Source organism: Bacteroidia bacterium, assembly GCA_041391665.1.
Lineage (GTDB): Bacteria > Bacteroidota > Bacteroidia > J057 > J057 > JAGQVA01.
Map to the genome: position 1 here is coordinate 346028 of JAWKNO010000001.1, position 115343 is coordinate 461370.

The 115343-nt window shown below is 46.0% G+C and carries 89 protein-coding genes and 1 tRNA gene (2 of these 90 running past the window's edge); 53 read left to right on the forward strand and 37 right to left on the reverse strand.

Going from position 1 to position 115343, the window contains the following annotated elements; genetic code table 11:
- From R3D00_01410 to R3D00_01445, 8 genes are all read left to right on the forward strand, one after another.
- Nucleotides 1–929, forward strand: partial view of an aldo/keto reductase gene (locus R3D00_01410; protein MEZ4771807.1) — the 3' portion only. 31 nt of this gene lie to the left of the window's left edge; the window shows 929 of its 960 coding nt (coding positions 32–960); its start codon lies beyond the left edge, outside the window; it ends in the stop codon at nt 927–929.
- A gap of 41 nt (nt 930–970) precedes the next feature.
- Entirely contained in the window at nt 971–2293 is a 1323-nt protein-coding gene (fucP, locus tag R3D00_01415) for an L-fucose:H+ symporter permease (GenBank protein ID MEZ4771808.1), read from the forward strand.
- A complete protein-coding gene (locus R3D00_01420; protein ID MEZ4771809.1) occupies nt 2290–3135 on the forward strand; it encodes a S1-like domain-containing RNA-binding protein in 846 nt (281 codons plus the stop codon). Before fucP ends, R3D00_01420 begins: the two co-directional genes overlap by 4 nt.
- Nucleotides 3136–3418: 283 nt before the next feature.
- On the forward strand, nt 3419–4396 hold the full coding sequence (locus R3D00_01425) for a hypothetical protein (GenBank protein MEZ4771810.1): 978 nt from the start codon (nt 3419–3421) through the stop codon (nt 4394–4396).
- Between the two features lie 57 nt (nt 4397–4453).
- Nucleotides 4454–4933 (forward strand): hypothetical protein, encoded by a 480-nt coding sequence (locus R3D00_01430; GenBank protein ID MEZ4771811.1) that lies wholly within the window; start codon nt 4454–4456, stop codon nt 4931–4933.
- A 680-nt stretch (nt 4934–5613) separates the two neighbouring features.
- Nucleotides 5614–7326, forward strand: coding sequence for a TonB-dependent receptor (locus tag R3D00_01435; GenBank protein MEZ4771812.1), 1713 nt, complete (start codon nt 5614–5616; stop codon nt 7324–7326).
- Nucleotide 7327: 1 nt separating this feature from the next.
- The gene (locus tag R3D00_01440) at nt 7328–8242 is read left to right on the forward strand and encodes a DUF4249 family protein (protein ID MEZ4771813.1); all 915 of its coding nucleotides are present in this window, start codon (nt 7328–7330) and stop codon (nt 8240–8242) included.
- 52 nt (nt 8243–8294) lie between these two features.
- On the forward strand, nt 8295–10337 hold the full coding sequence (locus tag R3D00_01445) for an FAD-dependent oxidoreductase (protein ID MEZ4771814.1): 2043 nt from the start codon (nt 8295–8297) through the stop codon (nt 10335–10337).
- Nucleotides 10338–10340: 3 nt separating this feature from the next.
- Here R3D00_01445 and R3D00_01450 read toward each other — a convergent pair whose 3' ends face one another.
- The 7 genes from R3D00_01450 to R3D00_01480 form a co-directional block, all read right to left on the reverse strand.
- Nucleotides 10341–10781 carry a hypothetical protein gene (locus tag R3D00_01450; GenBank protein ID MEZ4771815.1) on the reverse strand — a complete coding sequence of 147 codons (441 nt, stop codon included), beginning with the start codon at nt 10779–10781 and terminating at the stop codon, nt 10341–10343.
- Nucleotides 10782–10798: 17 nt separating this feature from the next.
- Nucleotides 10799–11557 carry a ParA family protein gene (locus tag R3D00_01455; protein MEZ4771816.1) on the reverse strand — a complete coding sequence of 253 codons (759 nt, stop codon included), beginning with the start codon at nt 11555–11557 and terminating at the stop codon, nt 10799–10801.
- 119 nt (nt 11558–11676) lie between these two features.
- Complete coding sequence (locus tag R3D00_01460) at nt 11677–14886, reverse strand: tetratricopeptide repeat protein (GenBank protein ID MEZ4771817.1); 3210 nt, start codon at nt 14884–14886, stop codon at nt 11677–11679.
- Nucleotides 14887–15069: 183 nt separating this feature from the next.
- Nucleotides 15070–15768, reverse strand: a complete 699-nt coding sequence (locus R3D00_01465; protein ID MEZ4771818.1) for a response regulator transcription factor — start codon at nt 15766–15768, stop codon at nt 15070–15072.
- Nucleotides 15765–17384: a HAMP domain-containing sensor histidine kinase gene (locus R3D00_01470; protein MEZ4771819.1), complete on the reverse strand. Its 1620-nt coding sequence runs from the start codon at nt 17382–17384 to the stop codon at nt 15765–15767. The genes R3D00_01465 and R3D00_01470 overlap by 4 nt, the downstream gene beginning before the upstream one ends.
- Nucleotides 17385–17584: 200 nt before the next feature.
- Nucleotides 17585–19012, reverse strand: a complete 1428-nt coding sequence (locus tag R3D00_01475) for an aminotransferase class V-fold PLP-dependent enzyme (GenBank protein ID MEZ4771820.1) — start codon at nt 19010–19012, stop codon at nt 17585–17587.
- A gap of 81 nt (nt 19013–19093) precedes the next feature.
- Nucleotides 19094–23641 (reverse strand): ATP-binding protein, encoded by a 4548-nt coding sequence (locus R3D00_01480; protein ID MEZ4771821.1) that lies wholly within the window; start codon nt 23639–23641, stop codon nt 19094–19096.
- 181 nt (nt 23642–23822) lie between these two features.
- Between R3D00_01480 and R3D00_01485 the strand changes: the two genes are divergently transcribed.
- Nucleotides 23823–27305, forward strand: a complete 3483-nt coding sequence (locus tag R3D00_01485) for a tetratricopeptide repeat protein (protein MEZ4771822.1) — start codon at nt 23823–23825, stop codon at nt 27303–27305.
- Between the two features lie 185 nt (nt 27306–27490).
- Here R3D00_01485 and R3D00_01490 read toward each other — a convergent pair whose 3' ends face one another.
- The 6 genes from R3D00_01490 to R3D00_01515 all read right to left on the reverse strand — a co-directional run bounded on the left by R3D00_01490 (nt 27491) and on the right by R3D00_01515 (nt 31925).
- Nucleotides 27491–28441, reverse strand: coding sequence for an ATP-grasp domain-containing protein (locus tag R3D00_01490; protein MEZ4771823.1), 951 nt, complete (start codon nt 28439–28441; stop codon nt 27491–27493).
- Between the two features lie 2 nt (nt 28442–28443).
- Nucleotides 28444–29361, reverse strand: coding sequence for a hypothetical protein (locus R3D00_01495; GenBank protein ID MEZ4771824.1), 918 nt, complete (start codon nt 29359–29361; stop codon nt 28444–28446).
- Nucleotides 29362–29384: 23 nt separating this feature from the next.
- Nucleotides 29385–30743, reverse strand: coding sequence for a 5-histidylcysteine sulfoxide synthase (gene ovoA / locus R3D00_01500; protein MEZ4771825.1), 1359 nt, complete (start codon nt 30741–30743; stop codon nt 29385–29387).
- Between the two features lie 70 nt (nt 30744–30813).
- Nucleotides 30814–31050, reverse strand: a complete 237-nt coding sequence (locus R3D00_01505; protein MEZ4771826.1) for a GIY-YIG nuclease family protein — start codon at nt 31048–31050, stop codon at nt 30814–30816.
- Between the two features lie 55 nt (nt 31051–31105).
- Nucleotides 31106–31179 (reverse strand) — tRNA-Asn (locus R3D00_01510).
- A 371-nt stretch (nt 31180–31550) separates the two neighbouring features.
- Nucleotides 31551–31925, reverse strand: coding sequence for a DoxX family protein (locus R3D00_01515; protein MEZ4771827.1), 375 nt, complete (start codon nt 31923–31925; stop codon nt 31551–31553).
- 240 nt (nt 31926–32165) lie between these two features.
- Between R3D00_01515 and R3D00_01520 the strand changes: the two genes are divergently transcribed.
- Both R3D00_01520 and R3D00_01525 read left to right on the forward strand, forming a co-directional pair.
- On the forward strand, nt 32166–33272 hold the full coding sequence (locus tag R3D00_01520) for a tail fiber domain-containing protein (GenBank protein ID MEZ4771828.1): 1107 nt from the start codon (nt 32166–32168) through the stop codon (nt 33270–33272).
- A gap of 5 nt (nt 33273–33277) precedes the next feature.
- Nucleotides 33278–33775: a T9SS type A sorting domain-containing protein gene (locus R3D00_01525; protein MEZ4771829.1), complete on the forward strand. Its 498-nt coding sequence runs from the start codon at nt 33278–33280 to the stop codon at nt 33773–33775.
- A 4-nt stretch (nt 33776–33779) separates the two neighbouring features.
- Here R3D00_01525 and R3D00_01530 read toward each other — a convergent pair whose 3' ends face one another.
- Nucleotides 33780–35870, reverse strand: a complete 2091-nt coding sequence (locus tag R3D00_01530; GenBank protein MEZ4771830.1) for an alpha-L-fucosidase — start codon at nt 35868–35870, stop codon at nt 33780–33782.
- Nucleotides 35871–35948: 78 nt separating this feature from the next.
- Here R3D00_01530 and R3D00_01535 point away from each other — a divergent pair, with 78 nt between their 5' ends.
- Together R3D00_01535 and R3D00_01540 are read left to right on the forward strand one after the other, a co-directional pair.
- A complete protein-coding gene (locus tag R3D00_01535; protein MEZ4771831.1) occupies nt 35949–36176 on the forward strand; it encodes a DUF433 domain-containing protein in 228 nt (75 codons plus the stop codon).
- Between the two features lie 2 nt (nt 36177–36178).
- On the forward strand, nt 36179–36526 hold the full coding sequence (locus R3D00_01540; protein MEZ4771832.1) for a DUF5615 family PIN-like protein: 348 nt from the start codon (nt 36179–36181) through the stop codon (nt 36524–36526).
- 482 nt (nt 36527–37008) lie between these two features.
- Here R3D00_01540 and R3D00_01545 read toward each other — a convergent pair whose 3' ends face one another.
- Nucleotides 37009–38592, reverse strand: a complete 1584-nt coding sequence (locus R3D00_01545; GenBank protein MEZ4771833.1) for an NFACT RNA binding domain-containing protein — start codon at nt 38590–38592, stop codon at nt 37009–37011.
- Nucleotides 38593–38643: 51 nt separating this feature from the next.
- On the opposite strand from R3D00_01545, the gene tsaB reads away from it, so the two are divergent.
- From tsaB to R3D00_01565, 4 genes are all read left to right on the forward strand, one after another.
- Complete coding sequence (gene tsaB, locus R3D00_01550; GenBank protein MEZ4771834.1) at nt 38644–39348, forward strand: tRNA (adenosine(37)-N6)-threonylcarbamoyltransferase complex dimerization subunit type 1 TsaB; 705 nt, start codon at nt 38644–38646, stop codon at nt 39346–39348.
- Between the two features lie 216 nt (nt 39349–39564).
- Nucleotides 39565–41559, forward strand: a complete 1995-nt coding sequence (locus R3D00_01555; GenBank protein ID MEZ4771835.1) for a M4 family metallopeptidase — start codon at nt 39565–39567, stop codon at nt 41557–41559.
- Between the two features lie 3 nt (nt 41560–41562).
- A complete protein-coding gene (locus R3D00_01560; GenBank protein MEZ4771836.1) occupies nt 41563–42261 on the forward strand; it encodes a hypothetical protein in 699 nt (232 codons plus the stop codon).
- An 89-nt stretch (nt 42262–42350) separates the two neighbouring features.
- Complete coding sequence (locus R3D00_01565) at nt 42351–43139, forward strand: hypothetical protein (GenBank protein MEZ4771837.1); 789 nt, start codon at nt 42351–42353, stop codon at nt 43137–43139.
- A 12-nt stretch (nt 43140–43151) separates the two neighbouring features.
- On the opposite strand, the gene R3D00_01570 is transcribed toward R3D00_01565, so the two are convergent.
- The gene (locus tag R3D00_01570; protein ID MEZ4771838.1) at nt 43152–47330 is read right to left on the reverse strand and encodes a CUB domain-containing protein; all 4179 of its coding nucleotides are present in this window, start codon (nt 47328–47330) and stop codon (nt 43152–43154) included.
- 169 nt (nt 47331–47499) lie between these two features.
- Here R3D00_01570 and R3D00_01575 point away from each other — a divergent pair, with 169 nt between their 5' ends.
- A complete protein-coding gene (locus R3D00_01575) occupies nt 47500–47976 on the forward strand; it encodes a demethoxyubiquinone hydroxylase family protein (protein MEZ4771839.1) in 477 nt (158 codons plus the stop codon).
- Here the strand turns inward: R3D00_01575 and R3D00_01580 are convergent.
- Nucleotides 47939–49384 (reverse strand): c-type cytochrome domain-containing protein, encoded by a 1446-nt coding sequence (locus R3D00_01580; protein MEZ4771840.1) that lies wholly within the window; start codon nt 49382–49384, stop codon nt 47939–47941. The genes R3D00_01575 and R3D00_01580 overlap by 38 nt on opposite strands.
- Before the next feature lie 81 nt (nt 49385–49465).
- Entirely contained in the window at nt 49466–50878 is a 1413-nt protein-coding gene (locus R3D00_01585; GenBank protein ID MEZ4771841.1) for a mandelate racemase/muconate lactonizing enzyme family protein, read from the reverse strand.
- A 126-nt stretch (nt 50879–51004) separates the two neighbouring features.
- Between R3D00_01585 and R3D00_01590 the strand changes: the two genes are divergently transcribed.
- Nucleotides 51005–51556 (forward strand): DUF1572 domain-containing protein, encoded by a 552-nt coding sequence (locus R3D00_01590; protein ID MEZ4771842.1) that lies wholly within the window; start codon nt 51005–51007, stop codon nt 51554–51556.
- An 8-nt stretch (nt 51557–51564) separates the two neighbouring features.
- Here the strand turns inward: R3D00_01590 and R3D00_01595 are convergent, their stop codons facing one another.
- Nucleotides 51565–51735, reverse strand: coding sequence for a hypothetical protein (locus R3D00_01595; protein MEZ4771843.1), 171 nt, complete (start codon nt 51733–51735; stop codon nt 51565–51567).
- 225 nt (nt 51736–51960) lie between these two features.
- Between R3D00_01595 and R3D00_01600 the strand changes: the two genes are divergently transcribed.
- The 8 genes from R3D00_01600 (at nt 51961) to R3D00_01635 (ending at nt 69551) form a co-directional block, all read left to right on the forward strand.
- Nucleotides 51961–52488 carry a 3-hydroxyanthranilate 3,4-dioxygenase gene (locus R3D00_01600; GenBank protein ID MEZ4771844.1) on the forward strand — a complete coding sequence of 176 codons (528 nt, stop codon included), beginning with the start codon at nt 51961–51963 and terminating at the stop codon, nt 52486–52488.
- Nucleotides 52489–52629: 141 nt separating this feature from the next.
- A complete protein-coding gene (locus R3D00_01605) occupies nt 52630–55641 on the forward strand; it encodes a S8 family serine peptidase (protein MEZ4771845.1) in 3012 nt (1003 codons plus the stop codon).
- A 138-nt stretch (nt 55642–55779) separates the two neighbouring features.
- Nucleotides 55780–58788, forward strand: a complete 3009-nt coding sequence (locus R3D00_01610; GenBank protein MEZ4771846.1) for a S8 family serine peptidase — start codon at nt 55780–55782, stop codon at nt 58786–58788.
- A 34-nt stretch (nt 58789–58822) separates the two neighbouring features.
- A complete protein-coding gene (locus R3D00_01615) occupies nt 58823–61816 on the forward strand; it encodes a S8 family serine peptidase (GenBank protein ID MEZ4771847.1) in 2994 nt (997 codons plus the stop codon).
- A 6-nt stretch (nt 61817–61822) separates the two neighbouring features.
- Nucleotides 61823–64420 carry a S8 family serine peptidase gene (locus R3D00_01620; GenBank protein ID MEZ4771848.1) on the forward strand — a complete coding sequence of 866 codons (2598 nt, stop codon included), beginning with the start codon at nt 61823–61825 and terminating at the stop codon, nt 64418–64420.
- Between the two features lie 22 nt (nt 64421–64442).
- Nucleotides 64443–67421 carry a S8 family serine peptidase gene (locus R3D00_01625; GenBank protein ID MEZ4771849.1) on the forward strand — a complete coding sequence of 993 codons (2979 nt, stop codon included), beginning with the start codon at nt 64443–64445 and terminating at the stop codon, nt 67419–67421.
- Nucleotides 67422–67511: 90 nt separating this feature from the next.
- Nucleotides 67512–68231: a hypothetical protein gene (locus R3D00_01630; GenBank protein ID MEZ4771850.1), complete on the forward strand. Its 720-nt coding sequence runs from the start codon at nt 67512–67514 to the stop codon at nt 68229–68231.
- 132 nt (nt 68232–68363) lie between these two features.
- On the forward strand, nt 68364–69551 hold the full coding sequence (locus tag R3D00_01635; GenBank protein MEZ4771851.1) for a DUF1972 domain-containing protein: 1188 nt from the start codon (nt 68364–68366) through the stop codon (nt 69549–69551).
- Here R3D00_01635 and R3D00_01640 read toward each other — a convergent pair.
- Nucleotides 69545–70414: a UbiA prenyltransferase family protein gene (locus R3D00_01640; protein MEZ4771852.1), complete on the reverse strand. Its 870-nt coding sequence runs from the start codon at nt 70412–70414 to the stop codon at nt 69545–69547. The two genes, R3D00_01635 and R3D00_01640, sit on opposite strands and share 7 nt — an antisense overlap.
- Nucleotides 70415–70599: 185 nt before the next feature.
- Between R3D00_01640 and R3D00_01645 the strand changes: the two genes are divergently transcribed.
- Entirely contained in the window at nt 70600–71322 is a 723-nt protein-coding gene (locus R3D00_01645; GenBank protein MEZ4771853.1) for a head GIN domain-containing protein, read from the forward strand.
- Here R3D00_01645 and R3D00_01650 read toward each other — a convergent pair.
- A complete protein-coding gene (locus R3D00_01650; GenBank protein ID MEZ4771854.1) occupies nt 71306–72172 on the reverse strand; it encodes an alpha/beta fold hydrolase in 867 nt (288 codons plus the stop codon). The two genes, R3D00_01645 and R3D00_01650, sit on opposite strands and share 17 nt — an antisense overlap.
- Before the next feature lie 55 nt (nt 72173–72227).
- Here R3D00_01650 and rfaE2 point away from each other — a divergent pair, with 55 nt between their 5' ends.
- Nucleotides 72228–72710 carry a D-glycero-beta-D-manno-heptose 1-phosphate adenylyltransferase gene (rfaE2, locus tag R3D00_01655; GenBank protein MEZ4771855.1) on the forward strand — a complete coding sequence of 161 codons (483 nt, stop codon included), beginning with the start codon at nt 72228–72230 and terminating at the stop codon, nt 72708–72710.
- Here the strand turns inward: rfaE2 and pdhA are convergent.
- Nucleotides 72707–73726, reverse strand: coding sequence for a pyruvate dehydrogenase (acetyl-transferring) E1 component subunit alpha (gene pdhA, locus R3D00_01660; GenBank protein MEZ4771856.1), 1020 nt, complete (start codon nt 73724–73726; stop codon nt 72707–72709). The two genes, rfaE2 and pdhA, sit on opposite strands and share 4 nt — an antisense overlap.
- 105 nt (nt 73727–73831) lie before the next feature.
- On the opposite strand from pdhA, the gene R3D00_01665 reads away from it, so the two are divergent.
- The gene (locus tag R3D00_01665) at nt 73832–74965 is read left to right on the forward strand and encodes a DNA replication/repair protein RecF (GenBank protein MEZ4771857.1); all 1134 of its coding nucleotides are present in this window, start codon (nt 73832–73834) and stop codon (nt 74963–74965) included.
- 3 nt (nt 74966–74968) lie between these two features.
- On the opposite strand, the gene R3D00_01670 is transcribed toward R3D00_01665, so the two are convergent.
- Nucleotides 74969–75610, reverse strand: a complete 642-nt coding sequence (locus R3D00_01670) for an aquaporin (protein ID MEZ4771858.1) — start codon at nt 75608–75610, stop codon at nt 74969–74971.
- Between the two features lie 122 nt (nt 75611–75732).
- On the opposite strand from R3D00_01670, the gene mscL reads away from it, so the two are divergent.
- Nucleotides 75733–76158, forward strand: coding sequence for a large-conductance mechanosensitive channel protein MscL (gene mscL / locus R3D00_01675; GenBank protein ID MEZ4771859.1), 426 nt, complete (start codon nt 75733–75735; stop codon nt 76156–76158).
- A gap of 94 nt (nt 76159–76252) precedes the next feature.
- Here mscL and R3D00_01680 read toward each other — a convergent pair whose 3' ends face one another.
- Nucleotides 76253–78007: a M3 family oligoendopeptidase gene (locus tag R3D00_01680; protein MEZ4771860.1), complete on the reverse strand. Its 1755-nt coding sequence runs from the start codon at nt 78005–78007 to the stop codon at nt 76253–76255.
- Between the two features lie 454 nt (nt 78008–78461).
- Here R3D00_01680 and R3D00_01685 point away from each other — a divergent pair, with 454 nt between their 5' ends.
- The 6 genes from R3D00_01685 to R3D00_01710 all read left to right on the forward strand — a co-directional run bounded on the left by R3D00_01685 (nt 78462) and on the right by R3D00_01710 (nt 85801).
- Nucleotides 78462–79961 (forward strand): hypothetical protein, encoded by a 1500-nt coding sequence (locus tag R3D00_01685; protein ID MEZ4771861.1) that lies wholly within the window; start codon nt 78462–78464, stop codon nt 79959–79961.
- 4 nt (nt 79962–79965) lie between these two features.
- Nucleotides 79966–80970, forward strand: a complete 1005-nt coding sequence (locus R3D00_01690) for an NAD-dependent epimerase/dehydratase family protein (protein ID MEZ4771862.1) — start codon at nt 79966–79968, stop codon at nt 80968–80970.
- Nucleotides 80971–80976: 6 nt separating this feature from the next.
- Complete coding sequence (locus tag R3D00_01695) at nt 80977–81813, forward strand: MBL fold metallo-hydrolase (protein MEZ4771863.1); 837 nt, start codon at nt 80977–80979, stop codon at nt 81811–81813.
- Nucleotides 81814–81842: 29 nt separating this feature from the next.
- Nucleotides 81843–82841: a 3-oxoacyl-[acyl-carrier-protein] synthase III C-terminal domain-containing protein gene (locus tag R3D00_01700; protein MEZ4771864.1), complete on the forward strand. Its 999-nt coding sequence runs from the start codon at nt 81843–81845 to the stop codon at nt 82839–82841.
- A 224-nt stretch (nt 82842–83065) separates the two neighbouring features.
- Nucleotides 83066–83980: a cupin-like domain-containing protein gene (locus R3D00_01705; GenBank protein ID MEZ4771865.1), complete on the forward strand. Its 915-nt coding sequence runs from the start codon at nt 83066–83068 to the stop codon at nt 83978–83980.
- Nucleotides 83981–84100: 120 nt separating this feature from the next.
- Nucleotides 84101–85801, forward strand: a complete 1701-nt coding sequence (locus R3D00_01710; protein MEZ4771866.1) for a T9SS type A sorting domain-containing protein — start codon at nt 84101–84103, stop codon at nt 85799–85801.
- 22 nt (nt 85802–85823) lie between these two features.
- Here R3D00_01710 and R3D00_01715 read toward each other — a convergent pair whose 3' ends face one another.
- Entirely contained in the window at nt 85824–86126 is a 303-nt protein-coding gene (locus R3D00_01715; protein MEZ4771867.1) for a DUF1330 domain-containing protein, read from the reverse strand.
- Complete coding sequence (locus tag R3D00_01720) at nt 86086–86925, reverse strand: hypothetical protein (protein ID MEZ4771868.1); 840 nt, start codon at nt 86923–86925, stop codon at nt 86086–86088. The genes R3D00_01715 and R3D00_01720 overlap by 41 nt, the downstream gene beginning before the upstream one ends.
- 80 nt (nt 86926–87005) lie before the next feature.
- Between R3D00_01720 and R3D00_01725 the strand changes: the two genes are divergently transcribed.
- From R3D00_01725 to R3D00_01770, 10 genes are all read left to right on the forward strand, one after another.
- Entirely contained in the window at nt 87006–88763 is a 1758-nt protein-coding gene (locus R3D00_01725; protein MEZ4771869.1) for a CHAT domain-containing protein, read from the forward strand.
- 12 nt (nt 88764–88775) lie between these two features.
- Nucleotides 88776–89993 (forward strand): MoxR family ATPase, encoded by a 1218-nt coding sequence (locus tag R3D00_01730; GenBank protein ID MEZ4771870.1) that lies wholly within the window; start codon nt 88776–88778, stop codon nt 89991–89993.
- Nucleotide 89994: 1 nt separating this feature from the next.
- Nucleotides 89995–91188, forward strand: a complete 1194-nt coding sequence (locus tag R3D00_01735) for a hypothetical protein (protein MEZ4771871.1) — start codon at nt 89995–89997, stop codon at nt 91186–91188.
- Between the two features lie 17 nt (nt 91189–91205).
- Nucleotides 91206–93713, forward strand: coding sequence for a caspase family protein (locus R3D00_01740; protein MEZ4771872.1), 2508 nt, complete (start codon nt 91206–91208; stop codon nt 93711–93713).
- Nucleotides 93714–93722: 9 nt separating this feature from the next.
- Nucleotides 93723–95777, forward strand: a complete 2055-nt coding sequence (locus tag R3D00_01745; GenBank protein MEZ4771873.1) for a caspase family protein — start codon at nt 93723–93725, stop codon at nt 95775–95777.
- On the forward strand, nt 95774–96070 hold the full coding sequence (locus R3D00_01750; protein ID MEZ4771874.1) for a hypothetical protein: 297 nt from the start codon (nt 95774–95776) through the stop codon (nt 96068–96070). The genes R3D00_01745 and R3D00_01750 overlap by 4 nt, the downstream gene beginning before the upstream one ends.
- A gap of 86 nt (nt 96071–96156) precedes the next feature.
- Complete coding sequence (locus tag R3D00_01755; GenBank protein ID MEZ4771875.1) at nt 96157–96591, forward strand: OsmC family protein; 435 nt, start codon at nt 96157–96159, stop codon at nt 96589–96591.
- Between the two features lie 214 nt (nt 96592–96805).
- Nucleotides 96806–97219: a hypothetical protein gene (locus tag R3D00_01760; protein MEZ4771876.1), complete on the forward strand. Its 414-nt coding sequence runs from the start codon at nt 96806–96808 to the stop codon at nt 97217–97219.
- Nucleotides 97209–97637 (forward strand): HNH endonuclease, encoded by a 429-nt coding sequence (locus R3D00_01765; GenBank protein MEZ4771877.1) that lies wholly within the window; start codon nt 97209–97211, stop codon nt 97635–97637. Before R3D00_01760 ends, R3D00_01765 begins: the two co-directional genes overlap by 11 nt.
- A gap of 111 nt (nt 97638–97748) precedes the next feature.
- On the forward strand, nt 97749–99017 hold the full coding sequence (locus R3D00_01770; protein ID MEZ4771878.1) for a hypothetical protein: 1269 nt from the start codon (nt 97749–97751) through the stop codon (nt 99015–99017).
- A 35-nt stretch (nt 99018–99052) separates the two neighbouring features.
- On the opposite strand, the gene R3D00_01775 is transcribed toward R3D00_01770, so the two are convergent.
- From R3D00_01775 to R3D00_01810, 8 genes are all read right to left on the reverse strand, one after another.
- A complete protein-coding gene (locus R3D00_01775) occupies nt 99053–100402 on the reverse strand; it encodes an FAD-binding protein (GenBank protein ID MEZ4771879.1) in 1350 nt (449 codons plus the stop codon).
- 78 nt (nt 100403–100480) lie between these two features.
- Complete coding sequence (locus R3D00_01780; protein ID MEZ4771880.1) at nt 100481–101062, reverse strand: Uma2 family endonuclease; 582 nt, start codon at nt 101060–101062, stop codon at nt 100481–100483.
- A gap of 101 nt (nt 101063–101163) precedes the next feature.
- Nucleotides 101164–101589, reverse strand: coding sequence for a hypothetical protein (locus tag R3D00_01785; protein MEZ4771881.1), 426 nt, complete (start codon nt 101587–101589; stop codon nt 101164–101166).
- Nucleotides 101590–101674: 85 nt separating this feature from the next.
- Complete coding sequence (locus tag R3D00_01790) at nt 101675–102244, reverse strand: Crp/Fnr family transcriptional regulator (protein ID MEZ4771882.1); 570 nt, start codon at nt 102242–102244, stop codon at nt 101675–101677.
- A 92-nt stretch (nt 102245–102336) separates the two neighbouring features.
- Nucleotides 102337–102630 carry a DUF5615 family PIN-like protein gene (locus R3D00_01795; GenBank protein MEZ4771883.1) on the reverse strand — a complete coding sequence of 98 codons (294 nt, stop codon included), beginning with the start codon at nt 102628–102630 and terminating at the stop codon, nt 102337–102339.
- The gene (locus R3D00_01800) at nt 102617–102811 is read right to left on the reverse strand and encodes a DUF433 domain-containing protein (protein ID MEZ4771884.1); all 195 of its coding nucleotides are present in this window, start codon (nt 102809–102811) and stop codon (nt 102617–102619) included. The genes R3D00_01795 and R3D00_01800 overlap by 14 nt, the downstream gene beginning before the upstream one ends.
- Before the next feature lie 135 nt (nt 102812–102946).
- Entirely contained in the window at nt 102947–104842 is a 1896-nt protein-coding gene (locus R3D00_01805; GenBank protein ID MEZ4771885.1) for an ABC-F family ATP-binding cassette domain-containing protein, read from the reverse strand.
- A 10-nt stretch (nt 104843–104852) separates the two neighbouring features.
- On the reverse strand, nt 104853–105803 hold the full coding sequence (locus tag R3D00_01810) for a phosphoribosylaminoimidazolesuccinocarboxamide synthase (protein MEZ4771886.1): 951 nt from the start codon (nt 105801–105803) through the stop codon (nt 104853–104855).
- Between the two features lie 169 nt (nt 105804–105972).
- Between R3D00_01810 and R3D00_01815 the strand changes: the two genes are divergently transcribed.
- Genes R3D00_01815 through R3D00_01840 form a run of 6 tightly spaced genes read left to right on the forward strand, consistent with a single transcriptional unit; the run spans nt 105973 to nt 112035 of the window.
- Nucleotides 105973–107328 (forward strand): AAA family ATPase, encoded by a 1356-nt coding sequence (locus R3D00_01815; GenBank protein MEZ4771887.1) that lies wholly within the window; start codon nt 105973–105975, stop codon nt 107326–107328.
- Nucleotides 107325–108515, forward strand: a complete 1191-nt coding sequence (locus tag R3D00_01820) for a tetratricopeptide repeat protein (protein MEZ4771888.1) — start codon at nt 107325–107327, stop codon at nt 108513–108515. The genes R3D00_01815 and R3D00_01820 overlap by 4 nt, the downstream gene beginning before the upstream one ends.
- Nucleotides 108516–108574: 59 nt before the next feature.
- Complete coding sequence (locus tag R3D00_01825) at nt 108575–109363, forward strand: SDR family oxidoreductase (protein MEZ4771889.1); 789 nt, start codon at nt 108575–108577, stop codon at nt 109361–109363.
- 18 nt (nt 109364–109381) lie between these two features.
- Nucleotides 109382–109966 (forward strand): plasmid pRiA4b ORF-3 family protein, encoded by a 585-nt coding sequence (locus R3D00_01830; GenBank protein MEZ4771890.1) that lies wholly within the window; start codon nt 109382–109384, stop codon nt 109964–109966.
- Nucleotides 109967–109969: 3 nt separating this feature from the next.
- Nucleotides 109970–111415 (forward strand): aldehyde dehydrogenase, encoded by a 1446-nt coding sequence (locus R3D00_01835; GenBank protein MEZ4771891.1) that lies wholly within the window; start codon nt 109970–109972, stop codon nt 111413–111415.
- 53 nt (nt 111416–111468) lie between these two features.
- Nucleotides 111469–112035: a hypothetical protein gene (locus tag R3D00_01840; GenBank protein ID MEZ4771892.1), complete on the forward strand. Its 567-nt coding sequence runs from the start codon at nt 111469–111471 to the stop codon at nt 112033–112035.
- On the opposite strand, the gene R3D00_01845 is transcribed toward R3D00_01840, so the two are convergent.
- The 3 genes in view from R3D00_01845 to R3D00_01855 are tightly spaced (at most 47 nt apart) and all read right to left on the reverse strand, a layout consistent with a single transcriptional unit that may run on beyond the window.
- Nucleotides 112036–112677: an SIS domain-containing protein gene (locus R3D00_01845; protein MEZ4771893.1), complete on the reverse strand. Its 642-nt coding sequence runs from the start codon at nt 112675–112677 to the stop codon at nt 112036–112038.
- A 47-nt stretch (nt 112678–112724) separates the two neighbouring features.
- Nucleotides 112725–114218, reverse strand: coding sequence for a polysaccharide biosynthesis C-terminal domain-containing protein (locus R3D00_01850; GenBank protein MEZ4771894.1), 1494 nt, complete (start codon nt 114216–114218; stop codon nt 112725–112727).
- On the reverse strand, nt 114218–115343 hold the 3' portion of the coding sequence (locus R3D00_01855; GenBank protein ID MEZ4771895.1) for a PfkB family carbohydrate kinase. 395 nt of this gene lie beyond the right edge of the window; 1126 of the gene's 1521 nt are visible here — the last part of the coding sequence; its start codon lies beyond the right edge, outside the window — the gene reads right to left on this strand; its stop codon occupies nt 114218–114220. The genes R3D00_01850 and R3D00_01855 overlap by 1 nt, the downstream gene beginning before the upstream one ends.

Genomic DNA, 115343 nt, shown 5'->3' on the forward strand with positions numbered 1-115343 from the left:
AAAAGGACATTTACCGGCAGTCATCTCACTTCTCCAACGGTTCCCGACTGGTCTGCGGAACCTCCGGATTGGGCGGTGTATGGGGGGAAATAGATGAATCAGAATCGGTCGATGTCATCCTGTATATGCTCGAAAGTGGCATCAATTCCCTCGACACGGCGCCCTCCTATCATCTTGCCGAAAAAATTCTCGGCAACGCACTCCGCCAATGGGAGGGGGAGGTATTTGTCAGTACAAAAGTCGGGCGCCTGCCAGCGAAGCGAGCGGATGAATGTTATGTGGATTATTCTCCCAAAGCCATGAGAGAAAGTCTGCTCCGCAGCCTCGACCTCTTAGGTCAAACGAAAGCATCCCTGCTATTTCTGCATGAACCACACCTGGTTCCCACTGATAAAATCGAAGAAATCCTCGAAACACTTTCGGGTTTTCGTGACGAGGGCCTTACCGACCTGTTGGGGGTCGGCGGAAATCCCGGCGAAAGGTTTATGCCGCATCTCACCCGGCAAAACTTTGACGTTCTTTCCGGATTCCTCGGGCTCGACGCCTGCAATCTCAGCGCGATGAAAACCTATATTCCCCGGCTAAAAGAAGAAAACATCGCCCTTTACGCTGCCTCCGCCCTGCATATGGGGTTGCTCGGGGAAAGATTTGAAGAATACTGTCAAAACCGACCTGACAACGAGTGGATCACCCATCGCGATGTTGACACCGCCATAGCCGTAAAACGACTGGCTGACCGCGAAGGAATAGCTTTGCCCGAACTTGCCCTTCGCTATCTTTTTTCCATAGAGGAGGCCGATCGGGTAGTGGTGGGGCCGACCAATATGGCGCAGGCAAAATCAATTGTCAACTTTTGGAAAAGGGGCGGGCTGGAAGCATCATTATTTGACGAGATATCTGCTGCGATTTTGAGTCAAAATTCCCGATAATTCTACAGATTTGTAATCTTACATTTCTACTACTACCCAAAATGGAAAACCCGTCCAAAAAAATTCCTGTCATTGCGTCGGCCCTGCTGGTGCCATTTGTCCTGATTACTTCGTGTTTTGCCCTTTGGGGATTTGCCAATGATATCACCAATCCAATGGTGAAGGCGTTTTCGAAGATATTTTTGATGAGCAATTTCCAGGGGTCGCTGGTGCAGTTTGCTTTCTATGGGGGATATTTCGCCATGGCATTTCCTGCGGCGATTTTTATCAAAAAATTTTCCTACAAATCGGGAATCCTGGTAGGATTGGGCTTGTATGCATTGGGCGCTTTTTTGTTTATCCCGGCGAGTATTGCGGGTATGTTTGGGCCATTTCTGATTGCCTATTTTATTCTTACCTGCGGACTTTCCTTCCTTGAAACCAGCGCCAACCCCTACATCCTTTCAATGGGCGATACAAAAACCGCCACCCAAAGACTAAATCTCGCCCAGGCATTTAATCCGCTGGGTTCTCTGCTGGGAATGTGGACAGCGAAGGAGATGATCGTCGCAAAATTGAATCCCGCAGATTATGCCGCAAGGGAAATGATGCCGAAAGAGCAGTTTGATTTGGTGAAAATGGCTGACCTGGCAATTGTGAGAAATCCGTATGTGGTGATAGGCCTGGTGATTCTTGTCATGCTGGTGGTTATCGCTGTGGTAAAAATGCCGCGTGATCAGGAAAGCGGCAAAAACCTCAATATTATGGGGAGTCTGGAGCGGTTGTTTTCACTGAAAAGATACCGGGAAGGCGTGATTGCCCAGATGTTTTATGTAGGAGCGCAGATCATGTGCTGGACGTTTATCATTCAGTACGGCACCGAAATCTTTGTGGGAAAAGGAATGGCCGAGCAGGACGCTGAGGTACTTTCGCAGCAATACAATATTTATGCGATGATCATATTTGCCACCAGCCGGTTTATCTGCACGTTTTTGCTGAAATATATTCGTCCGGGTGTGTTGCTGATGTGGCTGGCTATCGGTGGAATGCTATTGACGCTGAGTGTGATTTTTGTCGGTGGAATGGCAGGTCTTTATAGTCTGGTAGGCGTATCGGCCTGTATGTCGCTGATGTTTCCCACCATTTACGGGATTGCTTTGGAGGGAACGGGAGATGACGCCAAATTTGGTGCAGCGGGGTTGATCATGGCGATTTTGGGTGGTTCTGTCATGCCGCCGTTGCAGGCATTGATTATGGATTCCGGTTCATTTGGCCAAATTTCAGGTGTACGTATATCTTTTGCGCTTCCATTGATATGTTTTTGCGTAATTGCGGTGTACGGATATCGGGTGTTTACCCATCATATGAGAGAAAATATAGTATGATAAAAATTGGAGAATATCAGACATTGAAGCTGGAAAAGCGCACAGAATCAGGTGTATATCTGAGAGAGGAAGACAGCGGTGAGCGGGTATTACTTCCCAAAAAATATATAACAGAAGACCAGGAAACAGCAGGGGAAGCCAGAGTATTTGTTTATAAAGACTCGGAAGATCGCATCGTTGCTACGACCGAAACGCCGTTGCTTACGGTAGGGCAGTTTGGTTATTTGAAAGTGCTTCAGGTCAATGATACAGGCGCCTTTATGGATTGGGGTTTGGTGGAAAAAAATCTCCTCGTTCCGTTTAGCAATCAGACGCAAAAAATGGTGGAGGGCAGGTCATATCTGGTATATCTGTACGAAGACCTGACGACCCACCGGCTGGTGGGTACGGCCAGGTTTGGCGCATACCTGAGTGATAACGCAGGCGGTTACCTCGCCGACGGCGAGGCGGTGGATCTCATCATCTGGGAAAGGAGCGACCTCGGTGTCAAAGCCATCGTAAATCAAAAGTACAGTGGATTGATTTATGAGAATGAAATTTTTCAACCGCTACATACCGGCGACAAACTCAAAGGATATGTCAAACTCGTTCGCGGTGACGGGAAAATAGATATTAGTCTCAATCCCCAGGGTTATGCCTCCGTCGAACCCAATGCCCAGCGAATTTTACAAAAACTCTCCGATTCCGGCGGATTTTTCCCCGTTACCGACAAAAGCGATCCGGAGGAAATCAAAAAACATTTTGCGATGAGCAAAAAACTCTTCAAAAAAGCCATCGGCGCACTGTACAAACAGCGGCTGATTGATATTCGGGAAGATGGGATATGGCGGATAAGTGATTAGGTTTTATTGATTTGTGATGTTTTGCCCAAAAAGAGATAGAATTGTGTTCTTTAAAATTTGAAAAATAAAATATTCTTTATATAATGCTTCTTTATATGAGGAATATTCAAATTTCTAGTTATTTAAAAATTGAATGTATGTTGAATTTTAAGAACTCAATTCTACTTTTGATGGTTAGTACTCTGACTTTTACTTGCCATGAAGCCCCCCCCCCCCGCTAACCCCAGTTTCTTCTGAGTCACCAATTTCTATTGATTTAGAAGTGCAAAGATTGGCTCAGGCTATGGCTATAATTCTCCAAGATGAGCGAGTACGTGAAGCCATTAGACAAGAAGCTATGAAAAGAAAAGATAAAGGCTATATCATTCTCGCTTCCCAATTTGGTCAAGTAACTATTTCGGCTTCCGAAACTCTTTCCGAAAAATTAATTCATGCATATTCGGAATTGTTCTCCAAAGATGTTGAATCTGTAGAGATAAGACTAACAAGCCTCATAGAAACAGTTCCTCAACTACAGGTTTCTATTCCACTTTTTTGCGAAAGTTGGGATATCAAAACCTTTGTCCCTGCCATAGCTTGTGAAAATTATTCTCGTAATTACCCACAAAACAGAATGGTGGCGTACGACTCCGAAGGAGGAAAGCATTTTATTTCTTTTTCGGAAGAGCCATTAAATCCAACACTGGTACTTGGCTATAGTGAACTTTTCGATAGCGAAGGTAATGAGCGGATTCAAAACACCCTTATTTTAAATCAGGATATAGATTTTCCGTCGAGTTCACGAGTAGATGGACAAGCATTTGGATTAAGAATCATTTACAGTTCGGCAACTTGGGCTCAGCTAGATGAAAGCGGTTGGTTCAACAATACCGCAGAGTTTGCCTTTCATATTCATGCACCTAAACTATGGGCCGAGCCTATAGCTACAGTGTTCACAACGATGACTAAGTCTCAGGTCAAAAACAACGAATGGAAATGTGTACTTACAGACTATTTTAACTGGAGTTACGGTACATATGGGGATGTCCTTATCGTTCAGGTATATGAAACTGATGGAGGAGGCAAACAAACCTACTCTATTGAATATCAAGATCCCAATACAAATACAACCTATACCTCCGGGGGGGAATATGAAGATAATGATGACGATATGGGAAGATTACCAATCATGAATACGGATATTGACTGGCAGGTTTATAATACGGGTAAAATCGTATGGTATCTTACTGGTACCCACAGTGGCGGTTATACATGCAATTAATTTTACAATATATATTTACATTTAGGGTATATTATAATTTTCACAAAAACAACCTTTATGCGACACATTCAAGCCATTACATTCATGATTATTAGCCTGGTTATGTTTGCCTGTACAGGCGAAAACCAGCGATTTATAAACAAAATCCACAAACAACTGGAGGGTAACTGGCAGATTACTGAAATACAAATCATGTTGTCGGATAACCGCGACAGTGTAATAACTAATGATTTGGGAACCCTCCGGTTTCCTCATTGTGAAGACTATCAGGCTGCCGATTGCATAATTGAGCGTGTTTTCCCCGATGGGAAAAAAATAGAAGGCATCTATTTTGCCTTTAGTGACGAGCCGGAAGGTAATGGCCGAAGCCTCAATTTATCCCTTTTTACGGGCATAGATAACTCCGCAGAACAGTGGGTGGGGCCATTTACCATTGTTACATTGGATAAGGATATTCTGCATATTTCCACACAAGGCCCTACCGCATTGGCAAACAATGGAATGGAGATGGAGATTTATGCAAGCCGTACAGAATGAAAGGCGGGGAAAAAACGTATGCAAATTTTCTTTTAGGGAAGCGAACCTTATGTTTTTTTACGCTTTTAATAGCCTTTTTAACTCTTTCCGGACAAATTTCCATTTCCGGTTATGTGTATAATTCCGAAAATGAGGAAACGCTGGCAGGTGTTCAGGTTTATATCATGGGAACCCAGGAGGGAACTACGACTACGGATTCGGGTTACTTTGACATTGCAGTTGATAATGTCGCTTTCGTTTATGTTATAGCGAAAGCGGCAGGTTTTACATCTGATACGGTAAAAGTAATTTTGCCCCAGGCCCAAACGCTTTCACTCCGACTCAGACCGGGAATAAGACAACTGAATCCCGTCATCATAACTGCAAAAAGCGGATGGGTAGAGCAGACAATCGGACGCTTAAATATACCCATCGAACATTTAAGCCGAGTACCTGCCCTAGGAGGAGAACCTGATGTGATGAGGGCAATACAACTATTGCCGGGGATTCAGGGAGGCAATGAAGCGAGCAGCGGTTTACATGTACGTGGGGGGAGTCCCGATCAGACACTTATCTTGCTGGATGGTGTTCCGGTGTATAATCCCAGTCACATAATGGGGGTTTTGTCAATTTTTGACACGGAGGCCGTTGAGGAAATAAATCTTTATAAAGGCGGATTTCCGGCAAGATATGGAGGTAGATTGTCTTCGGTATTGGACGTTTCGCTTAGGGAGGGGAATACTCAGAATATAAAAGGAAGCGCCACAATTGGGCTACTTGCTTCAAGGATTTTTCTGGAGGGGCCTATAATCAAGGAACGCACCTCCTTTTTGATTTCCCTACGCCGGAGTTTCTGGGATTTTTTTGCGAACCCGATTCAACGGATAAGTCAGAATCCGGAAGTGCTTAGCTATAACTTTTTTGATGTTACCCTTAAAATAAACCATCAATTAAACCCGACAAATGTGATTTCTGCCAGTTTTTATACAGGAAAGGATCGCTTTAGTACTCAGGTTGATGAGTCTGTAACGATTGACAATCAAAATTTCCGTCTGGAAGAAAAATATACTTTAGGTTGGGGTAATCGAATAGCGATGCTGAGATGGACTTCCGGTAAAGCGAATCCGTGGCTCAGCAAATTAACGCTATATAATACAATTTATCGGTTCGATATTAGTGATCAGTTACGCCAAAATAGCAACGGAACGATCCGGAAATTTTTTCTGAGCTTTCAATCGGACATTCAGAATTGGACAATAGCAGAAGATCTTCAATTTTCCATAACCCACAATCATACTCTGCGATTAGGCGCGAATGCCGGAATGTATCTTTTTACACCGGGAGCATTTATCCTTGAACAGGATAATGACTCCACTGCGACAGAAGATAGGAATGCTTCCGGATTCCGCATTCAAACCTATGAATGGAATACCTATCTGGAAGATGAATTGGGGTTAGGAAAAAAAATTCAGATAAATGCTGGTTTAAGATTAAATGGTTTTATAAGCGGGGATAAGCAAGTAATCATCCCACAACCCCGAGTATCAGTAAATTTTGACATTAACGCAAAAACTAGTCTGAGGGGTTCTTTTTCCCGAATGGGGCAATTTATCCATGTTCTCAGCAATTCTACAGTAAGTATGCCGCTTGACCTGTGGGTACCTTCTACTCCTAATATCGGCCCTCAGTCGGGTTGGGAGTTGTCGGCAGGTATTTTTCGGAATGAGAGCAAATATTGGGAACTCACCCTTGAAGCTTATTACAAACAATTGAAAGGGATGGTTGAATATCAGGAAGGAGCAAATATGTTTATGGACGGAGTGAGTACTCAATTAGCAAATACTCCCCTATGGGAACAAAAGGTGGTAACAGGTAAAGGGTGGTCTTATGGTATAGAGGGTCTTTTGCGCAAAAAAGAAGGCAGATTTGACGGATGGTTAAGTTATAGTCTTGCCTGGCATCGGCGACAGTTTACTTTGTTAAACAACGGTGAACCATTTCCTTACAAATATGATCGCCGTCATGATTTCGATCTGGTCTTTCATTATTTATGGAAACCTAATATATCTTTTGATTTAACGTGGAGCTATCAGAGTGGGCAGACCGGGAATTTACCCGTTGGCGGTTACGCAGCGCATCCCTGGATAGACGGTTTTGCATTTGATGATTTTATCGTTTTCTATGGCTCAAGAAATAGCTATAGATTTAAACCATATCATCGTTTGGATGTCGGCATTACCCTAAAAAAATCTCGCTGGGGAGGAACTCAAAGTTGGAAGCTGGGTGTTTATAATCTATACAATCGGGCAAATCCATTTGCAGTTAGTGTGTATGGCCGTCCCGGTACAGCATCTGTGATCGAAAGCAGTTTGTTTCCCATTCTTCCTATCGTAAGTTATCAGTGGGCATTTTGATATGAATAATTATTATTGGATATTAATCTGCATTATTATTGGGGCAACAATTATAGGTTGCGAAAGAACCGTACCCATTACACCTCCGCCTTACGAGTCTGTATTAGTCGTTAATGGCTTCATTGAAGCGGATAAACCCTGGGATGTTTTCGTTAGTCAGAGTCAGAGTTACTACCAATCTCCGGACAATCTTTCGTTGCAAGGTATAAAAATGCAGATAATATCTACCTCCGATACCATTTATCCTATGCCTTTGGGAAATTCAAGCCTTTTTACATCCGATACCATTCTTCCTCAAGTAGGAGAAATGTATTTGATAAACGCTTTCCTGACAGGCTTTCCGATCGTATCTGCCAAGCTAAAAATTCCCTGTCCCGGGAAAATAGAATACGCTGAAATCGCGGATTCGGTAACGGTAAATAGTAATGGGCAGTTTATGGATCAGCTCAGTGTATACATATTGGATCCCCAACCCGATATCGCTAATTATTTTTTTCTATACTTTTTCGCTTTAGATACTTTGTCTGGAATAAAAACGCCTATGGAATGGCAAACAGACAATCCTATGGTTGAATTCAGCAGCAGGTTGGCATTTCCAGACAGAAACAACCAGTTGACAATTTATCAGGATTTGCGTTTTTTTTCAGATAAACTGCTAAATGATAGCATTTTCAAGCTTGATTTTTTTCTACCTGGTTCCCGGTTAGATTTTATTAAAAATTATCACCAACAGTGGGTCATACGATTGGGTACAACTGACTCCGCTTTTTACAAATACTATCAAACCTTTGAACAACAGAAGAATACATTCTCTGATCCTTTTTCAGAACCAACACCCGTATATACGAATATAGAAGGTGGGCTGGGTATTTGGGCCGGATTTGCTACGGATAGTTTTACCAGCATTTTTGAGTAATTCAAAAAATCCTGAATTCCGCAATCCGTACAAAATTTATATCTTGCCCTCTATGAAACACCTGCTCCCCTTTCTGCTGATATTTTCCCTTTTCCTTATGGCATGTGAGGAAGAAGGACCCGCTCCCGGCTCTTATGATATTTGTATTTATGGCGGAACTTCTGCCGGGGTAATAGCCGCGTATTCTGCCTCCAAACTGGGAAAAAAAGTGCTGCTGATCGAGCCGGGCACAAGGCTCGGCGGACTAAGTTCGGGCGGATTGGGGCAAACAGACATCGGCAACAAATACGCCGTTACGGGCATTTCCCGCGAATTTTACCGCAAAGTGGGACAACATTATGGCGAGTTTGAGCAATGGACATTTGAGCCACATGTGGCCGAAAAAATCTTCAAAGAATACATAGCAAAGAGTGGGGTAGAGGTATTATATCACCACCGCATTATCGGTGCAGAAAAATTTTCGACAGAGATTCGCTCCATCACTTTGGAAAATACAGATTCTACCGCTGTGGCTTCTGCTCCCTATACAGTAAAGGCAAAAGTGTTTATTGACTGTAGTTATGAAGGAGACCTGCTGGCGAATGCCGCAGTGAGTTATACTGTGGGGCGGGAAGAAAATGCCAAATACAGCGAAAGTTACAACGGTGTGCAAGTGCGCGAATATCACCAGTTTCCCGATGGAATAGATCCCTACAAAGTGCCGGGAGATTCAGCCAGCGGACTTTTGTGGGGAATCAGTCCCGATACCCTGGCAAAAAAAGGCAGCGGCGATACGCTCGTTCAGGCATACAATTTCCGCATTTGCCTCACCAGCGATCCTGCCAACCGCATCCCGATAGGAAAACCGCTGGGCTACGACCCTGAGAAATACGAACTGTTGCTCCGTGTCATGGAAACCCAGCCATGGAAAACCCTCAACGACGGATTTATATGGTCGCTCATGCCCAACAACAAAACCGATATCAACAACCGGGGGCCATTTTCCACTGATATGATCGGCTGGAGCCATGAATATCCGGAGGCAGACTATGAGCGCAGGGAAGAAATTGTAAAAGAACACCTGGCCTATACCAAAGGGCTGCTTTATTTTCTGGGTAATGACCCGAGGGTGGCGGATACCATTCGCAGCCAGATGAAACAATGGGGATATCCCAAAGATGAGTACGAAGGATATGGCAATTTTACGCCGCAGTTATACATTCGCGAGGCGCGCCGTCTGATCGGAGAATATGTCATGACCGAAGCCAATTGCACCGGAAAAAAGACGGCTACAGATGCGATCGGCATGGCGGCTTATACGATGGATTCGCACAACTGTCAGCGCATTGTGATCTGGAAAGAAGGTAAAGCCATGGTGAAAAATGAAGGTGATGTAGAAATCGGCGGTTTTCCTCCCTATCCCATATCATACAAATCGCTGACACCGCGCCGCGAAGAATGCACCAATCTGCTGGTTCCGGTATGTCTTTCAGCTTCGCATATTGCTTACGGTTCTATCCGGATGGAACCGGTCTTCATGGTGCTGGCACAATCGTCTGCAATTGCCGCGTCGATTGCCATTGACGAAGATTTATTTGTGCAGGAAGTACCGGTTTCGCGGGTGCAGGAAATCCTGAAGGACAATCCGCTACTGGACGGCAGCACGCCCGAAATCCTGGTGGACAACAGCGACACCAGCCGCGTAAAATACGCCGGTGCGTGGGCTGTGCAGAAAGAACATTGGGACAGCAAATCCAACGGAGCAGATCATCTGTTGTTGGATAAAACGGCAACTGACAGTTCGAGGGTGCGGTTTACGCCAGAGGTCAAAAAGCCGGGCATGTATGCCGTCTGGTATTATTGTCCGGGGCTGTATCGAGAAGAGGCAAATAGTCGAAAACCCTATGATAGCGTAGCAAACCAATTGCCGTTGACCATTCGTCATGCGGGTGGTGAGACAGCATTTACCCTGAACTACAACGAAAACACCCGTAAATGGGCGCGACTTGGGCAATACGATTTTGGTGCAGGAGACAGCGCCTGGGTAGAAGTGGTGGGCGATTCCCTGAGCGGGCAGGCAGGAGCCGACGCGGTGTTGTTTGTGCCGGTGAGGTAGCTGTTATTTCTCCTCCAATTCAATATACTTTTTCAGGGCGATATTGATCACGTCCTTGATGCGAATGCCTTTGGCTATGGCTATAACGCGTGCGCGTTCGAGCACTTCGTGAGTGATCATGGTGCTGAAGGGGCTTTCAACTACGGGCATTTCCATCTGGTCGGCATTAGGTTTGCGGGTCCATTTGGGGGCGACAGGGATGACTTCGTCAAAAGCGTTACTATCGAGCGCTTCTTCGATAGTATCGAGAAAACTTTTCCTTTTACCGGAAGAGCTGCTTTTGGGTGAGGAGTTTTTCTTCTTTGGGGTGGAAATATTCTCCTCAAGACTTCCCAGAAACTGTTTTTTGCGGCGTGGCGAAGACTGACGTTTTTGTGGGATCAAATCCACAAGCACATCCTCTTCATAGGCATCACCTAACCGATCCAAAAAATTCTTCGCCATTATTTAGTTTCTATCAATTATACGGCAACTTCAGTCTTTAGTCTGTTTTCCACTTCATAAGCCAGGTTGAGGTAGTCCTCGGCACCGTTGCAGTTTGCATCGTATTGGAAAATATGTTTCCCCATGCTCTGGCATTCGGCGAGGGCGACATTTCCGCGGATCATGGTATCAAATATGGCTTCGCCGTATTGGTTTTTTGCATGTTCGAGTACATCACGGTGGAGGACTTTTCGGTTGTCGTATTGAGTAGCCACGATACCGAGGAGGTCGAGTTGATTGTTCATTCGGGTTTTGACTGTGCGCAGGATTTTGATAAAATCGGTCATACCCTGAAGCGCGAGAAACTCGGGCTGGAGGGCGATGATGACAAAATCACTGGCAGTCAGCGCCGAGATGGTAAGCGCACCCAACGAAGGCGGGCAGTCAATAAGGATAAAATCGTAAGAGTCTTTTATCGATACCAGACTTTCCTGGAGGATAAATTCTTTTCCGACTTCCATATTTTTCTCAAACCCGGCAAGGTGAACGGAGGACGGCACGATATCGATATCTTCGAGGCTTTGGATCATTTTTTTGATATCATCCTGGAAAGCCAGTACCTGATAGATGGTTTGATCCTGTTTTTTGAGCCCAAGCGAAAACGTCGCATTTGCCTGCGGGTCCATATCAATGACCAGCACCTTATTACCGGTTCGGGCCAAAGCGGCAGCAAGATTTACGGTGGTAGTGGTTTTCCCTACCCCTCCTTTATGATTTGCGATTGCAATTACACTCATTCAGTTTACCCTATGATCAGTCTCTGTGCTTACCAAAATTAGCGAAAGCGGGAGAGAATAAAAAATGCTTACCTGCGATTGATTGTTTTTTTATTGGATAATAGACACGCCTCCCCGCTTCAATTCGACGTCAGCTCCCGTAGCCGCTGCTGATAGGAAGTACTTTCAGGGTCAATACTGATGGCTTGCCGTAGGTCTGCTTCTGCTTTTTCGGGATTGCCCATTTTCATATGAATGTCGGCTCTGATTGCATAGACTTTCGCATCGTGCGGATTGAGCTCAAGCACTTTGTCGTAATCCGACAGGGCTTTGTCGTAGCGTTTTCTATCGTAGTACATTTCTGCGCGGTCTCTGTACGCACTTCCATAGCCGGGGTTAATGGCGATCGCTTTGGCAAAATCTGAAAGGGCATTGTCGGGCTGATTGAGCTCGCCATATAGTTTTCCTCTGAAATAGTACCCTGTCGCATCGAGGGGGTTGCGGCGAATCACTTCCTGAAAATCAGCAAGTGCTTCCGGATTTTTCCTCACGTACTGATATGCTTTCCCCCTGTAAATATAGCCGTTGACATCATCGGGGTTGAGTTTGATCAGCATGGTATAATCATCAATGGCTTTGTAGAACATCCGCTGGCGGTCAAACAGATAAGCCCTGCTGTTGTAATAGGCAATATTTCGTGGATCAAGCTGGATCGCATTGGAGTAGTCCGCAGTGGCTTTGGAGAATGCGCCAGTTTTTTCATAGAGGATTCCGCGTTTGTGGAAAGCCCCCGCGTCTTTGGGGTAGGCGATGACAATGGCAGAATAGATGGCAATCGCTTCTTTGATTTTTCCCTCTTTCTCGTACTGGTAAGCGCGGTTGCTCATGGAAGACAGACTTTCTGTTTTTTCCTCAGCCGCAACCGGGTTATTGATAATCTGAATATTGCCTTTGGCAAGTTCCGGCTCATTGCGCGGTATTTCAAATTCTGGTTTCTCTATAGAAAGTACGGTTGGGACAGATTCAGGTGAATCGGTTGTTTCTCCTGCAGCGATAAGCTCACTATTAATTTCTGCCTGGTCAAAGTAAAACCCGCCATCCACTTCATCATCCAACAGGATTTTCCGGTTGTAATGCGCTTTGAGATGTTTGGGGTTGATACGGATTGCTTCTGCGTAGTCGGCCAGTGCCTGATCATTTTGATGGAGGCGCTGAAAAAGCCGTCCCCGGCTGTGATAGGCATTCGCATCCTGCGAATTGGCGGCTATCGCCTGATTGTACTGGTTGAGTACATCGTCATACATACTCAGTCCGTGATAACATTTGGCCATCATATGATTGATCAGCCCATACTCCGCCGTACCATTGCCGCTGATCTGCTGAAGATAGCCCAGCGATACCTGATAGTTTTCATTTTGCAGATATATGCTTCCAAGTACCCAGTAAACCATATCATCCACACTTCCTGACAATATGCCTTCCTGCAATTCATATATATCGCTGAATGCTTGTTTGCCAAGATCACCGGGGTGAAAAGACAAGTCATCCTGGCTATTGCTGAGCGCCACATAATGTATATGAATCCGGTTGGAATCTTCCTCAAATTTGGGATAATTGCCCCATATCACGAGGTCAGCATTATAAACCTCACCCATACTGCGGGCTTCTTCCGAATTGCCCGGGCATGCCGCTTCGTCAATAAAGACAGCTTTTATATTTAACTCATTGCTTTCTTCCAGCGTATTGAGGCGATCTCTTACGGCTATTTCATCATAAGCATCTTCTGCCTTACAGCCGGGATACGGCTTAAAGGGCAGAATGAGGACATTGTAATTTTCGACAGACTGGAAGGCATTCAGGTAAGTAATCTCCTTATTTTTGCTGTTAAAGGAAATGAGGTTGAATATAAAAAAGATGCCTGTCAGTGCACCTATTGCGCCAGCACTGATTCCTGCGTAATTTCTCCAGTTGGGAAAGCGGATTTTAGCTGTAGGTCTGGTCGAACGGTTTTCGGTATTATAAGTCCGGTCATAGTCATACGAATGGGAACGATTCTCCTCGGCATATTCATAAACGGGCTCGGCCTCAGGCATTTGTTCCTGTTTTTTTTCAGGTTCCGGCTGTGGAGTTTCCTGATGGTATAATTGCAATTCTTTGCCGGTGGTTGAGACTTGGGTTTCTTCGGGTGAAATAACCTCTTCCCGGATAGGTGTTTCTTCTTCCTCAATCAGGGAGGATTCAATAGCAGATTTTCCCCGCTTCCATATCTTTGCGAGTTCTGAGATCGCACCAGTTTCTGCAAATCGAACCTGCGCAAAATTATCCGAATCTGCCCCAAAACCTCCCGGACGTGCCTGGAAAAATAAAGGTGTCGGAATGATCAATGCATCCTCGGATTCGAGTTCGACAGAAGAGGACGCCTCTATTAGCGCTTCCGCATCCATCAGGTCAAAGAAACTTTTGTCTTCTACGGTTTCTTCGCTGGCAACCAGTTCTGCTTCCTCTGGTACAAATGGCGTTTCTTCCACCAATTCTATTTCCTGCTCATCCTGCGGCTCGTACTCTTGCTCCTCCTGCTGTTTGTACGCTTGTTCGTATTTTGTGTCCGCGATTTCATCAATAACTTCAGGTTCTTCGGGAATATTTTCAATTACTTCTGCCGGATCAACGATTTGCCAGGACAGTGCGGAGCTATTGGCGGAAAGATAGTAGAGTCCCCAGGCGAAGGGTGCATGGGGATCTTCTTTCTCTTTGGTTTCCCAATATTCGTAAGGATCGCTGGCAATGACCTGAAGTGTGAATTTTTCTTCTTCGGCTTCAATTGCACATTCAAAAGCGGTCTGAAGGGGGTTTCCCTGAATGAGGCGGTGATAGAATTTTTGGATAAAAGAAACCGCTGACGGATTCTCTCCGATATAGTTAAGGCCGATAACCGCAGGGGCTCCGGCAAATAAAAGCTTTTCGACAAGGTCGCTGGTTGCCCCTCCGTCAATGATGATCAGTTTCAGATCTTTGAGGTGGTCGAGAAACAAATTATCCAGGTCCAGCTCTTTTCTTTTCCCTGCGAGGGCATTAAAGTGAAGTGGGGTTTCACCTGAAGGTTCGGAAGCTATATGGATCACGGATAAATGTGGGTACTGCAACTCCGCTGACAAAACCTCAAAGGCATAAGGCAGACCATCCTTTCCTTCTCTTTGCAGATCAAGAACAGGGTCGCATGACTGTGTTACAAAACGGTCAAAAGTTTCGGCGAGATTTTCATGGAGGGATTTTAATACTTTAATCCCTTTATTTTTCTTAGACTCGTGGGCAAAAGCAAGGTAAACGACAGGTCGGTTTACAAATGACATGAACCTAATTCAGAGATGAGAGTAATGGTATCTGAAATGTAGGTAAATATCCGGCGAATGGGAGTAAAAGAAGCCTAAAATGCTAATACTTATGCAAGAGCGGATGGATATTCAGTTTGAACCAACCATTCGCAGAATGCAAACTTATAGGTAATCGCAAAATGCAATACCGTAAAAAGACAATCACGAGGGTTCAATAGTCAGGCGAAATCCTTTGCCATGTACATTCTCGATCTTGATTGAAGGATCGTCTTTAAAGCGTTTGCGAAGTTTGCTGATGAATACATCCATGCTTCTGGCGTTAAAATAATTGTCATCTCCCCAAAGTGCATTGAGCGCTTCGTCGCGGGAAAGCAGGTCGTTTTGACGCAGCAGCAACATCCGGAGGAGGTCGGCTTCTTTGGGAGAAAGGCGCAGCTTTTCGTCGTTGTGGGATATCGTATGAAGCCGGTGGTTGAATGAAAACTGGCCAAAGGTGAATGTGTCAGTATCCTCTTCCCTGGATGCAGGGGTTGTGCCTTCGGTTCTTTTGAGTACAGCTTTTACCCGAAAAAGCAATTCCTCCGAATCAAAGGGTTTGGTGATGTAATCATCACCGCCAATCTCAAATCCTTTATGTACATCTTCCCGCATGGAGCGGGCCGTCAGGAAAATAATCGGGATATCCGAATTGATCTCTCTGATCTTGCGGGCAAGCGTAAATCCGTCCATTCGGGGCATCATGACATCAAGGATACAGAGGCGGAAAGAATGACTGTGAAAAGTTTGTAATCCGGTCTCTCCATCCGGGCAAAGTGTTACCTCATAACCGTTCATTTGAAGGTAGTCACGCAATACTGCGCCAAAATTTGCTTCGTCTTCAACTAATAAAATGGGGGTCATAACTTAACATTTTTACCTGAAATCTCCGATGAAAGCGGGATCGAAATCTGAAACGTACTGCCTTTGCCAAGGGCCGATTCCACCGAAACATTTCCACCGTGAACTTCTGCAATTTCTTTTACATAACTCAATCCCAGCCCAAAGCCTTTCACTTCGTGCAGGTCGCCGGTAGATACTCTGTAAAAACGGGTGAATATTCGTTGCTGATCCGCTTTGGCTATCCCTTTCCCTTTATCTTTCACGCGGATCAACAGGCGGTTTCCCTGATTTTTTGTTGTTACAGTGATCATGGGCGATTCCGGGCTGTACTTGACGGCATTGTCCAGAAGATTGTAAATAACATTTGCAATATGGACTTTATCTGCCATAATGGAATAGTTTTGCGCCAATAAATTGGTGTATATTTTTCCTTCCCGGCTTTGAATCTGCAAACGTATATTGTTGACTGCCTGTAAAATGGTCTCATGAATATCCATTTGTTCCGGTTTGATCTGAATTTCTCCCCGGTCAAATCGCGCTGCCTGCAATACCCGTTCGACCTGCCGGTTCATTCGCTGGTTTTCTTCTTTGATAATGCTGATATACCGGTCTGCCATTGTGGTATTGTTCCTGACCATCGGGTTGTTGAGCGAATCAGCTGCAAGCGAAATGGTTGCAATGGGTGTCTTCAACTCGTGCGTCATATTGTTGATAAAATCGTTTTTCATCTCCGACAATTTTTTTTGTCTGAAAATGGTCACCAGGGTCATGGCAAAGCTGAAAAGCATGATTCCGCTAAAAATCAGCGAGGCTGCCAATTGAAACCATACGGTCTTTAAGGTATAAATGCCCCGGTTGGGAAAAACGACATATAAAAAATTCTGCTCTCCCATCCGGGAGTAGGGGAAAAGTAAAACTTTATGACGGGATTGTAAAAACGTTTCCGGGTCAGTCTCTTTTTGTTTAAAAAGAAACTTCGAATCGGCTGTTGTGCCTCCAACCTGAAACTTGAAATTCTGATAAATTCCTTCATCCTGAAGGGTCTGCTTCAAGATTGTATCCAGTTGCACAGAGTCTATTCTTTCGGCAATATTCAGATGAAAGGTATTGAGCCCTTCGAGCGTTTGGCTCATCAGTTCGACTACTTTCCTGGGGCCGCGCATTTCGAGTTTCAGGTCTTTGATCGAGCCTTCTTTTCCGTCAGAATAAAATACATAGGATTGTTCGCCATTTTGAATAAAGGCAGAGTCGCCGCCGGTAACGTAGGTTTCCTGTTCGGTGATAATGGCCACGCTGTCCCTGATCCGTACCCGGCGTGGCTGTGTGGCCGTAAGATAATCGGTATCGCCTTTGAGGTTGGGCAATACACTTTGCCCTGGTTTTTTTACAGAAAGAGAATCTGTACCAATATCAGAATAGCCTACATCCATGGCCCGTGAAACACTGATATACTTGGTTTTGATTTCTTCGCTATACAGAATGTCGACCAGCCGGCTAAGTGCGTCATTCACACTTACCTGAAAGCTGTCCTCACTGATGCGTATGGCTTTTCGGATCTGATAGACCTGCAGCCCCACAATTCCGAGAAGTGCGAGGGCCATTAAGCCAATAATGATATGGATGCGGTAGTTTTGCACAATTCAAAGATAATATACGCATTTCAACCCCACGAAGTATTAACGTTTCCTTAACACACTTTAACGGAGTGTTAACCACCGGGATTAGTTTTGGTAGTTATCTTTGTAAAGAACCTTAATAAAAGTAGTAGTAGTTACAATTTTCCATAGTTACAGTTGATAAAGCAAGCCGGCGTACCTTCATACGCCGGTACTTTTTTTTAGTCCCGGGCAGACTTATCTGTAAAACTTCTGACAAAATTGATAAAGGTGTCTATATCTGCAAAGTTGGAAATCAGTCCGATGGAAATCCGTACCGCGCCACGCATTTTCCCTATAGCCGCAATCATATCGTAATAGTTTCCGGTTTCATGGCTGTGGAAATAATTTGCCAGCTCCTGCGAACTAAGACAATTATTGACTTCGTCTATACCTGGATTGCAGAAGCATCCGGTGCGTATCGATATATCGAGGGAATTTGCCTTATTCTCCACATCTTCAAATGGGTAGGCTATCCCATCTGCATCGAAAAAATTCATGATAATGGTTCCTCCTCGCTGTTTCAGGTCTTTCGGTCCGAAAATTTGTACTACAGGATTTCCGTTACTGTGCCTGATCTTAGGAAGCTCTTCGAGCAGCCAGCCAGTCAGACTGAGGACTCTTTTTTTGATTGTCTCGATGCCGATGGAATCAATGTATTCAAGCCCGATTTTAATGGCTGGAATATCGAGATAGTTGATGGTTCCGTCCTCAAATTTGGCGTGGCTGTTGTCGAGAAAATGATTGTCTGCAATCACCGATGCGAGGGTTACAGTTCCTCCGGCAAACCATGGTTTTTGAAGCTTGGGCCAGGCTTCTTTTCTCACCAGCAGGCATCCAAGGCCGGTGGGATATCCAAATATTTTGTAAAAGGAAGCTGATACAAAATCGGGCTTATAAACAGAAAGATCCAGTCGGTCAGAGGGCACAAAAGCTGCTGCGTCGAGTAGTACATCCCAGCCATTCATATGTGCGTACTCGATCCAGTCGAGAAGATATTTTACACCTGAGACATTGGACTGGGCGGGGAATGCAAATAGTTTGTTTTTTTTCCCGGGAAATGCCCCCAGTTTTTCAAATACTTCTTCCTCATTGACCCGGAGGTCATTGATATTAAGGCCGCAATAGGTAAGGCCGGCGCCTTTGTGTTTGGCAAATTCCCGGATTCCGTTGACAGAGTTGTGGTTGTCAAAAGTAAGCAGGAAATGGGCATTGGAATCAAAGGGATATGATTCGCCGACAATTTTGAGTGCACCGGAGGCATTCGCGGTAAATATGCAAATGTAATCCTCTTCAGCCCTGAAATATTTTAGTACATATTCTCTTGCCTCCTCAACCAGCCTGGTAGCCAGCATAGAGGTGGGGTTGGAAGAATGTGGATTTCCGAAAATATGATCCTTCAACAGTTTGTGGTGTTTTTCTATCTGGCGGAGCGCATAGAGATTGCCGCCGGTAAAATCGAGATACACCTGTTCCTGCTCGTCGAGCCTGCTGTAATCAGTTTGTCGCAGTTCGTCAAGAATAGCCGTATCCTCAAATTGCGGATAGTGGGAAATGAATCGTTCGTAGTTTGCAGAGCCAGTTTTTGATGTATGTTGAATCCCGATCATGTATGTAATTACCTTATATTCTTATAACGTACAAAAAATGTGCAAAGAGGTGTTTTTCCTGAGAAATAACGGAGGAGTTGGTTATTTTCCTTCCATTTCTACAATCCCCTTCCAGGACTTCGGTATGCCTTCCCGCTGCAACTGCTGTACCTGACTCAGAAAGTAGCTCGCCGGCCCATCTTCCGGATATCGGCTCAGTACCGCAGAGAATGCCTTCATGGCAGTGCTGATATCTCCGTTCAGGTAGGCATTTAACCCTGTGTCAAAATCTTCAAGTGTAGCCTGTTTTAGCATAAGTACAGCCGAATCATCGCCATCCATACATTCGTAAATGCCTATGGCGTCTTCTTTTCCCTTTAGTCGTGCCAGTCCGAGATAGCGGAAGTGATACGGTAATCCGGATGGAAGATTCCGGTAGCTGATTTCGCTGAGGAGGATATTGGCACCGTAGTACTTGGTGAGTCCTTCAACCCTCGCGGCGGTATTGACGGTATCGGCGATGACAGCGGTTTCGGTTCTCTGCCGGTCTCCGATAATGCCCATGACCAAAGGCCCCATGTGCATACCCATTCCGACCCGGAGGGGTTGGCGTTTCTGCGCTACGCGTTGTTGGTTGTATTCGAGTAAGGCCTTCTGCATATCGATCGCAGCCTGCAGGGCGTTGGCAGGACTTTGCTGGAAAATGGCCATAATTCCGTCGCCCAGATATTGGTTGACAAACCCGCCATTCTGATAAATAAGGGGCCCCATGCGCTGGGCATAGGCATTGACAAACCGGAAATTTTCATCGGGGGTCATCTGCTCCGCCAAGGTGGTATAACTTCGGATATCGGAAAAGAAGACGGTAACCTCGCGGTCAATATGATCGCCGAGTTTAACCTCTGTAATGGTTTTATACCCGAGGGTTTGGATAAATTCATTGGGGACAAACCTTCCGGAAGCGCGGTTAATCTGTCCCAGATTGAGATGGGTGTGGAGTCTGGCGAGGAACTCATCCTTGCTGAAGGGTTTGGCGAGGTAGTCGTTGGCGCCGGTTTCGAGTCCCTGTACGAGGTCTGCGACCTGATTTTTGGCGGTAATCATGATGATGGGTAGCTCGGAAGGCAAATAAGTTTCGCGAATTTTTCGTGCGACCTCATATCCCGACATGCGGGGCATCATGACATCGAGGAGAATAATGTCGAAAGGTTTTGTGGAATGGGCGAGTAGATTGAGGGCTTCCTGCCCGTTCATAGCGGTGTGAATTTCAAAGCGGTCTCCGCGGAGGTGATTGCGCAATACCTGATGGTTGATGGGTTCGTCATCGACAATGAGCAATTGGACGCGATCTTCATTCAGGGGTTGAGCGAGGGTGGGAAAACCCGGGCGATTGTGTGTGGCAAATTCTGGTACCAATGGCGTAATCTGCGGTGCGGTTGAAGCCTGTACCTTCTCGGCAGAGATGGGCAGGGTAAAGAAGAAAGTGGCTCCGTTTCCGGGTTGGGATTCAACCCGAATTTGTCCGCCATGTCGTTGCACGAGCTGCCGGGTGATGCTTAGTCCGAGTCCGGTACCGCTATACTGTCGGGAAATGGATCCATCGCCCTGCTCAAAAGCATCAAAAATGATTTCCTGTTTTTCGGTAGGGATCCCAATACCGGTATCGGAGACGGCGATTTCCAGCATATTGTCTTTCTGCTTGGCAGATAGTTGTACAGCCCCGGATTCGGTAAACTTGATGGCATTTCCGACGAGGTTGTGCAGGATCTGTGTCAACCGGTCTTCATCGGCAAAAGCGGCAGGCAGGTCCGTAGGGATTTCGTTTCGCAGAATGATATTTCTTCCCTGAGTGAGGGGGAAGGAAACCTGAAGTACAACATCAGCCAGAGAGCGAAGGTGGATGGGTCGCTGGCGGAGAATCAGGTCGGCATTTCGGAGTCGGGAGAAATCGAGGAGATCGTTGACCAAAGAAGCCAGGCGTTTGCCGGATGCGATAATCATGCCCAGATTTTGTCGATCCTCATCGTCTTTTTCCCTTTCGAGCAGTCCTTCACTCAGGCCGATGATCCCATTGAGCGGGGTGCGCAATTCGTGTGAGGTATTGGCGAGAAACTGGTCTTTCAGGCGGTCGATTTGTTCGAGGCGCTCATTTATTTCCCGCTGTTTTTCTAATTCTTTTTCCTTCTCTGTGGTTCGTAATCGAATAATCCATCCAATCAACATTGCGCCAGCCAATATAAGAATGGCAGAAAACCACCAGCTAAAATACCATGGAGGAGAAACCCGGAACGTAAATCTTGCCGGTTGCCCGCTCCATTGTCCATCAATCGAGCCTGCTTCTACTTCAAAAGAAAATTCCCGGGACAGCAAAAATGCGGGCAGGTTGGTATAACGGAGGCTGGTCTCCTGGGTAGGGGGAGACCACTCGCTATTATATCCCAGAAGACGGGTTCTGTATTGAAGGTTATTTTCCCAGAAATAAGCCAGGGCGGAATAGTCAAAGCGAATTTCCTGAAGGCCATCCTCGTAAGAAGTTTGCTTTATACTCGTAAATACAACTTTTGGAAGAGGCGGCCTGGCCTGATCCATGTCCGGGCGATATAGCGCAAGCCCTTTACTTGTACCATATAAAAATGTTCCTGATTTACTGATCTGAAAAGCATGGGGGCCCCATATTCCATTTTCGAGGAGGCCGTCAATGGTATTTGCATACTGAGCAATTTTTCCCGAATCCGGATCAACAGCGAGTAATCCTTCTGTGGTGGCCATCCAAATCAGCCCAGATTTCGGATCCAGTCTCAATCGCTGTAAGTTTTTGTACTTTTCAGGTATGTTGATTCTTTTCTCCGGGTTTTTCCCGGAGTAATCGTAAACCCACAGGCCATGTTCGCAGGTAATCCAAAGTTTTCCCTGATGAGACAAAAGAGAGCTTATAGATTTTACGGTATCCTTTCCATCGTGAACAATGACATGTCTGAAGCAGTCTGGATCAGAAGCAGCAAAGGCAAATTCTAGTCCGCGTTTCTGAACTGGAGACCCCGTATTTCGAAGGTTTTGCAGCCAGGAGGCACTTATCGGCTGTGTGCTGCGAAACAGGCCTCCGTTTACACAGCCCGCATACAGATAATTTTGGTCATCCAGTTCTGCAATCCTGAAGCCGGTGCCAGTTAGTCCATTCTTTGGACCAAAGCCGAGAATATAATCCTCTGTAAGAAGTGCTACTCCCTGTTGGTCAATTAAGGCCAGTATTTCAGGTTCTTTGGGGGAAGAAGGTTGAAGTGGAAGGATACCGAGGACAAATCCTATTTCAAAATTGTACAATAATCCCGGTTGCCCCATCCAGTTTAGCGGTTGTCCTTTGCCAAAAACTGCAGGGAGCGGACGTGAGACCGGAGCCAGACAGCTTACGCCAGCCTGCTCACCGATCCACAGGCGGTTTTTATTGTCGATGCCCAACGAAATACAGAGATTTGCCATCAGTCCCTCTTCCTTTGTCAGAAGCCCTGCGCGTTTACCCTGAGAAGAGATTGCTGCCAGCCCGTTTGTAGTAGCCACAAGGGTAAATGTATCCTCAACACCTCCCTGTGCCCATGGCCAGTCTGCCTGCAAAGCGATGGCTCCGGCAGAAGGAAGTACGCCGGGCGTATTACCCACAGAAATATCAGAAAAACTTTCAAACGCATCAAAATCTGAGGAAATTCTAGCCATTCCGGTAATCGTTCCGATCCATAGATTTCCTTCTGCGTCTTCTTCCAAAGAAAAAACAAATGGAGAAGGCAATCCCTGCTGGTCGTTGATCAGGGTAAACCGGGGGAACTGAACCGGATTGAATCTGGCTACCCCTTCGCTTCCGGCAATCCATATATTCCCGTCGCGGGTTCGTAAAATCGCCTTTGTTTTGCCCTGTTTAAATACAGAAACCCATGGCCCGGGGGTTGAGTCTCCGGTTTTCCATATGGCTACAGAACCATCTTCCGTGACTATCCAGAGATTCCCGGAAGAATCCTCGCAGAGGAGTTTGATGTCAGGAGAATATACGGATGTCTCAGATTTTGTCTTAATGGGAACGCTGTCCCATTTACTTATATCATCACCTTTGAATACCCACAGATTCCCCTCACGGGAATAGGCCCATACACTACCATCATTTCTTTGTGCCAGAGTTGTAACCGATGTTTTTTCATTCTCCTTATTAGGAATGATTTCCATTTTGACAGAATCGACCCCAATAAATGAGAATCGGACCATTTCTATGGTTTCGTTATGAACAGGAATCCACAACCTATCTTTATTGTCCCTCAGTATCTTCGTTTCCGGATCTGATTCGCCTTTAGGAAGAAAAACAGATCCAATATGATCAGTAAATGTGATACTATCTCCCGGTGCAAAATCTTTTAATGGTTGTGTGGATACTGCAATACCTTTTTTGCCTAATGCCCATAATCTGCCCAGCGGATCTTCACAAACCGAGCTCACAACCCCGCAAATTCTTTCAGCATCGGGGATTATCTGCAATTCTATCCCATTAAACCTTGTGAGCCCATGATTATAAAAATATACCCAGAGATATCCCTGCTGATCCTGATAGATGTCAGTAACTGCCGGCCCGGGAAGCGGTATCCGTACATCGTCGGGCTTGAATACCCGCATGGGAATCTGGGATTGTGCGTACAACAGACTGGTTCCTGTTAAAAGAAATAACAGACTAATCAAGAAGAAACACCTTGGGTTTGCCATGCAGGAAGTATTAAGACATTTATAAATTTACCAGTAAATTATGATTTTTTGTATTTTACAGTTGTATTATGGTTATAAATAATTAGCCCAAACTATGCTTGCCCCATTATTAAAGTTTTACGTGCGATTTTTTATAGTTATTGGCATGTTTTTCATTGCCGGAAGAATGGTTGCCCAGGTAAATAAAGACTCCCTCCGGGCCGCATGGTACAACGAAAGCCTGTCCGACAGCAGCCGGCTTCAGGCAATTATGGCACTCTCGGCAATGGGCTATCTGAGATACCAGCCCGACAGTGCATTCTATTATGGCGGAGAGTGGTTTGAATTTGCCAAAGAGAAAGACTTGACCCGGGAAATGGCTGTCGCACTTACCCTTCAGGCAACTGCAAAGCAAATGATGGGGCAATACCCGGAAGCCATTGAGTACTTTAGAAAAAGCCTGCCTTATTTTGAGGCAATTACGGTTGAAGTGAGGTATGCCATGGCGCTTGGGTCTATAGGCCTTTTGTATTGGGAGCTGGGCGATTTTGAGAATGCGTTGGCGTATGATCAAAAGGCATTGGAAGTAAATGTCAGACTGGGCGATCGCAACGGAGAAGCCCGGGCGCTGAATAATATCGGACTTGTGTATGAAGATCAGGGGAATTACCCCAATGCACTGGATTATTACTTCCGGAGCATTAAAATTTTTGAAGAACTGGAGGAACACGGGTATCTGGGAAACTGCCTGCATAATGTAGGCAATATTTATAATTCACTTGGCAATGATTCCTCCGCGATTGAATACCATACCCGAAGTCTGAAAGAACGTGAGATTGTGGATGACAAAGAAGGCATTGCCTATTCACTTGAGGCTATTGGCGTGATTTATTTCAACAAGAAAGACTATGTCCGCGCCATGGATTATGAGCAGCAAAGCCTGAAAATCAGAGAAGAAATCAATCATGAAAAAGGAATTGCCATGTCCCTGAAGCAGATCGGCCAGATTCACGCTGCGGAAGGAAGGGAAAAGGAAGCACTGGAATTGTTTTCAGAAAGCATGAAACTCTTCGAAAAAATAGGTAACAAAGAAGGTGTTGCACAGGCATTGAATCATATAGGGGAGCTGTATATTAAAAATAACAACTTCAGGCAGGCCGAAAAATATCTTCAGCAATCGCTTGAGATCAGCCGGGAAACAGGACTGATTCAGAGCATTAAAGATAATGGCGAAGCCCTATACGAAGTCTATAAAAAGCAGGGAAGGTATGCGGAGGCGCTGGCTATGTATGAACTGTTTGTGGATATGAGCGATAGTATCCGGAATGAAGACAATGTTCAGGCACTGTTCCAGCAGCAGATGAAGTATGACTACGACAAAAAAGCCCTTTCCGATAGCCTGAATTTTGTCCAGGAAAAAGCCAGCACCGAGATGGCTTACCGCAGTAAACTCAACCAACGCAACTATTTACTTTTTGGCGGACTGGCACTGGCTGTATTTGGTTTCCTTTTATTTCGCTACCGGCAGCAACTTCGGGCCCGGCAAAGACTTGAGCAGATCGACCAGATGAAAGATCAGTTTCTGGCCAATACCTCGCACGAGTTGCGTACTCCCCTCAACGGGATTATCGGTATAACAGAAAGCATACTCGATCAGACCGAAGACGAAGAATGGAAGTACAACCTGGAATTAGTCGTTACTTCCGGAAAAAGACTCGCTTCTCTGGTCAATGATCTGCTGGATTTTTCCAGAATCAGAAATGCTGATATTATTCTGCAGCAGAAACCAGTGGATTTATATTCGTTGGTAACTGTGATTTGCCGTATATCCTCTTCTCTTTTACAGGAAAAGGAGGTTGAACTAAAAAACCAGGTATCACCAGAGCTAAGACCCGTTTTTGCCGATGAAAACCGCGTAACTCAGATCCTGCATAACCTGATCGGCAATGCCATTAAGTTTACCGAAAACGGCTATGTTACTGTAAATGCAACAGAAATAAACGGAATGATTCAGGTGTCGGTAATAGATACAGGTATTGGTATTGCAGGAGACAAACTTGAATCTGTGTTTGAAGCCTTTTCTCAGGCAGATGGATCAATCAGCCGCAGCTTTGGGGGTACAGGGCTGGGACTGAGTATTTCTAAAGCACTGGTGGAGCGTCATGGCGGGAAAATGTGGGTAGAGTCCCGGTTGGGAAAAGGTTCGACTTTTTATTTTACACTTCCTGTTTCCGACAATCAGGCATCAGTACAACCTGTCAGCAACAGTTCGTCCAGTCTTACTCCTTTGATGCCGCAGGCAATTCCGCGATTAAGTAAGACTCCCGCCAAAATTCGGGAAGTTTCTTCGGCAGAGAAAATTCGCATACTGATTGTAGATGATGAGCCTATCAATCATCAGGTGATAAAAAACCATTTGCGTGACAACCATTATGAGGTGATTTCTGCGATGAATGGGCCGGAGGCGATGGAAATTTTGGAAAAAGATGTACAGTTTGATCTTGTGTTGCTGGATGTTATGATGCCGCGTATGTCGGGCTATCAGGTGTGTGAGGCAATCAGGGCAAAACAATTACCCAGCGAACTGCCAGTCATCATGGTGACGGCCAAAAACCAGGTACAGGATCTTGTCGAAGGACTGAGCACAGGAGCGAATGATTATCTGGCGAAACCTTTCAGCAAGGATGAATTCCTTGCGCGACTCAATACCCATCTGGGGCTGCGCCAGATCAATCAGGCAACCAGCCGGTTTGTTCCTGTGGAATTTATCCGGACCTTGGGCAGAAATGCAATCACCGAAGTTCTTTTGGGCGACAACATTGCGAAAGAAGTGACCGTTTTCTTTTCAGACATTAGAGGATATACGACTCTTGCAGAGCAGATGACACCAGATGAAAACTTCCAGTTTGTCAATGCCTACGCCCGGAGAATGGGACCTGTTATTCAGAAAAATCAGGGATTTGTAAACCAATATCTGGGAGACGGAATCATGGCACTGTTTCAGCGAAGCCCATCGGATGCGGTAAGTGCTTCGGTTCAGATGCAGGTAGTGATCCGGGAGTACAATATCCAGCGAATAAAACAGGGGAGGGCACCTATCAGTGTGGGAATGGGTATGCATACAGGGCCACTGGTTATGGGTATCATTGGCGATCATCAGCGCTCTAATACAGCAATTATCGCCGACACTGTAAATACGGCTGCGAGGCTGGAAGGCCTCACGAAGTACTTTAAGGCAAATATTATTCTCAGTGATATTGTCTTTAAGACCCTTTCGCAGAAAATGAAGTCCCACTGCCGGTATCTTGGCCAGGTTCAGCTTAAAGGCAAGGTGGAACCCGTGGGGATTTACGAATGCGTCGATGGAGAACCAGATCCAGTCAGAGACCGCAAACTCGAAACGCTACCGGTGTTTGAGGCAGGTATGAAAGCCTATCTTTCCGGAAATTTTGCAGAGGCAGCGACCAACTTCGATCAGGTTTTGGCAAAAAGTACTTCAGATTTGACCGCAGGGTATTTCCTCCAAAAGGCAAAAACATTTTTAATCGAAGGTGCCCCCGAAGGCTGGACTGGAGTAGAGACGATGGCGGAGAAGTAGCAGGAAAATGAGGGTAATTATTGCCCCAAAAACCAGGAAAATCTGCGCATAAGAACCTCATTTCCCTAATCAAATACCCTGCACGATGTATAATACAGAGATGTTCAGAAAACGAAGAGGTTTGTTTTCTGAAAGTGCAGGTAAAGTAAGCATGGTATTTTTATTGAAAATGTATTTTCAAGTCCTCAGTCAATTCCGAATATACTTTTCAAAATCATTCCGGCAATGTCATGGGTTTTTCTTTCTGAAAAAGTATGATGCAGCCATTCCGCCCGCGCATTGATCTCCAGTACACTGGCATGAAAATGCGGATCCTGGGTATAATCAGTGGTCATAATGTCCAGTCCAAAATAGGAGGTGCAGAGGTAGGCAGAGAGCGCATTCACCCAGTCGTTGTAAAATGTATGGATGTCATCGGTAACATCCGTAGCAATTCCCCCCTGAGCCATATTGGAGACAAATTTTAATTGAATCTTTTGATTTTCTTTTGGCACAGCGGGCAGTGAAATTCCTTGCTGGGATAAAATTGTCTCTGTCGCAGAGTCTATGTCCAGTCTGTTCCCGGGGTTTTGCGTTCTCATGACCGCCCTGCGTTTCTCAATTAAAATTTCCAGACTGTCCTTCCCATTACCCAAAACAAAAGCAGGCTGGCGAACACAGGCCGCTGCGATTTTTCCGTCCAGCACCTGAATTCTCAGATCTTCTCCTTCTACTTGCTCTTCCAGCAGGAACCTGGTATTGAGGTATTTGTGTTCCTGATAGTATTTTTTGACTGTTTCCAGATCGCGAATATGGGTAACGATACCGTCGCCATTCGTCCCGTCCAATGGTTTACATACATAGGTTTTCCCATCTCTAAAAAATGCCGCAACCTGCGCTTCGTCAGCCATTTGAAATACAATCGATCTTGGATGAGGAAGATGCAGGGCTTCAAAGGCGAGTTTGGTCAATTGCTTATTATCACAATAATATTGACTGCGCACATTGATCCGGGAAGCGGGCACGCCTTCTACAATGAGTTCAGAAATACCATTGTACTCCAATATCGTTGCAGGCTTTTGCATGAGTTGGCTCAGGTCAATGGTGGTTATCCCCAGAGCCTGTGCTTTTTGGATAAGTTGGACATGCTGGTACATAGTTAAAACAGCATTTTAAAAAACAACTCGGCAACAGGAATATTTAGTTCTTGTACAAAGTCGTAATAAATGCCCGGAGAACAATTAATATCTACTACTTTGTAACCTTCTTCGGTTTTGATAAAATCCAGTCCGTAACAGGTTCCTCCAAGGATTTCTCCAATTTTTATGGCAATCGCTTCAATTTCAGCGGAGGGTTTTACGTAAACCGTTCCCCCTCCAAGGCTGTCTTTGTCGTACACTTTCCATCCGGATATTTTGTCGCTTTTTTTCCGGAAACCATATAAAACTGTGCCATTAAAAACGGTTACTCCTGTCCAGTCATTCAGGTCATTTTTGTAGAATTTTTCCAGATAATAATGTTTCTGCGAATGGTATTCAGCCGTATCTCTGAACTGCTCATAGCTATCTAGTTTTACAATTCCCTGGCCGAATGAGGAGCGCCTGGGCTTGAGCAGATAAGCGTTATTGTCAAATAAAGGTTTTAGTAAATGCAGATTATCAGGACTCACCAGATACAATTCCGGCAGGGGAATCTGGTGCAGCGACAAGGTGCTGAAGGCAAGGAATTTATCCGTAGCCACACTAAAGAAAGAATGGGAATGGTACACTTTCACCGTCAGTTCCAGAACCCGTAAAACTTCCAGGTGGTAGCTGTCACGGCTTCTGTCTATCATTCCGATCCATACAAAATGATCCAAATCGCTCAAACAAAATTCGCCGATATATACCTTGTGATTTTTGATGATCGCATTTCTGAAATCAAGATTTTCAAAATATTCGACCTCTTTTTCGTCCAGATATTTCAGAAAAAGCTGGTAGATCTGCGCATCTATATGAGCGGGCTTTCCCAGTGTAATGGGTTGGTGTAAACTGGTCCGGGGAGGAATCCACAAACCAACACGTAGTTTTTTTTGCATAGGGGAAAATAAATATCCTCCGACTAATCGATGTCTTTGACTAACCGGAATCCGGCGTGTTGAAAAAAGTGTCTTCTAAACCAAAGGCGATAGTATTTGGAAGCGCCGGTTCCGGTAGTTGCCCATGAGCCTCCCGCCATCATACTATGTTGGTGATCCATATACGGCTCGGAGAAATCTTCGTACCATGGATGAATTCTGAAACCGGGCAGGGGATAAAAATCGTCCTTCAGCCAGTCCCACACATTTCCATAAATATCGTGAAAGCCGTGGGGAGTGGTACTGTTTTTCATAAATCCGACCGGCGTAGGCGAGCCATAGGCAAAATTCAGATTGTGGTGATCGGAGAATAATGGATCATCTTCGCTGCGTTTGCCTTCTCTCGCAATGTGTAAAAACTCTGCTTCAGTCAGCAGGCGAGATCCGTCATGTTTCCATGTGCAATAGGCGTGGGCCTCATGCGCATTGACTTCAACCGGCCAGTCCATGGGCATAGCTATCTCGTCAAACATGGCTCTGTAGCGGAAAGAACCATTTTCCGGAATCCAGAATTTGGGGTGTAAAGTACCTGTGCGATTGAGCCAGTCCCACGCTTCCGCGGTCCAGAACGATTTGGTTTTATAGCCATCTGCCAGTACAAAAGCTTCAAATTCTGCATTGGTGATAAGATTTTGAGTAGCCTCAAATGCTTTTACATTAGTGGTTAGCGCTCCGTATTCATTATCCCAGCCAAAGGTATTCGAATCTTCAGGCTTTCCGATATGAACCTCCCCGCCTGGCATTGTGATCCATTGAGTCGAAGGAGGCATTCCCAGGGTGGGGGCATACTTCCAGCCAGTCGGGCGTTGTACCAAATCTGCGTCCAGCTGGCGGATCAAAACAGAGGAAGTTTCGAAGTGAATGCGATCGTGTTCCAGTCCCATCAACAAAGCCCAGAGGGGATGATCTTTTGTGATGGGCAAATGGTTCAGATCCGCCTGGTCAATGACCTCGTGAACAATGTTGTATATAACTTTTCGGTAGTCGCGGACTTCCTCTACGGTAGGCCAGTAAGCGGATACTTCCAGGTTATCGGGTAAGTCAGGGTCAACACCTACGGCAAAAAGGTGATCCAGGGTTTTATCCACCCCGTGATCAAGCAGTCCTGCAAGTTTGAGTTTATTGATATAGAAGGCAGCCGTATGACCAAGATAAAAAATCAGCGGATTGCGAAGCGGGTCAGGGCTGGTAAATAAGGTTTTTTCCGATTTTACAGATGAAAACAGCATTTCGTACAGATCCCATGTATTCTCGAAATAAGCTTTTAAGATTTCCCTGCTCGGATGGTCTGTAGTAGGAACATGAAGGCTCCGCAATACTGTTTGTGAGTCAATTTCTTTCATTCTTTAAGAGTTAATTCTACCGGGTAGAATTATGAATGGGTATATCCTGGGAGGACAATTTAGTAATTATTCAAAACTTCACCTTAAGCCATTTTCTTCCCTCACTGCTTTTAAAATATTTTTCCCGTTGTATCGCCTCCCCCCGAGTCGGAAATTCTTCAGAATACACTAACTCCCATGGGCCACGCCCTTTTGTATAAGGGCTAAAACCCGAGTTATGCGCTGCAACGCGCGCAGCTAAATCTTGAGTAGAGCCTTTGTAAAGAAAGCCCGTGGAGAGACTCCTTAAAACGTATGCGTAATACATGGCTGTTTTTTCAAAAAAAACGCCAGACAAGTTTCTTTGTCTGGCGCTGGTGTTGCTCCCCCTCTTGGACTTGAACCAAGGACCTACTGATTAACAGTCAGCCGCTCTAACCAACTGAGCTAAGGAGGAGTATTTTGTAAGAACAATCCTTAACACTTGAACCAGAGGACCTATCTGCCTAAGCAGATCAGCCGCTCTAACCAACTGAGCTAAGGAGGAGTATTTTGTAAGAACAATCCTTAACACTTGAACCAGAGGACCTATCTGCCTAAGCAGATCAGCCGCTCTAACCAACTGAGCTAAGGAGCGCTCTTAAAATGTTTGGCAAAGTAAAGGGGTTAACTTATAAAAAACAATATTTTTTTTAAAAAATATATATCAATCTTACCCTGGCCGGCTTGTTGGTATTAGTGGGTAAGCAGATTTTTGAACTCCCAACAACCGGACAGGGTAATCTATAAACATCCAATCAACAAAGTTCAGGTTTACGGAAGTCTTTATCACGCTCTCTCCTTCGCGCTATTGGCGAGCATAAGCGCGCCGCAGATAATGCAAAGATCTTTTAGTATATCAAACATGGTATGCTGCATCGTAGCCTCGTCTGCCGCATTGACCATCATGGGTATCTTGAGCGTCAGAATGAAAATCAACAGCATTGCCGAGAGGAGCAGGCCGGCCAGATAGTCATATCGTTTAATGATAAAGCTGACACCGGCGGCTATAAATGCTACTCCGGTAAAATATACCCAGAATAATCCTCCGGGAATCGGAACAGCAGCGGCCATTTGTGAGGCTCCTATAAAATGGAAGAGACCAAAAATGATCATGATCGCGGAAAACAGATACTTCGGAACAGTTGTAGTAACAGCTTTCATAATGATGTGATTTGGGTGAGTGGAATGTTATGGTTTTTTGTTTTAAGGACTTTTTGATTATAGATAATATCCTATTATCCATAATAAAAACCATCTCTATACTACGTTGTTTCGAAGTAAAATCCTAGCGATTTTCAGCAACTTGAATTTTATTTCTATTTTCCTGATATTGAATTAGTTTACATGTTTGCTCTCGCGGTATTTAACAAGCCATGATCATCAACACCTAACTATAATCAAATGAGAAAAATTTTATTCTCCGGAGTGGTACTCCTCATGGTTACACTGCTCTTTTCCCACCTCTCTGCTCAAAACAGAGGGATGAGCTATCAGGCAGTTGCTCGTGATGCTGCTGGTGCCCTGATTGCAAATCAGACAGTGAATGTCAGCTTTCTGGTCAGAGAAACTACAATAAACGGAACCATCGTTTATGAAGAATCACATTCCCCTGTGACAAATGGATTTGCTTTATTTAGTGTTGTGATTGGAGAGGGCAACGTAAAAATCGGTGATTTCTCCACCATAAACTGGGGCAATGGAGATCATTTCCTGGAGGTTGAAATCAACGGCGCCTCGGTAGGCGTAACCAAACTTAATGCGGTTCCTTACAGTAAAATTGCCACAGATATGAGCATCGGTCTTCTCAAAGATGTGGATGTGAGTTCTGGACTGGCTGTGGGGAAAATACTGAAATACAACGGTACAGGCTGGGTGCCGCAGGATGATGCAGTCAATCCGCCGGTCTGGCTCAAAAACGGGAATAATATTTACTACAATTCCGGGAGAATCGGCATTGGCACCAGCTCCCCTTCTTATCCCTTGCATCTCACCAAAGATACGATGAGTATCAATGGACTTGAGATTGCCAACCTCGGTTCTGCCAATCTGGGACTCGATGGTGATCTCGTTCCTTATGGCGGAAGCGCACTGGCTTATGATATTGGAAATAATACTTCCACCGAACACTGGGATGATGTAGTCGCTTCCGAATTTATCACTTTTTCGGATGAAAGACTGAAAAACAGTATTTCCGAACTGAAAGTCGGTCTGCGTGAAATTCTGGCCCTCCGGCCTGTTCAGTACAGATACAATCGCAATATTGATGTTGACAACAGACTGCGGTTTGGCCTGCTGGCTCAGGAAGTCGAAACGGTTATTCCCAATGTTGTCATCAATGAGGATGTGGATGTTGACCCGGAAACCGGTGATATTATCAGAAAACAGGCCGAATACAAAGCCATGAATTATGTCGATCTGGTGCCTGTACTGATTCAGGCAATTCAGGATCAGCAGGAGTATATCCGCACGCTGGAAAAAAGAATTGAAAAACTGGAAAATGAAAAATAGGGATAATGAAAAATTTAGCTATCATCGTCTTGTCCCTGTTTTACCAAAATCTTCAGGGACAAAGCCTGGATCGGTTTGTGATTGGCACTACGGGCGCTTTTGGAACGAATATTTCCCATCAGATTGAATATACGGTCGGAGAATTGATTACCCCCACCATTACCAATAGTGCCGTAATCTTAAATCAGGGATTCCATCAGTCCAACCCGCCGTACAATACGGGCATTGATCCCGGTACAAGTGGGATCAGTTATGTACTTTATCCCAATCCCACAGGAGAAACTGCTTTTCTTGAACTGGAAAGTGCTGAAAACATACAGCTTCGCCTGGAGCTTTGGGATAGCAATGGAAGGATGATTCCGCTGAAACCGGTGATTCAGCCGTTTTCCGGGAAAAAACAGATTGAACTGGATTTAACCACATTCTCCTCCGGGCTTTACCTTTTGCGGATCAGCGATCAGGAAGGGAAATTGGTTAAAACCCTGAAACTGGAAAAACAATAGAAAATCAGGGATTGGTTTTCACCCCAATCTCTGCCACGGCCATTGTCGGATCATCTTCTGCCGCTGCCAGAGACCGGAATTTTACAAATCGCGCCTGTTTAGCTTCAAAATTCACCTCCTGTAAAATCGGGTTGTTTTTGATATTGCTAAACTCACCTTCGGCGACTGGTTTGCTCCAGTTTTTGCCGTCTGTGCTCAGGTACCATTCGTATTTTGTTACCACCCCGGCAATCCATCGGTCTTGCATAGGAAGGTATGTCGCTCCTGTGATTGTGTAGGCTTCGCCCAGGTCAATGACCACTTCCTGTGGCTGTTTTTGACTTTTTTCGCTGCTCCACCAGCTAGCCGGGCTGTCATCAATCATTTTTTCTGCGGTGGAAATATCTCCACTGCTGACCGAGACAACCTTCCAGTTTGATTTTGCTATGTCCATCCTCACACTGGAAACTGCGCTTGATTTTTTCGATCCGGGATCATATGCAATCGCTTTCAGTTCGGTCGGAGATGTCAGGGAAAATGGGGCCGAATAACGAACTGAAGATGGAGTAGGGGCAGTGCCGTCAAGGGTATAATACACTTCGGTCTCTGCTTCGGGAACTTTCAGGGTTATCATTCCTGCTTTGTCGCGGCTGATTTCTGGTTCGACGAGCAATTGTGGTGCGTGGTAGATTCCGACGTTGGATATGAGCGGACAGGCTTTGGCTGAGACGATCGTTATCCGAACGTGTGTGGCGAGGGTATTGGGCAAACGCAGAATGCGCTTATATCCGATGGTGGTCTGATTTGCCAGGGTTTTCCATTCACCACCTTCTTTTGCATCCACGGTAAAGGAATCTACCCGCTGTCCGAGCCGGATATATTCCTGCAACACTACCCGGTTAAATTCGGTCTCACCTCCAAGGTCAATCGTCAGGGAAGCCGAGGTTACGCCGTCGTCGGTTGTCCAGTAGGTTTCTGTATTGGCGTCGGTAATATTATTGCCGCCAAACTTACTGCTGCCACCTCTGGCTGTGGATGTTTCCACTTTTTTTCCTTTGGCGAGGTCTGTGGCAAAATCTCTGCGAATGACATCCGCAAGTTCTATGATCCGCGCCGAATCGGCGGGGTGAATCAGCCCCCGTTGGTCAACGGGGAAGTTGAGCAGCAAAAGTCCGTTACGTCCCACTGAGTGGTAATAAATATCCACCATTTCGGTGAGCGGGCGCACTTTGTGGTCTTCGTAAGGGTGATAGTACCAGCCCGGACGAATGGATACGTCACACTCTGCCGGAACCCAATGCGTACCGTCTTCATGGCCTGACCGTAATTCCTGATAATGAGGATAACCCGGCCATACTTCATCGCGGCGCAGGATGGACCAGTTGGTCTCGTTTGCCCACCCTTCTTCATTTCCTACCCAGCGCACACCGGGGCCGCCATCGCTGAATATGAGCGCATTAGGCATGAGTGAATCCACGATGGCGTAGTTGGTGGGCCAGTCGTAATAGGTTTTGCGATCGACTTTCCGGTCTTCATTGGCGCCGCCATAATATCCGTCGCCGCCATTGGCGCCGTCAAACCACACTTCAAATACGTCGCCGTAATCGGTCAGAAGTTCGCGGAGCTGTCCGCGGAAGGCGGTGATATATTTGTCTGTACCGTAGTCAGCATGGTTGCGGTCCCAGGGAGAGAGGTAGAGGCCGAGTTTGAGATTGTATTCGCGGCAGGCGTCGGCGAGTTCGCGCACGACATTGCCCTGTCCGTTTTTCCAGGGGGAGTTTTTGACTGAGTGTTCGGTATAGGCGGTAGGCCAGAGGCAGAAGCCGTCGTGGTGTTTGGCAGTGAGAATAATCCCCTTCATGCCCGCGGCTTTGGCGATGCGGGCCCACTGGCGGCAGTCGAGTTGGGAGGGGTTAAACCGCGAAGGCGGTTCGTCGCCGTATCCCCACTCCATATTGGTGAAGGTGTTCATGTTGAAATGGACAAACATATTCATCTCCATCGCCTGCCAGGCGAGGTGAGCCTCAGAGGGAAGCGGGCCGTAGGGCGCCGGAGCGGAGGTATTTTCGCAGGAAAACAGCAATCCCGCAGCGAGGAAAAGGGCAAGATATTTCATGCCCTGAATATAGGGGGAAATGTGGAAGTTGCTTGTCTTTGAGGGGAAAATGTTGTTATTTGTAATAAATATACTGGCATGAACTATTTTGATAGAATCGAGTCAAACCCAAAAATCATGTTGGGAAAGCCCGTGATAAAGGGAACCCGAATAACAGTTGAATCTGTGTTGCGTAAAATTGCCGGAGGATATTCGTTCGGAGAAATACTTGAAATGCATCCTCATCTGAATATGGCAGATATACTTGCTGCAGTTGGATATGCCGTGGCCGTTTTAGAGGGAGAAGAAATGTTGAAAAGCGCATAACTATGATCGTTGCAGACGAGGGGTTAAACGCAAATTTTATTTGGGAACTGAGAGATAGTGGATATGAAATAGAATGGATTGGAGAGATTGGTAAGGGTATGGATGATTATAGTGTTATTGAATACGTCCAGGAAAAAAGTGGCGTCCTGATAACAGAAGATAAAGATTTCGGTGAATGGGTCTTTTCTCATCATATTTCTGGTCTGACGATAATTTTTTTGCGGTATGAGAAAGCTGACTTTCCTGTAATTCTGAATTTTTTAAAAGTCGCACTTAAAGAAATCGAGAATGCACATGAAAATGAGTTTATAACAATCAATCGAAATAAAATCAGGAAAAGGAAAATATAACGAGATTCCCGCCCCGGCTCGAAAAGATCCCTTCCTCCCCATATTCCGGAGAATTCTATTCTAAAATATCGTTTTCGTTTGCCGAACGGTTTATACTATATTCCTCTACAATTTTCTTTGCGTCTCATATGTTTGCAACTTAATGAAACTGGTCTTCGATCTGAGATGATAGGGTTCACGCAAAGTCCGCAAAGGAATCGCAAAGTAACGCAAAGGGTATTGTGAATTCCGCGTTACTTCCTGTCTGGTCTTGCAGATGCATGGTACTCTGCATCCTCTGCGCCTTTGCGAGAGAGCCTATTTTCGGGAAGTACTTTATTCTTAGTAATCTGCAGTTGAAAACTGAGCCAAAATGCAAATGAAAAGTGAGCCACTTGCGACGGGTAAAAAAGTGTAAAAAATTATAGATTTAAAAGTTTTTGGGTTTCTTTAACCCTCAATAGGATGGTTAGATGCTTCAAATCTTAATTTTCCCATTCCCCTCACTCCCTTACCGGCTCAACCATAATCACATCTTCCCGATCTACCGCGACCATGCCTGGCGGGTCTCCCTTACGTTTTCGGATGTACTTTCTTGTAGTGTACTGTACGGGTACCAATGAGTCGTTTTTCCGTTTGGAGTAGAATGCCGCGAGCTGCGCAGCGTACTCCAGCACGCTGGGTGGAATCGGCTTTCCCGCCCGTTGGCGGATGATGACGTGAGATCCCGGTACGTCCCGGGCGTGTAGCCACAGGTCGTCGCGGGAGGCAAACTTAAAACTCAACTCATCGTTATTTTTCCCGTCCTTGCCTACAAATATGTCAAACCCCTCGCGGTGATAGGTGCGAAATGGATATTTTTTTTCATTGTTTCCTTCCTCCCCGGCTTTCTCTCTGGAAAACTGCTTGAGCAATTTAAGTTCCTCGTAGTCAAACCCTTTCTCCGTAAAACTTAAATCATCCGGAGAAGGTACTTTGAGGAAAACTTCAAGTGCTTCCTCTGCCGCAAGGTATTTGCCCTCTATGTCTTCGAGTTCGCCTTTGAGATAGGTGAGTTTGCCTTTGCGCTGTTTGTGTTTCTGGTAGTACTTCTGTGCGTTTTCCTGTGGTGAGAGGGTCGGGTCGAGTTTGATTTTGATCGTTCCGCCCAAATAAAAATCTTCCAGTTCAGCTTCTTTCACATGGGGCGGAATGGCGTGAAGACTGGCCATGAGGATGTGCCCGATCTCTTCGGGATTCCGGTCTTCTTCGAGCTGGCTGATATTGGTCTGGTAGGAGGAATATACTTTTCTGTACTTTTCAGCCGGTTTGCGGAGTTCCTTTTCGACCTCGTTGTACCGCGAGCGGTAGGAGGTAAACTGAAACTGCGACCGGAGAAATAACTGCAATGCTTCCGAAATTCCCTTGACCATCACATCCCCCGAATCGGCTGCGGGCAAAAGGAGAAATTTTATGTTTGTTTGCAGTTTGCGAATAGCGAATATTTCCTTTTCCGCATCAGTAACTATTTGATTATAAGCTTTTTCAAAGCTGATCCCTGACTTAATCAGTTCAGTGGCTTTTCGGGCAAATTGTTTCTCCATTACCGGGGAAATTTTTCGCAATGCCTGCAAAACCAGGTCTTCATCTGCGGGTACTTCCTGGCGTATGGCGGCTTCGTCAAACAACCCCGGGGTTTCGGTATAATCAAAATCTTCCTCCTTCTGGTTGTTAAACAGGCGGATAACCTGACCCTCAAGGCGAAGCATGACATTGGCTGCCGAACCATGCATTTTTAATACGAGGTCGTATTGGTTTTCCAGTTCGAGGATCAAAACGCGCTCCCACGGTACCACCCGGCTGCCGGTAAAAGCAAGGCCTCTGATCTCGGGGAAAAGTTCGACTACGTTTTTTCGGGAGCGGGAAAATTCTTCTGAAGGAATGATATACGTAAGCGGCGTATGGCAGCCAATGCGGAGAAATACTTTAGCCATTTCCACAACCAGTTCGTTGCGGTTTTGGGAAAAACAATCGTCAACAATTTCACCCCGGTGAAAGTCATTGAGATATTTGCTGAGGTGGCGGAGGGTGAAGTAGTGGAAATGCATGTACAAATATCTATTTTTTTGCGTCTGTAAAAAAGTATCTACCTTTATCGTATGAAGGAATCCCCGCTAATTCTGGCTTTAGAGACTGCAACGGCGATCGGCTCTGTGGCTGTTTTTTCCGGAGAAAATCTGCTGGGCAGCATGACGATCCGGCGGGAACAGTCGCACGCCAAGCTTCTCACGCCGATGATTCAGTCGCTCCTTGCGCATTTGGAAATTGCGCCCGCGGACTTGGACGCCATCGGCGTCGCTAAGGGCCCGGGTTCTTATACGGGCCTCCGCGTAGGTGTATCTACTGCCAAGGGGCTGTGTATGGCGGTGGACAAACCGCTGCTCAGCACTGGCAGCCTTGATGCCCTGGCAGGGCAGGTAACGGGCCTTGCGGCCAGCCTTGACGCATGGATATGCCCCATGATCGATGCCCGACGAATGGAGGTATATTGCGCTTTTTTCGATTCGCAAATGGAGATGGTGTCGCCTGTGGAGGCCAAAATCGTGGAGCCCGGTGTTTTTTCAGAAATACTTTCTACCCGTAAGGTCATATTCGTCGGCGATGGCGCTGAAAAATGCCGGGAAATTCTCTCCGTTTCTCCCAATGCCTTGATTTTGCCCGACATCCTTTCCAGTGCCACGGGTATGGGCCAATCGCTTTTCCGGCAGTTTGAGGCAGGGACATTCGAAGATCTTGTCACCTTCGAGCCATTTTATCTCAAGGAATTTCGGGCGACGAAACCGAAGAATTTGTTGGGGATGTAGTACTGCTGACCAGAACCCGAAAAAATATTCAAGTTTGGGAAAATCTAAAAATTGCAGGGAAATATTTTGGCATTTCATTTTTTTTTTTTTGTAGGTTGGGTCTCACGCACGATGGATAACTCAATATAAGCCATCCCCTTTGCCGTTTTTTTTCTTCTTTATCAGCCATAGCTGATGAAGCGGGAAATCTATACCTCAACCTGACCTACACCTGCGATGAAAACAACGATTTCCTTTTTTGTGACGATTTTGATTTGTATTTTAGGCTTCCTAAGCATGACGCCTGTGCAAGCACAGATCACGCCCGAACTAGACTCTCTTCTGCGCCTGTACATAGCCAGCTATGACTCGGCAGGTCTGGTGTACTTTTATCCGGAGACACTTGTACCGGGCCAGCCTTACGTCATGTATCAAGTTTATCAGAGTGATACCCTTCACAAGCTCTTGCTCAAAAAACAGTGGGTCGATCCGAATCTGGAGATGACCCATTACCGCTATCAGGAGACTTTTCGGAACTTGCGGGTCGAGGCGGCAGAGTACAGCGAGCATGCTCAAAACGGCTACCTCGTCTTTGCCAATGGCAAAGGAGTCTTTTTTGATGCGGATAGAGGATATCAACCTCAGGTAGAAGAAGAAGAATCACTGGGTTTGGTGCTCGAAACGATGGGCGACTTTGAATTGGCCTGGGAAAATGATGCATGGGAAGAAGACCTGAAAGAGGATCTACAGGATCCCATCGCAACCTATTATCCCGATGGAGAACTAATGTGGGCCTTGTTGGATTACAAAAATCTGAGCTGGCAGATTCCCAGTTCGAAGTATCGGCTGGCGTGGCGCTTTGAGATATTGAGCCTGAGTCCGTCGTTTCACAAGGCGTACTATGTGGACGCTTACACGGGCGCGGTGTTCCGGGAAGAAGAGCTTCGGCACAGCGATGGGCCAGCCAATCTTCTGAGCCAAGGGACACAGACGATTGACACCCGCTGGCAAGGAGGCATTGGATCGGGACATATTCTTTGGGCCAACGGTAACAACCGGGATATTCACACCAAATATGAAAGTATCTGGCCTTGGGGGCTACGCTCTGAGATTAAAGATGATGACGACAACTGGGCCAACGATGAGCAGGAAGGGACCACTGCGCACTGGATGACTTCTCAAAGCTGGGATTTCTTTGCAGGTGCTCCGTACAACCGAAATGGAATCGACGGAAACGGAGGCGAACTTAGGGTAGAAGCAAATTCGAGTGAACCGAATGCTTACTACAGCCAAGATGGAAATCGAGATTATCTCACATTTGGTAATATAGGAGATAACTATCTCGCTGTCATAGACGTTGCAGGGCATGAGTATACCCATGGGGTGGACCAGTACACAGCAGCTTTGGTGTATCAAGACGAATCGGGAGCATTAGACGAGTCATTTGCCGATATTTTCGGGTTCATGGTAGAGCGATTTACCGAGGGTGCCGTAAATGACTGGCTGCTTGGCGAGGAAACCCCGGTCAATCTGATTCTTCCCAGATCTTTAGAAGACCCTAACACAGAAGGGAATCATTTCCCTGACCCATTGGATTGTGTGACGATTGCTTCGGGACAACCAGACACTTACGAAGGTGCTTTCTGGCATGATGGTGATTGCGATTTTGGTAGGGTACATACCAATGGCGGGGTGCAAAACTTTTGGTTTCACTTGCTGGCTGACGGAGGCACGGGCACCAATGACAATGGAGATTCCTACAACATACAAGGCATCGGCATAGATGACGCGGCCCTGATTGCTTTTTGGAACCATACCAATATTCTACAATCAGGCTCTCAGTATGCTGATGCGCGGGCGGGGGCGATTGCAGCGGCTACGCAGTTATTCGGAGCTTGCTCCAATCAGGAGATTCAGACCACCAATGCCTGGGCTGCGGTAGGTGTTGGCGCGCCGAGCACCTGCGCAGTTACCCATCTAACCGTAACCCAGCCGAATCCCGCTATCCGTCTCTACCCCAATCCGGCGAGTGAATCCACTACCTTGTCATTCCCGGATGCTCGGACACGCTCCATCGAGCTTTTTCACTTGGATGGGACGCTCCTTTACACTATAGGGGCGCATCAGGGCCAGGAGCTAGAGATCAACATCACGGGATTGGTCCCCGGCGTGTACATGTTACGGGTTCGGGAATCGGGTGAAGTACATTCTATCAAACTCATTAAACACTAGGTTATGCGTGTGTTTACCTATTTGGCTATCCTGGTATGGGTGGGGCTACCAACCACTTCTTGGGGACAGAAGCAGTCTGCTGCCCGTTCGAAGAATAGCATTGAGATGTTTTTCCCTGTGAGCCATTTTTTTGACGAGACAACTACTAATTGGGTCATTCTTGCTCCTTACAAGAAGAATGTTCGAGAACCAGACGGAAGCTATTCAAGAGAGGATGTATATATTCTGCCACCAACACTTGGCCTTTCGTATATTCGTTTATTAGGTCTCAAGTCTAGTATTAACATCTCAGGAACTGCCTACATGATGCAATATATCAACGATAACCGAGTTCCGGGCGAGACTATGAGACGCGAGTATGGGTTGATTTCTGCGGGCTATCTCTACAAGGTCATAGCTCATCAACAAATTAGCTTATACTCCTATGGAGCTGTAAACTATCGTTTTGGTTATGAACGAATCCATATTTATTACCCTTACCCTTGGGAAGCCAGAGTAGAAGGCCTTCTCCTTCGAGATTGGGGCCTCTCCGCAGGTTTAAGAGCCACTTACGACCTTCCTTGGCACTTCCTGTTATCCGGCGAGGCTAAATACACGCAGTTTGTGTATTTGCATGATGAAGGCGTGGACTTCTTTGGCGATCACGAAGACCCAACCCCCCATGACCTGACGGTGAAAATTGGACTGGGGTATCGGTTCTGAGGGGCGTGTAGAAGGTGAAAATATCCATAACACAGTGGAGCCGCGTGTCCTGATTGCAACGAGGTAGCGTCTCCAGTCACACTATTGCCATGATGAAACAAAAGCTATTTATTCTGCTAATGCTGACCATTCTCGGAGGAAATCCGTTGATCGGTCAACCTTTTTCCTCCTCCCCCCGTCTTTCCCTCAGCCTCGCTTTTCAGGAGCACGACCGTCGGCTGTTTGGCTTGCCACCAGGTCTCTCAAGAGATATTCTTTCCAACGAAAACAATCTGGGTACCTGGCAGTATGCGTTGGGAATCTATAAACCCATTCTGACCGCGCCTCACTTTTCCCTCGAAGCGGGGTTATGGCTCACCCGTGAAGTGAATACCTTTTCCCGGCCACTTAATAATCAGTATCTGACAAGTGACCTTACCTTGATCCTTCGTATGGTACAAAGGTACCGAATAGACCAGATCGGAATTCCGGTGAACTTGCGGCTGAAGCTGTTTGACCTAGGCTCATCGGCGCGGGTATATGCCCAGGGGCAGGCCCTGCCTGCTTTTCACTATCGCAAGGGAGCCAATCATCTTCGAATCCTGAGCAAATGGGTAGCTGATTTTTATTCACTGGAAGTCAATACGGGGCTGGGGGTAGCGTGGAAAAACTGGGATGTCGCCCTCAGCTACCGCGCCTGGCAGGTCAAACAGATAGATACGGTTTTATTTTATGCATCCTTATTTCCCCCCCACCTGTACGACGAAGTACCGACCGGCACGGAAAACTACAACCCATTCAAACTCTGGCTGACAGTGGGGTACGCCCTGACACCGGAGTCGGAGGCCCGGCAGTTTTTCCGCCGGAGGCGGGAAAAAAGGGCTTCCCGTAGGGAGTAATAAGGGCGCCAATTATTTCACCACAATATCCTCTGCCTTTACCTCTCCCCAGCGCCCGCTGCTTTCCATCGGAAGCGTGTAGATTTTTCCCGCTGGTCGCCCGCCGCTGCTCTTGAAGCGCAACATATCATTTTCTGCCTGGCCTACGGTCACCCGTATATTGCGGCCCGGACTCAGTTGATACACCCGCAGGTCGTCAAATTGCACCTTCGAATTGCCCGTACGTAATGAAATGGCATTTCCCGCCCGGTGTGGTGTGCGGTCATCCTGCCACGACAAGACGTTTTGGTTGTTGAGCCATACATCTATTTTCCCGGTTGTGGGGTCAAACAGCACTTTACAGTCGTACCACTCATTGGGAGTAAGGGTGATAAATGAGGCCTTCCGGAACGAAGGAAAGCTATTTTCATCTACCCTGTAAATTTCCACTTTATCGGGCTGGGTTTCATTATTCCGGAACCACACAAAATAAGAATCGCCGCGATTGCTCTTCGTCGCATCACTACAGAAAAAATGCAGGCCAAACCGCCGGTTTTCACCAAGTGATTCGATTTTTGTTCGCCAATGATATAGATAGGCTGTATTGTTTTGCTGGCTGAGCGAAATGTAAATATTGGAGTTGGTGGCGTCTTCATCCATTTGCCGCAACGCGCCATCTTTTACCTGCCATGCGCCGTTGAGTTTTTTCCAGTCGGGATGAGGGCCCGTACCGGGAAATTCATCCAGCAAAAATCCCAATGATCTGTTTGCGTCCCAGATCCTTCCGTCATAGTCGGAGGGGAGATAAAAGGTTTGTCCGCCTGTAGGAATTACGGGTGAATAGGTGAAATCGCCGTTCGCCGAAGACGAGCCTGAGGATGAGGTTCCACCGGAATTTGTTCCACTTTCATCTCCGCTATTGGTCGGAGTCTCGCCGGTGGCAGGCCCGTTGCCAATGCGGGAACTGCCGGTGCCCACTCTTGACCAGCGTATGTTGCGATCCACAACCAAAGAGTTGACGATAAATCCTCCATTTGCAGGCAGATCGTCATTGGCTCCATTGCCAACTTTTACAGGCACAGATTTGTCGCGCTGTTTATAGACCTGTATATCGTCATAGGTGACAATACAGTTTGCACTGCGAAGGGAGATCGCATTTCCAGCGAAAAGCGGATAGGGATCTACCCAGGCACCGATATAGTTGTTGTCGATATAGACTTCAATTCTGCCCTTGACCGGGTTATAAATGACTTTATAGTCATATACCTTGCTGGTCTCAAGCGAAATTTCTTTCATCATTTTACGGTCAAACTGATCATTGACTGTTTTGTAGATTTCCACGTAATCTTTGTCCTCCGTATCCCTGATCCACACAAAGTAAGACGTGCCTCTGTCAGGGTTTTCGGGTTTGCTACAGAAAAAATGAATGCCCGACCGCCGGTTTTCGGACGCACCCGTCATCTTCGCTTTCCAGTGGTAAACGTAGGTGTCTTTATTGGTCTGTTTGAGATCGGCGTATAGGTTGGTATTGCCAAGGGAGACGTTGGTTTGGGTTAATCGCCCATTCACCACCTGCCAGTTACCGGCAACAGATTTCCAGTGGCTGTCAAAACCTCCGTTAAAATCGTCGTAGAAAAATCCGAGGTTGGTATTGGTGTGGAACCCCGAACTGGTCTGATAGGCGATATTATAAAACTGATTGACCAGTCCTCTTCCGCTTCTGTCTTTGTCATCAAATTTTAAGGTGAAATCAGAATTGTAGGAAGCGTTGAGAATCGGGGCTGTTTCGGGTGTGCTGATATGATATTTGATATCAGTCTCAAAGGTGCCGTCATCTGCCGGGAGGGGCGGATTTGTGTTGCCTGTATTTCCGGTGTTACCCGTATTTCCATTATTCCCGGTATTCCCGGAATTGCCTGTATTTCCCGTGTTGCCTGTATTACCGGAGTTACCTGTGTTGCCGGTTCCGGCGGTTGTGCCGCTGTTGTCTCCGCCGATGCTGTTCCACGAAGCCAGCCACCCCGGTGCATTGGTGCGGTTGTCGGAGGTAAATAGAAGGGTAAGTGCATTGCCTGAAGAGGTAATGGTCGGTGGCAGGGTATTGCCTGAATACCTTCCGATTTCAGGAGAATTTACGCCCGGGCCGTCATAGACTACGAGTTCGTCGAGTCCGGCTTCTGTTTCAAAGCTTGAAAACTTCAATTGAACCTTACCACCGTCCGGGGGAATGATTCTGTACATATAATTTTCTCCATTGGCATATCCGGAAAATGAGCCGCCGGAGTCATAAAATCTGCCGCGGTTAAGCCTTACGGTATAGGTCTGCGGGGTACCCTCCCTGCCAATATTGGGAGTAGTAAAACTTTCGCCGATCATGGCCGATGTATCTTTCCCGCACACAGATTGTACCTGCCACTGATACAATCCGTTGGCGCTGATTCCGGTTACTGTAATACTGTTGCTGCTGGTTTTGTAAAGCGCCCATTTATCCTCCAGTTTGCGGCTGAGATACACGAGGTATTCGTCTGCTCCGCCATCCCATCCAAGGGTAACTCCCATGGGGAATATATTGCTGGCGGTAAGCCCTGTCGGATTTGTACAGTCAGCATCCTTTTTTCCGGATTGGTAGGAAATCTGCCAGCCGGTTTTATTTACCTGGCAGTCTGAACGGAATTCCATAAAAACTGCACCACTCAGTGCCGTAAATGCTGGTGGGAGTTTATTTCCGGTAAATCTGCCGATGTATTTTCCGTTGATATTTTCCCCGTCAAAAATATCAATATAGTCATAGGGCTTTTCCGGTGTTCCTTCCAGATCAAAATGGCGAAAACTGACAGATACAGTTGTGGCATCCTTCGGTTTGATCAGGTAGGTGATTCTGTCCTGATCTCCATAGTTACCATTTGCTCCACCAGTATCGTAAATATCCCCCTTCTTATCAGTAAAAGTTACGGGCGCTGGCTCTGGATTGATGAGCCGGTAATATCGATCCCAGTCCCAGAAGGGTCCCGGATCCACATGGTTATTGTCTCTGAAATGTTGATGCCCTTTGACTTTATAGCACGTATTGGTCAGGGTACGGACACCTTTAGTAGGCGGACCACCGAAAGTCTGAAGCATATTGATGCCGTTTCGCTGACAGATATCCCTTACCAGGGCCGCCGAACTTTCATACATCTCATTGGTGTACCAGGCACCGCCGTCGTCAATAAACCCTTCATGTTCGATGCCGATAGACGTTGAATTGTCGGTTTTGACATGAAATGCCCGGTCCTCCTCGCATACCATCTGAGTAATCTGACCGTCGGAAGCCCGAACGATATAGTGTGTGGAAACCCGTGCCGCAGGATTTCTGAACCATGCAATAGCACTGGCATAAGATCCCTGTACAGTATGAATCGTTACATACTGGATTTTTTCCCCTTCGCGGGAGCCGTAATTTTTAGAATCCGCGGCGTTCCATATCGCACCGTTATAATTGGCTTTGTCGCGGGAAGCGGTACAATCAGCTGTACGGGCACCCGGCGCGGTATAAACGGCCCCATCGGAACCACTAACCCTTTCATTGGAAATTCTGATGGAAGGTGCGCTGAGTACACGATAGTTTTCAGCACCAAATACCTTTTGGAAGTCTATCCGGCGGCTGAGTCTGTGTTGTGTATCCGAATGCGGAGACTCCATTTCTTTCAGCACAGAGTAAAATTGCTGGTCGAAGGCAAAAGATTGGGTGGGCGAATTGTCAAACGGAATTTCGCTGAGTTCTGCCAGTACAGGTTCATGCGATTCGACGGAGGTGCGCTGCAATCGCTTGTTTTGCTGTACAGCTGCATAAGCAGCCGCGTATGCAAGAATATTGATTCGCGGACTCTCTATAATATCTCTTTCCGAAAAGCCGGACAACTCAGATACGCGGGTAAGGGTATTGTTGAAATAACCTTTTCCGTCTGCTACCAGCCCCATCACCCCATAATATTCGGGCAAACCCTGACAACTTTCCTCTGTCGGGCGGACGTGGTTCATTCGCGTGTTGGTATAGGCGACAGCCTCCAATACACCACGGGGAATATCGGGGTATTTACTGTAAGCCTCATCAAAGAAAGCGGTATAATCAGGCGACTGGGCCTTTAGGGTGAAGGAAAAAGCGACAACAAAAAGAAACATTAAAGTTGTGCGACAAAAAAGGCGGGAATAAACCGGTTCATGAAGTTTCATGGGCAAGAGGTTTGTGGCTAAGCGTGGACGCGACAATCGCGGGAATCAAAATTAATACATTTCTTACCAAATGGTCAGAAACAAGAGTATTTTTGTCTGTAGTATTTATTTTTTTAAACTTTCAGTATAAATTAGAAGTTTAAATAGATAAAAGGACAGAAATGACGATATGCCTGCACCAATAGACATCAAAAAGCGAACCGAATTTTTTATACGAGATCTTCACGCCCGTGAAAACATGCGGCTGGGCTGGTACCGGCAGTTTGGTATAAATGAGGATAAGGTCCGTTATCTGCGTGAAAGAAAGTCAAGGCACACGGCATTTCTACATGATCTATTGAGAAAACGAGGAATTAGCCCTGCATGGTATGCGCGCAGTTTTTATCTTATGGGACATGCATTCGGCTTTTTTTCTGCATTTTTCCCGCAAAAGTTCATGGACTGGATTGAGCAGACACTGGAGTTCTGGATTCTGGAGAGATATAAAAAATACCTGAGGGAAATGACCCTCGATGCGGCCCTCCGATCGATGATAGAATCGCTTCAGTTAAAGCGTCTTACGCACAATGAACCTTCTCCGGACGTGATTACATTGGTTGAAAATTTTATCAACGAGCAGGAGAAAGGCCTTCAACTGAAGTCCTGAGTCCTGCCTGCAACTCAAGCCCCATATCCACTTTCAGCCCCGGAATTTTCGCTATCAGCGCGTCAACCGCTGACTTATCTACTTTTGTCTGCCAGAGATAGAGTGATTTCAGGTTGGTAAGTTGTTCCAGATGTTTTAAGCCTTCATTGGTAATTTCGGTTCCATACAGGTTCAGGTATTCCAGATGTTCAAGTTTGGAAATATGAACCAGGTCTTCATCTTTCACCGCCGTTTGCTCCAGGTGTAGTCTGCTCAGATTTTTCAATTGAGCCAAAACCGAATAGTCGTCGGGAGACGCATACCGCAAATCGAGCCAGGTAATCTGGCCGGCAAGCGGAAGCAGAAGTTGCATTTCTTCATTTCCAAAAGGGGTACTGTCCCGTTTGATCTGCACCTGCAGAAAGTTAATGTCCTGCGCAATCGCCATCACCAGCGCACCTTCCTGTTGAAGATTTTGCATAGCCTCTTCATTTGCGGGCGGAACAGAAAGCGCAAAAATTCCGGTGGGTTTTTCTGAAATATCTCCTCCGGGTCCAAGTTTGGCGAGAAGGGGCTGAATATTTTCCGGGACAGTCAGCTCTGCAACGGTTTTATCAAAAGGCGCTCCCGAATCAATCCACCAGCGGATCATTTCGATCTGATCTTTGGTCAGCGGGCGCTTTCCATCTGGCGGCATATGATCGTCGTGATCTTCGGGAAGGGTGATTCTTTTATAGATTTCACTTTCGTCAGATTTTCCCGCGACAAATAAAGGGCCGTCTTCTCCGCCTTCGAGCCACATTTCCTGTGTGTCGAGGCGAAGGTCGCCTTTCATCTTGTCTTCATTGTGACAGCTTTGGCAGCGGGCCTTCACCATCGGGTGAATGATGTCTGCAAATACCTTGGCTTCGGCAATATTTTCAATAGGTTTGAGCTCTTCTTCCTCCCGCTCCGCGGGAAGACCGGCCATTGTCCTGACAATAGGCGGGGCATACTGTACCAGGTAATCTGACCCGTGGGTAAGCGATCCGCCAAAATGCCCGCCCAGCAACAGCATCAGCGAACTGATTGCAAAAAGCGGAAGGTAGGCTTTATTCAGTGCTCCATTCAGCAAGCCCGGACGTGTTTTGATGAGCCAGGAAAGTACCGAAAATACGGCCACACCTATACCCATCCATTTATGCAGTCCCAGGGTGGTTTCGTTATACCCGCCGCCCTGCGCCAGCATCAGTCCTAAAATCACAGAGAGCACCGCACTGATTGCTCCCATGAGCAGAATAAATGAAACAGATTCTTTAAAAGCCTCATATTTTTTCCGGCGACTGAGGATCTCCAGCACAAAAGCAATCAATAGCAGTCCGATGGGAAGGTGGACAACCAATGGGTGAAATCTGCCGAGGAATATCAGAAAATCAGGTGTCTGCTGCATGTTCGTAGTAGTTTCAGGAAAAATTCGCAGCGAAAACCCAAAGGTAATCGCTGCGGATAATATCAAATATGCTAAAAAAAATTAACTCCAAAGCCTGTCCCATGAACGGATTTCATCCCATTCTTTGGAAGGCTGGAAAAATTCTTTCTCGCGAAGGTGTTCTTTTGCTACTTCTTCATTCAGCTCTACACCTAGTCCGGGGGTATCAGGCACAATTGCAAATCCTTTTTCGATGAGGGTATGTTTTGCTGTAACCAGATCATTCCACCAGGGCACATCCACGGAGTGATGCTCCAGTGCTACAAAGTTTTGTGTAGCTGCGGCACAATGTACATTGGCCATAAAAGAAATGGGAGAACCTGCAAAGTGCATGGCCATCGGTACGCCTCTTTCTTCTGCATAATCACCGATTCGTTTCGTTTCGAGAATACCGCCGGAAGTTGCGAGGTCGGGGTGAATCATATCCACTGCGCGGTGGTCGATCAGTTTGATAAATTCTTCCTTAAGATAAATATCTTCTCCCGTAATGGTAGGAACGGTGGTTGACATGGTGATTTCCTTCCACATATCTGTGAATTTCCACGGGATAAGGTCTTCCAGCCATGCGAGGCGATAAGGCTCAACAGCTTTTGCCAGCCGGATACAGTCATTTACCCCGAAGTGACCGTAGTGGTCAGAGGCCAGCGGAACATCGTATCCTACGGCATCGCGTACACCGGCGATATATTCACAAATGATTTCAAGACCTTTGTCTGTAATCTGAATTCCTGTGAAAGGGTGTTCTGTACCGCCATATGTCATGGGCGTATTTTCCCATTGCCGGCCAATATCCCAGAAATTGGAGTTTACGACCGTACCGGGAATACCTTTCAGAAACTCAATTCCAAAGTCCATTTTCAGGAAGGTATAGCCTTTGTTTTCCACCCGGTCTTTCATTGTTGCAGCAAACTGGGCTTTATCGTCTACTCTTGGCGTATCAGCATATAGCCTGACTTTGTCGCGATATTTACCCCCAAGAAGTTGATACACAGGTACACCAAATGCTTTGCCGGTAATGTCCCAAAGAGCCATCTCGACGCCGCAGACGCCACCGCCCTGTCTTCCGTGGAAGCCAAACTGTTTGATGGTCTTAAACAGTAGTTCTACATTACAGGGATTTTTGCCGAGGAGACGACTTTTTAGAAACATGGCATAACGCCAGGTTGCACCGTCGCGAACCTCGCCCCATCCGGTAATCCCCTGATTGGTATCAATGCGGATAATCGGGCAATAGCCGCCGCCATTGGATACTACGCAGTAGCGCATATCCGTAATTTTCAGGTCGGAAGGCGATGATAATCTGGAAACTTTTTGCGTAGAATACGCGACAGCTTCTTCAATCGGTGCAAAAGTGAGCATCCCGAGAGAAAGCCCGCCAAGACTTGCTTTTTTCAAAAAATCTCGCCTTGGATGATTTTTTTCGGGTGCGGGAGTAGAATTAGTATTATTGTTCATGAGGAATAGGTAGTTATAGATTTTTGTGGATTAAATATGCAGATAAAACTAGCACTTCCCCAAAAATAACTATCCTGTACCTTTATGCTACAAACTTTGCTTTAGGAAAAGAATAATAAAATAATGATGAGAACTGATTATTTGACAAGCACAAAAAAACAGTTTGAGTATTATAAAATGCTCGGGGAAAAGACCTTTTCCCAATTGCCTGATGAAGGACTTTTCTGGCAGTACAATGCGGAAAGCAACAGTGTCGCTACCATCGTAAAACATCTGTGGGGCAATATGCTTTCACGCTGGACAGATTTTCTCACGACTGATGGTGAGAAAACATGGCGGGAAAGAGATGCCGAATTTGAAAATGATATTCAAACCCGGGCAGAATTAATGGAAAAGTGGAATGAAGGCTGGGATTGTCTTTTTTCCACCCTAAACAGCTTGACCGAAGAAGATCTGGACAAACTCATTTACATCAGAAATCAGGGACATACGGTCACAGAAGCGATCAACCGGCAACTGGCGCATTATCCCTACCATATCGGGCAGATGGTCTTCATCGGGAAAATGATCTGCGGTGAAAAATGGGCATCATTATCCATACCGAAAGGAAACTCCAGTCAGTTTAACGCAGAAAAGTTTTCCCTTCCAAAACGGAAAAGACACTTCACGGATGAGTAAATAATCCTTTATGGCCCTACAAGAAATACAGGGTCATCGTCTGCCAGAGACGGTCTTTCATTGGTGTGGTTTGATTCGGGGGTTTGGTTGGATCTGTATTCGTTCATTACTCCGAGAAGGGTGGCCAGGAAAAATGTGCCCCAAAAGACACAAACGATTACATCTAATAACAGTTCCATTTAATACCAAAGTTGAATTTTACCATTCAGAATGTAGATTGTTGTTATATTGTTTGTGAGCAAGAATTGGGCCATGCAAAGGCAGATTGTCGGGCCTCTTCGCCTATCGTCAAGATTATTCCGCACAGCCTTATTCGCAGAGAACTTTGACTATTGTGATTATAATTAATAAATTTTCCTCCAATTGGTAAAACCTGTATTCAACGTATTATTACATCAATACCCATGGCAAAATATCCCGTACTAAATTTCCATAAATGGATTGAAGATAACCGGCACCTTCTCAAGCCGCCAGTAGGCAACAAAGTAGTGTATGATGAAACCGATGATTTTATCATTATGGTTGTTGGAGGGCCAAATTCCCGCACCGATTATCACTTCAATGAAACCGAAGAGTTTTTTTATATGCTCGAAGGGGAAATGGTACTGAAAATCCAGGAAGACGGGCATCCGGTAGATATTCCGATAAAAGAAGGTGAGATTTTTCTTTTGCCACCCAAAGTACCGCATTCTCCCCGCCGCCCGGCAGGCAGTATCGGGCTGGTCATTGAGCGAAAAAGAGACAGTTCCCATACCGACGGGTTGCTGTGGTTTTGCCAAAACTGCAACCATAAGTTGTTTGAAGAATATTTTCCGCTTGAAAATATCATGACCCAGATGCAGGGCATTTTTGCTAAGTTTTACGAATCCGAAGAACTTCGCACCTGCAAGAATTGCGGAACCGTAATGCCTGTACCTGCCCGGGCGGTGTGAGCTTCTGTTTCCGACTCGCTCTTACCTTTTGACAGATTCTTTAAGTTTATAGACTGACCTCTAAAATTGGTCACACCTTTTTGTGTCTTTTTATACCATATAAAAATTGTAGCTTTAGGCTCTCAGTAAATCCCCGTTTTTATGAAAGAGAGCATATTTTTACTGGTTTTTCTGTTGGTGCAATCCGACCTTTTTTCCCAGGTATCCTTTCATCCGGATAAAACAGACCCGGCACTTATTGCTGCCATTGCCGAAAGACCTGATGACTTTCACCCGGTGTATATCCTGCTGGAAGACCACCTGGATATGGTAGCCATGAATAATGCGTTCAACAAACAAAACACTTCTCTGGAAGATCGCTCCGTGATTGCAATTAATGCACTAAAGTCCAAAGCTGCTGCAACTCAGGGCCCGTTGCTCAATTGGCTGGGCAGATCGGAAGGTGTAGTAAAAGAGAGTGTTCAGTCTTTCTGGATCACCAATGTGATTTATGCGGAAATAAGGGGAGAGGCTGTCCACCAGCTAGGACAACGCGAAGATGTAGGTCAAATTGAACTGGTAGTTCCTCCCCGTGTGGAGACAACCTCAAACAGGAAAAAGGTTCCGGCCAGGCCTGCAGGCTCTGTCGGTGGTCATGAGCCGGGACACAATGTCATCCATGCCCCTGAAATGTGGGCTTTGGGTTATAGCGGAGCCGGGCGAAAGATTCTGGTGATTGATTCTGGAGTTGATGGACAGCATCCCGCACTGAAAGACAATTATCATGGTAATTTTGTGCCCGGGAGTCAGACCTGGTATGCCCCGGCCTCTGTACCTGAACCAGCGGATTGTTTTACTATTGATCATGGCACAAATGTAGCCGGAATAGCCGTCGGGTTGGACCGGGTTACCCATGATACAATCGGAGTTGCGTATAATTCAACCTGGATGGGGGCCATGGCAATTTCTCATGATGATTGTAATAATGTGGTCAATGTGGTCAATGTATTCCAGTGGGCCATGGATCCGGATGGAAATCCAGCTACTATAGATGACCGCCCGGATGTGATAAACGACTCATGGGGATCTGTAAGTGTTATTGCCGATCCTTTATATTGTTATGCAACTATACCTTTAATAATAAATTCACTGGAAGCAGCGGGAATTGGAGTAATTGCCGGAGCGGGAAACGAGGGCGTGTCGAATCCACCTTCCATTATCTTTCCTGCCTATGCTAATTTTTCACTGGTGGACGCATTTGCTGTAGGTGCGATTGACGGAAATAATCCCAATCTGCCACTGGCATCATTTTCCTCTCAGGGGCCTTCCATTTGCGGAGATACAGGTTCGCTGTTGATTAAACCTGAAGTTGTGGCTCCGGGTGTAAATATTCGAACTTCAACTTCTTTTGGCTATATAGTAGTTAGTGGAACTTCTATGTCAGCGCCTTTGGCTTCCGGGGCATTTTTGCTTCTGAAAGAAGCTTTTCCCTCCCTGACCGGAGAGCAAATCAAGCTTGGTCTTTATTACGGAGCTTCTGACCTGGGGCCGCCAGGAGAGGATAACAAGTTTGGTATGGGGGTAGTTGATGTAATGGGAGCCTATAACTACCTGATTTCCCAGGGAAATACCCCTGCAACTCCGGCACTTGACAAAGATGCTATGTTGTTGTCTGCCGAACCGAATGGACAAGGATTATGCGATTCAGTTGCTGTCCCGGAGTTGGTAATCAGGAATAGCGGTAGAACCACTTTTACAACGCTTGAAATTGCCTATCAAATTTCCAATGGCACTTCCGGTACCTATACATGGACAGGGAGTCTTGCTCCCGGCCTTTCTCAGACTATTCAAATGCCCATGCTCAGCCTTGAAAAAGGGTACTATTCTATTAAATATGTTATTTCCAAGGTGGATGGTATTAAAGATCGTTTGATATTTGGCAACCTGAATGCCTGTTCGTTTGCCCTGCTGGGAGACGAAAAGCCTATTTCACCTTCTCCTGTCAATATTTGTTATGCATCAAAAGGCCTGCTCACAGCTTCCTCACCATCTCCTGATGTAATTTTAAAATGGTACGACACCCAGGGTTCTGCTAATGTATTGGGTGAAGGGCCTAATTTTATGACCATTCTGCTAACAGTAAACAGAGACTATTATGTTGGTGCGGTAACTGAATTTAACCTCGGACTGGAAAACAAAGATGTAGGATCCGGTACTTTTTTACCGCAGACCACAAACTATCTTACCTTTGATGTGAACTATCCGGTTTTGCTGAATTCGGTTAAAGTTTACGCCAGTGTTGCGGGTACCAGAACTATTCAGGTGAAAAACTCCTCCGGCACCGTTATTGGAAGCAAAACCGTCTCGGTTACTCCTCAAATTTCCGGAGGGGAACGTATTGACCTGAACATTTCTCTTGCTCCCGGGAAGGGTTATAGAATGGAACTAGATGGCTCACTTGCCTTTTTGCATGCCAATACAAGTGGATTTACTTTTCCTATGGATTTCAGAGGAATGATCAGTATCACAGGATCAAATAATGGACTATACAATTATTTCTATGATTGGGAATTGGAATATAAAAGCCCGTGTGGCAGAACGCGTGTTCAGACCATCGTTTCAAATGGAAGTGCCACTGCCGGATTTACTTCCAGTGATACCGTAATAGATATTTCCAATGCAGCCCAGGTTCATTTTACCAATACAAGTACCGGTGCTGCCCGTTATCTGTGGAGTTTTGGCGACGGCACTACCAGTACGCAGGTAAATCCGTCACACCACTATTACACTGCAGGATTTTATCAGGTCGGCCTTGCTGCAATCAGTAGCGATTCGTGCTCGGATGCAGTAGCCATGAATATCCATGTAACAGGTGTTTACCCCTACAATGTGGGAATTGAAGAAGATATTGAGGAATTTGGAAAGGTTTCAATTTACCCTAACCCGGGAACGGGCCTTTATAATCTGGTACTGGATCTGAACCGGAAGCATGAGGCTGAAATCGAAATCTTTGACCAGGTTGGAAAAAAGATAACTTTCCTTGAAAAAAACGAATACCAGAGGAACCATTTATTGCTGGATATATCAGGCTACAGTAGCGGAATATATTACCTTAAAATAAGAACTCTGGATCAGACAATAGTTAAAAAGCTGATTAAGATTGCCCGATTGTAACAATTCCCTTCCCGGTTTTTGAATAGGGTATCCTATAGTTGAGTTGTATGTAAATTGGTTGTAAAATCAGTCCTCGTTTACTCGTATATATCTGACTTAAAAGTTGTAGTTTTAAGGTTTTGGTCAAATCCCTATCATATGAAACGTAACTCTTTACTCTTACTTTTTGTCTTTCTGTTTATATCTTCGGGCCTGTTTTCCCAGGCAGAACTGAATGCAGATAAGGTAACTTATTCTCTTATTTCAGCCATGGAGCAAGATCCAACGGCATTTTATCCGGTGTATATCCTTTTGGAAGATAGATTGGATATGATTGAGATGAATGAGAATTTTAATAAACTGAAGACCTCACTCGAGGATCGCTCTGTTATTGTTATCAATTCCCTTCAGGCAAAAGCTGCTTCCACACAGCAACCTTTGCTAAATTTTCTCCGCGCATCAGCAAATGTAGAGCAAAACAGCATAGAGTCATTCTGGATCACCAATCTCATTTATGCTGAAGTTAATGCCGCTGCTGTCAGAGACTTGAGCCAGCGCGCGGATGTAGGCCAGCTGGAACTGGTTATCCCTCCGCAGGTGGAAGAAATGAAAAATATGAAAATGTCTCCTGCACGCCCTGGCAATTCGGTAGGTGGACATGAAAACGGACACGACGTCATCAACGCTCCCGCCATGTGGGCGATGGGTTATACCGGTGCCGGAAGAAAAATTCTTGTCATAGATACGGGCGTCGAAGGCAATCACCCGGCGCTGAAATACAATTATTGGGGAAACTTTGTACCGCACAGTCAGGCATGGTATGCGGTTTCTTCAAAACCTGAGCCGGAAGATTGTACGACTTCCAGCCACGGCTCTCACGTAACAGGAATTGCTGTCGGCCTTGACCGCATTACGCACGACACCATCGGCGTCGCCTTCAACGCCACATGGATGGGCGCAGCCGCGATTCAGGATGCACCTTCATGTACCAGTGCTGCCAGTACAATTACGGCCATGCAATGGGCTATCAACCCCGATGGAAACGCAGCGACCATTAACGACCGCCCTGATGTCATCAACAACTCATGGGGAGGAGATACCGCCTCAACGATGAATCCCGCTCTTTGTACTGGTGCTACCCAGACTGCGGTCAATGCGTTGGAAGCGGCTGGTATTGCTGTGGTTACCTCTGCCGGAAATCTGGGAGAACTGGGGCCATCCTCGCTTTCTTCTCCCGGTTATTCCAACTATACGCTGGTGAATGCTTTTGCCGTGGGTGCGATCAATGGTCATAATCCTAATCTCCCCCGGGCATCTTTTTCCTCCCAGGGCCCTTCTATTTGCGGCGGTACAGGCTCTCTGCTCATTAAACCCGAAGTGGTGGCGCCTGGTGTGAATGTAAGATCTTCCGTTATCGGAGGATATGCTCAGTATGAAGGTACCTCTATGGCTTCGCCCATGACTTCCGGTGCATTTCTCCTGCTGAAGGAAGCTTTCCCCACCCTTACCGGTGAACAAATCAAACTGGCGCTCTACTATAGTGCCGTTGACCTTGGACCTGCCGGTGAAGATAATCAATATGGAAATGGTCTGATTGACGTGGTTGCTGCATATAACTATCTGATAAGCCAGGGAAACACGCCCGTTCAGCCTTCCCTCGACAAAGATGCGATGCTGGTGTCAGTAGAGCAGCAGGGAGATGGCGTTTGTGATTCTGCTGTGGTTCCTGAGATTGTTGTCCGAAATACAGGCAAAACCGCGTTCACCTCTCTCGAAATATCTTATGAAATTTCCAACGGCGCTTCCGGAACCTACAACTGGACAGGAAACCTCAATCCCGGACAGACTCAGACTCTTCAGTTGCCGATGGTTATTCTTTCCAAAGGATATTATCTGATTGATGTAGAAATTACAAAAGTGGATGGTGGCAACGACCCGGTTTTTGTCGATAATATGGCTTCGGGTTCGTTTGCTCTCCTGGGCGATGAAACGCCCGTTTCCAATCCGATCAATGTTTGCAATGGCTCTGAAGGGATGCTTACGGTAACTTCTCCCGCCAGTGATGTTACCTTCAAATGGTATGAATCCCCAAACGCCACCACCGCAGTGGGTGAAGGCCCTAACTTTATTACTCCACCCCTTACCGGTAACAAAAGCTACTATGTGGCAGCAGTTACGGCCTTCGAACTGGGAATGGCAAACAAAGACCTGGGTGCAGGCTTTTTTGTACAGCCTATTACCAACTATCTCATTTTTGATGTCAGGTATCCCGTATTACTCAAGTCTGTAAAAGTATATGCAGGCGCTGCAGGAACGAGAACTTTCCTTCTGAGAAGTGCCAATGGCTCAACACTTGGAAGCCGGATTATACCTTTGGTCGCTGGAGAACAAAGAGTTGAACTGAACTTCCCCATAGCAGCAGGAGAAGACTACCAACTGGGCCTGGGAGGGGCAAACGGAAACCTATATTCCAGTGCATCGGGTTACAGTTTTCCGTTTGACTACAACGGAATCATCTCCATCAAAGGTTCCAACAATTCGCTCTACCATCACTTCTACGACTGGGAGGTCGAGTATGAAAGCCCTTGTGGCCGCGCATTTACATTCGCAACTGTGTCAAATGGAAGTGTGGTTGCCGGATTTACGGCCAGCGATACCACAGTAGATATCTCTGATGCGTCATCTGTGAAGTTTACCAATACGAGCACCGGTGCAGCAACTTATCTGTGGAGTTTTGGCGACGGTGCTACCAGTACAGAGGCAAATCCTTCCCACAACTATTTTGCCCCGGGCGACTATCAGGTAGGGCTTTCTTCAACGAGCGCGGGCCTTTGTTCTGACGCAGTGGCAAAAACCATTCATGTAACCGGTAGCTATCCATATAGTGTAGGCATAGAAGACGATGTTTACTCATTTGGCAGAATCGCAGTTTACCCAAACCCGGGATCAGGCGCATTTAATGTTGACCTTGAGCTAAACCGCAGGTATGAAGCTGAAATAGGTATATATGACCAGCTAGGTAAACAAGTACTTTCGCTTAAGAAAAATGATTATCAGAATGACAAACTGGTTCTGGATATTTCGGAGCAAAGTAATGGAATCTATTATCTGAAAATTGGCGTAAACGGGCAATCCGTGGTGAAAAAATTAATCAAGTACAACCAGTAACTACCCAAAGACTAACTAACAACAGAAGCTTATTATGCGGTTTATTTTTATTATTTTTTGGGGAATGGTTGGCTTATTCCCCATGGCTGGCATCGGTCAGACAGTCGATTATTCCCGTGTCAGTACGGCACTGGAAACTGATTTGCTGAACCGCCCCAACGATTTTCATCAGATCAGCATTATGCTCGCCGACCGGGTAGATGCACATGCCTTGCATCAAAACTTCAGGAAAAATAATACTCCCCTGAATGTAAGAGCAGAGCAGACCATTACTTTGCTGAAAGCAAAAGCCCGGCAGACACAGCCTGCCCTATTGTCTTTCATTAATCAGTCCGCCGATGTCGAACCCGGCAGTGTAGCAGCTTTCTGGGTTACCAATGTCATTTTCATCAATGCACGACCTGCGTTGATTGCAGCGCTTAGCAACCGCCCGGACGTTGAATGGATTGATAAAAACTACGAACTGGAGATTGAAAGCTTTGAAGCCTCACCGGTACCTGCGCGGTTTTCTTTTCCGGGAGGAAGAGAAAAGGGCCTCACAGCCATCAATACACCTCCCATGTGGGCGATGGGCTACACCGGATATGGCCGTACGGCTATGAGTTTTGACACTGGTGTGGATCCCGATCACCCCGGACTAAAAGAGCATTACAGAGGCAATTTTTTCCCTACCGAATGGTCCTGGTTTGAATTTAATAATCCGCAAAGCACGATTCCCACAGATTGCGATGACCATGGCACACATACGACCGGAACGATGGTTGGAAGAAACCCTGCGACAAACGACACGTTTGGTGTCGCTGTGAATGGATTGTGGATGGCCTGTCCCGGGATTTGCGCTAATACCAATCAGACCACCGCTACGGCAAATTTCCAGTGGGCATTAAATCCCGATGGTGATTCTTCTACCATTGCCGATATGCCCGATGTGATTAATAATTCCTGGTGGTTCCCCAGTCTGTCAGGCACTGCTGAGTGTGGCAGTTTTTTTAAGCCGTTGCTGAGTGGAATGGAAGCAGCCGGAATAGCGATTGTCTTCTCCGCTGGAAATGACGGGCCGGGCGTTTCAACCATTACCCCCCCCAAAAATATCAATACAGATACAGTAGATGTATTTTCGGTAGCCAACATCAATGCCAACAACCCAAACCTGACGATTGCCAATAGCTCTTCCCGCGGCCCATCGATCTGTGTTGTGGATTCCGGTGGATCGCTGGATATAAAGCCTGAAGTTTCAGCTCCTGGTACAGGCGTAAGGTCCAGTGTACGTGGAGGCGGATTCTCGAATTTTACCGGTACGTCGATGGCTGCTCCTCATGTATCGGGGGCAATCCTGCTGCTGAAAGAAGCCTTTCCCTACCTTTCTGGAACAGAATTAAAGTTGGCGCTCTACTATACTGCGGTTGATCTCGGGCCGGCAGGAGAAGACAACTTTTATGGAAGAGGCATTATCGATGTATTTGCTGCCTACAACTACCTTGTCGGAAAAGGCCATACACCTGTTGACATTTCTGCCTACCCTGATGCCACAGTCACGGATGCCGGACTGACTACCGGATCGCTTTGCGGACTTACCGGAGAACCTTCATTTATGCTCGAAAATAAAGGAAGTATCGATATTACGTCTGCCGAAATCGAATATACCTTTTCAGACGGGACTTCCGGAACTTATACCTGGACAGGAACGCTGCTGGCTGGTCAATCCAGTCTTTTGACATTGCCTGCACATACATTTTCCAGCGGGGTGGTAGAAATGGAAGTAACGATCTCTACGCTAAACGGCGCTCCCGAATACTTTTTTTATGACAATACAACAACCGGAAGTTTTGTCGTGGTAGAGGATATTTCTCCTATAACCACGGATGCCAATGCTTGTATAGGCTCATCGGGATTGCTGACAGCTGCTATTTCGGATTCGCAGTCAACAATTGTGTGGTACGATGCAGTTACAGGTGGGAATATTCTGGGCGAAGGTTCTTTATTTCTCTCTCCCCCGGTTTCCGGGAATACTACTTTTTATGCAGGTTCGATTACAAAAACAACAGTAGGCCCGGTCGATAATACCTACTCTCCCGGAATATTTTTCCAGTCCACCGAGCCTTATGTAGAATTTGATGCAGCGCTGCCTTTTGTTCTCAAATCTGTAGTGGTATATGCGAATACAAACAACCTGCGGGTATTTCAGCTTACAGATAAGAATGGGGTAGAATTGGCGAAACTGAATGCCTACGTAACGGTGGGAGAAAACGTAATTCCATTAAAATTTCAGGTTCCGGCAGGAAAAGGGCATAGACTGAAACTGGCCGCGGGAAGTCCTTCGGATTTGTTTGTGAATATCAGCAGCGTGGGTTATCCATTTGATTACAAAGGCCTTGTTACAATTACCACAGCCAGTAACCCGCTCACATATCCCTATTTTTACAACTGGGAAATAGAAATTCAAAACCCATGCCCACGGGTGCCGGCTGAAGTGGTTACCTCTTCCGGAAATGTTACAGCCGCGTTTGACGCTGACCAGACTACGGTTGACCTCGCATATAATGCCACGGTTGAATTTACTGATATGAGCACCGGTGCTACCGGCTGGCTGTGGGATTTCGGCGATGGCAAAACCAGCACCGATCAAAATCCTTCCAATCAGTACTACTTTGCAGGCAACTATACGGTTTCGCTGATTACCTCCGGAACAGACTCCTGCCAGGCCGCCGCTACTATGGAGATTGTCGTGGAAGGTACCTATCCCTACAATGTGGGTGTTGAAGATAAACTCGCAGAAATCGGCGATGTGAATATTTTCCCCAACCCCGGTACCGGACAGTATTTTATCGATTTTGATCTTAAAAACCGCACAAATATCGCCCTTGAAGTCTATGACCTGCTTGGGAAAAGAATAGTTTCCATAGACGAAAAACCCATTCTTAAAGACCGCATTTCCCTGGATATCCGGTCGTTTGCAAATGGCGTCTATTATCTGAGTTTTTCTTTGGAAGGACAGACGGTTGTAAGGAAACTGATCAAAAACCAGTAAACCTAAATGAAAGGTCGTTTACTTTATACCTTTCTTATTGGACTCCTGCAGCTAAATGTTGTACAGGGATTTTCTCCTGATTCTGCGAAGATCGATTTTTACCTTCTTCGCAAAATGGGGGAAAATCCCAATTCTTATATCAAAGTATATGTTTACCTCGAAGACCAGGTAGATATTGCCGGGCTGGAGCAAAATTTCCAAAAACAACATTCCCCGAACGCCGTCAGGGGAAGAGAAGTAGTCACCCGCCTGAAGGCAAAAGCCGTAGCAACCCAACCACCCATTTTAAGCTGGCTGAAAACCAGGGGCGACCTGTTACCCGGCTCCCTGCGTCCATTATGGATCGCCAATGTCATTTTTTTTTCCGCCCGGGCTTCATTGATTTCAGAAATTACGCACCGTCAGGATGTGGCATGGGTTGGTTTTGACACCCCGACTGCACCTGATGATACTTATGGGGAACAATCCGCTGCGATTTCCCCGGATGGACATGAACCCGGACTATCTGCAATCCACGCACCGGCCTTATGGGCAATGGGTTATACCGGATATGGGCGGTCGGCACTTAGTATAGATACGGGCGTGGATCATACCCACCCTGCGCTTGCGCAGCGGTTCAGAGGAAATTATGTGCCCATAAACCAGGCATGGTTTGAAGATAGTACAGGAAATAATTACCCGTTTGTCTGTCTCAATGACTTTGGTGTGAGGCAGGATCACGGAACCCATACAACGGGGATTATGGTCGGACTCGATCCTGATGCAAAAGACACAATCGGCGTGGCGCCCGAAGGACTGTGGATGGGCGCTGCTTCCATTTGCGATGTTTACAGCAGTGATAACCTCGCAGCATTTCAATGGGCCCTGGATCCCGATGGCGATCCTGCTACTACCTCCGACATGCCCGATGTGATCAACAATTCGTGGCGAACGGTAGATGTAGGCGATGCCTGTAAGCACCTGGCATACAAACAAAGCCTCCTGGCTTTGGAAGCGGCAGGAATTGCCGTTGTGTTTTCCGCCGGAAATGAAGGCCCTGCCGCCGGATCGATTGCTCCGCCCAAAGGCATTAATGTCAGTTTGGTAAATACTTTCGCCGTAGGAGCTGTAAATAGCAATCTGCCCGAACTCCCTATCCAGGGATTTTCCAGCCGGGGGCCTTCTCCCTGCCCGGGGCAGGGATCACTGGCTATTAAACCCGAAGTGGTTGCGCCAGGTTTTCAGGTCAGATCAAGTGTGCTGAACGGAAAATATGGGATCAAGTCAGGCACTTCCATGTCTGCGCCGCATGCGTCGGGTGCAATCCTCTTATTGAAAGAGGCTTTTCCCTACCTGACAGGTGAGGCGATCAAACTGGCGTTGTATTTTACTGCCACTGACCTCGGCGCGACCGGCGAGGACAATGCCTATGGAATGGGCATGATAGATGTGCTGGCCGCATATAACTACCTCATTGCCGAAGGCCATATTCCCGTCATTCCCTCAAAGGAAAATGATGTGGCCATCGTCGAAATAGAAAACCTTCCGGCAGTCAATTGCGAGAGCCGGATTTCTCCCATCGTACATTGGAAAAATGTGGGGGAAAATGCTGTCAATTCTGTGATTCTGGAGTACACATTCAGCGACGGTACTTCCGGGGCGATCATGCTGACAGACAGCCTGGCAGAGGATAGTGGTTCATTTGCCATTCTTCCCCAACAAACCTTTTCACCCGGCGTTTACACCCTCGATATTTTGCTTCGAAATCCCAACGGTGAAAATGATTACCGGTATCTGGATAATCATAAAACAGTCCTTTTTTCCATTGCTCCTCCTTTGCCTCAGGTTGTCGGAGATACCGTCTGTGAGTTATCCGAAGGTATGCTGACCGCCATTTCTGCTTTTCAAGGAGCGAATATCCGCTGGTACGATGATTCTGTAGGAGGAAATTGGGTAGGGGAGGGAACGAGTTTTATTACACCGTCGATCGACACAACCACAACGTATTTTGCAGCAGCAGAATGGCCTTTAGATACAGACTTGCAGTGTGCACGAGTGCCTGTGATTGCAACGGTTGTACCCGGACAAATGACCGCAGTATTCGCAGTCGGGAGTGGGAAACTGGTGTGGCCTGATTCTTCGGAGGCCGAATTTACAGATGTAAGTGTGGGTTCGATTGCCTGGCGCTGGGATTTTGGAGATGGCGGTTTTAGTGAAATCCCCAACCCATTTCACACATACACCGCGGTTGGTGCATACCGTGTGATTTTTTCAGCTAAAGGAAGCGATGGTTGTGCAGATGCATTTGCCGATACCGTAGTGGTAGGAGAAAGAAGTGTTTCAACTCCCATCGAAAGACTCTCCGGGCAATTTTTTCAATCGATCAAAATTTACCCCAATCCCACCAGTGGGATCGTGTATATACATTCATTTTTCACGCAGCCGCAAAATATTGCGCTTCGCATATTCGACTTGCAGGGAAAGGAAATCCTGGCTACCAACCGGCAGGCGAAAGAAGGAGAAGTCCTGACAGTGGATCTTACCGGTTTTCTCCCGGGCATTTATTTACTGACTTGTCAGACTTCCGAAGGAACAATTAGTAGAAAACTCATTATTACCCCATAACTCATCTCTCACACAGACGCTTATGAACAGACAATGGATTACTTTTTTCTTTTTGCTGATTTTGTGCGGAAAGATCTTTGCGCAACCTGAAACAGACTACACCAAAACGAGTAGTCTGTTACTTGAAAAGGCCAGCCAGGCACAGGAAGACTACATTCGTTTTAGTATCCTGCTTACAGAACGTGCGGATATGCATGCGATGAATGCCAATTTTCACAAGCAGCGCACTCCTTTGGCAGAAAGAACCCGCAGGGTGATTTCCACATTAAAGACAACCGCTGCCAATACGCAGGGAGATTTGCTGAATTTTTTAAATCAGTCTCCCGACGTGCTTCCCGGCTCGGTAGAGAGCTTCTGGATTACCAATCTGATTTTTGTTACCGCCAGGCCCGGAATGATTGCAACATTGAGTCAGCGTGCTGATGTTGCCTGGCTGGAATATGATTATGCAATTGCCTTGGTAGAGCCTGATTCTCGCACAGAACTGGCGGAACGCGGTGTTACCGAATCTGCCGGCGGCGTGGAGCCCGGCCTGTTGGCAATTAATGCTCCTGCCATGTGGGCATTGGGATATACTGGTTATGGCCGGAAAACGCTGACAATTGATACCGGTGCTGACCCTACGCATCCTGCGATCGCAGGCCATTATTGGGGAAATTTTGTTCCGGAAAATCTCGCCTGGCTTGATCCGGTTTCCGGCTCAGCAAGTCCTTTTGACTGCGATTCACACGGTTCCCATGTGACAGGAACGATGGTCGGACTCGACCCTGCGACAAGCGACACGATTGGTGTGGCACCTGAAGGCGTCTGGATGGCGTCTGCTGCCATTTGCGACAATAGTAGCAACGACAACCTGGCGGTGATGCAATGGGCGATCGATCCGGATGGAGACTCTACGACTATTTGGGATATGCCCGATGCGATCAATTGTTCGTGGTGGGCACCCGATGTGGACCCTAACTGTAACAGTGAATATGTGGATGTGCTCAGCGCGCTTGAGGCTGCCGGAGTAGCCGTAGTATTTGCTGCGGGTAATTTTGGCCCTGGCCCATCGACGGTAACGATTCCCCAGGATATCAGCACGGATCTTGTAAATGCATTTTCTGTGGGTGCGGTGAACGGCAATGTACAGGCAACTCCGATTGTGGGCTTTTCTTCCAGAGGGCCCTCAAATTGCGGTACAGAAGGATCGTTGTTGATAAAACCTGAAGTTTCCGCTCCCGGGCTAAATGTCCGGTCAAGTGTACTAAATGGGACGTATGCATTATTTTCAGGAACTTCTATGGCATCCCCACATGTGGCAGGGGCAGTTTTGCTGTTGAAACAAGCGTTTCCCTACCTGAGTGGTACTGATCTCAAACTTGCTTTGTACTATAGTGCGATTGACCTGGGGCAACCAGGTGAAGACAATAGCTATGGGATGGGTCTTATTGATGTATATGCTGCGTATAATTATCTGGTTACACAGGGAAATACACCCGCGTCGCCTAATGCAAGTTTTGATGTAGCGGCAAAATCAATTATCAACCTCGATACATTAATATGCGGGGCCTCAGGAGTTTCCCCGCTTCTATTGGTGAAAAACGAGGGTGATTCGGCTGTAACAAGTATGGATATCGTTTACGGATATGCTTCCGGTCAGCGGGATACTTTTTTCTGGACCGGACTTATCCAGCCCGGTGCTCTGTTTCTGATAAGTTTGCCTGCTTCCAGCCTTTCTTCCGGCAGTTATACCCTTGATGTCGAGCTGCGAAACCCCAATGGAAGCGAAGATAGTCGTTTTCTTGATAACCGGATTTTACAGCGATTAACCGTGACACCTGACCCTGAAATTCCACCCGTCTCGGCCGATATCTGTGTCAATGCCAACGCGTTGCTTTCAGTTTCACCTCAGGCACCATGGACAGCATTGTGGTATGAGGATAGTATCGGCGGGAACTCGTTTTCTCAGGGTAGTACCTATTACACGCCTACGCTTAGTGCGGATAAAGTATATTATGTAGGGAGTGGGCTCAGCGGATCGCTGGGGTTGTCAGATACGCTTTCAGGTAAAGGCGGTTATGACGCTGCAAATACAGGCTTTATGACCTTTGACTGCGCGGCAGAAATCACTTTGAAATCAGTGAAAGTTTATACCAATAACGTAGGGATTCGGCTATTTCGGGTAACAGATGCATCGGGAAATCAGATCGCAGTAAAAAACTTCCAGATGCTCAGTGGAGAGCAGGAACTGGATCTTTCTTTTACAATTCCTGCCGGTACGGGTTATAAGCTGCATTATTCGGGTCTTTGGGGAATGTACCGTCAGACAACAGGTGCTACGTATCCGTATGATCTGAATGGCCTGGTTACGATTACCGGTTCAGACGGGGGGGACTCTTCGTATGCTTATTTCTTTGATTGGAATGTGATTTTCGAAGGGACATGCCCCAGGGCTGCGGTTACCGTGAACACCTTGCCCGGTACGATGAATACTGCATTTGCAGCTACTCCGGGTTCGGTCAAACTTCCCAACCAGACCGGCGATGTTCAGTTTACAGATTTGAGCGCCAATGCCGTCACCTGGAAATGGGACTTTGGCGATGGCGGAACCAGTACCGACCAGAATCCGCTTCATACGTACTCACTGGTTGATACCTATGCAGTAAGCCTTGAAGCGACAGGTGCAGACGGGTGTGCAGATACCTATATCGATACCGTTGTGGTAGAAGGCTGGAATACAGCAATCGATGATATTGATCCGTCGGGTTCACAGATATTGGTTTATCCAAACCCATCTGGTGGAGTATTTAATGTGAAATTTAGTTTTGATACGCCTACAGAAGTTGAAATATATGTAACTGATATTGTCGGACGGGTGATCTCAACTCCATTCAAAAAAATGGTTGGCGATGAGGTGGTGCAACTCGATATTTCGGGAGTAAGTCAGGGTATATACTTGCTTCTGGTAAAACATAACGGTCTTGTATTCACCCAAAGAATAATGACAGGTTTGCACTAAAAGTGTCTTTGTGGGGGAAAGTCCGGGGAGTAGATTTGACATCGACTTACAAAATCTGCAACCCACCCATTAACCAACTTAAATCTGAAGATGAATCATCCCGGATTTGAACAACAAAACCCCTTTGCTAAAAACACAGCTTCCCGGACTTTTTCTTTAACTAATGATCCACTCAACTACAGACGACTATTCATCGAGTCTTTATTTATTCATACAAAAGGGCTTAACTACGGCCTGCTGAATCCATTTCGTTCTGTAAGTGAACTTTTCAACCTTTCCCAGATGGAATTTTTTATCCTTCAGGAAGAGCTGCCAGAATGGACGGAAATCTGCAAAAACTCTTCCTACGTCTCGAAGGTGCATATAACTTCCGTTCCCGGGGGGCACAAATTTCTCCTGAAATTTTTTGATCATGCGACTTTAGAGTTAAAACTCATTTCTTCACTTTCTGTACAGGGATTGTTGTTTGCCGAAGTAGAAAATTATATCAACGATGCACTGATCGACCGTGATGGCGTAAAACGAATATCGCGTAAGCACAACTTTGAGTATAATTTTATTCGCACCTGTTTTTCGGGTCAAATATTTTCCAAAGAAACGGGGCTGTATCTGCTTTCAGCTTCTCCGGAAGACCAGCGGGAAATCCTGGCATATTTTGCAGAGAAGTATGGGATTGTTGTTCCCAACATGATTCGGTTGATGAGCAATGTGTTCCTTTATAAAGAGATAATAGAAGAAGTGTTGCGGATAATTCCTCAGAATACAAAAAAAACAGGAACCAATTTCCTGAAAAAGTATTCACGGGCCTGACCCGAAGAACCTTGTAATATTGCCGTTTTCTGATAATTAGTAGTAGATTGTAATATTTCACTCATTACTGTCGTCAATATTAATAGATTCAGTAATAAATTTATTATAAGATTCGGAATATTACATAACCCTATGCAGCCATTTGTGAAAATAAGCATAATTGATGCAGAATACGGAGGCGTTGAGTCAAATGGGTATAGGCTATTGGTAACATCCCTTATTTCAAAAGAGAAAGAAAATTGTCAGTTTGTTGTAATAAAGGATAGGGTTTCCGGTAAGCGGAAAAAATCTTTCAGTAGTTATCCAAATGCAAAGACGGTAGCTTTTCCTGTAACAAACAAAGGCCTTGCCGGAAGGTTGGCGTTTAGTTTTCTGGCGATTTGCTATTCAATAATATCCGCTGATGTTGTAATTCTGCTCGGCGTCAGCTGTGGTATTTTCCTTCCATTTGCGCGCTTATTTTCCAGATTGAAGATAATTGTGAATATAGACAATACGCGCTGGAACCAGCAGGAAAAAGGAACACCAAAACAAACGATGTGGAAAACCGTGGAGCGCCTCGCTGTAAAATTTTCTCACCGAATTGTTTGCAGTAACCAGCAGTTGCGGAATTATGTAAAAGATGAGTATAATGCTGAAAGTAGCGTAATCGGATACGGGGGAGATGCTACTGTACAGGATGATGGTTCTATTATCAATAACGCCCCTAAGATTCCTGATTTCCCTTTGGGGAAAAAATTTGTTTTATGCCGCACCTATATTTCACCTTTCAGCGGCGTAGAGTCTATTCTTGAAACTTTTGCGCGTTACCCCAGGTATGGAATTGTGATGATGGGAAACTGGGCGGATAGTGTTTACGGATTGAATATTTACAAGCAATATCATCGGTACGAGAATATCCGTTTTGTAGAGTATTCACCGGAAACTTTCACCATGTTTTTGTCCCAGGCGGAAATCTTTTTGTATAATTTTGATGGTGGTGGGACACATATATCGTTGCTTCAAGCCATGTATCAGGCGGTGCCGGTAATTGCCCTTGAGTCGCCGATTAACAGAGATATAACCCAAAACAAGGCTTTTTATTTCTCCCATTCGGCAGATCTTATCTATATTCTTCATTCTGCCAATGCTTCTATGTTGAAGAGTTCGGCTACATTTCTGGCCAAGATTGCCCATGAGACCCATCTTTGGTCAAATACGGTAGCCCAATATTTCACTCTGGTTGAAAGCTTACTTTCACCAGATGCAGCCATAAAGGCTCCGAAGAAAGTTATTTCCGGTGTACAGACTCTTTCTGCGGATGAAACGAAAGGTCAGTAAATCAAAATCGCAAAAGCGATAATCCAGCAGACAATGATTGCCTGTATAAAAAAATCCCCCATCAATACTTTGGCAGGGCTGCCGCTTCTTTCTTCTACAAAAGTAATCTGCATATAGCGCAGCACGCCAAGGATTACAAAAAAAACGGTGATATACAGGTAGTGATTGTCAAATTTTTCCTGAATCTCGGGAGAAATCGTATAAGAAATATAGGCAACGATCAAAACTGAAGCCATGACGACCATGGCGCTGTTGATAAACTCCAGATTATACCCGTCAATAGATTTTCTCACTTTCATCCCGTCGGATGCCAGAAGCACATCGTCTCTTCGTTTGGCCAGCGCGAGAAAAAGTGCACCGAGAAACATCATCAGTATCAACCACATCGATAGCGGAATATGCGGTTGGGCGACAAGCGCTCCTACAGCTACCCGTATCACAAAACCCAGAGCAATGATGCTGATGTCAATGATCGGAATATGTTTGAGCCGGAAAGTGTAAAGCACATTGAGGAAGACATAGGCTGTGACGAGGTAAAGTGCGTATTTATCGAGCCATGCAAAAATGCCAAGGCCAGCTGCGATTAATAGTCCCATGAGCGTAAAAGCTACGCCTACAGAGACCTTGCCGGAGGCCAACGGGCGGTCTTTTTTGATGGGATGTTGGGCATCTTCTTTCCTGTCCCTGTAATCATTCAGAATATAAACCCCGCTGGCGATCATGGAAAAGCCGAAAAAGCCCGCGACTGTGGCGAAAATCACAGATGGATCGGCAATTCGCAGCCCGAAAAAAGCTGGCAAAAACAACATCAGGTTTTTGGTGTACTGATGTGTACGAAGCAATAAAAAATAATCCTTCACCATATTCTGAGGGCAAATAAACGATTTATCCTGAGGGGCGCAATGTATTTAAATGGCTCACTCCGCATTTTCACGGGTTCACTCTTCACTTTCCCACATTCGTGCGCGCGGCCTGCAATCCTTAGCCAAAACCATAGTCTATTTGTCGTAAACATTTCATAAACAAACATCTATAAAAACATAATAAAATGAATACTTTAAGAAAAATCGCTTTCGCAACAATCGTTGGACTCGGTCTTGTTACCAGTAGCTGTCAGTTGGATGATGTCTGTACAAAAGGCTCAGGCCCTACAGTAATTGATACACTCGCTATTTCTCCTTTTACAGGTATCAACCTGACCCTCGCTGGTGATGTCTATATTTCGAAAGGCCCGGTTCAATCCGTAGAAATTCATGGCCAGGAAAACCTGATTGAAAAACTCAAAACCGATGTTGAAGGAGGTGTGTGGAAAATTGATTTTCAGGGTTGTATCATTAATCATGAAGATTTTGAGATTCATATTACACTTCCTGAACTCGACTTTGTAAAAATCTCAGGTTCCGGCAATATCATCAGTGAAGATACTTTTACAACAACCCTGATGGGGGTGAAAATCAACGGTTCCGGCGATATTACCCTCGCTGTGGATGCTGGTCAGATGGACAGTGAAATCAATGGTTCCGGTAACCTTTTCCTCTCAGGCATAGCAGACACACATACGACAAAAATCCTTGGCTCCGGCAATATCCGTGCATTTGACCTGAATACAGATGAAACAACCGTCAATATCAGTGGATCTGGTGACGCTCAGGTTATGGCCAGCCAGCAATTGGAGGTAAAAATAGGCGGCAGCGGGGATGTGTATTACAAAGGCTCACCACAGCTCAATGTAAAAATCAACGGCTCCGGTTCTGTCAAGGATTCAAACTAAATAAAATTTCGTCCAGTAGTTGTCTTATCGCAAAGGGATCATCTTCGATGATCATATGTCCTCCCTCAGGTATAATGATTTGTGCCTGAGGGATTTTCTTTGAAAATATTTTTCCCGCTGCCGGAGATATCACCTGATCTCTCCGGCCCCATATCAGATACCACCCGGCCGGATGGCTGGTTTGCAGGGCTTTCAGATCATTTAGGTGAATCCTGATTCCTCCATATACCTTCAGAAATGTCCGAAACCAGTCTCTGGTCGCTTTTGTCCCAAAATTTGCCCTGAAAACCCGATAGCTGAGTTTGTCTATCAGCTTTTTTTTATGCAAAAATGCAGTAAACTGAAGAAAGGGCTGGGGATATGCGGAAATGATTTTTAGCAAAGTATTTCCTACAAGATCGGAAGAAATCAGCCGATACCACGGATTCGACCGGATGCCATCAGGGGCAATCAGAATCACGGAAGTAGCTTTTGGGGTAGCGTATAATTGCATCGCCATTGCGATTTTTCCTCCCATGCTAAACCCCATAAAATACCACTCTTTGCCCTGACACAATGTTTCGATCGCTTGCATCAGGTTGGAAAAAAAACCAGGCGATATCGGATCTTTTGACAGCCAGCGGGAACCACCAAAAAAAGGAAGATCCACAGAAACGACCTGCCAACCTGCCGGAATGGATTCCACCACCTGATCAAAAAGATATTTGTTTTGAAGGTATCCATGGAAACAGATCAGCACTTTTTCACCAGTACCCTTTACTTTCGCTGATATTTCGGCCTCTTTCAAGGAAAAAACAATTTCTGACCAGGAGGCGGTATCTATATTTTTTTTGTCCTCTTGAATAGGCATGTCGTACTATAAGAATTCGAATGTAACTTTATCCAACGATTTTTAAAGGACAATTATGTACCATTCCAGCCAAAAAATTCAAACTAAAGCGAAGGCCCTTCAGCGAATAGCCTCATGGAGAGTCTTTGGGCACAGGATTGTGTTTTCCAATGGATGTTTTGATCTTATCCATCCCGGACATATCGCGTATCTGGAGGCCGCCCGGCAGTTGGGAGACCGGCTGGTCCTGGGCTTAAATGCAGATATTTCGGTGAAAAAACTGAAGGGAGAAAACCGTCCCGTTTACAATGAGCAGGCCCGGGCAAAGATACTGGCTGCGATGGAGTTTGTGGATATGGTGGTGATCTTCGAAGAAGAAACGCCATTGGCGCTTATCCGTCAGGTGTCACCGGACATTCTGGTAAAAGGAGGTGATTATGCGGTGGAGGAAATTGTGGGCTACGAATGGGTAAAAAAAACAGGAGGGGAAGTGTGTACCATTCCCCTCCTGAAAGATTATTCTACTACCTCAACAATAGAAAAGTTGAGGGATAATTAGTCCATGATATAAGGATAATCACCTACATAAATATCCTCGTACAGCGCGTCGGGGGTAGGGTAGGGTGATTCTTCTGCGAAGGTGACACATTCTTCCACGATTGCATGGATGCGTTCGTCAATCGCACTTAACTCCTCATTTGCCGCTACTTTATTTTCGTGAAGATAAATTTTCAGGTTGGCAATCGGGTCTTTGTCCCGGTATGCATCCAGTTCTTCACGTGTCCGGTATTTTGCCGGGTCAGACATGGAGTGGCCTTTGTAGCGGTAGGTTTTCATTTCTATCAGCATGGGGCCATTACCCGCTCTGACATATTCCGCTGCGGACTTCATTTCTTCATATACGGTCATGACATCCATACCGTCGACAGGTTTGGAGGGCATATCGTAGGATTCGCCGAGTGTGTAGAGCTCCGTTACGTTGGAGGTTCTTTCTACGGAAGTTCCCATCGCGTAATTATTGTTTTCGATAACAAAAATCACGGGAAGTTTCCACAGCATCGCGAGGTTAAATGCTTCGTGGAAGGAACCTTGACGGGTAGCACCATCACCCATCATACAGATGCAGATTTTGTCCTCTTCTTTGTATTTAATTCCAAAAGCGATACCCGCACCCAGCGGAATCTGCCCGCCTACAATACCGTGTCCGCCGAGGAAATTATGCTCTTTGGAGAAGAAGTGCATGGAACCGCCTTTACCTTTGGAGCAGCCGGTGGCTTTTCCATAAAGCTCTGCCATACAAGCGTTTGGAGATACGCCTCGTGCAAGCGCACCGCCATGGTCCCGATAGGCAGTGATGATATAGTCGTCTGGCCGTATAGCCGACTCCATACCGATAGCTACTGCTTCCTGGCCAATATATAAGTGGCAAAAGCCACGAAATTTTTGCTGCATGTATAGCTGACTCGCTTTTTCTTCGAATTTGCGTATCAGCAACATTTGCTCAAACCACTCCAGCAGTAATTCTTTGCTGTATGATTGTTTCTTAATAGTTTTTTTTGTCTTAGTACCTGCCATAAATCGGGCGATTGTGAAGGAAAGGTAAATCAGGCTGTGAAATTGCCTAATCCCGGATAGAATTACAAATTATTAACTCTATTTTTGCCTTAAAGTTTACCGTCATTGTATATCTCTGATTTACATCTGACCCAGTTTAGGAATTATGCTGAAGCTCGTCTGAGTTTCTGCCAGGGAATCAATTGCCTCGTAGGCCCTAATGGATCAGGGAAAACCAATCTTCTGGATGCCATTCATTTTCTGGCCTTTACTCGTGGTTTTCGCAGTTCGCAGGATAAAATGGCGATGCAGGATGGCGAAGAGTTTTTTTTTAATGGCGGCACCCTATACAGGCAGGGAGCAAAGCAGGAGGTTTACGTCAATTTTGTCAAAGGAAAAGGCAAAAAGGTGCTGGTAAACCAAAAGCAGGTTGATAAGATGAGTGATCATATAGGGAAAATTCCGCTCGTAGCGGTCTTACCCAATGATACGGACCTCATAAACGGAGCGGCTGCGGATAGGCGGAGGTTTCTGGATATGCTCATCAGCCAGTATGATCCCAATTATCTGCGGCATCTTATTGCTTACGAAAGGGTAATCTCCCAACGCAATGCACTTTTGCGGCTATTTTCTGAAACTGGAAGGTTTGACAGAGACCAGCTTGAAATCTGGAATAGCCAGTTGATTCCTCATGGAATGGGAATTTATGAGGGAAGGCGCCAGTTTCTCGAGGCTTTTATGCCTTTTTTTGAGACTTTTTTTAGAGATATCGTTTCGGAGAAAGAAGTCCCTTCCATTCGTTACCGCTCACAGATTGAAGAAAACACCCACGATAACTGGCTGGCGCTGCTCGCTCAGGCGGAAGAAAAAGACCGGGTCATGTTACACTCCGGGACAGGCATTCATCGCGATGACCTGAATTTCAGGATAGACGACTACTCCGCGCGAAATTATGGCTCGCAAGGCCAGCAAAAAACATTCATCATCGCACTGAAACTCGCGCAATACCGGTTGCTGGAGCGGCAAACGGGCGTGCCACCGATTTTGTTGCTGGATGATATTTTTGATAAACTGGATGAATTCCGCCTGAGCAGTATCGCACAGCTTTTGGACGAAGAAATCGAGGGGCAGATTTTTATCACCGATACCTCCTACGAAAGGCTTTCCGCTATTTTTTCTTCCACGACGCGCCGGGAAAAAGTTTTCTTTGAAGTAGAAAACGGAACCACCCGGCAGATCAATACTGGTAGCCAGGAGTAATCTTTATTCAGAAACCTTTTCTTCCGGATTCTGAAGTTTGCTGACAAACCCTGCCAGTGCACCTCCCGCAAGTGGGGCAACAATATATATCCATATGGGAGTAAAATTCTGAACCGCGAGATTCGGTCCAAGTCCAACAGCCGGATTGAATACACCCCCGGATACCGGCCCGCCGGCAAAAAGCCCGGCAAGATAGGCGAAGCCAATCGCCAGCCCGAAATAAGAGTTTCCCCGGGTTTTTTCCGATAAAGAAACATTCAAAAAAACCAGTACCAGGGCAAAGGTAAATAATAGCTCAGTCAGCAAAACTTCTACTACAGAAGCGCTGTTAGCCGGAGCCATGGCAAATACAAACGCATCGTCTTGCACCAGCATACCCGCCAGAAAACCTCCGGCAATTGCCCCAATAATCTGTAACAGCCAGTATATGCCCGCTTCTTTTACCTCGATTTTTCCCCGAATATACGCGGCAAGGGTTATGGCCGGATTGTAATGCGCGCCGGAAATATAACTGCCCATATAGGTCATGACCATAAGGACCGAGCCAATAGCTAATGGAGCCAGTATGGAACCTGATCCATTGGCGAGTCCGATCGTCAGTACCAAAAAAAATGTTCCGATGAATTCCGTCAGATAGTTCTTCATTGGGGTGTTGTTTGGGTATTTCTAAACAATATTGAACAGTTGTTCAATAAAAAAATTTGCCGTTAGTGCGAAAAAGAATATATTTTGTAAATAAATATAGCGCTAACTTAAAAACTATCATCATGATTAAAGAATTCAAAGCTTTTATTATGCGGGGAAATGTCCTGGACCTGGCAGTCGCCGTGATTATCGGCGGTGCATTTGGCAAGATTGTTTCTTCTTTGGTGAATGATATTCTGATGCCCCCCATAGGTATGCTTATGGGAGGTGTAAACTTCACCGACCTGTATATAAATCTTTCAGGGGATGCTTATGAGAGCCTTGCGGCTGCCAGAGAAGCGGGCGCTGCGGTAATTGCCTACGGTTCATTTTTGCAGACAATCATCGATTTTATTCTGGTAGCCTTCGCGATTTTTATGGTAATCAAAGGCTATAACAGCATGCAGTCAAAAAAGGAGGAAGCGCCTGCTGCACCCCCTGCGCCACCAGAGCCTTCTGCTGAAGAAAAACTGCTTGCAGAAATCAGAGATTTGCTCAAGAAGCAGTAAAAATTATCAATACGAAGTTTTGATCATTCTCTGTGTACCATGTGGTTAGTTTTCATATAGATAGCTACAGGTTACACAGAGAACCTCTTGTCGTTTAGCCCTCCAGACTATTTACGGTTCCTGTCTGGATTTTTTTGTATTCTTCCAGACAGAATTCCATACAAGTGCGCATATAGTCTTCCGAAAAGTCGAAAGCAATTCCTGCCGTTTTATAAATTTCGGGAATAGGCTTCGAGTATCCCAGTTTCAGGGCATCGAGATATTGTGTCAGGCCTTGTTCTGGATTAAGTTTATAGTTGCGCCAAATCGCCAGTGCGCCCAATTGAGCGATTGCATATTCGATATAATAGAAAGGCACATCAAAAATATGACTTTGTTTTAGCCAGAGGTGTTGCCGTACTTCCTCGTACCCCTCCCAGTTTACAGAGTCGCCGTGAAACCGTAGATACAGCTCCTCAAACCTCTTATTGCGGGCATCGTCATCGCTTGTCGGATGGTCATACACCCACTGTTGGAAAGCATCAATCGTTGCAATCCATGGGAATACATCAATACAGCGGTAAAGCTGACTTTTTTGTGCAATAGCCACCGCTTCCGGATCGGGGTAAAAAATATCATAGTTGTCGAGGCAGAGGAGTTCCATGGTCATGGAAGCCAGCTCAGCAACTTCAGACGGCGTTTGTTTTAGTACATCGAGCGGGATGTTGCGGGTGAGAAAAGAGTGTATCGCATGTCCGCTCTCATGAAGCATCGTGATCACATACTTATGGGAATTGGCTGCATTCATAAAGATGAAGGGAATGCCGGTTTCCATGAGCGGGTAATTATAACCACCGGGCGCTTTGCCCGGCCGGGTATCCAGGTCAAGGTAGTGGTGTTCGTGCATGATCGCAATCATCTTTCCCAACTCAGGCCGGAGGCGGGAGAGCGCTTCTATTGATTTTTTGATGAGATCTTCCGAATCAGAAAAAGGTACAAGCGGCGTATCTGCAAAAATATCTACCGAAAGATCCCACGGGCGAAGTTCGGAAAGTCCCATACGCTCCTTCCGCTCCTCCATAAGCTCGCAGTATATGGGCGTAACTACTTTTTCTACCGCCTCGTGAAAGGAGCGGGTATCTGCCAGGGTATAATCAAATCTCGCCATCTGATCAAACTTGTAGGCGGTATAAGAGTCATAACCTGCATTCTGTGCAATGGAATGGCGTAGTTCTACGAGTTGACTGAATATGTTCAGAAGTTTATCTCTCTCTTCTTCTCTTCGCTGGCGAAGGAGTTCCCACACCTCCTGGCGAACCTTCCTGTCGGGTTTTTCTAAATATATTCCCGCTTCAGGCACAGTCATTTCGCGTCCTTCGTATTGAATGGTCATGCTTCCCATGATTTCGGTGTGTTGCTGCGAAATACTGGCAGCTTTGGCTTCGAGCTGAACATTCTCCTCCCTGAAAAGCGTGATTTCTCGCTTCAGGCTTCGGGTAAATGTCTGGTAAAACACCGGATCGAGTGACTCAAACCAGGGATTATCGGCGATTTTCCGGTTGATAGTATCTTTGATGACAGATACATGTGGGAGGATTTCCGTGAGGAAAAACTGATAGTCCTGTTTATTGGACTCCTTTTGTGTATTGCAGGTCATGCGAATGTACCGCCAGGCGAGCTCTTCGGCGACAATGGCATCCACCTCATTGATTTTCAGGAGAAATTCTTCAAGTTCCTGCACCGAGTCTGGTTTTTCTTCCAGCAACTGTTGGTAATATTGTTCGAGTGTCTTCCAGTCAGTAATGGAAAAATCATAAGAAACCATTTTTCTCTCCAACTTCGGATCAGTGATTTTCAGAAATTCCTGCATGTTATAAATTTTTGAGCCAAATGTACAAAAAAAGTCCCGTTGGGGATTGGGACCGGAAAGGTACGTATTTATAAAAAAAAAGAACCTGATGAATGTTGGCGCTTCATCAGGCTGCTTGTCCCTTTCGGGACGCTAAACGTGCTTTTCCCTAACACATAACAAACATAACAGCCGTGAAGGGCCTTCCAATGGAAAAATTTCGCGGAAAGTAACGTTAGAAAAATGCCAAAAACGCTGTTTTTAGCCTTTTTGTAATTGTCTTAACAGATTGTATTTTATGATTGGGCTCAAAGGGATTTGGGTTAATTGTTTGATATTCAGCAACTTGCTTGTGTGAATGGCTGGGATAATAACCGGTCAGTTATCAGGAAATTTTCCGCAAAAAGGTAAATAATTGACTATTCTATTAAATATTGGTAATATCACGGGGTGAGGCCCAATCAATCAAACACAGGTGGACAGGATCAAAAAAATATTTTACTCACTTTCACAAACTGAAGTACGATACCTCAAAAGTTACCTTACGGCATTTCACAACAGAGGGAAAAACCGAGCTTTGGAAATGGTTGAAATTCTGGAAGTAAACCGGGATACCGACAATAAAAAAATGGCGGAGGCTTTGTATGGGGATCCACACTCCAAAGCGTTTATTATGCTGAAAGGGCGGGTACTTGAAAAAATGCTTGAAACGCTCAGCCTCAGTGTGAATTTTCAGAATAACCCGATCTTCCGCGAAGACCCTGCGGCTTTTGAAGCGATCAATCTTCAGAAAAACCTCATTTCTGCATTTCTTCTCCGACGCCGTGGTCTTGAAGAACAAGCGCGCGAAATCCTTGAAAAATGTGCAAAAACTGCCGAAGACCTTGCCTTGCCTGAATATAAATTGCTGGCACTGATAAATCTCCGCAATTTTTCCTCCTCGGAAAAAGAGGTCGTATGGAGTTATAAACAGGAAATAGAAGATTCTCTGGAGCAGTTTCATACAGATATTATTGGTTCGGGGATTTTCGATGAGTTTCGTGTGCTTCAGGCCGACTCTACTTCAGGTGATGAGGAAAAAGAAGCCTATCTCACCCAGAAAACCCTGGAACTGGAACAGCGCCTCGACAAAATGTACAGTGCCCGTTCGCACTATTATTATCTGGCAATCAAAGTCTATCTCCATGAGTTTCGCGAAGAGTACAGTATTGTCAAACAGGTACTCGAAGAAATGATTGAACTGCTTCACTCCCATCCGGGTATCGGCTCCAAAAACCGACTGGGAATCCCCTGGCATCAGCTTTCCGGTGTCGAAGTGCGTATGGGAAATTATGCCTCTGCTATTCATGCCGCAAATCAGGCATTAACTTATTTTCATCCCCACAAACGCAATTATCTTTCGGCTTCCATTTATAAACTATTTGCCTGTATTTATGCGGGAGATCTTACTGAAGCCCATAAAACACTGGCAAGTCTGGAATGGTTTCAAAACCAGAAACACCTTGATTCCCTCAATGGAATTGTATCTTATCTTCAGGCATGTGTATTTTTTATCGAAGGGGAATACAAAAAAGCGCAACGTATATTATTTGAAGCGACAGAACTTCTCAGCGACAAGGCGGGGTGGAATGTCGGAATCCGCGTGTTTGAAATTCTGATATTAATAGATCTGGATCTGGCTGACCTTGCGTCGGCTAAGATTGAAAGTCTTCGCAAGCACATCGGCAAATATGAAGTCGAAGAGCGGATCAGGTTGATCTACCGATATCTGAATTTGCTCGAAAGACAATCTTTTGATTTTAAGGAGTCAAACTCTGAGATGGAAGAAACCCTTCGCAAACTAAACACGGAGGCTCCGTGGACAGGATTAAACCACGAAGTAGTTCGTTTTGAATCCTGGATTGCTGCAAGGGCCGAAAACGGAAAGTTTTATCCCTATCTTCTCCGTTCGTTGAATATACCTACTGAAAAGTGATTATATGGATATACCCGAAGGTAATATTCTCCTCACTGGTGCCACAGGATTTCTTGGTTTTCGGATATTGGAAAGGCTGGTGGAAAATCGGTTTCCCGGTAAAATCATCGCTTCGGGCAGAATCCTCAAACCTGGCGCGGAAATTTCGGCGGACAATGTGCATTACATCCTGGGAGATCTTTCCGATCCGCAATACGTGGAGTCGCTGTTTGTGCAGGGTGAGATCAGTTATGTCATTCATTGCGCAGCGCTCTCTTCTCCCTGGGGGAAATATGAAGAATTTTTTAAGGCAAATGTACTGCCTCAGCAATCTTTGGTCGGCATTTCTGAGAAACACAAGATCAGGCGGTTTGTTCATATTTCGACTCCCAGCTTGTATTTTGACTTTTACAATCGTCTGGGAATAAAAGAGTCTGACCCTCTGCCGCACAAATTTGTCAATCACTACGCAGCTACCAAGCGGGAGGCGGAAATTCTTTTGGAAAAATCAAACCTTGAGTGGATTTCTCTGCGACCCAGAGCGCTGGTCGGGCGAGGCGATACGGTGATTATGCCAAGGGTGATTCGGGCTTATGATGAGGGGAAACTTCGCATCATAGGTGACGGGAAAAATGTGGTCGATATTACCCCGGTTTCCAATGTGGTCGATGCTGTGATGCTGTCTCTGACCGCCGGTGAAGCTGCTTGCGGTAAGAAATATAATATAGCCAACGGCGCACCGGTACAATTGTGGGATGTTTTGCGTGATGTGCTTCGAAGGCTTGATCGAAATCTGCCCGATAAAAAAGTTCCACTAAGTGTGGCAATGGCTGCCGCAACCGTCATGGAAGTTACAGCCAGATGGTTATTTGCCAATCGGGAGCCTGCATTGACAAGGTATAGCGTAGGGACAATCGGTCTTTCTTTTTCGATGGATATTCTCCTTGCTCAGAAAAATCTGGGATATAATCCCCGCCAGTCTGTGGAGGAAGCCATAAGTGAGTTTGTCGAATGGTATAAAAACCAATAAGTAAGTATGACTGAAGTCAGATTTTTTCTGAAAACGGCCGGTTATTGTCTGGCCAAAGAAAACCACGCCATTCGCGGCGGGAAAAGAAACAATATTCAGTTTCCTGCGACTTATGGCATGATTCACCATCCGGAAAAGGGTTGGATTCTATTTGATACAGGCTATACACAGCGGTTTTATGAAGCTACAGATCATTTTCCGGGTAAGCCCTACAAATGGATAACGCCCACATTTATTAAACCCGAAGAAGAGGCAGTCGCTGAGGTAAAAAGAATGGGGATCAACCCTGAGGATATCGGCCATATCCTCGTTTCGCATTTTCACGCCGACCACGTAGGCGGGTTGCGGGACTTCCCACGCGCAATTTTTTATTGCTCAACTGCTGCATTTGATCAGGTCCAGCGCCTGAAAGGATTTGCGGGTGTGCGAAGAGGCCTGCTCCCCGGCCATTTGCCGGAGGATTTTACCCGCAGAGCAGTGCTGACCGATACAGGCAATTTTCAAACAAAAAATGACCCTGACCTCGGTGTGATGACGGACTTATTTGGTGATGGCAGCATATTGTTGCCCTATTTGCCCGGCCATGCGGCGGGACAGTTTGGCGCTTTGCTGAATACCAATAAGGGAAAAGTATTGCTGGCAGCGGACTCATCCTGGCTAAAAGCCAATTATCAGGAAAACCGCCTCCCCAGTCCAATTGTAAGATTATTTTTCGATTCCTGGAAAGATTTTAAAACCAGTCTGGAAAAAGTTTGGAAATTTTGGCAAAATAATCCTGATGTAAAAATCATTCCGACTCATTGTGAAGAAACAAGAAAAGAAATGATCGAAATCTTTTCATGAATTAATCATCCATTTTAAGCCTTTCAGTTATGAACGACTACAAGCCGGTCTCCATCCTCGGAATGGGAAAATGCCTTCCGAAAAGAAAAGTGCTCTCCTCAGAAATTGAGGAAAAACTTGGAATCCCTCCTGGATGGTCTGTCCGATTTTCCGGGGTGGAAGAGCGCTACCACAGCGACGGAGAAAGTAGCGCAGAACTGGGCGCCCGGGCGTTGGAAGAGGCCCTTGACCGGGCCGGAGTACGTTTTGATGAATTGGATCTTATGATTTGTGGTTCGTCAACTTTTGATTTTCCTATACCCAACCAGGCTTGTATGATCAAAAGTGAAATAAAGGGTGGAACAGAATGCGATGTGCCTGCAATATCCATTGACAGTACCTGTCTGGGTTTTGTCTCGGCATTTGACATGGCAGCCAGCCTGCTCGATGGCAAACGCTATAAAAAAATAGGTATCGTAAGCGTCGAAGTCGCTTCCAAAGGACTAAATCCGAAGGATTGGGAAACCTCTACCTTGTTTGGCGACGGGGCAGCGGCGGCAGTAATTGCCTGGGCACCCGAACGCGAAGGGTATGTGATAAAGGCCGACATGAAGACGTGGTCTGAAAATATATTTTCTACTCAGGTGAAGGGGGGAGGGAATGCTTATTTTTTCAAGGACCATCCCTATGATCCGGCTCTTCACTCCTTCGCTATGGAGGGAAAAACGTTGCTGCGAATGGCAAGCACCAAAATTCCTATTTTCATGGACAAGTTTTTCTCTGACCTTGACATCAAAATCACGGATGTAGAACTTATCATTCCCCATCAGGCAAGTAAAATTGGGATAGAGCTTTTTTTTAGAATGTATCCATTACGGCGCGAACAACTTTTCGGAAATCTCCGTACGCATGGCAATTGTATTTCAGCATCCATACCTATGTCTTTATATGATGCAATCGAAGCCGGCAAATTGCAACGCGGACAGACCTGTTTGATAAGTGGCACTTCAGCCGGATTTTCGATAGGGGGATTGTTATTCCGTTATTAAGGGATGAACCATAAATTGAAATTTTCATAAACGAAAAGTAGCTGTTTGCGTAGTTGTATGTAGCAATGACCAGTGGTGTTTTTATGTTAAAATGCCAAAAGTCATAGGTGTTTAAGAAATGGATTCCTAATCTCGGGTTTATTCTCTTACCACATTGTGCAACCAATTGTATGAAGAGATATCTTATACTAAAACAACAATCACACATTTAACTAAACAGCTATATGGCATTTGATTTATCGTTGAAAGCTGATGTTATTGATGTCAAAGATTTGACCGATGACTATTTCAGGAAAAACTATTTGCTACCCAAAAAACCTCTTTTAATTAAAGGCTTAGCGAATCAGCAGCCCGCCGGAGGAAAATGGACGATCGACTTTTTTCGACGGGAAATGGGTAACGAAATTATCGAGATACTCAACAATGAAGACAAGGCCAACGGCTCGGCCTACCTCAAAGGAAACCACAAGATTCAACTGAAAGAGTTTCTCGATATAATTGAAAAAGATGAATATACGCCCCTGCGTATGTTTGCGATCCGGATGTTTCGCCGTAATCCCAAACTCAGACAAGACTGGAAATGTCCTTCTTTCTTTCGGGGAATTCTGAGCGGAACAGGCTATTTTTTTATGGGAGGAAAGGATACCAAAGTTCACTTCCACTATGATGTGGACAACAATGACGGACTATTAATTCATTTCCATGGAGAAAAGCGATTGGTGCTGATTGAGCCCAAATACACAGAGTTTCTATACAGGTTGCCGCTTTGCAGTCATTCCTTTGTAGATCTCGATAATATCGACTATGAAAAGTATCCGGGGCTGAATTATGTAAAAGGATATGAGATCATTCAGGAAGCGGGAGACGGGGTCTATATTCCTGCCAGTTACTGGCATTACAATAAGTATCTGAGCGGAGGAATAGCCGTCTCATACCGTAAACTCAACAACAATCTTTGGCGGAATGTGATCGCACTCGGAAAAATTATATTTTTTATTCCGACCGACAAAATCCTCACCTTTCTGTTAAAAGACCGCTGGAAAGACTATAAAATCCGGCAGGCAGAAAAACAGGTGAATAAGAGTATTGAGAAGGTAAAACATTCTGCAGAGGTATTAGCGCCTGTGCATTCAATGTAGGGCGCTAAATATTGGCGCAGCACTCAAGGTATCAACAGGCATATATACTTTATGCCTGTTGATATTTTTTTGCGCGTACCCCAAAAAGTAACGTGATATTTCCTAAATTGAATCAAAAAAATGAAGAAAATCACCATTGCCACCTGCGTATTTCTACTACTATTTGCAGGGAATCAGTCGTTTGGCCAAAACTTCTCCTGGGCAGGATCGATGGGTGGCGCAAATACAGATAAAGGATACAGCATAACCACCGATGCTGCGGGCAACACCTATACCACCGGGTATTTTACCGGAACGGCAGATTTTGACCCGGGAGCAGGAGTACTAAATATTACGTCCATTGGTGCAACGGATATTTTTATTCAAAAAACAGGGCCTTCCGGGGACCTCATCTGGGTCAAAAATATAGGGGGCGCTGCTTTGAGTTGTGGCGCATATGATATTGCCAGCGATAATCAAAATAATATCTATGTTACCGGCTATTTTGGCGGGACTGTCGATTTTGATCCTGGTGCAGGTACCTCTACTCTCACTTCCCATGGAAGTGAAGATGTTTTTTTATTAAAACTCGATGACTCCGGCAACTTCCTTTGGGCAAATGCGATGGGCGGAAACAAATCAGATATTGGTCTGTCCGTCGCAACTGATCCTTCGGGGGATGTATTCATTACCGGATACTTCGACGGAACCGGCGATTTTGACCCGGGTGCTGGCGTATATAATCTGACCTCTGCCGGATTTATCGATATTTTTGTGCAAAAAACCGATGCCTCCGGGAACCTCCTTTGGGCAGTTTCAATTGGTGGAACCGGCTTTGAGGAAGGTCATGCGATGGCAACTGATGGCCTGGGGAATGTGTTTGTGACGGGTTATTTTGAAAAAACAGTTGACTTCGATCCCGGAGCGGGTGGGTTTCCGCTTACAACTAATGGCGGTGCAGATGTTTACATACTGAAACTGGATCCGGCAGGATCGTTGCTTTGGGCAACAAGTTTTGGAAGTGGTTCAGATGATGGTGGCTTATCTATCGCAACAGATCTTCATGGGAATGTCTATACTACCGGTTTTTTTGCAGGTATTGCAGATTTCGATCCGGGAGCTGGAACAGTGAATCTGACTACCAAAGGGTCTATCGATATTTTTGTGCAAAAATCAGACCCTTCCGGAAATTTTCTATGGGCAAATTCGACAGGGAGTACAAGTTCAGATTCGGGTGAAGGTGTTACCACTGACGCAGAAGGGAATATGTACCTGGTCGGTTATTTCAGGCAAACTGTTGATTTCGATCCGGGACCGGATACTGCAAGTTTTACCGCCGTTGGCTCCCTCGATATTTTTGTTCAAAAATTAGACAGTGCAGGTAATCTGCTCTGGGTGAAAACGTTAGGTGGAACCAGCGGTGAAGTCGCTGAAGCAGTTGCGGTTGATATGATGGGAAATGTATATGTTACAGGTCATTATACAGAAACTGTTGATTTTGATCCTGGCGCAGGTACTGCCTCCCACACATCCATGGGCAGCAATGATATTTTTATACTAAAACTGGGAGAAGTCGCAGATAAAATCACAGACAACCTGTGGCTCCATAACTTTCAGCTATACCCAAACCCATCAACGGGAAAAATCCGCATTTCTTCAACCGAAAACCTGGTTGAAGCTGGGGTCAATGTGCTGGATATATCAGGAAAACTGATTCAACATCAGACCTTCCGCAATACTGCTGAAATGGAACTGAATCTGAGGGTGCCGGCAGGGATTTACTTCATTGAAATAACAGCAGCTCAGGGAAGAGCCGTGCTGGTTGCAAATGTGATTGAATAAGAGGTAGACGTTTAATCCTACCTCACATCCTTGCCCCTTTGATCAAAAGCATGGATTGCACAGACGCATCTTTCAGATGAGTATATTGTAGTCTGCGCTCATCTTTCATATAGTTATTCAGGTCTTCTTCGGAGTCGAATTCGACAAAATGAATTTCGTAAGGTTTTTCTTCTTCCCCTGACACATAGGCATGCTCATCCGGACGTAGCCGGTAGATCATTTTTCCATTGTATTGTTTCATTAAAGGGAGAACAAAATCCTCAAATTGTATGAAGATATCCTCCTTACCTTCTTTCAGATAAATGAATTGGGTTATGTAAATCATGACTGTTGGTTATCAGTGTTTTAAAATTGTTTTTCAATTGTGGAAATTCGGCAATAAAGTCGAAAAAGTTATCCGTAGCCGACTGATTGATAAAATGGTTTACTACGTTAACTGCTGCTATGGTCAGGGTTTGGTTATATTTATCCGAAACCCCGACAGCTTCTACAAATTGTAATAACTGGGAACAGACGTTTTCAACAGCTTTTTCCTTTCCATATTTTTTGATATGAATCCAGGCCAGCCTCAAATGTGCTTCATGGCTAAATAGGGAAACCGGAAAAGTTCCAATCTCAAACAAGTTTTCAAATAAAGCATCGCTGAGTGAAGCGTGGGTTTGTACTTCCTTCACATTTTTTTTGAGGAATTCTGTTAGTTTTTCCAATGGCTTTTTATCCGGCCCGACCCAGTTGTGTCGTGCATGAATGGAAAACAGTTTTTCCCGGCTGTAAAATTCCAGCGGAAGATTTTTTTTTGCTAAATCGGAATGCAAAAAAGCGTTACACGCTTCTACAAGCGAAGTGAATTCCTGACGGATCAGAAATTCTTTTGTTGAAATCAGCCAGAACCGTGTCATGGTTTCGTGATACCCGCTGGTATCTGTATTCGGTGTGCCGACAGATTCATTAAATTTAATGATATGACCCCTGATGAGCCTGAGTGCTTCAGAAAAACCATAGCTGTATGAGTACCAAACTGCAACGACCAGGTGTGCTTCGTGGGTCCATTGTGGTTTCGGCAATGTTTTTGCCTCAAACTGTTGAATGAATAACTCAATTTCCTTTTTGCTAAGTGCGTCCATACGGTTTATTATAATGGGAATAATAATCCTTTTCCCTCACATCTTCCAAATCCGGATCATCGTGTTTATATTTATACCTGATGCCGGAATTTCACGACATACCACTGCTTGTAGTTGCTTGTGCCAATAGTCCTCAGACAGGCCGCAGGCTGAATAACCTTGTTCTGGAACGCCGTAAAATCTCCAATTTCCTGAATCCTTCTCAGGTGAATGCGCTATGTGAAGTCCTCGAGGAAGGCGAAACTTCTGTTCAGGAGCTTTTCCATCTGATCAACCAAAATCAGAATAAAACCCGTATTCGCCTGATTCATTTTGCCGGTCACGCAGACGACCGGCATCTGGGCCTGATTTCTGAAACTGGAGAAGTACAAAAGTTTGACGCACAATCTCTGGCGGATTTTCTCCGGGATATGCCCAATCTCACACTCGTATTTCTCAACGGCTGTACGACCGAAGCGTTTAAGGATATCCTGCTGGCTGATTGTACGCCTTTGCTGATTGCCACGCACCGCCCTGTTCCCGATCAGGTAGCACTGGATTTTTCTCAGGCTTTTTACGATGCTTTTGCCCTGAGTTATATGTCTGTAAAAGCCGCGTTCGCCGCTGCCCAAATGGCGATAAAATCAAATGACTATACTTCCGAATGGGCAGAGCTGCGCGGGTCTTTTGACTTTGGTGACGAAGATGATGTGCCGGAGGATAAGTTCTGGTGGGAATTATTTATTCGCCCCGGAGCAGATGACGCGGCCAACTGGAAGCTGCTCGATGCAAAAAAAACAGGGGAAACGCCTGTTTCCGAGCTGGAAAAAATGCTGAAGGAAAAAGAAACTGAACTCCATAAGACAAGTAAGACTGAGGCGGAAGTTATTGAAGATCTGAAGAAAATACATAAAGACAATCCGGCCGTACTGGCCGCACTGGAAAACCCGGCGGTGGCGAGTGTTATGGCTTTACCTTATCTGGGCGCCGATGGCCCCGAAGCCGAAAAACTCAAAGCTGAAATCGCGAAACTTCAGAAACAAATTTCGGGTAGCAGGCTCCGCCATACGGAAAATATCCTGCGGAAAAATCTGGTGCATTTCAATTTTCAGCCTCAGAGAAACTTTCCCGGTGTAAAATTTTCCGATCGGGTAAAAATGATCTATATCCGCGGCTCACAGGGCGACGGACAGCGACTCCTGCTAAAAATCATGCAAAAGCTGGTGGGGCTTTACGACGAAATAAAACCTGCCACGCATATCGAATTTGCCCATAGGGAACATGCCCTTGATCCGGTTCCCTCCACGCAGAATATCTGGCAACTGACAAGTAACGCGCTCGGTTTTGGGCCTGCAGACCAGGCCGCCTCTGTATGCAGCAACCTGTACGAATCACTGCTTACCCAACATGTCATTCTCCGGTGGGAAAATTTTCACGAATGCCTTCCCCGCGAACGAAATGCAATCATTCAGACTTTCTGGGACGGACTTTGCCAGCATCTCAGGCTTCCCGGCAATGACCGCAGACTGATCGTTTTTCTTGTAGAAAATGCCGGCAGCCGCGACGAAATTAATCCCGACCCGGTAAAAGGAATCACCCTGCAACCCAAAGCCGAAACCAGTAATGAACCGCTGATTCTTCTTCCTCCGATTGGTTTGCTGAAAAAAACACAGTTGGAAGAGTGGGTGAGCTTTTTGCGACTGGAAGATACCTTTCCCCAAACCAACCTGCTCGCTATCGATCAGCCATCAGACCAGACCGGTAAGTCATATCTGGACGAATGGAACGAAAAACCCGTCGAAATTGTACTTGAAAAAATATTCAGAACTTTTGCCCAAAGCCCTGTACCCTGGAGTTAAATATTATCCCTCATGGAAGAAAAAAATATACAAAACATAGCCTATACAGGTGAAGCGTTGAAGGAACCACAGACTTTTGACTGGGATCAACTCAATGGAAAACCGCCCAAAAGGGAAACCATTGCGCCCTACATTCCCAACAATGAAATTCAGGAAGCTGTGGCGTTGATGCGTATTCTCAAACGCCCGCTTCTGCTAAAAGGAGAGCCCGGCTGTGGCAAAACCCGTCTGGCAAAAGCCGTCGCTTTTGAACTATACCGGGAATCATATCACAATCATTACTTTGAATGGAATATTAAATCCACTTCCAAAGCCCGCGACGGACTGTTTACCTATGACTATGTAGGCGAATTGCGCGACGCGCAGATGCGTGATCCGGAAGAATTGAAACAGGCGCCTAAAACCGCTGCCGAAAAGAAAGAAGCCAAAAAGAACTACCGCGAATTTGGCCCGCTGGGAAAAGCTTTTAAGGTTTCTACAAAAGAACATCCGGCCATTCTCCTGATCGACGAAGTGGACAAAGCCGATATCGATTTCCCCAATGACCTGCTGCTCGAACTCGACCAGCTCCGGTTTTCTGTAGATGAAACCGGAGAGGAAATCTCCGCAGGTTATCCTCCGCTAATCTTCATCACCAGCAATGATGAAAAAGAACTGCCAAAAGCATTTCTGCGGCGCTGCCTTTTCCATTTTGTGGAGTTTCCGGGGGAAACCATTTTACAGACCATCGTGCGGGCAAATTTCCCGTTTCTTGCCGAAAACCTCCTTCAGGCAGCTGTAAGGCGATTTGACCGGCTGCGCGCTGATATGCAAAAAGAACTCAACACTGAAAAGAAAGTCTCAACCAGCGAATTGATAGACTGGGTGCGGGTCGTAAATTATTATTTCCTCGAAGATGTACTGGCCAGCCTCGAGGAGAAGGTGAAAGGGAAAAATATATCCGATCCGGAAAAATTGCCCGGAATGATCGCCGGTTTATTTCACGGAGAAATTGCCGAAAAAGATCGCGCTGATATCCAGCAGACTGTTGCAACGGCAATCGGTGGTCTGGATGCGGCTGATCCGGAATTTCCCCGAAAACTGGTAGCAGCCTTGTCAGAAGACATTGTAAAGAAGCTGGTTGAAAAGCTGGATGCGGGGAATATTCTCCACCATCATGCCCTGATTAAAAGTTATACTGACTACCAATTGCATGTAGTTAAAGCTAAAGCACTCACCGGAGCCCGATGATATGTCTGTAAAGCCGCTATCCTCAACCCGGGAACTCCTGCTCTGGCGCGTGTTTTCCCGCCTTCGCAAAGAGCTGAATCTGCCTGTCGGGGTGGACGAATATCATTTGCTCCTTTTGGCGCTGGAAAATGGCTTTGGCTGGGAAAACCGCGATAACCTCGCCCGACTGTGTGAAACCATCTGGTTGAAGGCGCCTGACAACCGCGGGTATCTGCGAAAAGTCCTTGACGAAGTCATTGGCGCAGAGACCATGGTGATCGATCGGGTTGAAGCAGAAGCGCAGAAAGCCGCGGAGGAGAAAACTGCAAAAGAGCAAAAACCACCGGAAGAAAAACCTCCCGAAAACCCCAGCAAAGTACCCGCTGAAAAGCCTGAAAGCCAACCCCAGACACAGCAAACTATTTCGGAAGAACGCGCACAAGTAGAGACCGAAGCGATTGGGCAGGTACTGGATTTAAACCTGGCAGAATCTGCCCCGACTTCCCGTTCGGTTCCGGCTACAGGTTTTATTCTCGACGACTCGTATTTGCCCTTTTCACTCCGGGAAATGAAACAAAGCTGGCGGTTTTTGCGCAATCTTGTCCATGGAGGAAACTCAGATGAAATAGATATTCCCGCAACGGTAAAGAATATTGCCCGGGACGGAATATTTACTGAAGTGGTTTTCCGCCCTTCGGTTATAAATAAAAGCCACCTGCTTCTGTTGATAGATCACGGAGGTTCGATGATTGCCTTTGATCTGCTGGCAGATCAACTGGCTCAGGCTGCGCGGGAGGGCGGGGGCCACCCCCATGCGGAGGTTTACTATTTTCAGAATAATCCGCAGGGATATTTGTATAAAAACCGCAATCAGGTAGAAGGATTTGCCCGTACACGGGTCTGGCTAAAAAACCGGTCGCCCTACACCTCCGTATTAATTTTCAGTGATGCCGGTGGTGCGAGAGGAAATTATAACCCGATCAGGGTGCAGCAGACAGCAGTTTTTCTGCGGGAGTTAAAGTCCTATATCGGAAAAATCGCCTGGCTGAATCCCGTCCCTGCCTATCGATGGTCGGGAACAACCGCAGAGGAAATCTCAAAGCTTGTGCCGATGTACGAATGTATGAGTGCCCGGGAGGCCATGTTGTATGCAGACTCCTGGCGAAATGGGATGGATCGCTCTGTACAAGTACTCAAAGGAAACCCCCAGTTGTAATTACTAAAGATAAACGTATGCTTCCACCCGGAATATCCGACCAACGAAATCCACCTGTAAGCAAAGACAGTATGGACGAGGTAGAGTACATTCGGCTGGAGGCCTGGTACAACCGCTATGCCGATGAGCCCGGGGATTATCACCCCGAAGCCCACTGGCTGTTTGCCTGCCATGCGGCATTTCCGGTGTTGCTCACTCCCGGGCTGTTATATCAACTCTGGCTGAATTTCAGAACCATTCCCAACAAAAACGGAGAGATAAAATATATTCCCTATATGGCAGTATCTGACCTCCTCTTGTCCGACCTGGTCAAAGAAGTTAGTGCGGGAATGTATGAAATGTCTCCAGGTATCAGGTTTGCGTTGCTTCAGTATCTCCAGCAGACACCCGTAGCGGGAGGCCCCGGGCGAGTGCAGCAGATTGCAGACTTTATCCAGGTTTGGACGGCGGAATGTCTGACCGGCACGGACGAACGGACACAGGCATTTCGCGAGACACAACAGTGGGCGATTGAAGTATACCTTAATCCTGACTTTGCCATCCGGCAGGTGTATGACGATCTGCAAAAGGCATATGAAAAACAGGACACGCATGCCCAGCTTCGCCTCAACACGAGGCTCGAAAACCTCGACCGGCAGTACAAACTCCGTCTTCAGGTAAATCCTGAAACGGATTATGCTTCGCGGCTTGAGCATTTGCTCAACTACAGCCGCGGTACGAAAAATCTGCTGTACGACCGTACAGAGGCAGCGATTACCGCATTCAGCCGTATCCCCGAACCTGATTTGCAAAAATCAGGAAAAGGAACCGCGCCAGGCGGGTTGCTTACCATCCCCCGCGAAGTGGGCGGTAAACTCCGCCGCGAAAAACAAGGCCCCGGACATGATGGCGAACAGATTTATGCCCTGCTCATCGGGATTGATGAGTATGAAAATGCCGGGATTCCCAGACTGAATGGCTGTGTCAACGATGTGCGCGCAATGGCAGCGTATCTCCGTAAATATCACAGCGACAAAGACCTTCGTATCCTGACGCTTACCAATCAGGAAGCTACTTATGAAAATGTCGTTCAGAATTTCAGGGAACATTTCCGCCTTGCGGGACCGGAGGATGTCGTGTTTATCTATTTTGCCGGGCATGCAGATTTACCTCAGGTATATCTTAAAGGAAAAGAAATTTCTTCCCCGCAAGAACCCGGGCTGGTTTGCTATAATAGTACCCGTACAGGCGATGGAAAAATGCTGTATAACCACGAATTAGTGAATTTGCTGGATGAAGCAGGAAAGAATCAGCCGCATATGGCTATTGCGATTGATTCAAATTTTGGCAGCCGGATGACAAAGACCGTTTCCCAGCCGGGCATTTCAAAATATATCCTTCTCTCCGCCACATATGACGATCGGGAATCAGCCAACGAAACCCAGATCGATGGGAAAACCGGCGGATTATTTACCCGTTCCCTGCTTCAGATTCTGGAATTACACGAGGGAAATATTTCCTATGGGGATCTTCTGCTGCAGACCCAAACACTGGTAAAAAATCGCACTGAAAATCAGACGCCTGCAGTTATACCAATAAACGGCTTTGATACCAACCTGGGTTTTCTGGGGAAAATTTTACCTGAAACAAAAAACTTCAATCGCTATCAGGTTTCATGGTCCAGCGAAAATGGGTGGGAATTGGCAGCTGGAGTGCTGGAAGGATTAAAAAGTGGAGATAGACTGCAAATCATTGAAGGGCCAGAGGTCTCATTCGAAGTGAGAGTTGCAGGACTTCAGACTTCTCAACTTTCTCTTTACGGCGAACTTCCCGAGGATGAAGCGCGGTTTTATTACGCAGAAAAAAATTCTGTTCGTACCGACGGGTTGAGGATACAGGCGGATAAAGCAACTCAAGAGATGATCGGCTCTCTCGGTTTGGAAGTGGAAAAATGGGTTTATTTTGTCGGTCCGTATGATGAAGCGGAGTGTTTTGTAGAATTTTCAGATGGAAAAATAAAAATTCGGGGCCAGGAAAAATCTTCTATGGTCGAAATAGAACCAGACCTAGCCGCCCTGCTTGATGCTTTTCGGCAAATCAGACGCTGGTACATTTTGAGAGATTTGCAAAATCCGGATGCCGGTATTTTTCCGGAAGATTTTTGGGTCGAATTTTTTACTCAAAAGCTGGGTGAGCAGGAAGAAATCCTGACAGGCGATGACGTTTCTCTTACAGTAAAAAGATTCGGAAAAATTTTTCTTAGGGCTATGGCGGGAAACCGTTCGGAAAAAAACCTGTATCTCTCGCTTTTTCATTTGGGAGAAAACTTTAGTATTACTCCATTGGGAAATCAGATGTTTAAGGCGGGCGAAGAAACCGACTTCTTTTTTGAAACCGGGTCGCAATACGTACTATCTGTTTCTCCCGGCAATAACGATGAAAACCTGACGATTCAGACAATCATCACCGCTGAAAAAATCGATCACTACGCCCTTCAGCAAAACGGCTTACTGCGCATTCCTTCACAAACCTCATCCACCAGATAAACCGGAGTTATGATCTCAAAATCTCCCGAAAATATCAATAAATACTCCGGCTGGATGACCCGTCGGGTGAGAATACACCTGAAGGTTGAAGAAAACTCCGGGAAATCAGCGGCGCAGTTTTTTGCCCTGATTGTGGGTATCAATCAATACCCGACCCTGCCGCCGTTGGCAGGTTGTGTGAATGATGCCGTGGGTATGCGCGATTTCCTTCAAAGCCGTGTGGATCAGCAACTTGCCGGACTGAAAATAACTACATTACTGGACAGGGAAGCCACCCGGGACAATGTGATCAGTAATTTTGAAAACATAGTTTCTGAAACAAGAAAAAACGATACCGTATTATTTTATTTTGCAGGATATGGCTCACAGGAACCAGCGCCGGAGGAATTCAGGAGTCTGGAAGACGATCAGCTAAACGAAACCATCGTACTGTATGACAGTCGTATTGGCGGGGGAATGGATCTTGCCGATAAGGAGATCGCCACCCTTCTCGATGAAATTGCGGTCAAAGGTGCGCACATTCTGATGATCAGTGATTGTAGTCATAGGGATAATGCGTATGCTATTACTGCGGAAAATTGCCGGGTTGCACCGCGTTTTCCCCGAATCCGCCCAATCTCATCCTATATCACCCCCGGTGTATTTAAGCCGGAAAAGACACAGAGCAGCTATTCCGTCTCCGGTATTGTTCAGCCCGATCCGCCTCATTTTGCGCTTACCGCTGTTTCAGGGGATGAAGCGGCTCAGGAAGTATTTAGCGATGGAAAGGTGATGGGAATAATGACAGCTACCCTGCTGGATATCCTGCGAAGTAGCAGTGGGAACCTGGCATATCAGGATCTGATTACCCGCCTGAGAACCCGTACTGCACAACGGACATCTAACCAGGTGCCAGACCTTGTCAGTGTACTGGACATGCATATTCCCTTCCTGAATGGACTAATTCGCAGTGAAGTTTCCGGTATTCAACTGAACTTTGATAAGCAAAAAAATCAGTGGGTCGTAAACAGAGGAACTTCACACGGATTTAAAGGTCCGGGCATAGATGGCGAAAAAATGATATTAGCCGTGTATCCGTCAGGTATTTCCCAATCAAAACAACCACGGTCGCCATTGGCAGAGATTACTTTAGAAACCCTGGAGCCGGACCAAAGTATTGCAAATGCAGGGAATGCATCTCTGGACCCCAGGGAATCCTACGCTGTACAGGTAGTGAGTATGCCGGTTTCTCCGGTTAAAATTCATTTTTTCGGAGAAAACAGAGACGGAATCGAAATGATGAGAAAGGCGTTTTTGAGTTCTTCTCAGGCTATTTACCTGCAGGAGGTGGCGGAGCTGCAGCTTGCAGATTACCAGGTGTTTGCAGGAAAAAAACAATTTTTGATTCTACGCCAGGCCGACCGAATGGAAAAGCCGCTATTACCCCCAACGGAATCGATTTCCTATGAGACAGCAGTGGAGGTCATCCGGCAGATCAACCATATAGCGCGGTGGCGGCAGATTCTGGAGATTGTAAATCCGGCCAGCGGCCTTTCCCCTGAAGCAATACGTCTGGAAATCTATCCCGGTGAATCAGAGGTCGCAGATAGCGCCGGTTTGCTTACCTATCCGGCATGGGAGCAGGGGGTACCTTTCCGTATCAAACTGGTGAACACTACGGATAAACGACTCTATTGCACTTTGGTGTATATGTCCTCAAGTTTTGAAATCAATACGGGCTTATTACCCAACAAAGGTCAATGGATTGAACCCGGGGAAGGAATATGGGGATTGGAAGGTAGCCCGTTGAGAGCGGTTGTAAGTGAAAATCTGACGCAGCAAGGTATCCGCGAAGCGCAGGAAATTTTCAAATTGATATTTGCGGAGGAGGATTTTAGTGCAGAAGGACTCAATCAGATCAGCATTCAGGAACCCCAACCCATAACCCGGAGCCTGTTAGAGACCAGCACGCGGAACCTGTTGTTTTCAGGCCGATCCGCTTATTCTGACTGGAATACTTTTGAGATACCATTAACGATCCGGATAGAGGAAGATACCCCCGGAGCGGAATATTCGAGCAGTTGAGGCACTCGAACACCCGGTGGCTGAGGTCACTCGAAGGCCCGGGCATAACAGCCTACCGCCGGTGGCTTCGGGAGCCTCAGCCCCCGGATTGTATGGCCTCAGCCCCCGGATTATTGGAGCCATCGGCACTCGAACACCCGGTGCCTGAGGTCACTCGAAGGCCCGGGCAAGTCAGCCCACCACCGGTGGCTTCGGGAGCCTCAGCCATCGGATTATTGGAGCCATCGGATTTTGGCGAAATAAGTGTTAAACGTGTGATAATTGTCACTGAAGGGAAAATCCCCGATGACTAAATTTACAATCTTACTGGTTTGGGGTTCGGTTTTCGATGGGCTCCGGAATCAAACTATACATGGATTTAACAACTTATTTCACAAAAATGAATGCCAAAATAAATATCAAAAATCTTCCCCTGGGATACCAGTCTATTATCACCAACGGGCAGCATACGATCGTCGGAGATGAACCCGTTGCAAGCAAAGGCACAGATCTGGGGCTCGCTCCGACCGAACTGGTGCTTGCAGGGCTTGCTTTGTGCAAAGTTGCCACCGTGCGCTACATTGCCAGAAGAAACAATTGGGATATCCGCGATGTAGATGCCGAACTTGAGCAGGAAGTCAAAAGAGGCGAAGGCGGAAAACTCTCAACCACAGTAAAAATAAAACTTAAAATCGAAGGCGATCTCACCGAAGACCAGAAGGCTGAAATACTGAAGCAGGCAGACAGATGTTATGTACATCGTATGCTCAACGGTGATTGGGATATTCAGCCAGCGACTATAGATGAGTCCATGACACAGGAACTCATAGCATAAAATAACCAATAGCGAAGTGTTTACCCCTATACCACCGGAGCCTTAATGGTTTCCGGTGGTGTTTTTTATGGATATTTGCAGAGAACCCGGGGGAGGAGATTTCGTAAAAGAATATCCGGAACAGAATGATTATAGAGCATGTTTGTCTTGCTGATTTAACAAGCGGGAAGTTTCCGGTAGTTTTATTATATTTGAGAAAATGAAAGCAGGCTTTATGGCTACAGTTCCAATAAACTCAGAAATAAGACTCGAAATGCAGGTTATTCTGGATGGGATTGCTCAATTAGATACCACATCTCTGGAAGACTTCGCAGGGAAGGTATCTCACATCCTCGCCAGCCGAAAAGCGCCTGCTCTTACCCGAAAAGAGACGGATTTGCTTAAGAGTATCAATCAGGGGATATCTCCTGCCATACTAAGCAGGTTTGACGAGCTTCAGCTTAAACAAAAAACAACTGGTTTAACTTCATCTGAAAAAGACGAACTGACCGAGCTTGTAGATATCACTGAAGTAGCCGAGGTAAAGAGATTACAAAACCTTACTGTACTTGCCGGTTTATGGAAGGTTTCAGTGGAAGTGCTCCGTCAAAAATTGGGCATCAAAGCACCTGAGCCGCATGCCTGGTAGGTATATTTCTGCTAAGACAAAGGCTGAGGTGATCCATCGGGCAAATGAAAGATGTGAATATTGCAGGAGCCTGATGAAAAATGCAATCCATACATTCCATATCGATCATATTCTTCCACTGGAGAAAGGTGGAACTTCTGCATTAAGTAATCTGGCACTCTCCTGTGGTGGCTGTAACAGTATGAAAGCTGCCAAAACTACGGCAATAGATCCCCTCTCAGGATCAGAAGTGAACCTTTTCCATCCCCGAAAAGATCAATGGTATGCTCATTTTTCCTGGGCAGATGATTATCTGGAAATCATCGGACTTACTGCAACCGGTCGCGCGACTATAGAGTTTCTTCGCTTAAACCGCATCGGTCTCATTAATATGCGTCAATTAACAAAACTCATTGGTGAACACCCGCCGGAGGAGTGAGGCTGGTGTTTTTTATGGATATTTGCAGAGAACCCGGGGGAGAGTAGTTTCTGGAAAATATTCTTGACCCGAAGAAACATTTTGCTGTAAATTGGGTCATAGTCAGTAAATATGAAGACAATCATTGCAGTTGGCGTTTTTCTGCTTTTCCCATTCCTCTCTCATGCACAGGTTTATGTGGAAAAACAGACGCGCCACCGGTTTGCCCAAATGAACGTTGGCATTGATTTTCAAAGAAGTTTTGGAGGACAAACTACCTTTCTTAACAGCCTGGATATACCGGAGTCGATGATGCTTTCCTCCCTTCAGCGATCCCGTATTCTTATTGGCGGCACGCATTTCTGGGGGCACGCTGATTTTTATATTGCCATACCCTTATATAACCCTAAAATAGAATCCCAAAATCAGGAAATTTCCTTCTCCAGTGGAGTGGAGACGGTATTCAAATATTATCCGTGGAGGATACAACATCGGCGACTTAGTCCGTTTCTGGGAACTTCACTTGCGCCTTTTTCCTTCACACAAGACAATCTGAACCTATCAGAAAAAAGCGGCCCTGATATTACCCGTGTAGGTTTGCCAATTGTGGGTGGCCTGACCTTTAACTATAAAAGCAACCTGCTGGAAATCAGTGTATTATACAATTATTCAAGCAAGCAGAACTACTATTTGAGTCTATACAAAAGAGCCCAGATCCAGACGCCTCCCGTGTACATTTCCCTCTCATGGCGAATGATGCTGGAGACTACAATCAGTGCGGAGAAGGACTGGGAATCTGGTAAAACCAAAGAAATTACTCAGGTTCTTGCTGAAAAGAAGAAGCTGAATGGATTTTTTGTCGGTGCGGGAATGTCTTCTGCCTGGTGGCTCGGGAAATCAAGATATGATGTGTATTGGAATTATGCTATTCCTCGCAACGGAATCTCGGTTATGCCAGACCTTGCCCTGGGCTATTACCTCCATAAGCCAGATATTAATTTTTCTGCCAGCTTTCGCAGTTACAGCTACAAAAGCGACACCTACGGCGTAAACCAGAAATCTGTGCGCCAATCGGTTGCTCTTGAAGCTACAAAGTACCTGTTTGATTATCATGGTTTTGCTCCTTTCGCCGGGCCTGTGGTATCTTTTGAGAACCTCACTTTTGAAGAAAAATATAAAAATACTGTTGTCACTGAAATTCAGAATCAGTTGCCCGGATATGGACTGACTTTCGGCTGGGATATCAGACCCAACCGCTTGCAAAGCTTTCTGCTCCGCACAAATCTCAGGTATTTCCCCCGATTGTTGCTGAATGAAAACCCCAACAATTATTCTGTGAACTTCCGGAATATCGAGTTTAATTTTATCCAACTCATTATTTTCCCCGGGCGAATGTTTTAAGGGGCTTTAGAAATCCTATTCGCCTGAGCATAATTTCACCCATAGATATTCAGATTCAGATAGTCATTTCTGAATTTGCCCTCGGGATCGTATTTTTTTGCCAGCGCCAGAAAATCTGGGTACTTCTCATATCGTGAGCGAAGTATGGCCGGGTCAATGGTAAATAGTTTTCCCCAGTGTGGTTTTACATTGTAAGGCGACAGTTCTGCTTCGATCATCGGCAGGAGTTTCCGCACTTCTTCCCAGTTTTGTTTCCAGGTGAAGTGAATGGCTACACTGTCCTGATGATAACAAGGGCTCATCCAGAGTTCGTCGGCAGCGATGGTGCGCACTTCGGTGATCATCAACTGTGGATTGATCAGGTCTTTTTTCTTTTCCAGTGCGAGGATGGCATCTACGGCGTTTTCACGCGGAATAAAGTATTCTGATTGCAGTTCTTCTCCTCCGCTGGGCATAAAACCCATTTTGAAATGCGGCAGGCGATTATACCATGGCCCGGCAATGCCCATCTGCTCGGTGCAGTTTTCGGGTGAAATTTCGACAATAGGGTGGAGGTTGCGACCCGCAGCCGTAGCTCCGAAAAAATCATTTCCATGATCCGTCATCGGCTGGTCAGTCCGTCGTTTGATCCAGACCTGACTCACTTTTTGGTCCAGCCAGTTGGTGAAAAGACTGACACTATAACCCGCAGACATAATTTCTTCAAAATGGCTTTCCAGCGATGCGAGCGGTAGTTCCTGAAAAATGTCCTGTCTCACCTGATAAGTATCCTCTATCTGAAGGGTTACTTTGGTAATAATGCCGATGGCACCAAGACCGACTACCAGTCCGTAAAAATCAGGATGTTCGCGGTTGACAGTGATGAGTTCTCCCTGCGGCGTGACAATTTCCATGGCCACAACAGCTGAGGCCAGGTTGCCCAGTGTCATGCCAGAGCCATGAGTAGCGGTTGTACAGGCACCAGCGACCGTGATATGCGGCAGTGAAGCCAGATTGTGGAGGGCATATCTCTGGGTGTCGAGTTCTGTGGCAAAATCACCATAACGCGCCCCGCTCTCCACGGTCAGGGTTTTATTTTCGGTGTCGAGGGAGACGATTTTATTGAGGCGGACAGTGGAGATTTGGTTTTGCGGACTGTCGGCAATATTGTTGAAGCAATGGCGCGAGCCGAGTGCTTTTTGTTTGTCCAATTGTTTGACAAGTTGTTGAACCTCTTCGGGCGTTCCCGGTTGGTGAAGGGAAGGGGCTTTATAGGAATAGTTTCCCGCCCAGTTTTTCAGGGTATTGGTATTGGGTTTTTGTTCGGACATACAGGATACATAAGGAGCCAGAAGGCCAGAGGCAACCAGTAAAGACGAATTCTGGATGAAGGTTTTCCGTTTCATGTCAAGGGCAAATAAAGTGGTAGTAGTAGCTTTGCCCTAAACGTAAGGAATTTCTTCGAAGAATCGAAGGGATTGTGGCTAAGACATCACATCCTCGTAAATGTCCTGCATACGGAGGGAGATGCCAATCGAACTCAGTTCGATTTCCTTATCGAGACCTATATAGGTGCGAATTTGCCAGTGGTCATTGCTGATTCTTACAAAAGACTCCACGATAGCCTGCTCCTGGTCGATCATGATATATTCTTCGAAGCTGGGGTTTGATCTATACAACCTGAATTTATGTGTCTGATCGTAATTCTGTGTGGACTCGGAAAGTACCTCAATGATCAGTTTGGGGTTTTTTATCGCATGGTTAGGGTTTTTTTCATCATCGATTTTGCCACAGACCACAAAAACATCCGGATAAAGATATGAGTTTGCATGTTCTACCGACACTTTTACATCCCCGCTGAAAGTTTTACAGGGCTTGCCCGCTTTCCGGAGTCCATCTTTAACCCAATAAAGAACATTACTGATAAGCAGGCCGTGTCTGATGGTTCCTCCGGCCATAGCATAAATTATCCCGTCGACAAACTCATATTTTGTCTTCGGGTCAGTGGATTCGAGGTCAAAATATTCTTCTACGGAATAACTCCTGTTTAGCTTATGCTCAGCCATAAAAAAACGCTTTTAGATAAAGGTACGAAAAATTTGGAAATGAGAGAATTCTGGTTTTTCAGCGATTCCTGGCGCATACGGAGGGAGATGGCAAACTCAGCTTACGTTCTGCTAAAGGGTATTCTTGTGTCTTTTGCAACATATTTGGCGAATGCGAGCAATGCGCCTGTGACCATAATGTTGCGGAAGAAGTTGACCATTTCAAGTTCTTTTTCTCTGGCGAGATCGGCTGCCATATTTTCCAAACCGAGTTCATATCCCAAGGCTCTCGGTAAATGAACCAACAATCCCATGAGAATTACATACAAAGCCATCATTGTATAGGCGAGTTTATCGTATCTGGCAATTACCGCACTTACAATGAATGCCAATATGCAAAAGGCTGTAAAGTAGTTCCAAAAATAGGGAAAGGGAATATAGTCAGGAACAAAATCGGCTCCTACTTCGGGTTTGCCAAAGTGAAGGCCAACATACATCAGAAAAGAAACCGGGAATATCCAGCGCCCTGTGTTTAATATCTTGTCCATAGTTTTAGATTTAATTAAAGTGAAATAAAAACATGGACAAAACTCTCCAATCCCCAATCCCTAAACATTGACATTTGTCAATATTTTAGTGTTTCCTTTTGAGCCGGCTGAATGTTTCCTGCGAAATGCCGAGATAAGATGCGATGAGTTTGCTCGAAAGCCTGGTCATTAAGTTGGGACGAAATTCCATCAGCCATTGTATTCGTTCCAGGGCAGAAAGTGATACGAAAGTATTGATTCTATAGACAGAGTTAGCATAAGAGGCTTCAAGAATTTGGTTATAGATCAGGCCAAATTGAGGAACCGTTTCCATCATATTCATAAAACTTACTCTGTCAATGGCGCAAAGGTCTGAGTGTTCAACAGCCCTGATATTTTCGCTTGAAGGTTGCTCATTGCCAAAACTCATCAGTTCTGAGCACCAGTTGTCTTCGGTTACAATATCCCGTGTGGTTTCATTGCTGTTTTTGTCATAAACGTACACCTGCAGACAGCCTTTTGCTACAAAGTAAACATACCGGCAGATATCTCCCTGAGTCAGAATTTGTTCGTTTCTTTTGACTTTGATTGATTTGAATTGGGAGAGTACCTCGTCGATTCCGTCAATATTACCACCGAGTCTGTTGATGATATGCTGGCGAAGTCTTTCTTTCATTTTTCAGATTGATTCATACTGTCTTTCCTCACCCCTCCGCGATCTCCATCAGTTCCAGCCAGCGGTCGGATTTGGTTTCGAGGTAAAAATGTTCAATTTCCACTATATTCTGCAATCCGATCACGGGAAAACAAAATCATCTCTGCACCTCCATTCAATAAAATATGGATCTTTTCAAGGTTAGCGTCAAATAAACTTAAGAGCTGCTGATTACCTATATTACCAAACTGAAGAAGCAGAACTTTTGGGGGGCTTCCTTTAATCAGATAATTGTCAAAAAAATCCAGATCCTTAGTTATGATAATCAGGTCTTCTAGTTTCGCTATACGCGCAATTTCTTCATCGTTAAGCAAATGTCCATCTGAGAAATCTCTAGGGGGCTGCATAGAGTAAACAAGCCTGAATATCTTCTTCTTCGATATAGGGATAATCAGCTAAAATCTCAGGCGTAGACATCCCTCCAGCTAGTAATTCCAGCATTTGAGCCACTGTAAACCGCATATTACGAATAGTTGGGCGTCCTTTACAAACCTGTGGATTTAGTGTTATTCGTTCAGAAATAATCATGTAAGGAATTTTTTCAAAGCCATCACCTAAGTTACACAATTCTTTTCAAAAAAGTATTGTTCTTTGATGAAGAGAATACGTCTCTTATTTAGCTCCAGGTACTTCTAACCTCTGTCATCGGTTCTACATCCCGCTTCACCCCTCCGCGATCTCCATCAATTCCAGCCAGCGGTCGGATTTGGTTTCGAGCTCGGCGGTGATTTGTTTGAGTTCTTCTGCGAGAGCGGCGAGTTTTTCGTAGTCAGCTCCGCCTCCATTCATCAGTACGGTTACCTCCTGTTTGCGTGCTTCCAGCTTTTCTACTTCGCTGTCCAGCCGCTCGAGTTCGCGTTGCTCGTTGAAGCTGAGCTTGCGTTTGCGATCGGTTTTGGGCTTCTCTTTTTGTGCAGGTGTTTCTGCCTCCGGCGTTTTTTCTTCTTTTTCCGGTACGGTTTTTTCCTGTTGTTCCTTCCACTCCCTATACTGCGAGTAACTCCCCGGATAGTCTCTGATTTCTCCATCTCCCTCAAATACAAACATATGATCTACCAGCCGGTCCATAAAAAACCGGTCGTGGGTTACGACAATCAGGCAGCCTGCAAAGTCTGCGAGAAATTCTTCCAGCTTGCGGAGGGTGATGAGGTCCAGGTCGTTGGTGGGCTCATCGAGAATCAGGAAATTGGGGTTGGTCATCAATATGCGCAGCAGGTGGAGCCGGCGCTTTTCTCCTCCGCTGAGGGTGTCCACCATTTTGTAGTGAGTGGAGCGGGGAAAAAGAAAATGTTCGAGCAGTTGGGAGGCTGAAAGGCTCTGACTTTTGCTTATTTCGACGGTTTCGGCGGCTTCGGTCACGACTTCTATGACGCGTGCATTGTCCTTAAATCCGAAGCCCGACTGTTTGTAATAGCCGTAAACGATGGTTTCCCCCATGCGGATTTTCCCGGAGTCGGGTTCTTCCTCGCCGGTGATCATTCGCAGAAATGTGGTTTTCCCTACACCATTGGGGCCGACAATACCGATGCGGTCGTGGCGATTGAAGGTATAGGTAAATGAATTGAGTATTTTCAGGTCTCCGTAGGCCTTTTGTAAGTGCTTGATTTCAAGCACTTTCCCTCCTATGCGGCGACCTTTCACCTGAAGGGAAACTTCCGCTGTCTCCTGGCGGTAGCTGGCTTTATCACCGAGCTGGTGTGCAGCGTCGATCCTCGATTTGGACTTGGAGGTACGTGCTTTGGGAGAACGCCGCAGCCATTCGAGTTCGGTGCGGAAAAGGCTTTTTGCCCGGGCGGTTTCCGTGAGTTTGTTTTGCTCGCGTTCGTCTTTTTTCTCCAGAAAATAGGCGTAATCGCCTTTATATCGGTAGAGATTTCCCTGTTCCAGCTCAAATATTTCGTCAGTAACACTTTCAAGAAAATAGCGGTCGTGGGTGACGAGGAGGATGCTTTGTTTGCTGTTGGAAAGGAATTTTTCCAGCCATTCGATGCTGGCAAGGTCGAGGTGGTTGGTCGGCTCGTCCATGATCATCAGGTCAGGCTCGCTGATGAGTGCCTGGGCCATAGCAACGCGTTTTTGCTGTCCGCCGGAAAGCACCCCTATTGGGAGATCGAGGAAGTTGACCTCCAGTTTGCTGAGCACTTCGTGGATTTTTTGCTCATAACTCCATGCATCGGATGAATCGATAAGTGCCATAACTTCATCGAGGCGCGACTGCTTTTCGGGGTGTTTTCCCACTTCTGCAAGCAGGGTTTCATATTCCTGTATGAGCTGTAGTTCGGGCTGATCGGAAGAAAAAACTACCTCGGCCACGGTTTTGTTAAGCGGGAGATTGGGTTCCTGAGCGAGGTAGGAGATTTTGGTTCCTTTTCGGATGCTGATCGTACCTGAGTCCGGCGTCTCTATGCCTGCCACAATGCGCAGGAGGGTAGATTTTCCACAGCCGTTGACACCGATGAGTGCGATTTTCTGCCCCTGGTCAATGCCAAAGCTCAGATTCTCCATCAGCAGTTTTTCGTCATAGGATTTGGAGATATTTTCCGCCGAAAGGTATATCATAAGGTTTGTGCTAAATCAGGCTTTTCAGTACAGATACTGTGTTTTCGTAAATTCTTTCTTCTATTTTCGAGTTGTCTCCGCGCTGAAAATCTTTGCCGGTTACCTTTTCATACAGTTCGACATATCGGTCGGTAATCTCATTGACAAATGTGTCTGGCATATCGGGCATCACCTGTCCGTCGAGTCCCTGGAATTGATTGGCCATCAGCCATTCGCGGACAAACTCTTTGGAAAGCTGTTTCTGGGGTTGTCCGGCAGCTTGTCTCTCTGCATATCCTTCTGCATAATAATAGCGGGAAGAGTCAGGTGTATGCACTTCGTCTATAAGGTAGATATCATCGTTGTGGGAACCAAATTCGTATTTGGTATCGACAAGAATCAACCCCTGAGCGGCGGCCATTTCTGTGCCTTTGTTGAATAGCTCCAGCGCGTAGTGTCTGATCTGGCCCCATTCTCCCGGGTCGATCAGGCCAGAACTGAGAATTTCTTTTTCAGATATATCTTCATCGTGCCCGATCTGGGACTTGGTCGCCGGGGTAATGATGGGTTCCGGGAGACGGTCCGCTTCTTTGAGCCCGTCGGGAAGTTTTACGCCGCAAAGTTCGCGAAGGCCGGACTTGTAAACACGCCAGGCGTGGCCGGCCAGGTAATTGCGTACGACAACTTCTACCGGAAACGCTTTGCATTTCAGACCGATGGTGACATTGGGGTCTGGTACAGCCACCACATGTGTTGGCACGAGTCCGTCAATCGCCCGGAAAAAATGCTCGGACGTCTGGTTCAAAACCTGTCCTTTATAGGGGATGGGCTTTGGGAGAATATAATCAAAGGCAGAGATACGGTCACTGGCCACAATGACCAGATATTCGTCGCTGATATTATAGACATCCCTTACTTTTCCTCCGTAACGTGAGAGCTGTCCTGGAAATTGGAAGTTAGTTTCTTTAATCGCGTTGGCCATAGCAGATGATTCTGATTTGGGGGCAAAGATACACTTTTCATAAACCAATTGGCATACAGATTCGTAAGTTTGCAGTATCAGAACCCAAAGCTTCCGGCAATTGAATGTTAGTCCGGAAAATATTGCTTAATTTTGTGAAAAGGGGCGTACGAATCATAAAAAATAGTTGATGCCATCACAGGAAGAGACCTTAAAAAGCCTGCTGGAAGCCCTGGCCTTTTCGCCAGACAATATTCCACTCAGGAAGCATGTCGCTTCAATCCTAATGGATTTGCAGCGATATGAGGAAGCCGAAAAACATTTTTCTCAGGGGCTTCAGCATGCACCCGGAGATATGGAAATAAAGCTCGGCCTTGCCGAAGCCTTTGCCCGCCAGGGGAAAAATTCTGCATCATTGGTAATCCTTGAAGAGCTCATGGGGATTGATCCTCCGTTGGCAAAGGCATTTATGCTTCATTCGAGGCTTTCTTATCAAAATGAAGAATTTGAACAATCGCTGGAGTCCTACCAGCAGGCTATCCGCCTTGACCGGTCTTTGCGGGATGTGAGTTTTGAAAACCAGTTGGGCGAGCATATGGCGCAGGCTGGTTATGACGATGGATACGGCGGTCGTGTACCGGTTGAATATGCTGATGAAGATGAGGATGAAATATTTGGAGAGATCGAACGCCCGAGTATCAATTTTAATGATGTCGGGGGAATGGATCATGTGAAGGAAGAAATTGGTCTGAAGATCATTCTTCCGCTCAAACATCCCGATCTTTATCAGGCTTATGGCAAATCCATAGGGGGAGGTATGTTGCTCTATGGCCCTCCGGGTTGTGGGAAAACGCATCTTGCCAGAGCCACAGCCGGCGAGGTAAACGCTGGTTTTATCTCCGTCGGGATCAACGACATCCTCGACATGTGGATTGGCAACAGCGAAAAAAATCTGCATTATATTTTTCAGACGGCAAGGGCCGAAGCCCCTTGTGTCCTCTTCTTCGACGAGGTGGACGCCCTCGGCGCGAGTCGTACCGACATGAAACAAAGCGGCGGACGCCACCTGATCAATCAGTTTCTCGCCGAACTTGACGGCGTCAAATACTCCAATGACGGGGTCCTCATTCTGGCGGCAACCAATACGCCCTGGAATATGGATTCGGCATTCCGCCGTCCGGGAAGGTTTGACCGGATCCTCTTTGTACCACCTCCAGATGAAGCAGCACGCGCCGCTATCCTCCGCATTATGATGAAAGATAAGCCGGTGGAGGATATCGACTATGCCAAACTGGCCAAAAAGACTCAGGGGCTTTCCGGTGCAGACCTGAAAGCGGTGGTAGATATTGCGGTCGAACAAAAACTCCGTGAATCTATGAAGTCTGGCAAACTGGAGCCGATCAATCTGAAAGATCTGATCACAGCTGCCGGAAAAGTAAACTCCTCTACCAAAGAGTGGTTTGCCACTGCCCGTAATTACGCACTCTACTCAAATGAAGCCGGGCTTTATGATGAGATTCTCGCGTACCTGAACATAAAGAAATGAATTTAAGCCGAATAGAACTTCTGCTTGGCCAGCGGCGCTACGATATGGCGGAAAAAGAAATCCGCGAGCAGATGGGTGATTATCTGAACAATCCTCTTGTGCGCTCTTATCTGGGCATCAGCCTGCTGGGGCAGGGGCGTACGGAAGATGCTAAAAAAGAAGTTGAAAACGCCATCGGACTTGCCCCCGATTTTGCCTTTGCGCATGGGCTTCTGTCCCGTATTTATTATCAGGAAGGGCAAACAAAAGAGGCGCTTGCCGCAGTGGAGGAGGCAATTCGTATTGATCCTTCTGATGCCAATCAGTTTGTGCATCTGGCTTATATTCAGTTTTCAAGAAGTAAATGGGAGGATGCGCTCGCCGCCGCCGAGCAGGGGCTCAGTCTCAATCCTGAACATGTCGACGGAATCAACATCCGGGCCAGAATCCTGGTCAAACTGGGCAGAAGCCCCGAAGCCAGCGCTGCCTTTGATGATTCTATGCATAAGAACCCCGAAAATGCCTATACGCATATCAATAAGGGATGGGCGCTGCTGGAAGAAGGGCGATATGATGAGGCATTGGTTCATTTTAAAGAAGGGGTCAGACTCGACCCCGACAATGAAGCGGCCCGCTCAGGCCTTGTTGAAGGCCTGAAGGCCAAATACTGGATTTACCGCGCCTACCTGAAATTTGCTTTCTGGATGGAAAGCATAAGTAGTGGATATCGCTGGGCACTGATCATTGGACTGGTACTTATTGCAAACAGTGTCCCCTATATCGCGCCATTTTACCTGGTACTGGTTTTTTTCTCCTGGTTTTCCAGCATTCTTTTTAACCTCCTTCTCCGGTTTAATTCTTACGGTAAATATGCACTGAGTGATGAGCAGATCCGCTATTCCAATATCTTTGCCGGACTACTGGTAGCCGGTGCGGCGAGTCTGATTGCCGGACTGACAGCAGGACTTCCACTGGCCGAAAATATAGGGGTTGTATGTCTGGGGTTGCTTTTTCCAGTCACCGGAACTTTCAGTAAGTCGATAAAAAGTTCCCGGCAGAAGTCACTTTGGATGACTTATGCTTTTGTGGCTGTTGGGATCGGGTTTGTAACAACTGCATTTTTGGGAATGCCGGTTGCATCGGTGCTTTTCTCCATATTTGCATACGGAATTATGGCTTATACTTTTGTCATTGGATTTCTTCCCTGACAGGTTTGTATTTCGCTGCGTAAATGCGCATTATTGGCTTCTGAATTAAGGCTGAAACTATGAACTTAAACCTGACCGGCAAACATGCATTCGTCGGTGGCAGTACCCAGGGAATCGGGGAAGCTTCTGCATATGAACTCGCCCGTCTCGGTGCCACAGTTACCCTTATTGCCAGAAACGAGGCGCAACTTCAACGTGTAGGTAAGGCGCTGGATACTGACTCCGGCCAGAAACATGACTATATCGTCGCTGATTTCTCTCAGCCAGATATCCTAAAAGAAAAGGTGACAGACTGGTTTTCCTCCGGGAAAATTGTCCATATTCTTGTCAATAATACCGGCGGCCCGGCTGGCGGCCCGATTATTTCCGCTTCGCCTCAAGATTTTGTTTCGGCTTACCAGATGCATTTGTTGTGCAATCATATCCTCGCTCAGGCAGTGGTACCTGGCATGAAAGCAGCGGGTTATGGACGAATTATCAACGTGATTTCAACCTCTGTAAAAATACCAATCACAGGACTTGGCGTATCTAATACGACAAGAGGTGCAGTAGCAAGCTGGGCAAAAACGCTGGCAAATGAACTTGCGGCTTTTGGCATTACTGTCAATAATGTGCTTCCCGGATTCACCGAAACCCAGCGGTTTTTTTCCCTCGTAGAGGTTTGGGCAAAATCTGCTGGTATTTCTGAGCAGGAAATGATGGAAAGACTTAAAAAAACCGTTCCGGCCGGGAGGTTTGCCTCACCGGAAGAAACTGCCAGCGCAATTGTATTTCTTGCTTCTCCTTCTGCTGCGTATATTAACGGGATAAATCTTCCCGTTGATGGCGGAAGAACCGGCTCTCTGTAATTACCAACTGAAAACTCAATGGTCTATCAGATTAAAGTAACACTGGATCATTCACAGCCGCCAGTCTGGCGCAGGTTGTGGGTGCAACCTAAGATTTCTTTTATTGACCTGCATTTTATCATTCAGGGTTCCATGGGTTGGGAGAATGCTCATTTATTTATGTTTTTTGATAAAATGGGTCCCGATGGTGTGAAAATCGGCGTTCCTTATGATGATGATTTTTTTTCGGAAGAAATTTTGGATGCGGAAAAACTCCTCATCAATACATTTCTAAAAAATCCGAAAGACAAAATTCTATATGAATATGATTTTGGCGATAGCTGGAGCCATACCATTGTTCTGGAAAAAGTTCTGGAAAATACCATTCTCCCCAAAGCTATCTGTGTAAAAGGTGCGGGTAATTGCCCGCCTGAAGATTGTGGCGGCTTGCCTGGCTATTACCATATGATGGAGCAGATCAATAAAAAAGGTTCTAAAGAAGGGGCGGAGTTCCGTGAGTGGATGGGTATGGGAAAAGGCGAAACCTGGGATTTTCTGGCATTTGATCTGGATGAGGCGAATATTGCGATTCAGGATTACCTGAAAGATCCCTACGGAATTTGATATATGGTTGAAATTCGAAATTATATCAATGGTGAGTTGACACCGCCGGGAAACGGTAAATATCTGGATGGCCTGAATCCCGCCACAGGTCTGGTGTTTAGCCAAATTCCTGATAGTGATCACGAAGATGTACAGGCGGCCTATCTGGCTGCTAAAAATGCTTTTCCGTACTGGTCGGGGATGCCGGTTGACCAGCGCGCTGCAATACTTTCCCGGATCGCTGACGGTATCGCCGCCCGCAGGGAAGAACTGGCTCTGGCAGAAGCTACGGATAACGGAAAGCCGGTTGCACTCGCCCGACGCATGGATATTCCCCGGGCAGAAGATAATTTCCGATTCTTTGCCCATGCCATTACGCAGTTTCACAACGAATCCTATGATATGGGCGGTCAGGGATTTAACTATACCCTGCGTCGCCCGATGGGCGTTGCCGGACTAATTTCTCCCTGGAATCTGCCGCTTTATCTTTTTTCATGGAAAATTGCCCCTGCGCTTGCTGCGGGCAATACTGCTGTAGCAAAACCTTCGGAAATTACGCCGTACACTGCTTACCTGCTCTCCGAAATCTGTATAGAGGCAGGACTGCCTCCCGGCGTATTGAATATTGTCCACGGTACCGGGCCTGCGGTAGGAGAGGCGATTGTTTCCCATCCGCATATTCCCGTTTTATCCTTTACCGGCAGCACGGCAGTCGGCAGGAGAATTGCCGAAATAGCCGCGCCCATGTTTAAAAAAGTCTCCCTTGAAATGGGCGGTAAAAATGCAAATGTGGTTTTTGCCGATGCAGATTATGAACATGCGCTCAGCACCAGTGTCAGGGCATCCTTTACCAACCAGGGGCAAATCTGCCTTTGTGGCTCCCGCTTATTTGTCGAAAAATCAATCTATGATCGTTTTGTAAGTGATTTTGTCAGCCGGGTAAAAGCTTTGAAAATAGGCGATCCGCAAGAAGAAGATACAGATATCGGTGCAATTGTTTCCCGTACACAGTATGAAAAAGATCTTCGATACATCCAGATTGCCCGTGAAGAAGGCGGAGAAATCCTCTGTGGAGGCGAACCCGCCGACAGCGTAAATGAACGCTGCGCCAATGGATTTTTTCTGAAACCTACAGTCATCGCCGGCCTGGGCCCCGAATGCAGAGTGAATCAGGAGGAAATTTTCGGACCAATAGTAACGGTTTTCCCATTTACTGAAGAAAGTGAAGCACTTCGGTATGCCAATTGCACCCCATATGGTTTATCCAGCACTATTTTTACTTCAAACCTCCAACGTGCACATAGATTTGCTGGAGCAATAGAGTCTGGAATCGTATGGGTCAACAGCTGGCTGGTGCGTGATCTCCGCACACCTTTTGGCGGAGTCAAGCAGTCGGGGATTGGAAGAGAGGGGGGATTTGAGGCGCTTCGGTTTTTTACTGAGCCGAAAAATGTCTTTATTCAATTATAACTTTACCATCCCGGATAATACGCGTAAATTTCCGGCGTTTTGAATTTAAGTATATGAAACTGAGCCAAGTCATTTTTTCTGCATCATTTGTGTTGCTTCTGGTCCTTTCGGGCTGTGAATCGGTCGATCTTTCCCTGGTCAATCAGGTAAAAAGGTTTGAGCCGGAGTGGATGAACCTGAGCGAAAAGGTTTCCTTTATTGACCGTAACCTCCGAATTACCCATCAACGCTACGATAAAGATCTCGAAGAGGTTAACCCTTTTATCTCTGATCCTGGTACGGCTGAGCGCAACGATCTGTATGGTATGCGCAGCCAATACCGCAATATGATCACCGAACGGGATGCTATTCAGAAAAAGTTTGACGATACCAAAACAAACTTTGTCACCTCCGTTAACGAGTTTAATGAATGGCAAAATAAGCTCATGAAAAAGCGGCTGGATCAGGATAAAGCGCGGATACAATTGCAGGAATATCGCCGCACCTATCAGGCTTTATACAAGGAAGTGGACGAACTGCAAAATCAACTGATGCAGAATATCAATCAGCACAATTCGTTGCTTCGTCAGATTACCACTGCGCTGAAGCTGTACACCAACTACGATATCAACTATCGGTAGTTATTTAAAGGATTGGTTCCGGTGGAAAACGTCCTTTTCATCCACACAAAACATTTTTACATCCAGGATAGAATGGATGATAAACTGGTGAAGAGTTTCTACAAAACCGTAGGAAAATGACGGCACGTAGAAGTTTAAATGGCCCATGCTACGCAGGGTATTGTCTGGTTTAAACCCGCTACATGTAATCACGGTAGCTCCTTTAGTCAGCGCAGCCTGTGCGCCTTTGAGTATATTGATTGAGCTTCCCGAACTGCTGATGCAGATGGCGATATCCCCTTTTTCGGCAAACTGCTCTATAGGTATGGAAAAAACTTCGTCATAGCTATAGTCGTTGGCGATACAGGTAAGCACCGGTGCATCATTAAATGTAATTGCCTTTACACCACCGTTTTTCCAGAAATCCACCGCCAGGTGGCTCGCAACTCCCGCACTTCCTCCATTGCCAATGATCATGACTTTGCGCCCATTTTTTTGCGCTTCTACCAGCCATTGCGTCGAAAGGTCGAGCGCTGCGTCATAGGGAATCTCGTTTTCCTGATCGCTGGCTTTTGTATTGGAAAGAGCCTCCGTAAAGGACTCCGTATATCTGTTCCAGAATGTTTTACTATCCACGTTTGCCGGTTTTGTTATCTCATTCATAATCTTTGACTTGGTCCGGAGGGCAAATATACGTTTTTTTTACCGCCTTACGAACGCGAAATAAATCTGCCGAATATCTTCCTCAAAATGTCCACGATCATATTGTTTATATCTGGTGAAATTTTTAACCAGAAAATCAACGGCAGATATACAGCTGTAACGATCGAAGACCTTACCAAAATATCGAGTAAATGATTGCCTGTAGAAGGGATATTTAACCCCAAAATCAATACACCAACCGTTATCAAAATATTGAGTATCGTTTTTGTCGTAAATGGCTGCATCCCAAATTTATAATAAACAAACACGCACCCAATGCCATTGTACAGAAAAAGTGAAAAGGCCGTTGCGATAGATGCGCCGGTGGCCCCATATACCGGGATCAGCATATAATTGGTAATCACTACAAGGATAAACAAAAGGACATTTGAATACAGGTCAAAACGATAATACCGCGAATTCATGATAATGGGGCGGTGAAGCCCGGTGATTATATTAAAAATAGAACCTAAACCCAGGTATATGACTGAAGCGCGGCCGTCAGCGTATTTGGGAAGAAGACCAAAAAATGAATCGATATTTATCCATATTCCCACAAAAACCAATGCCGCCACTACCAGATTGGTGATAGCTGTTTTTTGATACAAATCCTGTATGAGATCCATCCTTTTGACCTTCATATGGTTGGCGATCAGCGGGATCGTAATCGACCGTATCGACCGTGCCGGCATTTGGATAAGTACAGAAATGTAAAAAGCAATGGCATAGGTTGCCACAACCGTTTCTCCGACCAGCCATCCCAGCATCAGTATGTCCACTTTGCTCACCAGCATATTGGTCATTTCTCCCAAAGAAGAAAACCAGCCGTAGTTGAGCATAATCCTGCCTATTCGGGCCTTCATCCAGTCAAAACCAATCGTTATATGCAGCTTTCGAAGCCATATCAGATAAACCAGAATGATAATTACCGGCACAAAAAAGCTAACAGTCATCCAGTTCAGGAACCCTCTGAATGTCAGATATTCGAAGTGCAGGAGAATAATCAATAGTGTCTGTGGCAACCGAAGGGCAATGTTATAAGCCATTGCAGGCACAACCGTCTTCAGCAGAGACTGCGATATCGTAGAAAGTACCCGATAAAGTGTATAGGAAAGAATCAGCGGATAAATATATATATACTCATTCGTGAAAAGCGGAGATTTCGGGGCGTAATGAGCGATGATAAAAGGTTTTATCAACATTAGAATCAGACAGATACCTGCAAAACCTATTGCGCTATAGAGGATAATGAAAAAAATAAACTTTCCTTCCTTGTCTTTCCTTTGGTAGAAATATGGGAAAAACCGCAGAATAATCCGCGTAATCCCCAGTTGGGAAAGCTCTGATCCCAGCACCATAAAGGTCATGAGCAGTTCAATCAGCCCATACTGCCCTTGTGTCAGCCACTGATAGAAGAGAAGGGATTTATTTAACCATCCCAGGACTACGCCCAGATAGGTGTAGATGGTATTCTGGACACTTTGTCGCTGAACAATACCCATTATTTAAGCATGTGGCTGATCATTTTATTTAATTCAACCTTGGTTACCGGGCGTTCGTTGCCGAGAATATTGACAGCAAGCGCTCCTACACTGTTTCCGATAAAAGGAATCAGATCAGGCGGGCATTGTTTGTAAGCACAAAGTGAGGTTACTGAAAGCACCGCATCGCCTGCACCTACAGAATCTACCACGCTGGTCGCAAGTGCCGGTGCGCGATAAAATTGGCCGTTGTAGTAATACACCGATCCTTTTTGTCCGAGGGTAATGGTAATGGCTTCACAGCCCGTAGTCTCATTTAGTCGGTGAATAAGATCTTCCAGAAGACCGTATTTACTACCAAAAGGCAGGCGGATTTCGTTTTCGTCAATCGAAATATAGTCTGCACCCTGATATTTGGTGATATAGTTGTATCCGAAGTTGTTGCTGTTGGTCTGAGCATTAACCGAAACATATATATCAGCATTTGTCAGATATTCCTGCACCGCAGGAGTGATCATGCCATGCCCAAAATCCGAAATCAATACGATATCGTAATTCCCGATAATTGAGTCGAGATATTCAATCATCTCATTTTCAACTGTTTCGGGTAGATTCGTATCATTCATATACGTGACCTCAAATACTTTGGTATTGAGGTATTCCGCAATATACCTGCGTTTGGCCGGTGTGGGGCCATCATTGCGGTAAAAATATTTTGCCGAAATTTCTTTTGCCAGCTTGGGTTTGATCACGTCAATCTGGTCGTTGTGGGTACCCAGACAGGTGACGAGATGAACCTCTTTGGCAAACTGGTTGAGGTGATTGGCAATGGCAAGTACCCCACCGGCAAATACTTCAGCGCGAATAAACTGGGTTGAAAGGGTAGGGGACTTGGAGGATTTACCCAGCGACCGAATGTAGTGATATTCGTCGATGATCGTATCTCCGATAACGAGCACCCGCACATCCGATAGACTTTCTATGACATCAATAATTTCTTCAGCGGAATGGTTCTGCTTCAGATTGTGCATATAATCTTTTGCCGACTCATCCAGCGGACTGAAGTGTGCGTTGATCAGATTGGAAGAAGAAAAAACAACTTCTTCTGTAAAATAAATATCGCCTCCTTCGGCTCTCACAGCTTCC

Bases quoted from the DNA above. Each gene is read 5' to 3' on its own strand.
- fucP (MEZ4771808.1), top strand. From the start codon at position 971: ATGGAAAACCCGTCCAAAAAAATTCCTGTCATTGCGTCGGCCCTGCTG.
- R3D00_01420 (MEZ4771809.1), top strand. From the start codon at position 2,290: ATGATAAAAATTGGAGAATATCAGACATTGAAGCTGGAAAAGCGCACA.
- R3D00_01425 (MEZ4771810.1), top strand. From the start codon at position 3,419: ATGGCTATAATTCTCCAAGATGAGCGAGTACGTGAAGCCATTAGACAA.
- R3D00_01430 (MEZ4771811.1), top strand. From the start codon at position 4,454: ATGCGACACATTCAAGCCATTACATTCATGATTATTAGCCTGGTTATG.
- R3D00_01440 (MEZ4771813.1), top strand. From the start codon at position 7,328: ATGAATAATTATTATTGGATATTAATCTGCATTATTATTGGGGCAACA.
- R3D00_01445 (MEZ4771814.1), top strand. From the start codon at position 8,295: ATGAAACACCTGCTCCCCTTTCTGCTGATATTTTCCCTTTTCCTTATG.
- R3D00_01450 (MEZ4771815.1), bottom strand. From the start codon at position 10,781: ATGGCGAAGAATTTTTTGGATCGGTTAGGTGATGCCTATGAAGAGGAT.
- R3D00_01455 (MEZ4771816.1), bottom strand. From the start codon at position 11,557: ATGAGTGTAATTGCAATCGCAAATCATAAAGGAGGGGTAGGGAAAACC.
- R3D00_01460 (MEZ4771817.1), bottom strand. From the start codon at position 14,886: ATGTCATTTGTAAACCGACCTGTCGTTTACCTTGCTTTTGCCCACGAG.
- R3D00_01465 (MEZ4771818.1), bottom strand. From the start codon at position 15,768: ATGACCCCCATTTTATTAGTTGAAGACGAAGCAAATTTTGGCGCAGTA.
- R3D00_01475 (MEZ4771820.1), bottom strand. From the start codon at position 19,012: ATGATCGGGATTCAACATACATCAAAAACTGGCTCTGCAAACTACGAA.
- R3D00_01480 (MEZ4771821.1), bottom strand. From the start codon at position 23,641: ATGCGGGTATTCAAGCCCGACGATGTACGGATACCGCTTCCCGGGCCG.
- R3D00_01485 (MEZ4771822.1), top strand. From the start codon at position 23,823: ATGCTTGCCCCATTATTAAAGTTTTACGTGCGATTTTTTATAGTTATT.
- R3D00_01490 (MEZ4771823.1), bottom strand. From the start codon at position 28,441: ATGTACCAGCATGTCCAACTTATCCAAAAAGCACAGGCTCTGGGGATA.
- R3D00_01495 (MEZ4771824.1), bottom strand. From the start codon at position 29,361: ATGCAAAAAAAACTACGTGTTGGTTTGTGGATTCCTCCCCGGACCAGT.
- ovoA (MEZ4771825.1), bottom strand. From the start codon at position 30,743: ATGAAAGAAATTGACTCACAAACAGTATTGCGGAGCCTTCATGTTCCT.
- R3D00_01505 (MEZ4771826.1), bottom strand. From the start codon at position 31,050: ATGTATTACGCATACGTTTTAAGGAGTCTCTCCACGGGCTTTCTTTAC.
- R3D00_01515 (MEZ4771827.1), bottom strand. From the start codon at position 31,925: ATGAAAGCTGTTACTACAACTGTTCCGAAGTATCTGTTTTCCGCGATC.
- R3D00_01520 (MEZ4771828.1), top strand. From the start codon at position 32,166: ATGAGAAAAATTTTATTCTCCGGAGTGGTACTCCTCATGGTTACACTG.
- R3D00_01525 (MEZ4771829.1), top strand. From the start codon at position 33,278: ATGAAAAATTTAGCTATCATCGTCTTGTCCCTGTTTTACCAAAATCTT.
- R3D00_01530 (MEZ4771830.1), bottom strand. From the start codon at position 35,870: ATGAAATATCTTGCCCTTTTCCTCGCTGCGGGATTGCTGTTTTCCTGC.
- R3D00_01535 (MEZ4771831.1), top strand. From the start codon at position 35,949: ATGAACTATTTTGATAGAATCGAGTCAAACCCAAAAATCATGTTGGGA.
- R3D00_01540 (MEZ4771832.1), top strand. From the start codon at position 36,179: ATGATCGTTGCAGACGAGGGGTTAAACGCAAATTTTATTTGGGAACTG.
- R3D00_01545 (MEZ4771833.1), bottom strand. From the start codon at position 38,592: ATGCATTTCCACTACTTCACCCTCCGCCACCTCAGCAAATATCTCAAT.
- tsaB (MEZ4771834.1), top strand. From the start codon at position 38,644: ATGAAGGAATCCCCGCTAATTCTGGCTTTAGAGACTGCAACGGCGATC.
- R3D00_01555 (MEZ4771835.1), top strand. From the start codon at position 39,565: ATGAAAACAACGATTTCCTTTTTTGTGACGATTTTGATTTGTATTTTA.
- R3D00_01560 (MEZ4771836.1), top strand. From the start codon at position 41,563: ATGCGTGTGTTTACCTATTTGGCTATCCTGGTATGGGTGGGGCTACCA.
- R3D00_01565 (MEZ4771837.1), top strand. From the start codon at position 42,351: ATGATGAAACAAAAGCTATTTATTCTGCTAATGCTGACCATTCTCGGA.
- R3D00_01570 (MEZ4771838.1), bottom strand. From the start codon at position 47,330: ATGAAACTTCATGAACCGGTTTATTCCCGCCTTTTTTGTCGCACAACT.
- R3D00_01575 (MEZ4771839.1), top strand. From the start codon at position 47,500: ATGCCTGCACCAATAGACATCAAAAAGCGAACCGAATTTTTTATACGA.
- R3D00_01580 (MEZ4771840.1), bottom strand. From the start codon at position 49,384: ATGCAGCAGACACCTGATTTTCTGATATTCCTCGGCAGATTTCACCCA.
- R3D00_01585 (MEZ4771841.1), bottom strand. From the start codon at position 50,878: ATGAACAATAATACTAATTCTACTCCCGCACCCGAAAAAAATCATCCA.
- R3D00_01590 (MEZ4771842.1), top strand. From the start codon at position 51,005: ATGAGAACTGATTATTTGACAAGCACAAAAAAACAGTTTGAGTATTAT.
- R3D00_01595 (MEZ4771843.1), bottom strand. From the start codon at position 51,735: ATGGAACTGTTATTAGATGTAATCGTTTGTGTCTTTTGGGGCACATTT.
- R3D00_01600 (MEZ4771844.1), top strand. From the start codon at position 51,961: ATGGCAAAATATCCCGTACTAAATTTCCATAAATGGATTGAAGATAAC.
- R3D00_01605 (MEZ4771845.1), top strand. From the start codon at position 52,630: ATGAAAGAGAGCATATTTTTACTGGTTTTTCTGTTGGTGCAATCCGAC.
- R3D00_01610 (MEZ4771846.1), top strand. From the start codon at position 55,780: ATGAAACGTAACTCTTTACTCTTACTTTTTGTCTTTCTGTTTATATCT.
- R3D00_01615 (MEZ4771847.1), top strand. From the start codon at position 58,823: ATGCGGTTTATTTTTATTATTTTTTGGGGAATGGTTGGCTTATTCCCC.
- R3D00_01620 (MEZ4771848.1), top strand. From the start codon at position 61,823: ATGAAAGGTCGTTTACTTTATACCTTTCTTATTGGACTCCTGCAGCTA.
- R3D00_01625 (MEZ4771849.1), top strand. From the start codon at position 64,443: ATGAACAGACAATGGATTACTTTTTTCTTTTTGCTGATTTTGTGCGGA.
- R3D00_01630 (MEZ4771850.1), top strand. From the start codon at position 67,512: ATGAATCATCCCGGATTTGAACAACAAAACCCCTTTGCTAAAAACACA.
- R3D00_01635 (MEZ4771851.1), top strand. From the start codon at position 68,364: ATGCAGCCATTTGTGAAAATAAGCATAATTGATGCAGAATACGGAGGC.
- R3D00_01640 (MEZ4771852.1), bottom strand. From the start codon at position 70,414: ATGGTGAAGGATTATTTTTTATTGCTTCGTACACATCAGTACACCAAA.
- R3D00_01645 (MEZ4771853.1), top strand. From the start codon at position 70,600: ATGAATACTTTAAGAAAAATCGCTTTCGCAACAATCGTTGGACTCGGT.
- R3D00_01650 (MEZ4771854.1), bottom strand. From the start codon at position 72,172: ATGCCTATTCAAGAGGACAAAAAAAATATAGATACCGCCTCCTGGTCA.
- rfaE2 (MEZ4771855.1), top strand. From the start codon at position 72,228: ATGTACCATTCCAGCCAAAAAATTCAAACTAAAGCGAAGGCCCTTCAG.
- pdhA (MEZ4771856.1), bottom strand. From the start codon at position 73,726: ATGGCAGGTACTAAGACAAAAAAAACTATTAAGAAACAATCATACAGC.
- R3D00_01670 (MEZ4771858.1), bottom strand. From the start codon at position 75,610: ATGAAGAACTATCTGACGGAATTCATCGGAACATTTTTTTTGGTACTG.
- mscL (MEZ4771859.1), top strand. From the start codon at position 75,733: ATGATTAAAGAATTCAAAGCTTTTATTATGCGGGGAAATGTCCTGGAC.
- R3D00_01680 (MEZ4771860.1), bottom strand. From the start codon at position 78,007: ATGCAGGAATTTCTGAAAATCACTGATCCGAAGTTGGAGAGAAAAATG.
- R3D00_01690 (MEZ4771862.1), top strand. From the start codon at position 79,966: ATGGATATACCCGAAGGTAATATTCTCCTCACTGGTGCCACAGGATTT.
- R3D00_01695 (MEZ4771863.1), top strand. From the start codon at position 80,977: ATGACTGAAGTCAGATTTTTTCTGAAAACGGCCGGTTATTGTCTGGCC.
- R3D00_01700 (MEZ4771864.1), top strand. From the start codon at position 81,843: ATGAACGACTACAAGCCGGTCTCCATCCTCGGAATGGGAAAATGCCTT.
- R3D00_01705 (MEZ4771865.1), top strand. From the start codon at position 83,066: ATGGCATTTGATTTATCGTTGAAAGCTGATGTTATTGATGTCAAAGAT.
- R3D00_01710 (MEZ4771866.1), top strand. From the start codon at position 84,101: ATGAAGAAAATCACCATTGCCACCTGCGTATTTCTACTACTATTTGCA.
- R3D00_01715 (MEZ4771867.1), bottom strand. From the start codon at position 86,126: ATGATTTACATAACCCAATTCATTTATCTGAAAGAAGGTAAGGAGGAT.
- R3D00_01720 (MEZ4771868.1), bottom strand. From the start codon at position 86,925: ATGGACGCACTTAGCAAAAAGGAAATTGAGTTATTCATTCAACAGTTT.
- R3D00_01725 (MEZ4771869.1), top strand. From the start codon at position 87,006: ATGCCGGAATTTCACGACATACCACTGCTTGTAGTTGCTTGTGCCAAT.
- R3D00_01730 (MEZ4771870.1), top strand. From the start codon at position 88,776: ATGGAAGAAAAAAATATACAAAACATAGCCTATACAGGTGAAGCGTTG.
- R3D00_01735 (MEZ4771871.1), top strand. From the start codon at position 89,995: ATGTCTGTAAAGCCGCTATCCTCAACCCGGGAACTCCTGCTCTGGCGC.
- R3D00_01740 (MEZ4771872.1), top strand. From the start codon at position 91,206: ATGCTTCCACCCGGAATATCCGACCAACGAAATCCACCTGTAAGCAAA.
- R3D00_01745 (MEZ4771873.1), top strand. From the start codon at position 93,723: ATGATCTCAAAATCTCCCGAAAATATCAATAAATACTCCGGCTGGATG.
- R3D00_01755 (MEZ4771875.1), top strand. From the start codon at position 96,157: ATGAATGCCAAAATAAATATCAAAAATCTTCCCCTGGGATACCAGTCT.
- R3D00_01760 (MEZ4771876.1), top strand. From the start codon at position 96,806: ATGGCTACAGTTCCAATAAACTCAGAAATAAGACTCGAAATGCAGGTT.
- R3D00_01765 (MEZ4771877.1), top strand. From the start codon at position 97,209: ATGCCTGGTAGGTATATTTCTGCTAAGACAAAGGCTGAGGTGATCCAT.
- R3D00_01770 (MEZ4771878.1), top strand. From the start codon at position 97,749: ATGAAGACAATCATTGCAGTTGGCGTTTTTCTGCTTTTCCCATTCCTC.
- R3D00_01775 (MEZ4771879.1), bottom strand. From the start codon at position 100,402: ATGAAACGGAAAACCTTCATCCAGAATTCGTCTTTACTGGTTGCCTCT.
- R3D00_01780 (MEZ4771880.1), bottom strand. From the start codon at position 101,062: ATGGCTGAGCATAAGCTAAACAGGAGTTATTCCGTAGAAGAATATTTT.
- R3D00_01785 (MEZ4771881.1), bottom strand. From the start codon at position 101,589: ATGGACAAGATATTAAACACAGGGCGCTGGATATTCCCGGTTTCTTTT.
- R3D00_01790 (MEZ4771882.1), bottom strand. From the start codon at position 102,244: ATGAAAGAAAGACTTCGCCAGCATATCATCAACAGACTCGGTGGTAAT.
- R3D00_01795 (MEZ4771883.1), bottom strand. From the start codon at position 102,630: ATGCAGCCCCCTAGAGATTTCTCAGATGGACATTTGCTTAACGATGAA.
- R3D00_01800 (MEZ4771884.1), bottom strand. From the start codon at position 102,811: ATGATTATTTCTGAACGAATAACACTAAATCCACAGGTTTGTAAAGGA.
- R3D00_01805 (MEZ4771885.1), bottom strand. From the start codon at position 104,842: ATGATATACCTTTCGGCGGAAAATATCTCCAAATCCTATGACGAAAAA.
- R3D00_01810 (MEZ4771886.1), bottom strand. From the start codon at position 105,803: ATGGCCAACGCGATTAAAGAAACTAACTTCCAATTTCCAGGACAGCTC.
- R3D00_01815 (MEZ4771887.1), top strand. From the start codon at position 105,973: ATGCCATCACAGGAAGAGACCTTAAAAAGCCTGCTGGAAGCCCTGGCC.
- R3D00_01820 (MEZ4771888.1), top strand. From the start codon at position 107,325: ATGAATTTAAGCCGAATAGAACTTCTGCTTGGCCAGCGGCGCTACGAT.
- R3D00_01825 (MEZ4771889.1), top strand. From the start codon at position 108,575: ATGAACTTAAACCTGACCGGCAAACATGCATTCGTCGGTGGCAGTACC.
- R3D00_01830 (MEZ4771890.1), top strand. From the start codon at position 109,382: ATGGTCTATCAGATTAAAGTAACACTGGATCATTCACAGCCGCCAGTC.
- R3D00_01835 (MEZ4771891.1), top strand. From the start codon at position 109,970: ATGGTTGAAATTCGAAATTATATCAATGGTGAGTTGACACCGCCGGGA.
- R3D00_01840 (MEZ4771892.1), top strand. From the start codon at position 111,469: ATGAAACTGAGCCAAGTCATTTTTTCTGCATCATTTGTGTTGCTTCTG.
- R3D00_01845 (MEZ4771893.1), bottom strand. From the start codon at position 112,677: ATGAATGAGATAACAAAACCGGCAAACGTGGATAGTAAAACATTCTGG.
- R3D00_01850 (MEZ4771894.1), bottom strand. From the start codon at position 114,218: ATGGGTATTGTTCAGCGACAAAGTGTCCAGAATACCATCTACACCTAT.